Here is a 115,343-nt window from a genome sequence, read left to right on the forward strand (position 1 = left end):
GCCATGAAAGGAATGCTGGACCCGGAATACCAGAATAAAATGGTGGGGCGTGCCGAAGTTCGACAAACCTTTAAAGTATCCAAAGTGGGGACCATTGCAGGGTGTTATGTGACAGAAGGGAAGATTGTCCGCAACGGAAAAGTGCAATTGATCCGTGATGGTGTTGTCATCCATGAGGGAGATATCGATACCTTGAAACGTTACAAGGATGATGCCAAGGAAGTTCTCAAAGGATATGAATGCGGAGTCACTCTTGAGAACTATAATGATATCAAAGATGGCGATGTTCTTGAGGTATTCGTACTGGAGGAAGTGGCTCGGTAACGCAAGCTGTATCGATCGGAAAAATGGGTCATCCATCATGCTCTGAAGAGATGCGGAGATTTCCTTTTGTAAAGAAAAAATTACTGTCGGTTAAGCGAGACGAACAGGAGGTGTCGGCATTGACACGCATTCGGGCGAGTCGGGTCGGCGAGCAGGTAAAAAAGGAACTGAGCTATATTCTACAGCATGAAATGAAGGATCCCCGCATCGGTTTTGTTACGGTGACGGCTGTGGATATGAGTGGAGATTTGCAACAGGCAAAAGTGTACATCAGTGTACTGGGAGAAGAAGAGCAAAAGAAGCAGACGCTTGAGGGATTGGATAAAGCCAAGGGTTTTCTGCGAACGGAAATTGGACGTCGGGTCCAACTTCGGCACACTCCAGAACTCACCTTTAAATTTGATCAATCGATTGAACACGGTCAGCATATTTCCAGGCTTTTGGAAGAAGTGAATAACGATGACCGAAAACCAGAATAGCAACTGGAAACAAATTGATTCATTTTTGGCTGATGAAGGTCCGTACCTTGTTGTTTCTCATGTCCATCCTGATGGTGACGCCATCGGTTCCACTTTGGCTGTCGGTTTCATGTTGAAGCAACTGGGCAAAACGGTGGTCATGGTGAATGAATCGCCGATCCCGTACAAGTTTCGGTTTCTTCCGGAAATCGACCACGTTCATTCACCGGAAGAGATCGCTTACCAAGCGCCTTTTCATCGTGTCATTGCGGTGGATGTGGCAGATGCGGAACGAATGGGTGAGAAGGTCCGACAGCTGTTTACGGATTCTGTCGATTTATTGAATATTGATCATCATCCCACCAACGATCGATTTGGAACGGTCAACCGGGTGGAATCAGAGGCCGCAGCGACAGCGGAGATTCTCTGTTACTGGGCAACGCATCTCGGTGTAAACATGGACCGGTATTTGGCAACTTGCCTTTATACCGGTCTTCTCACCGATACGGGAGGATTTCGTTATTCCAATACAACACCGGAAGTGATGGAGCTGGCTTCTGGCCTGTTACGCCAAGGAGTAAACCCTGGTGAAATTGCTGACCGGGTGATTGAGACCACCAGCCGACAACAATTGGCTCTTTTGCGATGTGCTTTGGACACCCTTTCCTTTTCCGAAGGGGAAAAAGTTGCTTGGATGTGGCTTACCCGTGAGAATTTCCAGGAAACGGGTGCCAATGAAGAGGATTCAGATGGAATCGTCAACTATGCCCGCAATGTGGTAGGCGTCGATGTGGGGATTCTTTTTCGGGAGACAGAAGATGCCACCATCAAAGTGAGTTTGCGCTCCCGTGAGATTGTGGATGTTGGGAAGCTGGCTCAAACGTTGGGTGGAGGCGGTCATGCACGGGCAGCAGGGTGTACATTGTCAGGGAGTCGGGATGAGGTGGAACAAACCATTCTCAACAAGGTGAGCATGGCCTTAGGGCAGGGGGGAATTTGATGTTGCACGGTGTGATCCCTGTTCGCAAGCCAAAAGGGATGACTTCCCACGATGTGGTTCATCACATTCGCCGACTTGCTGGACAGAAGAAGGTGGGGCATACAGGGACCCTTGATCCCGAAGTGGAAGGGGTACTCGCTGTTTGTCTGGGACAGGCCACCCGGATTGCTCAATACATCCAGGACCTTCCCAAAAGATATCAGGCGACGATGACCTTGGGCATTGCGACCGACACTCAAGACCAATCGGGAAATGTGCTGGAAGAAAGCCCGGTACATTCCTTGGAAGTTAAACGGGTTGAGGCAGTGTTTCAACGTTTTGTTGGAAAGATTGAACAGATTCCGCCGATGTATTCTGCGGTTAAAGTGGATGGTCGGAAACTGTATGATTTGGCGCGGGAAGGAAAGGTAATCAAGCGAAATCCCCGGACGGTTACCATTTACTCCTTGGAGTTGACAGGGATTGAGGAAGGAAGGCAGCCCCGTATTCATTTTGATGTAAAGTGCTCAAAAGGAACCTATATCCGAACACTTTGTGTGGATCTAGGTCGGGCGTTGGGGTATCCTGCACATATGTCCCATCTTGTTCGGACGAAAAGTGCTTTTTATACATTGGAAGATACGTGGACGTTGGAAGAATTAAACTCCTTGGCCGAGAACGGAGATTTGGGCAAAGCATTGACGGAAATCGGAGAGGCTCTTGGGCAATTCCCTTGTGTTGAGATTTCTAGTAGTGCCTATTCTTGGGTGATGAACGGAAGACCCTTACAGATGGATGATGGAAAGAGCGGGCGGAACGATCACCTTCCGCCAGGCTCTCTGTTCCGGGTATTTACTGAAGATGGTTACTTTTGTGCCCTGTACAGGTTGAAAAATGAACAGACAGCAATACCGGAAAAAGTGTTTCGGGTCAGGTGAAAAAAATGGAAATGATTCACTTATCGTATCCTTTGGAATTAAAAAGTCCCGTTCAACCCATTACTTTGGCGATCGGATATTTTGATGGAGTTCATCTCGGCCACAGGGCAGTCATTGAAAAAGCAACGCAAATGGCAGAAGAGCTTGGAGTGGCTCCGGGAGTGATGACATTTCATCCACACCCCCGTGAAGTGTTGGGGAAGTCTCCAGTTACGCGTTATCTCACACCTCTTTCCGATAAACTGCAGTGTTTTGAAGAATTAGGTGTTCAAAAGGCCTATGTGATGCACTTTGACCATCAATTCGCCTCATTGAGTAAGCATCAATTTGTTGAAGAGGTTCTTGTTCCTTTACAGGTACAGGGGATAACAGTCGGATTCAACTTTACGTTTGGTCGAGGTGCGGAAGGCAACGGGGAGGATCTTGTTCTTCTGGGAAAAGGACGGTTTCAGGTAGAGGTTGTTCGTCCGGTTTCCGGTAATGGTCTTTCAATCAGCAGCACACGCTTACGAAAGATGCTCCATAGTGGGCAAGTGGAAGAGGCGGGAAATATCTTGGGACGCCCCTATTCTTTACGGGGAACGGTGGTCTCTGGAGATCGACGGGGACGAACGATTGGCTATCCCACAGCCAATCTTGAGTTGCAAGATCCGTTTATCATCCCTGGAACAGGGGTGTATATCGTTCGGGTTCAGGTTAATGATCAAATACATTATGGCATGATGAACATAGGATTCCGTCCCACGTTTCACGACTCGGAACCCCAAAAAACACTGGAAGTGCATCTGTTTGATGTGGACAAAGATCTGTATGGTTCTCTATTAAAAGTGGAGTTTCTCCACTTCCTTCGAAAAGAAGTTGCTTTTCCTTCGGTTGAGGCGCTGATCCATCAACTTCAGGCAGATGAGCGCAATGCTCGGTCATGGTTGAAGCGTCAGAGTGATGCCTAACCCCTTCGGAACTTATTTACTCTTTTTATCTTCTGTGCTATACTGTTCGGGTACCGGGTGAGAAACAAACTCACCCGGTACCTGTGCCAAGAGCAAACAGGTCTTGGCATCACGTGCAAATGAACCCTGGCGCGGATTATCGACTGCCTCGGCGATGGCCTGGGCCATGGGGGTTAGAATCAGAAGGAGGTGAATGGGATGAGCTTGTCCCTGGAACGCAAACGGGATATTATCAACGAGTACAAAACGCATGAGAATGATACCGGATCTCCCGAAGTTCAAATTGCAATCCTGACACATCGGATCAATGAGTTGAATGAACATCTTCGAGAGCACAAGAAAGATCACCACTCTCGGCGTGGTCTTCTGAAGATGGTCGGGCAACGCCGTAATTTGCTCAACTATCTGAAGAAGAATGACATTGCGCGCTACCGGGTGTTGATTCAAAAACTTGGCTTGCGCAGATAACACGAGCAAAGCGGGGATTTCCCCGCTTTTTTCCATAAGGAAATCTCTAAAAGATCAACCGGAAGGAAATAATGTTTTGATGAAGAAGAATTATCATGTGTGCTGTGAGAGGAGGACTAGCAACGAAGATGGAATCGACCGTATTTGAGACTGATTTTGCGGGAAGGCGATTGCGACTGGAGTTTGGCAAATACGCAAATCAAGCCAACGGAGCAGTGTTTGTCCAGTATGGAGATACGGCTGTACTCGCAACGGCAACCGCATCCGATGAACCGAAGGATGTAGATTTTTTTCCACTGACAGTAAACTATGAAGAGCGGTTATATGCAGTGGGGAAAATTCCAGGGGGGTTCATCAAGAGGGAAGGACGCCCCAGTGAAAAGGCTGTATTGGCCAGTCGATTAATTGATCGACCAATTCGCCCTTTGTTTCCGGAAGGGTTTCGCAACGATGTACAGGTGATTACGACGGTGATGTCAGTCGATCAGGACTGTTCATCGGAAATTGCTGCAATGATTGGAGCTTCAGCAGCTCTGTCTGTGTCGGATATTCCCTTTTCGGGACCGATTGCCGGGGTGGTTGTCGGCTGGGTGGACGGAACGTTTGTAGCAAATCCCACCGTTGAGCAAATGGAAAAAAGTGATCTTCACTTGGTTGTTGCCGGTACCAAATATGGTGTCAACATGGTGGAAGCCGGTGCAGATGAAATACCGGAAGACGTGATGTTGGAAGCCATTCTCTTTGGTCATGAATTCATCAAGGAATCCGTGTTGTTTCAGGAACGGATTGTTCAGCAGATCGGGAAAGAAAAGATGGAGCCGGAGATTCACCAAGTGGATGCCGATCTGGAACAAAAGGTCCGCGATATGGCTTTGGAGCGGGTGAACCAAGCCGCCCAAATCATTGAGAAGCAGGCCAGAAATGACGCCATAAAGAATTTGAAAGAGGAAGTGCTGGAACAGCTGAGTGAGGAATATCCGGAAGAAGATGAGCAGCAAGATATCAGCAAAGTGTTGGATAAGCTGGTAAAAGAAGAAGTACGACGGCTGATTCTAGAGGAGAAAAAACGTCCGGATGGACGTTCCCCAGAAGAGATCCGCCCCTTGGTCAGTGAGGTGAATATTCTTTCCAGAGTCCACGGTTCGGGACACTTTAGACGTGGGCAGACTCAAGTGCTCAGTGTTTGTACATTGGGAGCATTGGGTGATGTTCAGATTCTTGATGGACTGGATTTGGAAGAATCGAAACGGTTTATGCACCATTATAATTTCCCGCCCTTTTCTGTGGGGGAATCCCGTCCTCTTCGTGCACCAGGGCGTCGCGAGGTTGGTCATGGTGCGTTGGGAGAACGTGCACTTGAACCGGTGATTCCGTCGGAAGATGAATTTCCCTATACGATTCGTCTGGTATCTGAAGTCCTGGAGTCCAACGGTTCCACCTCCCAGGCAAGCATTTGTGCTTCCACGCTGGCGTTGATGGATGCGGGTGTACCGATCAAGGCTCCTGTAGCTGGGATTGCGATGGGCTTGGTAAAAGAGGAAGACATGGTTACCGTTTTAACGGATATTCAGGGGATGGAAGATCATCTGGGTGACATGGACTTTAAAGTGGCGGGTACCCGTGATGGGGTGACAGCCCTTCAGATGGATATCAAAATCCAAGAAATTGACCGCGCCATTCTTTCCCAGGCATTGGAGCAGGCTTATCGTGCGCGCCAGGTGATTCTGGAAAATATGACATCAACGTTGAAGGAACCGCGAAAAGAGCTTTCTGCCTATGCTCCGAAAATCCTCACCCTGAAGATTCATCCGGACAAGATTCGGGATGTGATTGGTCCCAGTGGCCGTATGATCAATAAAATCATTGATGAGACAGGAGTCAAGATCGATATTGAGCAAGACGGACGAATCTTCATCTCTTCGATGGAACCGGATCAAAATGTCAAAGCGAAGAACATTATTGAAGATTTGGTGCGAGAAGTTGTTGTTGGAGAGGTTTATACTGGAACCGTAAAGCGGGTGGAAAAATATGGTGCATTTGTGGAAGTGATTCCTGGAAAAGAAGGCTTGGTACATATCTCCCAGTTGGATAAAAACCGGGTAAACAAGGTAACGGATGTAGTGAATCTGGGGGATGAGATCATGGTTAAGGTAACGGAAATTGACAATCAAGGTCGTATCAACCTTTCCAGAAAAGCCGTTTTACTTGAAGAATCCTGATACAATTCACCACTTTCTTCCAAAAAGAGTCAGAGCGATCTGTCTCTTTTTTGTTTTTCAGTCCCTGTTGTATAGGAGGGTCATGCTGTGCATAACTTAGGATTATCTGCATACAGGGTACTGAGGTGGTGATGTGTGGTGCGAAGACTTCAAAAACGTTGGCTGATTCCCGTGATGATTATTGTTTGGTTGGCAGCCTATTCACCTTCCGTCACGGCATATGTACAAACAGTTAAAAGTGGCGCTCCAAAACCGGTCTTTAATCTGAGACAAGATCATGAGTTGCAGAAAATGATTGAACAAGGGGCACGTGTACGTTATGAACCCCCAGTAAATGCCCGTGTGGATCGCGTGTGGAAAGCGATTCCCGGTTACAACGGCATTGAGGTGGATCAGGATGCCACATATCGTTTGACCGTCAAACAAAAGAAAAAAAAGCCGATTCGCTGGGTGTACCGGGAAGTGGCTCCTCAAGTGACAATGGATCAGCTGGGAGCACAGCCTATATACAGAGGCAACGAAAAGAAACCGATGGTAGCCTTTATGATTAATGTCGCTTGGGGTACGAAACACCTGCCCCGAATGCTGGAAATTCTCAAAGAGGAGGGAGTGCACGCCACGTTTTTTCTGGATGGGTCTTGGTTGAAAAAGCATCCTAACAGAGCGAAGAAACTGATCCGGGAAGGACATGAGATCGGGAATCACGGATACAGCCATCCGATGATGAGCCGAGTTTCCCGGCAACGGGTGCAAAGCGAGATTCGCAAAACAGAGGATTTGATTAACCAACTGGGGGTAAGCTCCCATTATTTTGCTCCTCCAGCGGGAGATTTTAACCGGATTGTACTGGAAGAAGCCCATCAAATGAAAATGAAAACGGTTTTGTGGACAGTAGATACTGTGGATTGGAGAAAGAGTGTCACTCCGGAAATGATCAATCAACGGGTTGCAAACAAGGTTTCTAACGGATCTCTGATATTGATGCATCCTACCTCGCGAACGGTTGAGGCCCTTCCCAAAATGATAAGGACAATCAAGAAAAAAGGATTAAAACTGGGTACGGTGGATGAAGTGCTATCACCAAGACGAGTCAAACCTGTTGAGGATGGTAAATCATTTTGATATAGTAGGGATGTTTCACGGAAAATCCTTACATTTTAATATAGGGTGAAGGTACAGGTTGAGGGGGGAATAAAGGAAGTGATAGAAAAACATAGCCTTCCAAACGGAGTCCGGGTGATCGCCGAATCCATTCCACATGTTCGATCTGTGGCATTGGGGTTGTGGGTCAAATCCGGATCTCGTTATGAAACATCGGAAAACAACGGGATATCCCATTTTTTAGAACACATGATGTTTAAAGGAACCAAAAGACGTACAGCTCGACAGTTGGCTGAGGCTTTTGATGAAATTGGAGGACAAGTGAATGCATTTACCTCCAAAGAAATGACCTGCTATTATACAAAGGTTTTGGATGAACATTTGAATCTCGCGGTGGATATCCTTTCAGATATGTATTGTGGTTCCACATTTGAACCGGGGGAAATCCGCAAGGAACAGAAAGTGGTGGAAGAGGAAATCCGTATGGTAGAGGACACTCCGGATGATGTGGTGCATGATGCCCTCTCTTTTGCAGCGATGGAGAATCACTCCTTGGGATACCCGGTATTGGGAAGTGTGGAAAATGTTTACCGTTTTAATCGGGATCTTCTTTTAGACTACAGGCAAAAACATTATCACTCTGAACAATTGGTGATCGCTTTGGCCGGTAATTTGCCGGAAAATTATTTGGAAATGTTGGAAGCCGGATTTGGTGAGATCCCAAAGGGAACGGAAATGTCGTACAAAGCAAAAAAGCCTGAGTTTACGGCAGGTACGCAGGTCAGAAAAAAATCAACAGAGCAGTCTCACTTTTGTCTTGGTCTTCCTGGAATCTCCATCGATGATCCTCGGATTTATTCTTTTATTTTGTTAAATAATCTGGTGGGAGGGAATATGAGTTCCCGTCTTTTCCAGGAAGTTCGTGAAAACCGTGGGCTGGCTTATTCTGTTTATTCGTATCACAGTGCTTACAGTGACACTGGATTGTTTACAATCTATGCCGGGACGGCACCCGATCAGGAGAATGATGTGTTAGAGGTTATCCTTCAGATTTTGGATCAGGTTCGAAATGATGGTGTGACAGAAGAAGAGCTGAAAAAAGGTAAAGAGCAATTGAAGGGCAGTCTGATGATGAGCCTGGAAAGTACCAACAGTCGGATGAGCCGTATGGGGAAAAATGAGTTGATTCTTGGACGGCATAAATCGCTGGATGAAGTGGTAAATGCGATCGAGGGTTTAACCCGTGAGGACATGTTAAAGGCAGCTCAGGAGCTCTTTTCCCAACCTATGGCCATATCTATTATTTCCCCGAAGGGAACCATACCTTCGGCATTTAGGAGGAATAGACTTGCAATATAATGTGGGAATCCGGAAGATGCCCAACGGTGAAGACTTGCCACTCCCTCAACGAATGTCGGAAGGAGCAAGCGGACTGGATCTTCACGCAGCGGTTGATCAAGAAATCGTATTGAATCCAGGGGAGTGGAAACTGATCCCTACCGGAATTGCGTTGGAGATGCCGAATGGATTGGAGGCTCAGGTTCGTCCACGGAGTGGATTAGCCTTAAAACATGGAATTACCATGTTGAATTCTCCCGGTACCATTGATGCGGATTATCGTGGAGAGATCGCTGTCATTATGTACAATTCTGGGAAAGAGCCGTTTTCCGTCCGACGCGGGGATCGTATCGCTCAACTGGTTTTTCAGGTGATTCCCGCTGTTCAACTGACAGAGATGGAGTCACTAAATGTTACTTCCCGTGGTTCGGGTGGCTTTGGACACACAGGAAAATGAATGGACAATGAATGGACATGCTTACACCCAAAGGTCCCCTCAGAAAGATGACAGGGGTATTTGGGTGTTTATCATATCTTCCCCTATCAACCGATAAACTTGTATCAAAAAGGGGAGGAAACGGATGCGTTGGAGTGAGTTTGCCGAAAAAGAGTTGATTGATGTAAGTGGAGGGGAAAGGATTGGCTCGGTGGGTCAAGCGGATCTTCTGATTGATCCACAAACAGGGGAAATCTATTCTTTACTGTTGACCGTCGGATCATCTTGGTTTGGAAAAAAACAGGGCACACGGGAGGTGATTTGGAATCATATCAAAAAAATCGGTCCTGAGATGGTGATCGTGGATTCCGGGAATAAATATCGATAACATCGAATCTGCCAGGTTTAGACACCTGGCAGATTTTTTAGATTGAAGTGGGAGAATCGTGGAAAAAACTTCGTAACCGAATCTGTCTTTATGACATAAGATGCAGAGAAAGCGGCGACTTCCATAGAGAGATGTTTCCGTCGCCAAGGGGTACTCCTCAGAAAGGGGTCATTTGCAGAAAATGTTAAAGGGAAAACATGTGGCCTTTATCGGCGGCGATGCCAGACAGTTGGAAGTGATTAAATGTTGTATCGAGTTGCATGCAAAAGTGAGTCTTATTGGGTTTGACAATCTTCAAAGCACGTTTAACGGTGCCTCTAAGAAAGATTTAACCATGGATCTTCTAGAGACGGTAGATATGTTGATTTTGCCGATCTTAGGAACAGATGAAGAAGGGTGTATCAACAGTATTTTCACAACGGAGAAAATTGTTTTGACAGAAGAGCATATTGCTTCATTACCGACTCATGCCATGGTGTATGCAGGGATTGCCAAAACCTATTTAAAAAATATTTGTCATAAACACTCCATTCAGTTGGTGGAGCTGTTGAAACGGGATGATGTCGCCATATACAACTCCATACCCACAGTGGAAGGAGCATTGATGATGGCGATTCAACATACCGATTTCACCATACATGGCTCCACTTGTGCTGTCTTGGGGCTGGGAAGAGTGGGAATGACGCTTTGTCGCACACTGAAAGCCTTGGGTGCCCAAGTAAAAGTGGGTGTTCGATCTGCTAGTCTAATGGCAAGGGGAGTGGAAATGGGCCTTATACCTTTTTATATGGATGAACTCCCACAACAGGTAAGTGATGTAAATATTTTATTCAACACGGTTCCGGCTATGGTTGTAACGGACAAAGTATTAAACCATATGTCCTGTCACGCTGTGATTATTGATTTGGCTTCTAAACCTGGGGGTGTGGATTTTTCCTTTGCTGAAAAACGGGGGATTAAAGCGATGTTGGCTCCGAGCTTGCCGGGAATTGTTGCATCTAAGACTGCTGGGCGGATTTTGGCTCAAACGATGACTCGTCTGTTGATGAAAGAATATGAGGGGGATTCTGACCGATGAATTTGAAAGGAAAAACCATCGGATTTGGGATGTCAGGCTCTCATTGTACGCATCATGAGGTCTTGCCTCAGATGAAGCGACTGGTAGATATGGGGGCTCGAGTGATTCCGATTCTCTCCCATACAGTTCAAAGTGTGGACAGCAAGTTTGGTCAAGCGTCAGAGTGGTTGCAACAAATTCGGGAGATCACCGATGAAAAGATGATGACTTCCATACCCGAAGCAGAGCCAATCGGTCCTGGAAAGTTATTGGATTGTATGATCATCGCACCTTGTACAGGGAACAGTTTGGCAAAATTCGCCAATGCACTGACGGATAGTCCGGTTCTGATGGGGGCCAAGGCACAGCTGCGCAATCAACGGCCGGTTGTATTAGCGATATCTACAAATGATGCGCTTGGTTTTAACGCTGCCAACCTGGCCCGTCTCCTTCCGGCACAAAATGTTTACTTTGTTCCTTTTGGTCAGGATTCACCGGAAAAAAAACCGAATTCACTGGTTGCACGGATGGAGTTGATCCCCGAAACGATCGACAGAGCTATGAATAATGAACAAATTCAACCAATGATAGTTGAAAAATATCGCTATTTGACCTCATAATAGATTAAGATACAAGAAAGATACACAAAAGTTACGAAGGTCTTTTTCAACACTGGATGAAGGTCCTCGTAACTTTTGCCTACAAAGGGGAGGAACTCATATGTCTTTAAAAGAAGCAACCGTTGCAGTTTTAGGGGCAACAGGTGCTGTTGGAGAACAGATCTTGCGCAATCTTGAGAAACGTTCTTTTCCGGTAAAAGAACTTCGCCTGCTTGCATCTCCGCGTTCCGTGGGGAAGAAAATCCGTTTTAACGGTGAGGAAGTGAGTGTGCAAGAGGCGAAGCCTGAAGCGTTTGAAGGAGTGGATATTGCACTCTTCAGTGCCGGGGGGAGCGTTAGTGAATCTTTGGCTCCCGAAGCTGTGAAGCGAGGAGCAGTGGTTGTAGACAATACCAATGCCTTTCGGATGAATGCGGATGTTCCGCTGGTTGTACCGGAAGTGAATAAAGATCAAATTAAACAACACAAAGGGATTATTGCCAATCCTAATTGTTCGACGATCCAGATGGTTGTGGCGCTTAAACCGCTTTATGACCGTTTTGGCTTTGAGCGTGTCATTGTTTCCACCTATCAAGCTGTTTCCGGTTCAGGGGCAAAAGCGATTGAGGAGCTGAATAATCAATCCCGAGCCGCATTGGATGGACAGGAGATTCCAAAAGAGATTATGCCGGTGGGGAAACTGAACAAGCATTATCAGATCGCTTTTAACACCCTTCCACAGTGCGATGTGGCTCAGGAAAATGGATTCACTCTGGAAGAGATGAAAATGACACGGGAGACAAAGAAGATTTTTGGTGACGACCAAATCGGTGTGACAGCCACCTGCGTCCGGGTACCTGTTCAACGTGGTCACAGTGAATCTGTTTATGTTGAGCTGAATCGGGACTTTGATCTGGAAGAGGTCCGTCAGGCATTGCGTGAGGCGGAAGGGGTCGTTCTGGAAGATGACATTCAGAATCAAGTCTATCCGACGCCTTTGGATGCGACAGGAAGGGATGAAGTTTTTGTCGGCAGAGTTCGGAAAGACGTCGTTCATCCGCGGGGTCTCAATTTTTGGGTTGTCTCCGATAACCTCTTGAAAGGTGCCGCAACGAACGCTGTACAAATCGCTGAATATCTTGTTCAAAAATAGAAAGGAATGTTTCATGAAAATCCGAGTTCAAAAATTTGGTGGTACTTCTGTCGCTACATCGGAGCGTAGGGAACGTGTGGTTCATCATATTCGACAAGCGTTGAATGAAGGATGTAGGGTAGTCGCTGTGGTATCGGCTATGGGTCGTAAAGGAGATCCTTATGCGACGGATACCCTGTTAGACCTGGTTTCCGAAAACGGAGAATCACTTTCTTCGCGAGAGCATGATTTGTTACTCTCTTGTGGGGAAATTATTTCTGCTTCCACCCTTTCCAGTTTGTTAAACAGGGAAGGGATTCCAAATGTTGTGCTGACAGGTGGGCAAGCAGGGATTATCACAAACAACCGGCATACCAATGCCCAAATCCTTACCATTAACCCAACCCGGGTAAAGAATGAACTGGAAAAAGGGAAAGTGGTGGTTCTTGCCGGATTCCAGGGAAAGACGACTGATGGAGAGATTACTACCCTGGGGCGCGGAGGTAGTGACACTACGGCAACGGCATTGGGCGTTGCGATCGAAGCGGATATCGTGGATATTTTCACCGATGTGGAAGGGATCATGACAGCTGACCCCCGGATTGTGGAAGATGCATCTCCTTTGGATGCCGTTACCTATTCAGAAATATGTAATCTGGCATTTCAGGGGGCAAAAGTGATTCATCCCCGTGCCGTGGAACTGGCGATGCAGACCAATGTTCCGATCAGGGTACGGTCCACGATGAGTGACCACCCTGGAACCCTTGTTTCCAGCACGCATGAAAAAAATCAGTTGGCCGGGGAAGTGAGTGACCGTTTGATCACAGGGATCACTCAGGTGGCCAATGTAACCCAGATTAAGGTTCCGGCAGGGGAAGGTCAGTATGATCTTCAATTAAAGGTTTTTAAAGCGATGTCGGAAAACGACATCAGCGTTGATTTTATTAATATTAACCCAAGCGGTGTCATTTATACCGTTTTTGACCATGAAGCAGATCAGGCGGAGAAAATCCTCCGTTCGATGGATCTGACCCCCAGTTTGATGAGTGGGTGTGCCAAAGTTTCCGTGGTTGGAGCCGGGATTGCCGGTGTTCCCGGAGTGATGTCCAAGATTGCTGAAGCTTTGACGGAAGAAGATATTCCCATTTTACAATCGGCTGATTCCCATACAACCATTTGGGTACTTGTACCGGGGGAGAATATGGTTCAGGCGGTTCGCTCACTTCACCGCAAATTTGGCCTTCATAAGGTCCAGATGATGTATTGATGTAAAAACAAATTGAAAGAGATAAGATCTACAATGTTAGATCGGGACTAGGGGGATGGACACCGTGTATTTTGGTAGACTTCTAACTGCTATGATCACTCCTATGACCGAATGTGGAGCCATTGATTGGCCACGCGTTGATTCCGTCATCGAGCACCTCATTCAAAACGGCACCGAGTCCATTGTCGTTGCGGGAACGACAGGGGAATCACCAACTTTGAGCCATGAGGAAAAGCTGGAATTGTTCAGATATACCGTCCGGCAAGCAAAGGGTCGTGTTAAGGTCATTGCCGGAACGGGCAGCAATAACACAGATGTTTCCCGACAGTTGACGCGTGAGGCGGAGGAAATTGGGGTCGACGGCGTCATGCTGGTGGTTCCGTATTACAATAAACCGACGCAGGAAGGGTTGTACCAACATTTCAAGACGGTGGCTCTATCTACATCCCTCCCGGTCATGCTTTACAATATTCCCGGTCGGAGTGCCGTTAATATGAATGCAGACACAATGGTACGCCTGACTCATGATGTGGAAAACATTTCTGCCATTAAGGAATCCAGTGGAGATTTGGTTCAGGTGATGGAGCTGGTGGACCGGAAACGGAAGGATGTTGCTGTATACAGTGGAATGGATGAATTGGTCGTTCCATATCTTTCCGCCGGCAGCATCGGAGTAGTCAGTGTTGCAAGTCATGTGATCGGTCGGGAGATGAAGGAGATGATTGAGGCCTTTGTCCATGGAAACGTAGATGAGGCTGGAAAATTGCAACGTCGGTTTATTCCATTAATTCAGGCTCTTTTCATGACTTCCAGTCCGGCACCACTTAAAAATGCACTGGCTGCAATGGAGATTTGTGAAGAGCATGTCCGTCTGCCGATCGTGCCATTGAACCAAGCTGAAAAAACTTACTTGCAAACGATTCTTCAGAGCTTGCAAATTATCCATTAGGTTTGTTAAAAAGAACCGGCTCCTTTGGCGAGCCGGTTCTTTTATGGTTTTTAAACGGGTTTCTTGCAACATATCTGAGGATTCGTGTATAATAATAACAAGTGACTTGTGCGGTTTTGGGTGAACTACAACTGAATAATTCACAGGAGGAATTTTTTTTGACAAAAAACAACTCACGAAGCAAATTGTCTATTTTTGCTCTCGGTGGGTTGGACGAAATCGGGAAAAATATGTATGTGGTTCAGTACGGCGATGATATTGTTGTGATTGACGCCGGCCTGATGTTTCCGGGAGAAGAAATGCTGGGGATCGATATTGTTATTCCGGATATCACATACTTGGTTGAAAATCAGGACAAAGTGCGGGGAATTCTTTTAACGCACGGGCATGAGGATCATATCGGCGGCTTGCCTTATATCTTGAGAGAGCTGAACGTACCTATATACGGAACGAAACTGACGATGGGTCTGGTAGAACATAAGTTACGTGAAGCACACATGTTGAATCAGACCAAACGGATTGTTATTAACAGTCGGTCAGAAATAAAACTGGGATCAATGAAAGCGTCCTTCTTCAAGGTGAACCACAGCATTCCTGATGCGGTTGGAGTCTGCTTGGACACACCCGAAGGTCGTGTGGTTCATACCGGGGATTTTAAGTTTGATATGACTCCTGTCAACGGACAGGATGCAGAGATTCATAAAATGGCTGAAATCGGAAAAAGAGGAGTTTTGTGTCTCTTATCGGACAGCACCAATGCGGAGCGGCCTGGTTTCACAGGCTCAGAGCGAACAGTGGGTGAATCTCTGGAGGCTGTTTTTCGTAAGGCAAAACAACGGGTCATCGTGGCCACTTTTGCTTCCAACATTCACCGGATTCAGCAGGTAGTTGATGCGGCCAGTATGCATAACCGTAAATTGGCGGTTGTTGGGCGCAGCATGGTAAATGTTGTGAACATCGGAATGGAACTCGGTTATCTCCGGGTCCCATCGGATCTCTTGATCGATCCTGATGAGATCAATCGTCTGCCTGCTCATAAAGTGGCTGTGATGTCGACGGGAAGTCAAGGAGAGGCGATGTCTGCTCTGACTAGAATGGCAAATGGATCTCATCGAAAGATTGAGATTCTCCCCGGAGATACAGTGATATTTGCGGCCACTCCGATTCCTGGAAACGAAAGATCGGTTGCCCATACGGTTGACCAGCTCTTCCGGGTCGGGGCCAATGTGGTATACAGCGCCGGTACCCAGCACGGTGTTCATGTATCTGGCCATGGTTCCCAGGAAGATCTGAAACTCATGCTCAATTTAATCAAGCCGAAATATTTTATCCCGATTCATGGTGAGCATCGTATGTTACGTGCTCATGGCCAACTCGCCGAATCTGTCGGTATACGCCCAGAGAATATATTTATCTGCGACAATGGGGACCTTGTGGAGTTCTCCAGTGGAAAAGCACGATACGGGTCCAAGATTCAGACCGGAAAAGTCCTGATTGATGGATTAGGTGTCGGAGATGTTGGAAATATTGTTCTTCGTGACCGTAAGCTCTTGTCTCAGGACGGGATTCTGGTGGTTGTAGTTACCCTTGCAAAAAATAATGGCAAAGTTTTGTCGGGGCCCGATATCATTTCCCGCGGATTCGTCTATGTACGCGAATCAGAGAAATTGCTGGAGGAAGCCAACCGCATTGTCACCCAAACAATGGAAAAATGTGCAAGTGAACAAGTAAGTGAATGGGCGTCACTAAAGACAAGCATCCGTGATGCTCTCAGCAAGTTTCTGTATGAAAAAACGAAACGTCGCCCTATGATTCTGCCGATTATTATGGAAGTATGATCACACGTGATTTATCTGATACCGCAACCCCTTTAATATCAAGGGTTTGCGGTTTTATATTGCCTTTGTAAAAGAGAAATGGTCACATTTTGGTCACCTTTATCATACTAAAGCGTGTTTTCGGATGATTTTTGGTTCTTTTTCATAGCCAAATCGAATTTCTCTGCAAGACTTTTTTGCATGTCTGGAAGGACATGAGAATAGGTGTCTAAGGTGATGGTTACCGATGAATGTCCGAGTCGTTCTGATACGACTTTGGGATTTTCTCCAAGTTGAAGGAGCATGGTTGCGTGAGTGTGTCGTAGATCATGGAAGGAAATAGGGCGGAAATTGTGTTTTTTGATTGCCCGTTTCAAATCTCTGTTAATATCCTGTGGATGAATGGGAGTACCATGAGTGTGACATACAATTAACCCGTGGTCTTGATATCCAGAACCCAATTGAAGTTTAATGTGGTTTTGTTTTCTCTTATGTTTTTTAAGGCATTTGATTAAATAGTCAGAAATGGAGATGGTGCGCCGAGATCCTCGTGTTTTTGGTTCCTGAAATATCAATCCCCCTTTCGTGTGATATAGGGTTTGTCGTACACTGATTTGACCCTTGTCTAAGTCACAGTCCTGCCACCGGAGAGCCAGAATTTCCCCTTTCCTCATTCCAGTATAGATGGCGAGAGCATAAGCAATAAATGTACTTCTATCCTTCACTAAAGAGAGAAAACGAGTTGCTTCTTCCATTGACCAGATATTAATTTCTCGGCGAGTGACTCGTGGAAGTTTGATTAAGGTGGCGACATTTTTGGAGATATAATCCCACTCGGTCGCTGTCTTTAAGGTTTTGCCGATTATGGCATGGATACCACGAATATAGCTTGCAGAATATCCTTGTTCTATCATTTCATTATAAAATCTTTGAAGGATCATTGGTGTTATTTTTGCTAGTTGGAGATTCCCCAACTTAGGCAGAATGTGTTTATTGACCAGGGACATTTGATTATAAAAAGTGGTTCGGCGAATTGTGTGTTTGACGTGGTTTTCAAAATAGTCCACCATGAACTCCTCTAAGGTAACTTTTTTCGGCTCTTTGTATCCTTCAGATTCGATTTGTGCGATGAGCTCTGCGCAGGCTTTTTCGGCTTCTTTTTTTGTCTTAAAACCACCTACCTTTTTCTGTTTGCGTTTCCCCCGTTCATCCTTCCCGATATCCAGCGTAAAGTACCAAGTTTTTCCTCGCTTTCGGAAGTGTCCTTTCATATACCTTCCTCCTATGCACCAAGGATTTGTTGAGTCTGCTCCTGTTTCCGATAGTCAGATAGACACTTCCATGAACAGAAATGTCTATCAGCAAATTTTTCATGGGAAGAACGTTCAATCACGGTTATCCATGTTTGAGATAGGGTACTGTAGCTTGTCTCTATTTTACAATGGTCACAGATGATTTTGATCATGATGCAGCCTCCACTTTGATCATTTGTAAGCGAAAATGAACCATTTCTTCCGTAACACAAAAGTGTTCGGCCAATTCTGGGCAACGCATGCCTTCATGAATAGATTGTATAAGCTTGTCCATAGGGAGAAGATATCTTGCTGCCCAGCGGAGGGCTCGATGTTCGTCTTTGCTCAGCTTAACCCGACCACGGTATAACACATGAGAGATCGGGACACCAAACCCGGCTGAGGTGTAGTAGTGTCCTAATTCCTCAGCCAACACACATCGCAGGAGAGGAAGATCTTTTTGCAATGATTTTGATATTACGATATATGGTGATTCTTCGAAAACTGTAAAATAAGCATGGATACGATGTCTTAAGTCGCTAAACATGACTTGAATACCTTCTTGGGCGGCTCTGTTGATCAGTTTGTGAAGTATTCTGACCACCTACCTAATAAGAAGCCTGCTCCAATTATCAGAAGCAGGTTTTTTGTTACCTATTTATTTTATTCGAATAGGAACATGCGTTTGTGTCCATTTTTACATAATTTTTTTTAATAACTTCATGTCGATTTTCTAAATCATCTACTCGTTTTTCCAGAGAGTTTACCTTTGTCTCGATCTTATCCAGCCTTTTGTTGACTTTATCAAAACCCTGCTTCATTCCCATTTATTCTTTTTGATTTTCCTTTTCACGTTTCCTTCTAATGACATCCCTTTTTACTTCAAGAAGCGACATGATGAGCTCGTCCACTTCCTCACTGGTCAAGTCGTCAAAGTAGTCCCCGGATCGGTTGAAGTACAAATCTTTGAAATCGTTTTCCTTGATGAACCGGGCAAGGCGTTCCATCGGTGGAAGGTCTTCTAGGTGGGTGGGGTATCCGGTGGGATCGTCGGTTCTTCCAAGTAAATAATCTATGGAGACATTAAAGAGATTAGCTATTGCTATTAAGGTTTCTTCGCGAGGAATTTTTCTGTCTGCTTCATAATTTGCAACTGTAGATCTGGAGATTTTAAGTTTATTTGCAAGATCTTGCTGAGTCCAGCCTCTCTGTTTTCTAAGTTCAATTAGACGTTTGGAAAAAAACAATCTACTCACCACCTTGAAGGGTTAGTAGCAAGTTACTTACCAATTAACTTAATAAGTTACTTACTGTAACTTATTATAACTCATATGTTCCCAATGGAAACGTTTCTTTTGGGGACTTTTTTTACAAAAATCTATTGACATTGTTTCTTTTGGTAACATATAATGAAAATGTCCCTAAAGGAAACATGATTAACAAACTGAAAGGAGTGATTTAGTTGAGTCATCAAAAAAGGTTTAATCTGGAAAGACGACGTAAAAAAATTGGTTTTTCACATCAAGAAATTGCTGATTTAGCAAAGATATCAAGAGCTTACTATACCAACATTGAAACTGGGAGGAAAAATCCTTCCCTTGAAGTAGCAAAGCGAATTGCTGATGCACTGCATTCAGATATGGATATTTTTTTTCAAAGAAGTGTTTCTTTTAGGGACAAAAATAATACTCAACAAGGGTTAGATTCTACTGAAACTCAAGCTGTGTAGGAGGTGTAACAATGGACATCAAGATCGAGAAATGGAACGATCACGAAATTCGATTCATCTGGCACAACGGTGAATGGTGGGCAGTCGCAAAGGATGTTGCAAAGGCACTGGATTATAAACATGCACCTCATATGGCACGGATGCTTAACCCAGAGGAAAAGGATGTCCGTAATGTGGACACCCTTGGCGGAGCCCAAAAAATGACGATCATTTCCGAAACAGGTATCTATGAAGCTATTTTCAACAGTCGTAAGAAAGAAGCCAAAGAATTTAAGACCTGGGTGAAGCAAATCCTCAAAGAACTTCGCCAACAAGCCGGATTAGAAGGTTTCCAAGTTTTCCGCATGCTGGACAAGGAGCATCAGCAAAAAGCAATGGGTGTGATCAAAGAAACTCTAGGAGTTCAAGCGGACAAAAAACACTTTATCAAAGCAAACACTGTCGCAAACAAAGCCGTATCAAGCAAACATGGGTACCCCAAGATGGTGCCAAAACCGGAAATGACACCAGAGATGCTAAAGGATCGGCAACCCATTTTGGAAGAGGCGGCGCAGTTAACGGCGGTAAAGGAAGCTTACGGACTTGATTTCTCCGTATCCAAGGCGATCTACAAAAAACACTGCAAATAGGGAGGCAACCAACATGACCCGTGAAGACTACCCGCTGATTCTCAAAGCTGAACATGTTGCTGAGATCCTCGGAATCTCCAAGCGTAAAGCATACGAAGTGATGGATTACACCGATTTCCCACTTGTGCGAGTGGGACGATCCAAACGCGTGGGCCGGGATGCATTTTTTAAATGGATCGAGAGACAGTCAGAAATGTCATCCGTTGGTTAAACCGTAACACACGGGGTTGTGACGTAGAACCCTGTCAATGACACAAAAGACAAAAGGAGGAATGAAAAATGACACTTGGAGTTGTTCAGAAGGAATCAAGGAGTGAGGCTGGTGTCACTCAGCAGGAGCTGGGTGAGGAATTGAACCTGAGCCGGTCGATGATATCGGAAATTGAAGCAGGTAGGCGGAAGATGCCCAGAGACGTTGTGAGGAAGGCGACAGAGGTATTGGATGATGGGTTCTACGCAATGGCAGCTGCCCAAGAGGTCTTGGGAGAAGGGTGGATACCAAAGCTTAACAACGTCGACCTTCACCGGTCGGCGGTCCGAGAAAAAGCATTGGAGGAACTGCAGGAAGCCATGGACCAAATCACGGCCACCAGCTCCGTGAACCGACCGGAGCCGGGAAAACATGACGATCTGAAAGCAGTACTCATCGAATGTATTGATGCCATTGTCTGTTTGAGTCACTTTGTTGCCGTCTATTGCAAGGAATACGGTCTGAGCTGGTTTGGCTTGTGGCGGGAACACCGTCGAAAGATGGTGGAACGGGGCTATATCAAAAAGAAAAGCGCCCCACTTGGGAGCGCCGACCAGGTCCAGAAATGATTATATCATACCAAACATATTTTCGGTAGGCATCCCAATCAAAATGGAGGGAGAAAAGTGAAAACATACCCAATCCAACTCACACTTGGGCAGATCGACATCTTATACGAGGTGTCCAAGTTGGAAATCGCAGAGCTGAAGGACCAGCAAAAAAAGGCGCTGGCTCAAGGGGTTAGCTGTTGGGGACCGGAGCAAATGGAACGGCTCCAACAGTGGACTGAAATACAGACTATATTGGTTGAAATGTGGCACGAGGCTTTCCGGAAAGAAATCGCTCCCTGATCCGAAGCCCTTGAAAGGAGGTGAAACAATTGAACGTCAAGGTCGGTGATTGGCTAAAACTGAGCTGGTCAGAGAGGATGAACCGCCTATATAGGGTCAGTCAATCACAATTTGATCAACGCCTGCGGAAGGGGGTGAAAAACGGTGATTGGAAGCCCAGTCACACTGGCTCCGATGCTGGAGAATACAAAAAAAGCCACGCACAAAGCGGGCTAACACAAAAAACTGAATTATCTTCAATGATACCACAACCATGGGGGAATTGAAATGAATATTCGGGTTGTCACTGAAATGATGGGCGGGAGTATGAGCCAAGCGTTTTCTGATCTGAAAAAGGCTCAGGAATATTTTGAACAGGAGAAAAAACGTGTTGATTCCAGCACCAACATCTTTTGGACAGAAATGGTGGTCGTTGCCGACAGCTACACAGGGTCCGGGGAGGGAGCACGGTGAACAAAAACGAGGTGCAAGCGATGGAGCAACAGCCGGGGTTGATTACTCCGGCAGGCTCCTTGGATCAGACAGTGGAACAATTCCGGATCTATCAGCAGATGAAAAACAAACTTGGGACACGTGATGATTTCCAAGCGATCCGTACCAAAGAAGGTGTAAAAAACCACCCAAAAAAGTCGTTTGTCCGCAAGGTTCAAAGATTTTTCAACCTCTCATGCGAGATCGTCCAAGACGAACCGCTCCGGGATTCGGACGGCAATGTCATCGCATGGTTGGCAAAGGCACGGGCGATCCATTTGGGGACGGGAGCTTTCCAGGAAGCGGACGGTTCTTGCGCCTTCGATGAAAAGGTAGACAAACGTGGGGAGCTGGACCCTAAACGAGCAACGATCCATAACATCCGGTCCCACGCCGTGACACGGGCAAAGAACCGCGCCATTTTGGACTTGGTTGGTTTCGGGGAAGTTTCCGCCGAGGAGATGACCGACAACGAATACGATGTACCGCAACAAAGCCAGCAGTGGAAGAGTAACGGAGACGCTAAAGCTACAGAAAAGCAGATTTCCAAGATACATGTTGTAGCCAACAAAAAAGGACTAGATAAATCGGAAGTAAAGCAGCTAATTCGCTACCTTTCTAAGGGAGAGAAGGAAAGCACAAAGGATCTCAAGCGGGATCAGGCCAGCTATATCATTGATCTCATGGAGAAAACGGACGTGGAAGAAATTCGAAAGATGATCTCCCCAGTGGCGGCAGTGATTGAAAATCACGTCCCTACAGATGAAGACCTGAAGGAACTGGATTCAGTATGAAGGGCATTCATGTCGACGATTGGGGAGGAATGATCATCGCCCGCCACGCTGGGCGGGTGATCATGTCGACCCCGAACGGGGACGGAAAATGGAACCTTCACCGACCGAACGAACAAAACAATCCGATCCTGGTCGGGTTGTCTAAGGGACAAGCAAAACGGGCAGTACGAGAATACTTTCAGGAGGTTGAGTGACATGATCCATTTCTGGCAATTGACACCGGATCATGAGGCGGAGGCGGATCTAAAAGCCCATCGGGAACTGCTGTCTGAGGCAGAGAAGGCGCTGAGGTGGGCTGAGCACATCGGGGATGAGCGAAAGGTCATCCAGTGGCTTCAGGAAGTGGAGTTTCGGCGGGATGAGATCCGGCGCTTGGAGGCGTTGTTGGAGCGGAAGCGGTCGGCATAGATGAGGCCAGCCGGAGACTGACCGAGATGGTACAGGATGGCCGGGTGGCCACGGTCGGGAAGCGGACATGCAGTGTATCAGGGAAGAAATGCGCGGTGTATGTGGTGGTTGATGAGGAGCCAGCGCAGGGACAACTAGAGTTATAGGGGCGGCGCGGGGCCGTCCCCCCTAAGGGGGTGGGAGAGTGGCAGAAAACAATAGTTTCCCGTTTCCAACCTATTCGGGACTACTAACACCGGAACACAGGAAGAATATCGGCCCAGCCCTGTGGGAGTTCCTTTGGTGCATTAGCAAGACCACCAAAGAACGGGCGGGAGATGGCGAAAAACAAGGGATCGTTTTAGGTGGGAAACCTATCAAACACTCAGAAATAGCCGAGGATCTTGGAGTGAGTGCGATAACGGTTCAGCGTAACATGAACCGGCTGAAGAAATACGGCTATATCGAAACAAAGCGGGCACCGTATGGGGAGATTATAACGGTCCGTAACTCCAAGAAATTCAGATACATCAAAAATGATAACTCTAAAAGAGATACATCAAATGTGATAACTCCAGACACATCAGAAATGATAGATCCAGAGACATCACAAACGACAGATCTATCACAAACGACAACTCCAGATACATCACATATGAGTGAGAGATCTATCAAAAATGATATATGCAATAAAGATATACAGGATAAACAATCTAATGATTGGTTGATCGATAGAGACCCCACCCCAGAAGAACAAGATTGTATAGAAATCGAAAAGCACTATCTAAACAGGAAGGGGAACCCCGGATTCAACGTAAGCACTAAAGAGTATCAATCGATTCTCACCCTTGTAAGAGAAGGGATTCCGAAAGCAGATATATTGGCAGGCATTGATTCGGCTTTTGACTACAAAGAAAAGAAAAAGGAAGACATCAATTCATTTGCCTACTGTGCGAAAGTGGCACGACGATTGTATCAGCAAAAGATGAAACGGAGTGAATCACATGCAACACATGGGAACGTACATGGACGAAATCAAAAGAAGGATCAACTTGATCCGGCAAGATATACAAAATACTTCCCAGGACTCAAACGAGTCCCGAAGGTTTAAATGCGAAAAGTGTAAGGATTCGGAATGGATCTGGACGGGGTGGGAGGCAGCCCGCCCCTGTGAATGTCAGGAAAGACGGAAATACGAACGCCGGATGAGTTATGCCATGATCCCCGACGACTTCAAAGAGGCGACTCTAGAAAGTTATGTTCTAAAAAACAAGATGCAATGGTCGATGTTCGATCACATTTCCAACTATGTCTATAACTTTGACACGATCCAGAAGAGCCAAAAAAACAGCCTAGGGTTCATTGCTGAGTATGGTGAAACCCGGTTGAGTGAGATGGGGAAGTCGAAACACGCTCCGGAATATAACTCCTATGGTCTAGGCAAGACACATCTGAAGATCGGAGCTGCAAAATGGCTGATCGATAAGGGGCATACTGTGATGATTGTCAAGGATGTTTCACTGATGGATGAACTGACCAATGCCCGACGGATGGACGACGGCGGGGAGGAATACAAGCGGATTCTTTCCCGGATCATCGATGTCCCCGTCCTGATTTGGGATGACCTAGGGAAATCAAACCCGACAAAAGCGAAGGAACGGATCTATTTCAATATCTTCGATGAGCGGAGTCAAAAGAGAAGACCAGTCATATTCAGCAGTAACGAGGATGTAGAAACTCTGTCGGATCGGATTGGAGGAGCCGCTTGGAGTCGCTTGTATGGAATGAGTGACATTATAGCGGTCGCCGGACAGGACTATAGGCTGGTGAGCGCATGATGGGACGACCTGCGACAGTTACACCTCTCTCTATTAGACGCCGGAAAATTTATATCGCCTTGGAGGATCTGGACTTCATCTGGGACGAGGACGAGATCCCGGACATTGAGCGGATGTGGAACCAGGGTTTCTCTCTCTGGGACATCGCCCATGCGTGTGAGAGAGACGAGCTGGAAGTGTTGCTACTTATCATGGATCGGGAACGGCAAGGCAGCATTTCGCCACGGAAAAACGGGTTATTCAGGGGGGAGGAGAAACAAACATGAAACTTTTCCAGATGCAGCGAAAACTTGATGACCGGATCATCAACGAGCAGCAGATAACCGTCGGTAGTCTTTTCAGCGGCATCGGGGGAATGGATTTAGCCGCTGAATGGGCTGGGATGAAAATAATTTGGCAGTGCGAGATTGATCCGTATTGCAGAAAAGTCTTGGAAAGACATTGGCCGGGAGATTGAGATGACCGAATCAGAGGCGGAGTACATCCTGGAGCGGATGAAGGAGGAGATAACGTGGAAGAATTGCACGTCATTAGCTTAGGTGCAGGGGTCCAGAGTACTACCATGCTACTCATGGCTGCTCACGGAGAGATTGAGCCAAAGCCGAAATACGCGATCTTCGCCGATACGGGATGGGAACCGAAACGGGTGTATGAACATCTGGAATGGTTGGCCGAAGAGGCGGGGCGGTACGGGATTGAAGTCATCCGGGTATCCAATGGCAATATCCGCGACGACATGCACCGAGCAGTAGAAGAAGGTACCCGGTTTGCTTCCCTCCCATTCTTTCTCCCATTCTTTCTGGGGAACGGAGAGATCCACAACCCTAGAAACGAGGGCAAGGCATGGCGGCAGTGTACGGCGGAATACAAACTCGTTCCCGTCCAACGCGAGATCCGGCGGCTGGCCGGGTATAAAGGCACTCCAAGAAAGAAAATCGCTACCGTCTGGATCGGGATTAGTTGGGACGAGATGATGAGGGCGAAACCATCCAAGGTCAAGTGGCTGGAGAACCGCCACCCTCTATTAGAAAAGAACATGGACCGTTTCAACTGTATGAGATGGCTTCAAAACAAGAGCTATCCTATCCCGCCAAAATCTAGCTGCATCGGATGCCCGTTCCACGACAATGTCATGTGGTTGGACATGAAACGGAACTACCCAGAGGAGTGGGAGGAGGCGGTTGAGTTTGACCGGGCAGTCCGGCACCTTCCCCGGTTTAAGAAAAAGCCGTATCTTCACCGGTCATGCAAGCCATTGGACGAGGTGAATTTGGGAGAGGATCAGGGAGAGCTAGACCTATTTATCAACGAGTGCGAAGGATACTGCGGTGTATAGGGGGCGAGAGGATGAACGCACTGAAGCAACAGACGGCGATTCGTTGGGTGGTGGATAGAAATGGCCAGGTGGTATACAGAGACGACGGCACGGCGGCGGTAGAGTTGCGGGGCGTACGTGGGACCGGGTTGTGTCCGGTTCGGGCGTTGAGAGATTGGGAGAAACAGAGGAGGCGAGCGCGGTGAGCATGGAGGGGATGAGTAAACGCGACGAACTGCTGAAACGGCTGAGCAAGTTCCGAACGGTTCCGGGGCACGGGCCGGACATTGACGAGGCAACGGATGAGGAATTGGAGCTGTTTGTTTCGATACTTGAACACATGTCCGAAAAAGGGAGAGAGGCATGAAACCCGTTCTATTGGCACTTTTCCTATCGGCGGTCGTTTGGTTGTACATGTTTGCGCCGCCGCCCCCTAGATGGCCGGATGAGGAAGAAGAGGAGTCAGAGTGATGAAAATGGAGCAAAAGGAGAAGATGGTGCCGGAGCTTCGATGCGAATTGTGCGGCGAGGATCGGCGGGACTATCTGGCTCAGGGCCAGCACAGACGGACGGGAAAACGATTCTATTTTTGCCGCCAGTGCGGGAACCGATGGGAGGTGGAGGAATGATCTGGTGGAACCTGTTGGGCGCGGCACTGGATGTAGCGTTGTTCTCCTTGATGGCGACCGCTGCGGTGGCGCTTGGTAGCGGTATCGGGCTGGCCTACTGCTATCTGGCTGAGAAAAAGCAGAAAAACGAGGAGGCGATGAAATGATGAAACGGGGGCCAGTCATGACGATCCGGCGGGGAGAGGGAACCACAAAAATGAACCGGGAGGGATGAGGATGGGGGTTCAGGTATCGGATGACCATTGCAGGGGGTGCCTGTGGCTACTGGACGGTGGTGCATGCGCATTCCATCGGTGCGTGAAGGAGTACGGTTGGAAGACTGACAGAAAGTAGAAACATTCAAAGGGGTGTGGGAGATGGGTACAGCACTGAAGGAGAAAACCAAGTACAAAAAGCCCACCTATCGAAAAGAGGTGGAGCGGGTCCTGAAGGAATATCCAATCTTGAAAGTAGCAGTAGAAACGGAACAGGAAGCGGAGAAAGTGTACCCTTCCTGCACTCTGTCGTATGAGGAAAGAGTGAACGGAGGATATAGCGAATATCAGTCTTCAACCGAGAAATTCGGAATTAGGCGGGCTAACAAATGCCTGAAGGTGAAGCGGATCGAGAAGGCATTGACAGTTTTGGATCTGGATGAACGTTTCATCATTGATGAGCGATATTTGAAACTGAACTGGGTTACAGATATTCAGGTGTATACTCAATTGGGATGGAGTGAGCGAAATTACTATAGAATCAAAGAAAGAGCCTTATGGAAATTAGCCGTTGCACTGAATATACTCTAATTTGGCAGGATTGTGGCAGAATTTACGGCAGGATTTGTACAAAAAACCGGGTTACTATGGTAGTGGCAGGTTATGGCTCAATTGCACCCACACGGTGCTTTTTTTCTTTGGTACCAGCTTGTCAACTACCCACCACTGAAGTGGTGAGCTTGCAGTTCATCCGGAGATGACCGCGTTTGGCAGGTTGACGGCTGCCCGGCGCCCGATATTGAGCGCCGCCACATTGTCAGCAGGACCAGCGAAACCACACTGACAACACTCAAACCAATCTCTTGTTTTTCGATTCTTTTTATGATATTGGGGCCACCAAGGAGAATGGGGTAAGTAATTTTAGCCTTTTGGGGGATAGGGATCGTTTGGACCGTAAGTATTTGCCTCACGAAACTTCCCTTGACGGTTTTGTATTCGTAGCTCTGCTTGTTCCTTTTTTGCCCTTTCCTTCCCATATTCAATAGCTTCTTTTTGAGTATCGAATATTTTGGAAGCTCGTTCACTGTTTTCGCTTCTTACAGCCCATTTATCTTCATGGCGTACCACGTATTGATTTTTACCTTTACCAGACATTTTTTCACCTCCTTTTTTTGAACATATTCGACAAGAAATCCAATGTTCCCTCTGTTGTTAGGTATACCAGTTGTGAAAGGGAGGTCGAAAGTATATGATGTGGTTTCTATTTGGGTTATTGATAGCTCTGGTTACTATCATTGTTCTGATTTCTCTAGGTGTGCACATTATAGAAGCTCGCCGACTGTACCCAGGAAAAATCCGAAAGAGACGATTGAGATGAAGCAAGAAGGAAGAATATTACTCTTTGTCGAAACTAAATCGACAAGGAGGGATATATATGGCAGACGATTGGGAGCCGTGCCCAAGGTGCGGGAGTAACAAAACTCAAACCTTGGGGAAATCTCTTTGGGTTACTATAGCTTTGTTATTTGTTGGGGCTACACTTTTTGTTGGTATCATTATTTGGCCAGCTCTTATCCTTGCACCAGTATTTCTGCTTATATCTCTAATAATTTTGGTATTACCTATACCTAAAGTAAATACATGTAGATACTGTAAGTTTAACTGGAAAGTAAAGAAAGCAGAGAAGGCATCGTGATAGGTGCCTTTTTGTTTTGGGGTGATATTCGTTGAAACCATGGGCAAGAGGGTTTTACAAAAGCAGGGCATGGCGCAAATGTCGCGATGCTTATTTTGTATTTCAACATGGATTATGTGAGAGATGCAGCAGACCAGGGAAGATCGTTCATCACAAGATATATTTGGCACCAGACAACATCGATAACCCTGATGTGAGTTTAAATTGGGAGAACCTTGAGTTGCTTTGCCAAGACTGCCACAACAATGAGCATCATGGCACCAAGCCAACTGGAGATGGATTGAAGTTTGATGAGTCTGGGGATCTCGTGGAGGCATAGCCCCCCCATTTTATTTTTGTTGGTTGGCTGTTGGGGACCGAGGCGGGGACCTTCAAAAACCTGTGAACGTGCTCTATAGGGGGTGTGGTATAAGGGGGAGGTGATTGGAGTGGCGGAAAAAAAAGAATTGTCCATGGATGAACGTATTAAAAAAGAGTTTAACCGGTTAAAGCGCATTTTTAAGCACATTCCCAAAGAAAGAAAAGATACCGCCATTTCTCTTATGCGGAATGCTGCGTTTATGACCGCTACGCTGGATGATTTGCAGGACCAGATCAATAGAAAAGGCTATATCACTGAGTACCAAAACGGTGAAAACCAATGGGGAACGAAGAAATCACCGGAAGTGGATATATACAATGTAATGATCAAAAACCATATGGCCGTGATTAAACAATTGTGCGATCTTCTCCCTGATGATAGCAAGAAGGAAGCAACCGACGAGTTGATGGAGTTCGTCAAGGGTGTTGCAAAATGAAAAACTACATCCTTGAGTACTGGAGCAAGATCGAATCTGAAGAAATACAGGCATCTAACCGAGTGAAACAGCAATATCAAAAACTGGTGGATGAAATAAACAGCCCGCGTGATCCGTGGGTATTTGATATAGAGAAAGCCAATCAGCCGATCCACTTCATCGAACGCTTTTGCAAGCACTCAAAAGGCAAATGGATCGGGAAGCCGGTCACCTTGGAGCTATTCCAAAAGGCGAAGATTCAAGCGGTATATGGCTTTGTTCACAAGGATACCCGGCTTCGGCGATGCCGTGAAGTATTTACCTTGGTCGGTCGGAAGAACGGGAAGTCAACCGAGAAGGCGGCCACCGGATTATATATGCAGATAGGTGATGGCGAAGGCGGGAGCGAGGTCTATTCCGTTGCGACAAAGAAGGATCAGGCGCGGATCGTATTCACTGAAGCTGTGAACATGACTTCGCAGTCACCGGCATTGTCGAAGCACATTAAAAAGCGCAAAACTGATCTGTACTTCCCGGTGACCTTTTCCAAGTTTGAACCCTTGGCAAGTGATTCAAATAGCTTGGACGGGTTGAATGTCCACAATGGCATCATCGACGAACTGCACGCGATCAAAGACCGGAACCTGTACGACGTTATCAAACAGGCGATGAGTTCCCGCGAACAACCACTATTGGACATAATCACCACGGCGGGTTTTGTCCGGGAAAGCATCTTTGACAGCATCTATGACTATGCGTGCCGGGTGCTGGATGGGTTGGTAGAGGATGATCGGTTTCTCGCTTTCATCTATGAACTGGACGACCGGGAAGAGTGGACAGACTTCCGCATGTGGGAAAAAGCCAATCCCGGATTAGGCACCATCAAGGACTACAACGAGCTGGCGGCCAATGTGGAACGGGCAAAAAACGATCCCGACTTCCTACCGACGGTTCTAACGAAGGATTTCAACATCCGAGATACAGTGGCTGGCACATGGCTCACCTATGATCAGATCAACAACGAAGAGACGTTTACGATGGACGAGATCCGCGACACCTACGCCGTCGCGGGGACAGATCTTTCAAGCACAACCGACTTGACCTGCGCTACATTGTTGATCATGAAACCCGGTCCCGGTAGTGATAAGAAATATGTCTTGCAACAGTACTTCTTGCCGGGGGATTCGATAGATAAGCGCATCCGGGAAGATAAAATCCCTTATGATCGCTGGGCAGAGCGCGGGCTGTTGACGCTTTGCGAGGGAAACAAAGTCAATTATAGCGATGTGACACGGTGGTATCTCCGAATGATGGAGGAGTACCAGGTGCATCCGCTGTGGGTGGGATATGATCCATGGGATAGCCAATATTGGGTGGATGAGATGATCCAATATGGCTTTACGATGGAAAAGGTGCGTCAAGGGGCACAAACCTTGAGCCAACCGATGAAGGAACTAGGAGCCGACTTACAAGCCAAGGCCATCAATTACAACAACAATCCTATCTTGAAATGGTGTCTTACCAACACTGCAGTCAAAAGGGATGATAATGATAACATCAGGCCCATCAAGGGGCAGAACCAGAGGCAGCGTATTGACGGCGCTGTATCTTTGTTGATTGCGTATACCGTTTTGTTCAACCACATGGACGATTATAAAGCGCTGGTATGACTGGTATGAAAGGTGGTGAGGACTTGAAGGAAAAACGGTCCCTCTTTGATATGATCTTTGGACGGCGACCGCAACAACAGCAGCAGATCCAGACGCAGTTACGGATGCTCAATGGTTATGCGCCAGTCTTCACATCCTTCTCCGGGGATGCTTACGACAGCGATGTTGTACGTTCGGCGGTGGATGCAATTGCCCGGAATGCGGCGAAACTTAAGCCGAAACATGTACGCCGTGTACGCCGTGCCAATGACGGGATTCAAGAAACAGGGTCGGAAATTGAGAAGCTGTTGAGCGTGCGACCGAATCCTTACATGGATGCATATACCTTCTACTACAAAGCGGTTACACAGCTATATATGCAGAACAACTCATTCATTTTTATTGATATCGACCGGATTGCAAAGAAAATCCGGGGGTTTTACCCGATTAACGCGGCCACTGCCGAATTTTTAGAGTTTGAAGGGGATATCTATACCAGATTTCATTTCATGGGTGGGCAGCAGATAACGCTCCCCTATGAGGATCTAATCCACCTACGACGTTTTTTTTACAAGCATGATCTATATGGGGAGCCGTCAGACCGGGCGCTCCATCCGACATTGCAGTTGATCCAGACAACCGATGAAGGGATTGCCAATGCGGTTAAATCATCGGCGTTCCTCCGAGGGATTTTGAAGTTTACCAGCATGCTTAAGCCGGAGGATATGAAGAAACAGCGTGATATGTTTGTTGCCGACTATCTGGATATCACCAATAACGGGGGAGTGGCGGCCACCGATGCTAAAACGGACTATACCCCCTTAGATAACGAGCCTAAGATGATAGACGATAAGCAAATGGATGCGATCAAGCGGAAGGTTTTCGATTACTTCGGGATCAACGAGACGATTATCCGTTCCAACTATTCAGAGGATGAGTGGAACGCCTTTTATGAATCGACCATCGAGCCCTTGGCGATCCAGATGAGTCTTGAATTTACGTCCAAGCTTTTTACCGATGCCGAAAAAAAGCGTGGGAATGAAATCATCTTTGAAGCCAACCGGCTTCAATATGCCAGTATGACAACGAAACTGAATCTCCGGGAGATGGTAGACCGGGGAGCCATGACACCGAACGAGTGGCGGGCGGCTTTGAATCTTGCTCCGATTGAAGGTGGTGATGCACCAATCAGACGGCTGGATACTGCTGAGGTGAACACAGAACCAACGACAGGGGGTGATGACAACGAACCAGGTGAAGAAGGAACACCGTCTGATGGAGATCCGGGCGGTGACGGAGCCGGAGCAGAAGGAGATGGTCGTTGAGGGGTATGCGATTCGCTTCGATGAACCCGCTATATTTGACTTTGGGGGAGAAGAGTTTCGCGAGATCATTGACAAACGAGCCTTGGATAAGGCAGACATGCGGGATGTGCCGTTTAAGTACAATCACAGCGATAATGTGATGGTGATGGCACGCACCCGGAATAAGACCCTGGAGCTCATTCGAGATGAACAGGGTCTTTTTATTCGGGCAACCTTGGCGGATACCACTGCCGGGCGTGATTTATACACACTGATCAAACGAGGGGACATTGACAAGATGTCCTTTTCCTTCACCGTCGATTATGATAACAACGGTGATGAGTACGACCGAAAGACACGCACTCGAACTATCAAGCAAATCAAAAAAATCTGGGACGTAGCCGCGGTGGATACCCCGGCTTACGATACAACATCAATTTCGGCAAGGAGCTTTTTTGAACTGGAGAGGGAGAAGGAGCGTAAGGCCCTGGATAGGGCTGAATTGCGTCTGAAATTGATCATTAAAACCTTTTAAGGAGGCTTACAAATGAACATTAGACTCAAAGAGATCGAGGAAAGAAAGAAGGAAATCCGCACGCTTCTTGAACAAGACGGCGATGATCTGAATTTGGAAGAGCTGGAACAGGAAATTCGTTCGCTTGATGAAGAAAAGGAAAAGCTTGAGAAACGGGCGCAAATTGCTTCCGGCATCCAAGCCGGAACAATCCCCGCAAATACGATACCGAAACCTCAAGGAGAAAAGCGTACCTTTGAGGGCATGGAACGAGATGAGATCCTGTCCACCCCTGAATACCGGTCGGCTTACCTGAAACGATTGCAAGGAAAGCTGCTGAACGGGGTGGAAGAGCGGGCGCTTACCACGGACGCAGGGGCTGCCGCTGCTGTACCGACGGAAACCCTCAACATGATCATTGACAAGCTCCGTCAAACGTCCGCCCTGTTCCCGCGCATCAATGTTTCTTATGTGCCAGGGAATCTATCCCTAGTAGTTGCCAATGCTAAGAATGCAGCCGAGTGGAAAGCAGAAGGAACCGATGGAACTCCTGCGGATGATACAGTGGTGGAAATTAATCTTACCGGTTATGAATTGATCAAGCTGGTAGAAATCTCTGCAGCAGCCCAAGCTATGACCATAGATGCATTCGAGGCATATATTGCGAAAGAGCTTGGACGGCAGATGGCAATTGCTATTGAAAATGCGATCTTAAATGGAACTGGCTCTGGGCAGCCGACAGGTATTCTTACCGGAATTACCTGGGATTCCAGCAATTCAACTACCTGGACGGCGGGTAGTAATGTAGATTATGACACCCTAATGAATAGTCTTGCATTGTTACCAACCATGTACCATCCAAATGCCGTCTTTATAATGAATCGCTCTATGCTGTTTGGAGGAATCCGAAAGATCAAAACTACAGATGGACAGCCGATTTTCACTTACAACCCCCAGGACCCTGCGCGAAATGCGGTTCTTGGTTATCCGGTTATCGTGGATGATTACATGCCGGATAGTAAAATTTTGCTTGGGGATCTCAACTATTATTATTGGAACTTCTCCCAAGCACCGCAGATTGAAACAAGTCGGGAAGCGGCTTTTCGTTCTGGAAAAGTAGTATATCGGGGATTAGCTGTAGCTGATGGCAAACCTGCTTTATCTGAGGCGTTTGTTAAGATTGAAGAAGCTGCTGCATAATTTAGGGACCCAAGAGGGTCCCGTTTTTATTTAAGGAGGAATCGAAGTGTACACAGGAAAAGTGACTAAACGTTTTATCGACAAATATACTCAAAAACGGTTTGAAGTCGGTCAAGAGTATAACCACAAAGAGGAGAAACGATTAAAGGAGCTCAGCGAACAGGGCTTTGTGGAATACGAAACTGAGAAAAAGACCGAGAAGAAAACCAAAGAAAAGTCCAAAAAGTAGGTGGCTGGAATGGCCTTGATTGATGATGTCAAGTTGGCGCTTCGGGTTACCGCAGTCGAGTTTGACAGCGAGATCCAAGATTTGATCGACGGTGCAAAATTGGATTTGCAGCTTTCCGGTGTGGTTAATTTGGTGGATACCGATCCGCTCATTAAGCGGGCGGTGATCGTGTACTGCAAAGCTCATTTCGGCTATGACAACCCGGAAGCTGATCGGTTCTTACGTTCATATGATCTGTTGAAGATGCATCTGACGCTGTCATCCGACTATACAGAGGTGATATAAATGCGTTACAATGCCGTGATCCACCTAGTGGGGACGGAAATCATTGAGGACGAGATCGGGAACCAGATCGAACAGGAGACGGAGCGGCAGGTATTCGCCAATGAAATGTCTGTCGGCCAGGCGGAATATTACAACGCGGCAGTCAGTGGACTCCGACCGGAGAAGAGGTTTGAGGTGTATACCTTTGAATATGCGAATGAGCGGCAGTTGAAGCACAACGGGATCAAGTATCGGATCATCCGAACGGAAACACGTGGGGAAAAGACCCGGATCACTTGTGAAAGGGTGGCGGGAGATGGCTAAAATAAACGGTCTATCACGGGAGATCACCAAGGCGCTTGAAACCTACACCGAAGAGGTGACGGAAGGGCTGGAAGAGGCCAAAGAAACCGTAGCGAAGAGTGCAGCGAAGAAGCTGAAACAAAGAAGCCCGAAGGATACTGGGGATTATGCGAGAGGGTGGCGTGCCAAAAAGGTTGGCAATGGTTGGGTTGTGCATAATGCGACAAACTATCAGTTGACGCATTTGTTGGAGAAAGGACACGCCAAGCGGAACGGTGGACGAGTGGCGGGGATTCCCCACATTGGCCCGGTGGAGGAGGAAGCGATTCAGGAATATGTCCAGAAATCTGAGAAGGTGATCCGGGGATGACGTTGGACGAGCTAGCAACGATCCTTAAAAGCACCGGTTATCCCGTGGCCTACTCGCATTTTATCAGCGACAACGTCCCGCCTCCGCCGTTCATCACCTATCAAGTCGATGATTCCGCTAACTTTTTTGCAGACAACCGAGTATACAAAAAGATCAGCAACATTTCGATTGAACTTTATACTGACAAAAAGGATTTAGATGCTGAGGCCGCTCTGGAATCGGCTTTGGACGCCAACCATTTGGTATATGAGACAACGGAAGTATGGATCGAAGCGGAAAAGCTGTTCCAGAAAATCTATGAGATCGGAGTGGTTTGAATGGCAAACAAAGTGAAATTCGGGTTAAAAAATGTGCATTATGCAACATTCACGTATGACGAAGGAACTGGAACTATCACATATGATACGCCCATTCGTATTCCAGGGGCAGTGGAATTATCTTTGGAACCTCGCGGAGAAATGGCGGAGTTTTACGCTGACGATGTACTTTACTACAGTGCACAAAATAACCAGGGGTATGACGGTACATTGTCTATTGCTACGATCCCGGAACAATTTGCTATCGACTGTTTAGGTGAAGAAAAAGACGAAACAGATATGGTACTGACTGAGAAAACGACGGCAAAAGGAAAGTCGTTCGCGTTTCTTTTTGAATTTGACGGAGATATCAAGGCTATTCGTCATGTTCTGTACAATTGCACAGCCAATCGTCCAACGGTGACAAGCTCAACGAAGACAGATACAGTGGAACCGACGCCGGATGAGCTCACGTTTGTCGCATCACCAAGACCAACCGATTACGCCGTAAAAACCAAGACGAGTCCAGATACACCGGCGGCTGTTTACGATGCTTGGTATTCGTCGGTGTATGAAAAGGCACCAGCCATCTGATGAGGTGAGATCATGGAAAAAACACTGACAATCGATGGAAAAGAGGTACGATTTAAGTCCACGGCGGCCACTCCTCTCCGCTATAAGGCCCAGTTTGGGAAAGATTTCTTTGCGGAAATTTTTAAGCTGGAGTCCCTTGAAAAGTTGATGAAACCAAAATCAGGAAAATTGAAGGCGGAAGACTTTAGCTTGGTCGATTTTGATGTACTTTACAATATCGTATGGACGATGGCAAAGACCGCGGATCCGAAAATACCCGATCCTATCACGTGGTTGGATGGTTTTGATGAATTTCCATTGATGGAGATCTTTCCAGAGTTGCAGGATATGATCGTTCGAACAATTCAGGGTAAAAAAAAATAGACGAAAAAAGAGGAACGGATCGTGGGGAGCCGATTACCACGGATTCGTTCCTCTTCATTTGTCGTCAAGTAGGATTACAGCGGGATGATCTGGAGGACATGACGATTGGGATGTGTCTGGATTTCATTGAGGAATATATCGAGATGAACGATCCGAAAAGACGGAAAATGAGGGCAAGAAGGGCTACACAAAAGGACTTTGACAACTTTTAATTTTGAAAGGCAGGTGAGGATATGGCGAGGAAACGAATCCAGGGAATCACGATTGAGCTGGACGGCAACACAAAAGGTCTGGATAAAGCCCTCAGCGATGTCGACAAACAAAGTCGGAGTTTGCAACAAGAGCTTCGGGATGTGGATCGCCTGCTCAAATTTGATCCGGGCAATGTAGAGGCTTTGGCGCAGAAACAACAGCTATTGACGCAACAAATCCAGAACACTACCGAGCGATTGAACCGGTTGAAATCAGCACAAAAGCAAGTTCAACAACAATTTGAGCGCGGGGAGATCGGTGAAAAGCAATATCGGTCTTTTCGGCGTGAAATTCAATATACTGAGACGCAACTAAAAAAGTTTGAAAAGCAATTAGCCGGATTGGATGATGAGAAGTCAATCGACAATTTGAAGAAAGACTTTGACAAGGTTGAAAAAGAGGCGGGCGAAGCTGAAGGAGCAGTGAGCGATCTTGGCGAAGCAGTCGCAGGAATTGCGGCGGGTGGTGGAATTGCCGGGGCTGTTAGTCAGGCATTGGATTCAGCCTCATTGGATACCCAGATCGAAATTTCTATGGAAGTGCCACCGGAGTCAGTAGCAACGGTGCGTGATAGCATTAAAACGGTTTCCACCTATATTGATGATCAAGAGGCGGCGATTGAAGGAGTTCGCCGTCAGTGGGCGCTCAACGCCGATGCGAGCGATGCAGCGAATGCTCGGATTGTTAAAGGAGCCGGAGCGATAGCTCGCGCTTATTCGGGTATCGATTTTTCGGAACTCATACAGGAAACAAATGAAACAAGCCGATCTTTTGGGATCACTAATGACGAAGCGCTTGGGTTGATAAATTCACTGTTGAAAATCGGATTTCCGCCTGAACAATTGGATATCGTTTCTGAATATGGAACTCAGCTCCAGATGGCTGGATATGATGCAGAGGAAATCCAGGCTATATTTGCGGCTGGGGTTGAGACAGGATCATGGAATATTGACAGCCTTCTCGACGGTTTGAAAGAGGGACGGATTCGGCTAGCCGAGTTTGGTGAAGAAGTGCCTTCAGCCATGCAAGACTTGCTCGATGGAACCGATATCTCCGCCCAGCAATTACAAAAATGGGGCCAAGCTGTAGCCAAAGGCGGCGAAGAAGGCAAACAGGCGATGTTTGAAGTGGCACAAGCGGTCAACGGGGTTGAAGATGAAACAAAGAAGAACGCACTTGGTGTGGCCGTTTGGGGTACCATGTACGAGGATCAGGGACAGGCGGTCATTGATACGATTCTAGGCGCAAAGGATCAGACTGCCAACTTAACGGAAAACCAGAAACAACTGAACGATACCGTTTCAAAACTTGATGAAGATCCGGCAGTGAAATTCTCACAGGCTATGAAAGATCTTGGCGAAGCACTGAAACCGCTACTTAGCGTTATTGCTGATGTCATCAACAAAATTGCTGAGTGGATTCAGAACAATCCAGAACTTGCTGCTACCATCACAGCTATAGTAACGGCGATCGGGATTCTGATCGGGATCTTTATGGCATTATCGCCGATCATCACTGCTATAGCATCTTTGGCAGGAATGTTGGGTTTAAGCTTTGGAGCAATAGCTGCACCGATACTTATTGTCATAGGTGTTATTTCGGCACTCATCGCTATCGGTGTTCTCCTGTGGCAAAACTGGGACACGATCAAGGCAAAAGCTGTTGAGATTTGGGGGGCAATCAAAGAATGGTTGCTCCAAACTTGGGAATCCATCAAAGAAACCGCTGTGAATGTCTGGAATAGACTTAAGACATTTTTTATAGCAGTCTGGGAAGGGATCAAGGGGTATTTTAGCCAGGCGATTTCATGGATTATTACTCTTGTCAGTACGAAATTTGCAGAGATGTCCGGTCTGATCCAATATGTGATGGGGACAGTGAAAGATATTATAAAGACGGTCTGGAACTTCATAAAAAACACATTTCGTAATGTCCTCAGTTTCCTAAAAGCGTTGGTTACGGGCGATTTCAAAGGAATGAAAAAAGCTGTCGGCAACCAGATGGAGAATATCCGATCTACGATCGGGAAGATCTGGGATCGAGTGATGGATTTTTTCCGGAACATCAACCTGTTTAAGATGGGTAAGGAGATCATACAAGGCCTGATACGCGGGATTCAAAATATGGCTTCAGGTGTCACCAAAGCTGTTACAGGTGTGGTAGATGGCGCGATTGGCTGGGCAAAGAAAAAGCTAGGGATTGCTTCTCCGTCGAAGGTGTTCGAGGAAATCGGAGAATACACCGGGGAAGGATTCCAGATCGGGATCGAGTCCATGCTGGGCGATATTCGCCGGGTCTCTGATCAGATGGCACAGACAGCTATTTCTACTTCCGAAGATGTAGTTGTAACCGGGCCATCCGCAACTGCATCCCCAGGAGTGGTTGATCGGCCCTTGATCAACATAGAAAACATGGTCATTCGAGAAGAGGCAGACATACAAAAAGTCGCGACTGAGTTTTGGCGACTGCTTCAGCGGCAATCCAGGTTTTAAGAAAGGGGGGGAGGTAAATGGGGTTTTCATTTGCGGGAGTCCACAATGATCAGTATCGTCTGAAGGTATTGAAGACCACACGCCGGATTCTTCCCCCGATGAATAACCACTTGGTCAGCATACCGGGGAGTGATGGTGTATACGACTATGGATTTAACTACGGAGAATTAATTATCGAAGTGGACGTTTTATTATTCGAGGAAAGCCGTGCAGAATTACGTTCACGGGTGAGAGAAGTGGCGGAATGGCTGGGACAGAAAGAAGCGAAGGAATTGGTGTTTGACGATGAGCCGAGTAAAACATACTTTGCCCGGTTGTCTGATAGTACGGAGTTAGAGGAACTTATTTATGCTGGAAACGGAACGATCACCTTTCTATGCCCTGAACCCTTCGCCTATGGTCCCGAAAAGGATCAATTAATTGCCGGGATTGAAAAGCAACATGACACCCAAACGCAGGAAGGTTGGCAGGCCGGGACCTTGACGGGCGTTGTTGCCGCACCTGACGGTTTGAAGCTGGCAAAGGAAGGCGAGGACTACTCTAACTACGTGGATGCAGGCTGGGATGGCGGAACACATGAAAACACCGAGGAAAAAGACAATGACTTTCTTGTTTTGGCGAAAAGTGGCCAGGATTTTAATTACTCATATACCACCTCCAAATCTATTCCCAGTTGGGAGTTTATTTCGAGATTTGAGCCGGGATCTGTCGGAGAAGATGGCGACTGGTATGTTCGAAACCAGAGCGGTGGGACCTATACCCTGGACGGTGAAAAAATCATTTTTCAGGGGGACACCAACGAAGACAGTATTTATATCCGCCGTGATTCCAGCGGTTTGAATGGTTCGCCTTTAACAATGGATTTTCGCGCACGGATCAGCAAGGGGAGCGGAGCTCGTCCCTTCGTTTCTGTGAATGACGCGGAAACCGGAGGTATTGACGTCGAATTGCCTGATACAGGCGGGGCAGTGTCTTGGTTCCGGTTGGTATACCGGGGTGGAACGGATTTTACCCTTTACCAAGACGGCACGGAGATTACACCGGAAAGTGTGTTTGAGTATGGGGCCGTTTCCACGGGATACATCAATATGGGAATGGATAACGGTCCCTGTACATTTGACGTCTGGAAACTGGGCCATGCAAATACCAACCACGGTGCGCCGCCTTCCAATCATACGTATACAGATGAGCTTGTGGGTGCTTCGGCGTCATTATCAGGGGTGGGCGTTTTGGCGTCCTCCTCCTATTCAAGAAGTATCGTCGCAACCAATGCCTATGATTATTCAACATCCGCTTATTCTGGGTTATCAATGGACGGTGGGGATACTTGGGACGAAACGGAATTATCATCCGAATCCGGATCAATTCCGGGGATATCGAAAGGAGACGATGTAACCGGGTATGACTGGCGGTTCCGATGGACCATGACTAGCCGGGACAGCATCGACCCGGTTTATTTGGATTCCTTTGACGCCGACTTTGTTTCCGGACGTCATCCCAGCGGATACCGTGATAGCCCAGCGATTAACCTTTCTCAAGTTGGCCGGGCGGCGACTTCTTCCTTTTCGTGGACGGTGAAAACTTTTCCGCCGGGTTCGACGATAACGCCTTATGTCCGTTTTTCCTACGACAATCAAGAAAGTTGGACAGATTGGCAAGAGGTAACGGAGAACGGCGGGGAAATGCCGGGTCTTGATACCGACGCCGATTTGTCCGACACCTATTTTCAATATCGGTTTCAGTTGACCACAGATGATGTCGAGTTCACACCGGAGGTGGACCGGGCGGATTACGAAGTTACATCCGCTTATGTATCGGAGGGGGAGCGTATTTCCGACCCGATCACCTTCGGAGACTTTGGAAGCGTTGGCGGATCGTATATTAGTTGGGATACGACGCCGGACGGATCGGAGGATGTAGAGGTTTACGCTCAAGTGGTCAACGAAGGGGAAGACCCCGACCCGAACGCATGGGTTCAAGCTACAAATACCGGGGAACTACCGGGCGCAGAAGTCGGTACGGATATGACCGGGAAGGCCGTTTACACGCGGCAGGTGTTGAAAACCAGCGATCCTGAAATCACGCCAACCCTTCACCGGGAACTATGGAGGGTTGAGCCGGATAGCGACAACGCTGTAGACTATGCCGGAACCTATCGTGCCTATCCGGTTATGACGGTAGAGTTCAAGGATTACACCGACCACTTCGAGATATCTGACCCGAATACGGGGAACCGGGTGTACGTGGTTTATGATTTTAAGCCGGGGGACGAATTGGAGATCGATAATCGAAAAGGATCTGTTTATATTAACGGAGTGTTGGCGCTGGATCGAGTCCCACTGGGTGCGGAGCAATGGATTTACTTCCAGAAAGGAGAGAATCCGCTTAATATTGATCCGCTAGGTTCGGCGGAAGTGACCGGAAGGTGGAGGGAGGTGTTTAAATGAATACCACACCAGACATTCATATTTTTGCCTATGGTAGCCCAGAGAATCCGAGGGAGCATCGAGTCGCTACCTTGAGCAATACGCTACCAGGAGCTTGCAAGATCCAAGAGATGAACCTGAAACAACAGATCAATGGGGGCGAAACTCTGACCTTCTCCGTACCCGCTAATCATGAAGAAGCGGGTTTTGTTATGCGTGGGTATTGGGCGGTTTTCAGGGACATGGATGGGACGTACCGTGCCTTTGTTATCCAAGAGGAGACTGAGCGACACGGTCAGGGCGAGATGATTCGTGAGGTCTACTGTGAGGAGTTGGCAGTGGTGGAACTGAATGACGAGGTGGTCACAGATATTCGACCACAAAACACCAACGCCCGCGATGCACTGAACCGACTCTTAGAGGGGTCTCTGTGGCAATCGGGCACCGTGGATGACCTGGGCACGGGTAGCACAAATTTCTATTATGAGAGCCGGATGTCGGGAATCAAGAAGATCATCAAGGAATGGGGTGGAGAAATCCGTTTCCGGGTGACAATCGGAGCCGACAATACCATTACCGGGAGATACGTGGATATTCTGGTGGAGCGGGGGAGACGGACCGGGAAACGGTTTGAGTACACGAAGGATCTCACCAGCGTCGAACGGATTACCGACATGAAGCCGATTAAAACCGCCCTATATGGTCGTGGAAAGGGAGAAGAAACCGACTCCGAGGGATATGGTCGGCGACTGACCTTCGCGGATGTCGAATGGAAAAAGGAAAACGGAGATCCCGTTGATAAACCCTTGGGTCAGGAGTGGGTGGGAGATCCTGACGCGCTGGCGGTATGGGGACACGTCAACCCGGACGGCACCCGACGGCATCGGTTTGATGTGTATACAAACGAAGAACAGGATGACAAAAAGGAATTGTTGAAGGAGACCTGGGAGGAGCTTCAACATCGAAACAAACCGGAAATCACCTATAAAATGAATGTTTTGGATCTGGAACAAGTGAACGCCGGGGAATACAGTCACGAGGCCGTTAGATTGGGCGACACTGTAGCCGTCATTGACCGGAATTTTACATGGGATGTTCAGATCGAGGCCCGGGTCTCAGAGATCGAGCGGGACTTTATCGCACCGGAGAATACCCAGATCACCCTGGGAAATGTCCTGAAGGATATAACCGGAGTTGTCCGAGAGATTCAAGAACGGGTGGAGGAGAAGATTGGACGGGATGATCCCATCGGATGGTTGCGGGGCATTATTGATGCGGCCCGCTCTGAGTTCCATTCACAAAACGGGTACGTCTATATCACTGACGAGGACGGGATACTGATCACCAATCGGCCAAAGGACAATATCGACAACCCACCGGATAAGGCGATGCAGCTAAAACATGGAGGCCTTGCCATTGCCGGGAGCCGAAACCCAGACGGAACCTTCAATTGGGAAACCTTCGTCCTAGGTGATCAGGTGATTGCCGACCGGATCAACACCGGACGGATCCGAACAGATAATGTGACTGTCGGGGATGATGCCGGACAGGTGAGGATCAGTGGCGGCAATGTCACGATTAAAGGGGGCGGTTTGGAAGTCTACAGCACGCCGGATGCCTCCGACGCGGGTGTGATGATCCGGGGGAATAAGATTACCACTAACTTCATCAAAAACGCAGACTTTGACGATCAACCATCCGGGGATGAAGGCATCGATTGGAGGCTAATGGGGAATGCCCGATATAACCTATCCGCTGGGCGCATTGATATAGATGTTTCATCCAACATGGGGCCTCAACATGGTGTCGTTCAAGAGTTTCCTGTATTTAATCCAAGGGCAAAATTTCAGGCGCTTTTCCGTTGCAATGTAACTCGGGGGTCAGCGACCAACCGCGTCCGGTTCTACTGGTTTTTTTATGACAGTGAGACAGGAGAGCGCTTTGATGAATTAGAGTATCGGGAAGAGTTGGCGACCTATCAGGAATGGCATTTATTAACCCATACCATTGATTTTCCGCCGGGGATTGTCAGGGCAAAATTATATGTACAAGCGTGGACTGATGGCGAAGATATGGCGAATGGCTTCGAGATTCATTGGGTTCGAGGGTACTATGACGAATTGGTAAGACAGGATCAGTTACTGGAATATCCGCGCGATCTGCATAGCGTGCAAGCTGCGCCGGAGATCCAACAGTTTTCTATCTCAATCGTTGTCACAAGGGATTTGGACACCGGAACGTTTAGCGCGGGTAATATGTATTTCCCGCGAACGTTCAGCGATCCGGGGGCATTAGGAAGGATTGCCGTCATTTTGACAGGTGTGGACGGATATTCCGCTTTCTTTAATTACGGAGCCTATAATATTAATCGCTCAGGCTTTGAGCTTAGAATCAAACCAAGGGGGAGTATCAGCGCAAACACAACTTTAAATATGAACGGAATAGCCTACCGAGTCGCCTACCTTGGAAGCACAGGGGGGAATATTTAGTGGAAATTAGAGAATCGAAAATTTTAGCGGGTCCGGGGGAGATGTCCGGACTTGATGTAACTTATGATCCCGTGGCGTTAACTGTTAAGGTTTCCGGCGGGGTTTTATGTGGCGTAGTTTTTCAACCCGAAACCTTTCAAGCCGATTCGACAGATGAAGACACAAAAATAGATGTCCGTCTATTACAAAACGGTGAGATCCATTTTGAGCAACAACCGATTCAAAATCCAAAAGAGCGGGCGGAAGACTTACCGCTACTTCATAACTTAGCGGAGCTTCGGTTTCATTCCGGAGTGGGAAACAAGGATGACCGCGATTTTATCCATATCGGAAGACTGGTTTAAAAGGGGATGAAAGAGAGTGGAAACAGTGTTCAAAGTAGGGTCAGCGGTCGCTGGAGCGGCGGCTTCTTTTTTGTTTGGGGGGTGGTCGGTGTTGATTCAAACCTTAATGGCTTTTGTGATTGTGGATTATGTGAGCGGGGTCATTGCCGGAGCCAAGGAAGGAAAATTGAATAGCTACGTTGGCTTATTGGGAATTTCCAGGAAAGTGTTGATTTTTGCATTGGTTGCGGTCGCCCATATGGTGGATATGGCACTCGGAGAAGGTCATATGTTCCGGGATGCGGCCATCTTCTTTTATCTGGCGAATGAATTGCTGTCCATTTTGGAAAATGCTAGCCGAATCGGTGTTCCAATTCCTCCGAAAGTGAAGGAAGCAGTAGAAGTTCTTCGTGGAAAGGATGATAAACATTGAGTGGAATTGGCTTTGATGATGCAATGTTGATTGCTGTGATTACCGGATTGGTGGAACTGTTTAAAGATGTTGGATTTCCCAAACGGTTTGCACCCTTGTTGGCTCTCGCTTGCGGGATCGCGGCGGGGGTTTTTTATGTGAATCCTGGTGATCTGACTGCCGGGATTCTGTCCGGGATCGTGATGGGGCTGTCAGCGGTTGGACTATATAGCGGAAGCAAAAACATGGTGAAGAAAGGGGAAGTAAAATGAAGACGGAAAAACAATACATTCCCAAACGACACGAAGATATTCGACCCGGTATCCGGATGAAACCCCGTTATATCACCATCCACAATACAGGCAACACGGATAAGGGTGCAGATGCAGATGCTCACGCCCGTTTGTTAAAGAGGGGAAACAGCCGGCAAGCGTCCTGGCACTTCACTGTGGATGACGAAAAGGTGGTCCAACATCTCCCGACCGATGAGGTGGGATGGCATGCTGGAGATGGACGGGGTCCAGGAAATATGTCCAGTATCGGCGTGGAAATCTGTGAAAACTGGGATGGTGACTTTGCCCAAGCGGAGGCCAATACCGCACAGTTGGTACGTCGCTTGTGCGATGAGCTGGACATTCCGGTCAGCCGGGTGGTTCCGCATCGCCACTGGAGTGGAAAAAACTGTCCGCATCGAACCCTGAAACATTGGAGCCAGTTTATTCAAAAAGTAAAGGGATCGAAATGGGACGGAAAGTCTTTTCCGGGACGGGATGCATTCAAGACCGGGAAATCTCACCCAGCTGTTACAGTATTGGGCAAGCGATTGGTGGCCCATGGATTTGGAAAACATTACAAAGTAGGGCCTGGACCTACTTTTTCTGAAGCCGACCGGAAAAACGTCCAGGACTTCCAAAAGGCCCAGGGATGGAGCGGGAGCGATGCCGACGGATATCCTGGACCCGTAACGTGGGAGCGACTCATGAAAGAGGCGCCGTCAGAAAAGAAGAAGTTGAAAGAGTTCTGGAGGCTATACAAAAACGGGGAGCAATTTGGATACTACGATGTCGACGAAAACGCCCGCAAAAAGATCCTACAAGTCCTGGACAAGGCTATGGATGATAACGAAAAGGAAATCAACATCAAGGTTGAACGTGACTTGAAATACGTTTGAAAAATGAAAGCCGGGAGGGGAATCATTCCCCGCCCGGCTTTTTTTTTGGTCTCATCCGGAAAATCTACTTGTTACTGATTCGTTACTGAACAGGAAATATCCTTGTCCGGTATTTTATTGAAGGAAAAATCGAAATAATTTATAAAAACCTATTGACCTATATTCATAGGTTTGGTATTATAGAATCAGAAAGGAGGTGAGGGAAGTGGAATTTTGGATCAAGGTTCTGGCTCTGATCGTCGGGGTACTAACCATCATCGAAAAGATGATGACCATCCTCGAAAAGATGGAGCCAAAAAAGAAAAAGACTCACCACAAACGCCGTCGCAAGCGTAAAAAGTAGTGAGTCACAGGAGGGGGAACGCCCCTCCCCCTCCTAAAATTATACCAAAATTCCACTTCAAATATCCATGGGTAAACTAATGGGAGCGACATTCTGGGTGTTTTTCGTAATATACCTAGCTGTTCGAGAATGGCCATTTGGTGATACGCTTCAAACCGTTACGGACACCCTGGTATTAATCGCTGCAGGTTTAACCGTTGTCAACTATTTCCTAAAAAGGTGATATGGATGAAGTTCAAGGATCGGGAGGATCTGGTCCGCTTTCTGGCGGATCAGATTCTTACTACAGCTGAAGTTATGGAGATTTTGGGTGTCACCCGTCAGAATATCACCCGTTTAGTGAAAAAGGGTGATCTTACACCGATCAAGGAAGGTTCCGTAAAGCTATACCTTCGTGAAGAAGTAGAGGAATTGAAACCACGTCTGGAAAAGTTGCGGGAACAATTCCGTCCATATGATAAAAAGAAGGAGGAAGGCGACAAATGAAAAAGACGGCCCGACAACCGGCGGGGGACATGGCGTCCAACCAAACACCCCCACCGATTGCAAACCGTCCGGACACAGTGTACCACAGCTACGACGAGGTGGAAAGCATGAAAAGGTGGGAAAAAATAAAGACATGGTGGAATGATGCCAAATTCGAGGTTTCGATCAAAGCCATCTTTATATTTGCGGTCGTAGTTTCCTTTTCTCATACGATAGAGTTATACAGTTCCGTGGGATTTGATGATAAGATTGTTTGGCTGAATGATCTTCTCAGAGTGGATTTTATCACCCTCGCTCTGTTCGCAACCTTGGCCGCTGAGGCGGCTTTTGCAGTAGGTCTATGGGGACTATATGAAGCCTACAAAAAGAAACAAGGGTTCCCAAGTATAAAGGAGTTTTGGCAGATATGGACGCTCTTCGGTAGCGGTCTCCTTGTCGTTGGCTGGTCAAACATCGGCGGAACTGTCGGGTATGATTTCATCGTCGGTCAACCAGTTAAAGGGATTGCCCTAGGACTTTCAATTCCCCTGTTTGTTTTGGGAGCTGTCCTGGTGAATTTCAAGCGCAAACATCCATCCATCGACCAGCCATCCAATCAGACTCAGCCAATCAGCCAACCAATGGTTGAGGTGGAAGAACAATCAACCAACATTCAATCAGACAAGCCAACCAAAAGCCAACCGTCAACCATTCAGCCGGAAGATGACAGCCAAACAGAACCAACCATTGAACAGTCAGCCAACAAGCAACCAGCCAACTCAACCACTGAGTCAACTACGGTTAGTCAGCCAAACCAACCAGTGGACAGATCAGCCAACCACACAAAGACAAGCGATCAACCAGCCAACCAAGGCAACCAGTCAAAACGGACGACCGAGCAACCAACCAAGCGAATCAGCCAAGAGAACGAACAGTCAACCAAGCGGGTACATAGTCAGCCAGCCATAACAACCAGCCAATCAACCAAAAAGAAACAGTCAACCAACCAGTCAACTATTCAGCCAGCCAAAAAGGTTGTTGAAGTGGCTGAAAAATATCGGGCAGAAAATGGCGAATGGCCGAGTCAGAGACAGTTGGCTGAATTGGCTGATGTCACCCGATATCAGGCAGCCAAGGTACTCAGCCAGTTGAAGAAACAGCCACCAGTCCAATCAACCACCAGTCAGTTAGTCAGCCAGGCAAATGGCTGAATGGTCGATCTTCAGCCAACCAAAAAAAACCGGGAGGGATCACCCCTCCCGGTTTTGTTATTGTGTTACGAATGTATCCAAAAACTCTTTTCTTTTAGATTCTTTATGGATCACTGGATCAATATATTCTGAAAGGCTTTTATTTCCTTCTTGATAGGCTTTATGTAACTCATCAAAGTTTGCTTTAAAGAATTGTTCCAACTCTTCCCGTGATGCTTTGAACTTGTAGACCTTACCCTTCACAGGAATCTCCATATCGATTTTTTTCACTTCTGGATAAAGGCGAGCAATCCTTAAAGACTCAGTAAATCCTCTAGTTAAGTTCATTTCCAATCGCTTTTGGGTTCCTTGGGTTCCACTCCAGTATGTATTGAAATCCTTTGAATCGATTTTGGAATCAGGATTTTCTTTTTTGTATTCATCATAACTGCCATAATAGCGAATCGTGACAACGCCATCCTTTAATTCGCTTTTCTGGATAAAAGAACTGCCTCGGATCATTCTTACATATTCTTCAAAGGAAGGTATCTTTACTTCCTGTTTTTCCTCGACTTTATCGGAATTGGCACCAGTATCCTCTGAATAACAGCCGGTAAACACTAAGGCAAAACCAATTAAGATGAATCCTAATAATTTGTGGAATCTTTTCATAGTGTTTCCTCCTTTATTGTTCCATTATCTATATTCTTCGTACACCCTTTCTATTTTTTGTCCGCTTTTTCCTTTGTTGAATGGGGAAAATACTGCAAACAAGGACGGATCTTAGGAATTTAATTGGTCACAAAATTGGTCACACACCAACGAAAAAAGCCTTGCACAAAAGTGAACTAATTGAATGACTGACTTCACAAACATGCGATTATTTCTTAACTTTTGCTCTCCTGGAAACAGGGGTGAACACATGCATTTAAAATGGAAGTATGATCACAGTGATTTATCTGATACCGCAACCCCTTTAATATCAAGGGTTTGCGGTTTTATATTGCCTTTATTTTTCTTTGTGTCGATCATTCCGAGGCGTTGTTTCAAGGCAAAAGTTAATAGTTGAGAGAAATTTAACACGTTAACTTCGGCCATTTTGTGTTTAGCCATCGAGGAACGGTTACGGTTTTTTTGATGATTTTGGTCTCCATTTCATCCCGAAAAGGTGGCATCCATACATCAATCAAGACAACAGCTTCGTTGGGACCTTCTTTTTCTACTTCGTGAACAGGGGTGGGTTCGGGAATTTCATCACCGTCTTCCTCCATACCATTTGTATCATTTGATATAATAGTATCAATGATACAAAAAGGGGGATTCAGTAAGTTAAAGGAAAATGTAATTAATTAACGAAGAGTCCGTAAAAAATTTCCGTTGGTTTTGTGAAAAAGGTCATTTCCTATGGGGGAATCACCGGCCATTTATCCATGGATGGATGGAGAGGCAGTTTCGGGTTTGATGACAAGGGAATTGACGTAAAAATAAAGATGTTTTTTCATTTTTTCGTGTAGTGGAGGACCAATGCCATGATCACCATCAATGAAATCGCGGAGCGGGCGAATGTGTCCCGAACGACCGTTTCTAGGGTGTTGAACGATTCGGGATACGTCAGCGAACCGGTCCGGAAACGGATCCTGAAAATCATTGAAGAGACGGGATACGTGCCCAGCGAACACGCCAAGGCGCTCCGCACCAAACGGAGCAAGGTCATCGGTGTGATTCTGCCGAAAATCAGCACGGAGACTTCCGGCCGCCTTGTGGATGGCATCGATGAAGAGCTGTCGAGAAAGGGATACCAGATCCTGTTGGCCAATACCAAGCTGGAGAAAGAAAAAGAGATCCAGTTTATCAAACTGCTGAATAGCCGCCAGGTGGATGGGATCATCCTGGCGGCTACCCACGTCGGCGAGGAACTGGTGTCGGAGATTGGCCATCTGGCCATCCCCTTGGTTTCCGTGGGTCAGGACTTGCCCGGTGTGTCCGTGGTCTTGTACGACGACTACCATGCTGCGAAAGAGTTGACCACCTTGTTCATCGACAAGGGGCATCGGAGAATCGGCTTTATCGGAGTGAGCGAGGACGATCCGGCGGTGGGATATTGGAGAAAAAAAGGGTACATGGACGCGATGGAGGAACACGGTCTACCAGTTGAAGACCATTGGGTCCAAACTTCCCGGTTCGACCTTAGGTCCGGGTATGCGTCCGTGAAAACCATGATGGAGACGGAGGGTGCCTCCCGTCCCACCGCCATCTTCGCAGTGACGGACCGGTTGGCGATCGGGGCTCTTCAGTATCTCAAGAAACGGGGGGTGGGCGTGCCGGACACCGTGGCTCTGGCCGGCATCGGGGCGTCGGAAATGTCGAAGCACATCACCCCGCCGTTGACAACAGTGGATTATATGCATGAAAACGCAGGACGGGAAGCGGCCAAGATGATTCTGGAACATCTTTCCGGAACCCGGTCCGTGCCGGGAAAAGTTATACTTTCATATAGACTTTTGAGCAGAGACAGTTTATAATGATGATGTAATCGATTTCATTTTTTATACAAGTGGTTTAGACAAAGGATTCATCGTAAGCATGAATCCAATTTTTTATCCCATGATGAAATCGATTACATCTTCTGTTTTATGGATGTGGAATCGATTTCTGTCATTCGAGGAGGGGAAACGATCATGGAAAAATCGGAGAACCGGTTGATTGCAGAACAGATCGTGGAAGCGATCGGTGGAGAGGAGAACATCGAGTCGATCGCCCATTGCGCCACGCGGTTGCGGTTAATGGTCAGCGATCGGGAAAAGGTGAACCAGGAACGGGTCGAGTCCATCGACAAAGTGAAAGGAGCCTTCTACAACTCGGGACAGTATCAGGTCATTCTGGGGACGGGAACCGTCAACCGCATCTATGAGGAGATGACCAGCCTCGGATTGGAAGGTAAGACGAAATCGGAACAGGCGAAGGGAGCCGCCAAAAGCGGAAACGCCTTTCAACGGGCGATCCGCTCCTTCGGGGATGTGTTTGTTCCCATCATTCCCGCTTTGGTGGCGACGGGTCTGTTCATGGGTCTGCGCGGTCTGGTCATGCAGGAGAAACTGCTGGCCCTGTTCGGTCTGACCCCAGGGGACATCTCCGACCACTTCATCCTGTTCACCCAAGTGCTGACCGACACGGCCTTCATCTTTCTGCCGGCGCTGGTCGCTTGGTCCACCTTCCGGGTGTTCGGTGGATCGCCTATCATCGGACTGATCCTCGGCTTGATGCTGGTCAGCCCGGCTCTGCCCAACGCTTGGGATGTCGCCGCTGGGAAAGCGGAAGCGATCCGGTTCCTGGGCTTCATCCCTGTTGTTGGTTATCAGGGTTCTGTGTTGCCCGCCTTTATCGCTGGCATCCTCGGAGCCAAACTGGAACGGGTGATTCGAAAACGGGTTCCCGAAGCGCTTGACCTGATACTGACACCGTTTTTGACCTTGCTGGTGATGATCGTTTTCGCTCTCTTGGTCATTGGTCCGATCTTGCACAGCCTGGAGGAAGTCATCATGAACGCCACTGTATCCATTCTGCAATGGCCTTTCGGCATCAGCGGCCTCCTGATCGGTTTCTTCCAACAGATTATCGTCATCACCGGAGTCCATCATATCTTCAATCTTTTGGAGATTCAGTTGTTGGAGCGGTTCGGAAACAACCCCTTTAATGCCATTATCACATGCGCCATTGCCGCCCAGGGCGGAGCTGCGCTGGCCGTCGGCCTCAAAACCAAATCCAAGAATCTGAAAGCCCTGGCTCTGCCGTCGTCTCTATCCGCCTTCCTCGGAATCACGGAACCGGCGATCTTCGGGGTGAACCTTCGCTACATGAAGCCCTTCGTTATGGGATTGATCGGCGGGGGCGCCGGCGGGTTTCTCGCTTCGTTGTTTGGGCTGAAAGCGACGGGTATGGCGATCACAGCGATTCCCGGCACGTTGCTTTATCTGAATGGCCAGCTCCCCCTGTACTTGCTGGTCAACCTCGTTTCCATCGCAGTGGCGTTCGCACTGACTTGGATGTTCGGTTTTTCCGACGCTGTGCTTGATAAGAAACGTTCCGCCAAGGAGTGATCGTCGCAGACAATTGCTGATGAAATCGGAAACCAACCATTCAAGGGAGTTTTCTTATGAACTCAACGAAAGCACGATTGACGGAACGGGTCCGAGCTGCGGTGGTGACGTACGGAGCTGCGGCGAAGCGCGACCCCTATCGTCTTCACTACCACTTGACACCACTCGTCGGACTGCTGAACGATCCCAACGGATTCGTCCAGTATCGCGGGGAGTATCATCTGTTCTATCAGTGGAATCCATTCATCACCGAGCACGGTAGCAAGTTCTGGGGGCATTGGACGTCGATGGACCTGGTGAATTGGCGGGCGAAACCGGTCGCCCTCGCCCCTGACGAATGGTACGACAAAAACGGTTGTTACTCGGGAAGCGCCGTGGAGCACGAAGGGAAACTGATCCTGTTTTACACGGGAAACGTCAGAGACGAGCAGGGTGGTCGGGAAACGTACCAATGCATGGCTATATCGGAGGACGGAATTCGCTTCCGGAAACACGGACCGGTCATCCACTTGCCGCAAGGGTACACCCCTCATTTCCGCGACCCGAAAGTCTGGAGAAAAGACGGGAGTTGGTACATGGTGGTGGGTGCCCAGAGTCGGGAGCTTCAAGGGCAGGCTGTCCTGTTCCGGTCTTCAAATCTGAGGGATTGGACCTATCTCGGGCCGATCGCAGGGAGTGGGTTACAATGCTTGGGAGAGTTCGGATACATGTGGGAGTGCCCCGATTTGTTTCGACTCAACGGCCGGGGGGTGCTGATCGTCTGTCCCCAGGGGTTGGAGCCGGAGGGGGACCGCTATCATAACCTTTACCAATCCGGCTACTTCCTCGGCGACTTGGAAGAGGAAGTAGCGAAGTTCGACCACGGTCCCTTTGATGAATTGGATCGGGGCTTCGATTTCTACGCGCCACAGACTACCTTGGACAACCGAGGACGTCGGTTGCTGTTCGGGTGGATGGGCTTGCCCGACGGGGAGGAGCACCACCCGACCGTTGCCCACCATTGGATCCACGCGATGACGTTGCCTCGTGAACTGAGGGTGAGCAAAGGACGCTTGATCCAACGCCCTGTGGAGGAACTGTGTCAGTTGCGAAGGAATGAAGTAGTCCATTCCCGCACAGAGATTTGCGGAAAGGGTGTGGCGTTGGAAGGGGTGGACGGTGAGGCGCTGGAGATCGAGGTGGATCTGTTGGAGAACCGGTCGGAAACCTTTGCCATCGATTTCCGGGGAGCGGCCTGCTTGATCTACGACCGCCGCGACGGCCGGCTGATGCTGGAGCGGACCGCATGGAAGGACGGAAAGAAGGAACGGCGCTTTTGCCGGATTGACCGGTTGGCCCGGTTGCGGATTTTCCTGGACGCATCCAGTATCGAGATTTTCGTCAACGAAGGGGAAGAGGTGTTTACGTCCCGATTCTATCCGGACGTAGACAACCGGTCAATTGCGTTCTCGGCCCCGGAGGGAATTACCGTCGATCTGAAAAAGTGGGAACTGGCGTCGGTACCGATTCCGGGAGATCCCGTGTGAAGCGGCAAACGGAAAGCCATTAGTCATGACAAAGCCCTGCACCGAAAGTCGACAGGGCTTTGTTTCTAAAAAAAGAAAATTGATGGCGTTTGAAAGATCGATCAAGACCCATTTGGGGTTCCCCTGCTCCTCTCCGAGAGGAGCAGAGCTATTTTTATTTATTTTGTCTTCTTATGATCTTTTTCGCAGTCGTAGAGACTTCTATTTTCCTTTGTACGAGTTTTTATACTTGAATGCGACCTTTCGGAGGGCAATTATCGGTCTTAAATCCCCCGGAATAAAAGGATAGATTGAATTATAAGAGATGAGGAATCCCGAAACAAAGCCCCTACAGAGATTGCGGGGGCTTCGGTTAGCTTTAACGGTTAAGAAACCATTTTTTCAGTCGGTCGAAGAAGGTTTCCTGTTTTATTTCATCCTGTTTGGGCTTCCTCCCGGTTCCGCCGCAATAAGCGCAAGGAGTTTCCATAGGGATCGGCAGCATCGTTTTTATTTTCCCTTTCCCCTTGCAGACCGAACAAGTCACCATCATTTCCCTACTTTCTAGTGAATATTGCGTTTTTTAAAGTGTCCTCCCTTGATATCGTGAATATCTCCAATTGCCAGGAAGGCTTGTGGATCGATATCCTCTACAATTAATTTCAGTTTTGCCTCTTCCAAACGGGTAATGACACAGAAGATCACTTTTTTGTCATCACCAGAGTGTATCCCCCTTCTCCCTTGAGGTACGTCACACCGCGTCCTAGCCGGTTCAAGATGGCATCCCCCAGTTCTTCGTGTCGATTACTGTTAATCCAGACCGATTTGGTTTCATCAAACCCTTCAATCGTCATGGCAATCATTTTAAAAGCGATGAAATAAGTGATCAAAGAGTACAGGCCCGCCCCAGCCGAATATGAAACCGTAACCCCGAACAACGTGGAAGCCTCCAAGGGGAGACCACCCAAATAAGAAAGAATGATGGAAACCCCGACGATGCCACCATCAATGATGTGGTTTGGGACCAGAAAAATTTCCAGCCCCACGGTGACTAAAAATGCTCCCACCAGGATGATGAAGACCCGTTTCAGGATGCTGGACCATGAGAGTTTTTTGTGTTCTCGTTTCGATTCCAACGGATTTGTTCAGCTTTTTGGATACGGAAACAGGGGTTTGTATTTGACACCAGCGGTTTCCGCGACATACGACGCTTCCATAATCGCTCCAGGATCTATTTCCAACACCAACTCTTTCAGTTTGGGATACTCCAAGCGGTCCACAATGCAATAAATAATTCGTTTTTCATCACCGGAGTATCCACCCTCTCCACGAAGAAAGGTGAGGGAGACTTCCAGGTCATGAACCAACCGTTTCCCCACTTCCTCCGGTTTCTCCGAAATGATCATGACGGATTTCGCTTGGTTCAGACCATCCATCACGAAGTCGATCATTTTGGTCACGATGTAGAATACCGCCAAGGAGAACATGGCTTTTTCCAGGGTGTAAACGAAAGCGGCAGTTGCAAAAATGACCGCGTTCAATACCAGGAGAAAGGTAGTGATAGGGATGTGGAAGCGTTTGTGAAACCAAACGGCAAGCATCTCTGTTCCGTCAATCGCTCCTCCGGTTTTGACTACCAGGCCGATCCCCACTCCCAACAAAAGCCCTCCGTAGAGAACAATCAAAACTTCTGAAGTGGTAATGGCTGGGATCGGTTTAAACAGAATCAGTCCAACAGTCGTCACTGCATTGGCATAAAGGGTGCGAATGACAAACCGTTTCCCGGTCACTTTGGTGGTGAACAGCAGAATCGGAAGATTCAGACCAAGAAAGACCACCCAGAGAGGAATCTCCCATAGCTTGTGGGACATAATCGCAATGGCTGTCACTCCCCCATCCACCAGGCCGTTGGGAGCCAAGATCAGTTCCAATCCGGCAGCGACAATAAACGAGCCGACGGTTAAGGAGAGGTATTCCCAAAATCGTTTCATTTTTCATCTCCTTTTTATTAACATTTCATTTCGAGGGACCGCCTTTCAGTATGCTTCCCACCTTAATCCGGCCTTTGTAGGCCTTTCAATTTCCGAACCTCATTAAAAGGAGATTAATCCCGCTTTGGTCACGAATACTTGACCATCCTCAATGCAATAGGTCGTGTAGTCCCCCTCACGAACATTCAAAAGATCTTGGAACTCTTTGGGTAAGGTCACTTGATTTTTTGAACTGACTCGATAGAAGTGAAAATCACCCTCCACCCCTTACAGGAATTTCGGTATTCTTGCTTACATCATTATACCATGATTTGATTACAGAAAGACTGAATTGAGCCCTTGCCGAGATCGACAAGGGCTTTGTCTTAGAGTAGAGATCCCAAAAAAGACCCAATAAATAGGAAATTTCGTTTTAAGGGGATGAGACAGGACTTATATCAAAAGTGCCGATTCTTTGCTGGAGGAAAGAGATGGGGAGACGGAAATCCCCTCTCCCCCACTTTGTCATGAACCTCCAGAGTTAATTTGATTATTTTTTCTACCGGAAATGCGTCAAACACAATTTTATGAATCGCTGTCGTTCTTGCGATTACTGGGGAATATTCCTGCTTTTAGATATATACGAAAGTCTATTTTAATACTCTGAGTGCTCTGGCTACTTTTCTGGCAAATACAATGGGGTTTTCTATGGCTTCGAAGTGAATGTACATCAAGCGAGGGTTTTCAAACAGCCAGTGATTGTGTAAGGCGGTTACCAAAATCCCTTGTCGACGAAGTGCTGAGATGAAAGGGTTGATTTCTCTTTGCAAAATCACCGTTTCGCCTAGATTAAGCGCTCTACCTCTCCGATCAATATTTTCAAATGTGAAGAAAGTGGGCAAAACAATAGGGGAGCGGCTTCGTCTTCCTAAAATGGTAACAGGAATGTTCCGGAATTTTTGAATCAGACAAACTCCGTTGACGATACTGGGTGTTCCTCCCGTGATATTGGCAAATTGCCGACAGAGTCTTTCCAACGCACTCATCGTCATACCTCCTTTTATACGTGTCACTTATGACCAACACTATAAACTATGGGTGGACATGGGAATGGGTTTGTGGAGGTACCTAAAGATGTTGAAATTGGGTTTTTATATTTTTTTGTAGGATTCCGGTTGTTTGGAAAATCAGGATGAGAGTAGACATCCGTCCATTTTTTGCATGGGATCGGATCATGCATCGCATACTAGAGAAGAAAAGGAGGGTTCATATGAGCGATAAAATCGATATGCAAAATCAAGGCCCGACAACACAGCCATCGGATGCTCCCGCCCCTGATCAGCCAGGGACAGATCCCAATCAAAAGGGAGAACAGAAGAAAAAGGGAATTGTGGACGCCATTCAGCAATTGGGACAGACGAACGTGCCCCAGATGGAATCCAATATCCACTGTCTATCGGTCATCGGCCAGGTGGAAGGACATCTTGTCATGCCATCCCAAAACAAAACCACCAAATATGAGCATGTCATTCCGCAGATTGTGGCAGCAGAACAGAATCCCAAAATTGAAGGAGTCGTTATTATTTTAAATACCGTTGGCGGGGATGTGGAAGCAGGGCTTGCAATTGCCGAAATGATTTCGTCCATGAGCAAGCCGACGGTTTCCCTCGTTTTGGGGGGAGGACACAGCATTGGAGTTCCTATTGCCGTAGCAGCAGATACCAGTTTTATTGCGGAGACGGCGACCATGACCATTCATCCTGTCCGTTTGACAGGAATGGTGGTGGGTGTTCCACAAACCTTTGAATATATGGAAAAAATGCAGGATCGGGTGACCCGATTTGTGGCCCAACATTCCAATATTTCTGAGGAGAAATTCCGGGAGCTGATGTTTCGGACAGGCGAACTGGCTCGTGATATTGGAACCAATGTGATTGGAAGTGATGCGGTCAAATATGGACTGATTCATCGTGTCGGTGGTCTAGGTGATGCATTGAATGAGCTGAATCAGAAAATTGAATGGAATCGCAAAGGGGATGTCGTTCAATGATCTACTATTCTGTGATCCCGGCAGAGGCTGCATTACACGATCCCGAACAGGAGCCTGAAACGCAGTTGGTTGAAGTTGATGGAGTCCCGATGATGGTGGAGATGGATGGTCCAAGAGCCGGTCGCATTCAGCGCCTTCTTTCCACAGATCCGCAACATTATTTGGACACTCGTTATCAACCGGGCACTCCCGTACAAATACAGCCTTAAGCAATTTTCCTTCCCTCCAGTCTCCATGCTGGAGGGTTTTTCCTGTTATAATGGAAAGAAAGATATAAATTGGACGGAATTGGAGGGTCGGTTATGGCAAAACGTAAGAAAAAAGTGACCAAAGGTGTTTCAAAAGTGATTCTTTTTGAATTGTATGGGATCGTTATCTTCACTTTTTCCTTGATGGCGATGGCTCGGTTAGGAGCTGTGGGACGGTCATTAAGTTATCTCTCCCGCTTTTTTGTGGGCAATTGGGATTTTCTTCTTCCGTTAGGGGGGATGGTTCTTGCGGTTCGTGTAATGATTAAGCGGAGTTGGCCGAGTCGTTGGTCTTCACGGTGGACAGGCATTTTTCTTATGATTCTGGCCTTTCTGATTTGGAATCATATGGAGACCTTTGATAACATGCAATTCCAGGGCAACGAAGTTCCGATTATCTCCACAACATGGGATTTGATTCTGGCTGAAAAAAACTCCCGCCTTCCAACCGATATTGGAGGTGGCATGGTTGGAGGATTGGGCTATGCTCTGTTTCAATATCTGTTTGATCAGACAGGCTCCACCCTGGCAACGATTGCACTCGGCATGGGAGGATTGCTGTTGGCAACAGGTTTTTCCTATGTGAACAGTCTGCGATCCCTTCGGATATGGTGGAATGGTTGGCTGGAGCGAAGGAAGCATGATCTGATCCGACGTCTGAACAGACGTGGCAGGAAAGAACGGATCGGAGCAAAAAAAGAAAAACAACCGGTACCCTATCCGTCTGAGGGAAACGAAACACCTGTCATTCATGATTTTTCCGAAAATGAAGAACGCAATGCTCTATCTGTTCCAGCGGAACAACCGGAGCTTTTCCCTGTTGTTTCACAAGAGACAGGAAAAGGAACGGCATCATCGATGGATCACCCGGATCAAAAAAAGGAATCCCCTCTGGAAAAAAAAGAGCCGTCCGGAGATATGGTGGTTCATTTGAAGAAAGAACAGACACCTGCCGAATATCGACTCCCTCCCTTTAAAATCTTGAATAAACCAAAAAGTCAAAAAACCAATCGGGATCGCAGAGGAATGGCGGATAATGCCAAAATACTGGAATCAACGTTGGAAAGTTTCGGGGTGAGGGCAAAGGTGACACAGATCCATCGCGGTCCAGCCGTTACCCGCTATGAAGTTCAACCGGACACTGGAGTCAAGGTAAGCCGTATCGTCAATTTGTCTGATGATATTGCCCTGGCTCTGGCTGCAAAAGATATTCGAATCGAAGCACCAATCCCTGGAAAGGCCGCGTTGGGAATTGAAGTCCCCAATTCCAATATCTCTGTTGTGGGTTTACGGGATGTATTGGAAAGCTCTCAGTATCATGAAGCGGAATCAAAGCTTTCCATTGCCCTGGGGCGTGATATTTCCGGTGAACCGATCGTAGGGGATTTGTCAAAAATGCCCCATTTACTGGTAGCAGGTGCTACTGGATCGGGGAAAAGTGTCTGTATAAACGGGATTATTTGCAGTATTCTGTATAAAGCCAAACCGGATGAAGCCAAAATCATGATGATTGATCCAAAAATGGTGGAGTTAAATATCTATAATGGAATCCCCCATTTATTGGCTCCAGTGGTGACGGATTCACGAAAGGCGGCAGTTGCACTGAAAAAAGTGGTATCTGAAATGGAGCGGCGTTATGAATTATTTGCAGAGCATGGTGCACGGGATATTGAACGATATAATCAACTGGCTCGCGAGAAGGATGAGGAGAACATTCTTCCTTACATTGTCGTTATTGTGGATGAGTTAGCGGATTTGATGATGGTGGCGGCAGCGGATGTAGAAGATGCCATTTGCCGCTTAGCCCAGATGGCAAGAGCAGCGGGGATTCATCTGATTATTGCCACCCAGCGACCTTCGGTGGATGTCATTACGGGGGTTATTAAAGCGAATATCCCATCCCGGATTGCCTTTGGTGTATCATCATCAGCAGATTCCCGAACGATTCTGGATACAGGTGGAGCGGAGAAACTGCTGGGTCGCGGAGATATGCTCTATGTACCTGTAGGGGCGTCCAAGCCGATTCGGATTCAGGGCTCCTTTGTATCGGACAAGGAAGTGGAGGCAGTGGTTCAATATGTGAAAGGTCAGCAACAGGCCCATTACCATGAAGAAATGATCCCGGAAGTACAACCGGAAGGTACCGATGAAAAGGAAGTAGAAGATGAACTCTTTCCCAAAGCCGTGCAACTGGTTGTGGAAGCAAAAACGGCTTCTGTGTCCCTTTTACAGCGACGGCTTCGGGTAGGGTATACCCGTGCTGCACGTTTGATGGATTTCATGGAGCAAAAGGGAATTGTCGGCCCTTACGAAGGAAGCAAACCAAGAGAAGTGCTGATGACCCCAGAACAAATTTCCAACCGTAAATTTTAGTATGGATAAGCGGATTGTTTTAAATAAAACGGTAGCCAATTCGGAGTAGCCATGGTATAAAAGAAAGGGGCATGGAAAGACTAACACAAAAGTGATCGGTGTAAAAATTATCTAATACTGATTACTTTTGGTTTGCTTACTAAAGTAAGGGTTTACAATGTCTTTCTGTGGATGCTTATAACATTCAAGGGGGGAAATGCATGAGCAAAAAAGCTTGGGGTATTATGTTTCTTTGTGCAATGCTCGTGTTGGCCACAGGGTGTGCTGCTGGTGGCAACCAAGGTGGCGGTGAGAATGAAGGTGGATTTTCCGCTGGTTTGGTGACGGATACCGGGGGCATCAATGATGAATCCTTTAACGAGACCGCCTGGGCCGGAATGAAAAAAGCCAAAAAAGAGTTGGATGCAGATATTAAATACTTAGAGTCAAAACGGGATGACGACTACAACCCCAATTTGACCAAGTTTTCCCGTGAAAAACGGAATATCGTCTGGGGTGTTGGGTTTAAATTCAACAAAGCCATCCCGGAAATCGCAAAACAGTTCCCGGATCAGAAGTTTGGGATCGTTGACGATAACTTAGGAGGAAAGATCCCGGATAACGTAGTGTCTGTCACTTTTAAGGAAGAGGAAGGTTCTTTCCTGATGGGGGTCATTGCCGGCTCCATGACCAAGACGGATAAAGTGGGCTTTATTGGCGGAATTACTTCTCCTTTGATCAAGAAATTTGAATATGGTTTTCGTGCCGGAGTAAAAGCGGCGAACCCAAAAGCCAAGGTGACGGTCGCATATGCGGAAAGTTTCAAAGATGTGGCCAAGGGTCGGTCGTTGGCAGCCAATATGTATAACGATGGTACGGACATTATCTTTCATGCAGCAGGCGGGGTAGGCAAAGGACTTTTTGACGAAGTGAAGACCCGTGAAAAAGGGAAATACTGGGCGATCGGTGTCGATATGGACCAATCTGGGCTGGCTCCGGATCATACCCTCTCTTCCCTAGTGAAGCGGGTAGATGTTGCAGTGTTTGATATAATGAAGGATATGAAGGAAAATGACAAATTTCCTGGTGGCAAGGAAGTAGAGCTCGGACTGAAAGAGGATGCGGTTGTCCCTGCAAAAACGACGAGCAAACATGTACCGGAAAACGTGATGAAAAAAGTGGATGAATATAAACAAAAAATTGTTGATGGAGAAATCAAAGTCCCGTCTACTGAAAAGGAGTTTAAAAAATATAAGGGATAACCATATTTGAATCCATGATTTGGTCCGAAAAGGGCTAGCGGATGCTAGCCCTTTTTGCCAGTAAAGAAAGGGGGATTTCCATGAATGTTGTCGAAATGAAAGGCATTACCAAACGTTTTCCCGGTATCGTGGCCAATGACAATATCCACTTGACCGTTAAAGAAGGGGAAATCCATGCATTGCTGGGTGAAAACGGGGCGGGAAAGTCGACACTGATGAATGTTCTGTTCGGTTTGTATCAACCGGATGAAGGAGAAATCAGAATTAAAGGAAACAAGGTGGAGATCACCGGTCCCAATATGGCCAATGAGCTGGGAATCGGGATGGTTCACCAGCACTTTATGCTGGTTGACCCCTTTACCGTCACGGAAAATATTATTTTGGGCGAGGAGCCAACAAAGAATGGACTGATCGACAAGGCGAAAGCAGAGGAAGAAGTGCGAAGCATTTCGGAACGTTACGGACTGCGGGTGGACCCCAAAGCGAAAATCCGGGATATTTCCGTTGGCATGCAGCAACGGGTGGAGATCTTAAAAACCCTTTATCGCGGGGCAGATATTCTGATTTTTGATGAACCGACTGCGGTCCTTTCACCACAAGAGATTGATGAATTAATACAAATTATGCGTAATCTTGTCAAAGAAGGAAAAACGATTATTTTCATTACTCACAAATTAAAAGAGATTATGCGCATTTGTAACGCAGTAACGATCATTCGTCGCGGTAAATATGTCGATCGAGTGGAAGTAAACGAAACGGATGAGAACCAACTGGCATCCATGATGGTTGGGCGGGAAGTTTCATTTGCTGTAGATAAGGAAGAAGCAAAGCCGGATCGAACGGTTTTGTCCATTAAAGATCTTCATGTGCTCAATTCCCGAAAGATGGAGGCTGTCAAGGGGCTTGATCTAGATGTTCGGGCTGGAGAAATTGTTGGCATAGCCGGTGTGGATGGTAACGGTCAAACCGAGCTTTTGGAAGCTATTACGGGGTTAAGGAAGGTTCAATCCGGCAGTATTCAATTAAATGAACAGGAAATTTCCAATTTAAAGCCCCGTTCAGTCACGAAAAAGGGCGTGGGACATATTCCTGAAGATCGTCATCGACGGGGATTGGTTCTGGACTTTTCAGTCAGCGAAAATATGGTTCTGCAAACCTATTACCAACCTCCGTTTTCCAAAGTGTTTAATATGAACTATAAGAACGTTGACCAGTATGCCCAAAAACTAGTTCAGGAGTTTGATGTTCGAACGCCGGATATTTATACGCCGTCCCGCGCGCTTTCCGGTGGAAACCAGCAGAAGGCGATTATTGCCAGGGAAGTGGACCGTGATCCGGATCTGCTCATTGCGGCTCAACCGACACGGGGATTGGACGTTGGGGCGATTGAATTTATTCACAAGCGCTTGATTGAACAACGGGATAAAGGGAAGGCCGTTTTGTTGATGTCTCTGGAATTGGAAGAAGTGTTAAAGTTGAGTGACAGAATCGCTGTCATTTATGAAGGAACAATTGTTGGCTGGGTAGACCCTGCCAATACTTCAGAAGAAGAAGTGGGCTTGCTGATGGCCGGCAGAAAACCCGGTATGGAGGTGAAACAGTGATGGAAACCATGCAAAGAAGGTTGCGGGAATCTCCAGTGATCACTTCCGTGGTATCCGTTCTATTGGGAATGCTGGTGGGAGCCATTATGATGATAGCGGCTGGATACAATCCGATACAAGCTTACCAAGCGCTTTTTATGAGTGCCTTTTTGATGCCCTATGATATCGGAGAAACGATTCGGACGATTTCCCCTTTGATTTTGACCGGTTTGGCAGTGGGACTAGCGTTTCGAACCGGGTTATTTAACATCGGGGTGGAAGGTCAGTTTATCATCGGTCAACTGGCTGCAGTTATTGTGGCTCTTAAAATGGATCTCCCACCGGTTCTTCACGCTGTTGTGGCTGTTTTGGCCGGTGCTTTGGGTGGGGCTCTCTGGGCTTTTCTTCCCGGTCTTCTAAAGGCGACACGCGGAGTCCATGAAGTGATTACGACTATTATGATGAACTTTATTGCATTGTATCTTGCCAATACATTGGTACGCAATTGGTTGTCACAAGGGGCTGATTCCACAGAGACGATTCCAGAATCTGCATCCTTGCGCTGGGATTTGTTGTCCCAGGCTTTTGGCAATTCAAGAATCCATTTTGGGATCTTTATCGCTTTGGCAACTGCACTTTTTATGTATTATCTCCTTTGGAAAACGACACTGGGCTTTGAGCTTCGGGCTGTAGGCTTAAATCCGCATGCTTCTGAATATGCGGGAATGAGTGTGAAACGAAACCTGATCATGTCCATGATGATCAGCGGTTTATTTGCTGGACTGGGTGGGGCCTCCGAACTGTTGGGAACGTCCGGATACCTTGCCATTCACGGCTCACATACCGGGATTGGCTTTGACGGAATCGCTGTTGCACTTTTAGGAGCCAATTCGCCGTTAGGAATTGTTTTTGCCGCTGTTCTTTTTGGAGTTCTCACCTACGGTGGTCCAGTCATGCAATTTGAAGCGAATGTTCCCACGGAAGTGATCCGGGTTGTATTTGCTGCCATTATCTTTTTTGTCGCGGCCAATGTTGTTCGTTGGATGATGAGCAAGTTTGGAAACAAGGCGGTGAAAAAAAGTGATTGACACGCTTACGAATATCCTGCAAACAATGGTCCTTTATGCAACACCATTGATTTTGGCCGCCATGGGAGGGTTGTACTCAGAACGGTCCGGAGTTGTGAATATCGGACTGGAAGGGTTAATGACGATTGGTGCCTTTACAGCAGCCGTGACAACCCTAGCTACAAACAATCCCTGGATTGGACTGTTGGCAGCCATGTTGGCAGGTATAATCCTCGCGCTTCCTCACGCGGTCGCCTCGGTTACATTTAAGGCGGACCAAGTGGTTAGCGGAGTAGCGATTAACTTTTTGGCTCTGGGCATTTCTGTCTATCTTGTAAAAGCGATGTACAACGGTAAGGCTCAGACTCCAACCGTACTGGAGACCTTGGATCGCTTGCCTATTCCGGGGTTAAGCCAAATTCCTGTGATCGGACCTGCTTTTTTCAACGCTTTTCCCACCACATACCTGGCGGTATTCGTTGTTTTTCTTTCCTATTTTCTGCTGTATCGCACGCCGTTTGGAATGCGTTTAAGGGCAGTGGGAGAACATCCTCGCGCCGCAGAGACAATGGGGGTAAACGTTTTTCTGATGCGATATATCGCTGTATTGATCAGTGGTGCTCTGGCTGCGATTGGGGGTGCCGGCCTTTCGATCGCCATTGGAAGCGAGTTTAACGAAACGACTGTTGCTGGACAAGGATTTATTGCTTTGGCAGCACTGATCTTTGGTAAATGGAATCCTTTTGGAGCATTGGGAGCTGCCACGTTCTTTGGGCTGGCGGTTGCTTTGGCCTTGACCGGTCAGATTTTTGGTCTAACCAATTATGTTCCCAGTGAAGTGTTGAATATGTTGCCCTATATTCTTACCATTCTGGCTCTAGCCGGAGTCGTCGGACGAGCGGAAGCTCCTGCGGCGATTGGAAAACCTTATGAAACGGGTGGCCGTTAAGTGGACAGACGCCTTTCCTCATTGAGGAGAGGCGTCTGTTTCAATAAAGGAAGTTTTGGCGCAGGGCAATATTTTTGATGAAAGTGGTCATATTAATAGTTAATGGTTTTAGGAAATGCGAGCGGGGAATCCCCCCCATTTTAATACCCCCCTCCTCGCAAGTCCGACAATTTTTGGTATACTCAAAATACGAGCGAAAACTCGTTAAACGATTTGTACCTTGAAAACCGAATCGTATGGGGTTGTGGTGAGGAAGGAACAGTCACCACGTAAAACGTTTCCTGTCATGTGGAAAGACCCACAAAAATATTTTCAACATGTACCGTAGGAACTACGGGAAGTGAAGCTCGCGGAGAGTACCCGCCTGCGGCTCGATGAACCGAGAAGCTCACCATTTTCGTGGAGAGCCGTTCACAGATCATCTTCTCCCCGTATTAACTTTTTGGTAAAATTAAGCTATTCGTATATGTGGAAAGAGGTGTGGATGTGTCGGATATCCGTTTTGAAACCGTAAATGTCGGAAGTCTGAGGGTTCATGTGTGCTCTACGGATAAGTTTAAAACCAATATGATGGTAGCGATGGTGCAACAGGAGTTATCACCCCAAACGGTGACGTTACATGCTCTGTTGCCCAGTGTTCTTCAACGGGGCACTCAATCCTATCCTTCAACCATCCAACTGAAGCAACAGCTAGATGCATTATATGGTGCCACGCTGTTTGGCGATGTTTTTAAACGCGGTGAGCGGCATATTATGCAGTTGGGACTGGAGGTTGCCGATGATCGTTACTTGAAGGGTACAAGTGCATTGATGGAAGACGGGATGAAACTTTTGGGCGAGATCCTCTACCAACCGGTGATGGAGGATGGAGCCTTCCGGAAGAGTTATGTTGAGGCGGAAAAGAAAAATCTCAAACAGAAGATTGAGAGTTTGCTGGATGACAAGATCCGTTTTGCCGCCCATCGTTGTGTAGAGGAAATGTGCAAGGATGAACCTTATGCTCTTTTTAATCATGGTCGCCTTCAGGACTTGGATGCAATCAGTCCACAAAGTCTGTATACATATTATCTTGAACTGGTAGAACACTGCCCGATTGATCTTTATTTTGTGGGGAATGTCACCACAGAAAACGTGGTGGAACTGGTGAAAGCCCATTTCAGGACGGGTGAAGGGAAAAGACGGGAGATCCCTGTTGGTAGGACGCATAAAACCCCGGAAAAGGTTCATGAAGTGGTAGACCGGCTGGATGTCAATCAAGGTAAGCTGAACCTGGGGTATCGTACCCAGATTACGTTGGCGGATCCAGATTATCCAGCGTTGCAGATGTATAATGGGATTCTGGGAGGATTTCCGCATTCCAAGCTGTTTATCAACGTTCGGGAAAAAGCAAGCCTTGCTTATTATGCTGCTTCTCGACTGGAAAGCCATAAAGGGATTCTCACCGTTCAGTCAGGCATTGAGATTGACAATTATCAACAGGCGGTGGATATTATCCGCAAGCAGTTTGCTATGATGGAACGCGGTGAGTTTACGGAATCTGAAATGAATCAGACGCGGGCAATGCTTATTAACCAACTGAAAGAAAGACAAGATCGGGCCTATAACGTGATTGATGCTCACTATCACGGTGTATTGAGCGGACAGGTGCAAACGTTGGAGCAAATGATTGAAGGAATTCATCAAGTGACGGATGACGAAATTAAAAAGGTCGCACAAAAAATCCAGTTGGATACTGTTTACTTTTTAAGGAATCGGAAAGGAGGGAACGAAAATGGAGAAGATTGAGTATCCAGAGTTAAATGAAACGCTCTATTATGAACAACTTCCCAATGGTTTGAAGGTATATCTGCTTCCCAAGTCCAATTACAACAAGACCTATGCAACGTTTACGACGAAATATGGCTCGATTGACAATCATTTTGTCACTCCTGAAGGAGAGGAGATACAGGTTCCGGACGGAATTGCTCACTTCCTGGAGCATAAAATGTTTGAGGAGCCGGATGGAGATGTCTTTAGCAAGTTTTCCAACCAAGGGGCCTCGGCCAACGCGTTTACCAGTTTTGAACGGACGGCGTATCTCTTTTCCTGTACGGAAAATGTAGAGAAAAATCTTGCCACACTGATTGATTTCGTTCAGAACCCCTACTTTACAGATCCGTCTGTCGAAAAGGAAAAAGGGATTATTGCTCAGGAAATCCGTATGTATGAAGATAATCCCGATTGGCGTTCTTATTTCGGGTTGATTGCAGCGATGTTTAAAAACCATCCGGTTCGCATCGATATTGCGGGAACGGTGGAATCAATCGCTAAAATCAACAAGGAAACGCTTTATACATGCTATAACACGTTTTATCACCCCAGCAATATGCTGTTGTTTGTGGTAGGGCCTATTGATCCGGAGGCAATTATCCAGCAGATTCGCCAGAATCAAACAGGCAAGACATATACAAAAAAGGGAGAAATACGGCGTATCTATCCCGATGAACCGATGTCGGTAGATCAAGAAGTGGCAGATGTTCAATTGTCCGTCGGAATATCCAAATGCCTGTTCGGTTTTAAGGAAAACCGTATTGGTCTGAGTGGGGAAAAGCTCATTCGTCAGGAGTTGGAGACGGAAATTATGCTGGAGGCCATTTTCGGCCAGGGAACGGATTTGTATCAGTCCTTGTATGATCAGGGCCTGATTGATGACCATTTTGGATATGATTACAGCCTGGAAAACGGTTATGGCTTTTCGGCAATAGGTGGAGATACTTCCGATCCGGACACTCTTCTTCAACGGATTCAAAAAGAATTGCCACAAATCGTTGAGAGAGGTATTCCGGATGAAGTGATTGAACGCATTCGTAAGAAGAAGCTGGGGGGGTATCTTCGTTCTTACAATTCTCCGGAATGGATAGCCAATCAGTTTACGCGTTTTCAATTTAACGATATGGATCTGTTCAGTGTGATTCCACAATTGGAAAAACTAAACTCGGAAGACGTAAACAAACGCCTGAAAGAGCATATCGACTGGGATCGTTTTGCAGTTTCCATTGTCCGTCCGTTGGATGGGGAGTAGAGGAGTTCAAAGACGTGCCGAACAGGCGCGTCTTTGTTCATGATACATAGGGAGAAGGATGAAAATGGATCGAACATTATCGGAAGAAATTGCACTTGTATCTGGTGGAAGTCGGGGAATAGGTGCCGCAATCGCCCGATCATTGGCTGATGCCGGTGCCGATGTGGCCTTAACTTATCTGCGGTCAAATTCAAAAGCGGAAGAAATTGTAAAATATTGTCGTTCCCAGGGGGTACGTTCCTATGCATATTGCTCCGATGTTCGTTCCCGCCGGGATGTGAAACAGGCAGTGGAAGCGGTTCGAAATGATTTGGGAGAACCTACACTTCTGATACATAACGCAGGGGTTTCGGGAGAAAGTCTTCTGTTTCAGGATGTAACGGATAAGGAATACGATCAATTAATGGATACTCATGTTCGTGGAGCATATCACTTGATCCAGGAAGTCTTGCCGAAGATGGTGTCCAGACGATTTGGAAGAGTGATTCTGATTTCTTCCATTTGGGGAGAGTCGGGTGGAGCAGGGGAAGTGATTTACTCTTCCGCCAAGGGTGCGATCAATGGAATGACGCGGGCATTGGCCAAGGAGGTTGCTCCTTCGGGTATTACGGTAAATGCTGTCGCACCTGGAGCTGTAGGGACAGATATGCTGAATCGACAATTATCTGAAGAAGATCAATACGCACTTTCCGGGCTAATTCCCATGGGGCGCTTGGGGAAACCGGAGGAAATCGCTTCTTTTGTTCAATGGCTTTGCCGTAAGGAAACGGCTTATGTTACCGGACAGATTTTTCATGTGAATGGAGGTTGGTATCCGTAATCTTTTTGTATAAAGTGGAGGATTTTAAATCATATTATCTGTAGAAGACATTATCCGGACAAGGAGGATGATCCATGTCGGTCCTGAGTAATTTCGGGGATTGGAAAAATTTCCTAAATGAGCGTGTGGAACAAGCTCAATCACTGGGTATGGATAAAGATACCATCACGGATGTAGCTTATCAAATTGGAGATTATTTAGCCAAGGAAATTGACCCCAAGAATGAACAGGAGCGTTTATTGAAGGAATTGTGGGATGCTGCGGATGAAGAGGAACAGCGAACAATGGCTTCATTAATGGTCAAGCTGGTTCATGGAGGTCAACAATAATCTTAAAAGAATGAAGCATCCTTTACAAAGGGTGCTTCATTCTTTTAAGATTTGGATAAGCCTTCGGGGTTCGATTCTGAAGCGACATATGGTATACTATTAGACAAATTTGCAAAGCATGTACAAAGTTTACTTACACTTTGGCAGACGGCACTTTAAAAGGGTGTGTACATATATGGGCGGACACGACTGGTACCTTGAATACCAAATTCATAAAAATCGACCTGGTTTGTTAGGTGATATCGCCTCTCTTCTCGGAATGCTTTCTGTCAATATTCTGACAATAAACGGTGTTGAACACAAGAGAAGAGGAATGCTACTGAATACCGATGACCGGGAAAAAATCCATGCGTTAAAGCATATTCTGAATCGCGTGGACAATATCACTGTAACTGCACTTCGCCCTCCCACCCTAATGGATCGCATGGCGGTTCGGCACGGTCGCTATCTCGATCGGTGTTTGGAAGATAAAAGAACCTATCGGTTTACCCGTGAAGAGCTCGGTCTGTTAGTCGACTTTTTGGCTGAGTTGTTCAAATATAAAAGACATCAATTGATCGGGATACGCGGAATGCCCAGAGTGGGTAAGACAGAGTCCCTGGTAGCAGCAAGTGTTTGTGCCAACAAACGATGGACATTTGTTTCATCCACCCTGCTCAAACAGACGATTCGAAAACAGTTGGCTGATGATGAAATGAATGCTGACAATGTTTATATCATTGATGGAATCGTTTCAACATTGCGGTCATCGGAGCGCCATCACATGCTTGTTCAGGAAATTTTGCGAATGGATGCTACCAAGGTAATTGAACATCCGGATATCTTTGTTCAAAACACGGAGTATGAGTTAAACGACTTTGACTATATCATTGAGTTGCGTAATGATCCGGATGAAGTGATCAACTATGACATGTTGAAAGAGGACATGGCGGCCTTTGATATGGGATAGGCAATGTAATCAGGGGGTGTACATATGTTAGGTATTGGAGCTCAATTGAAAGAGGTTCGGGAGAAAAACGGATTTACGTTGGAACAGGTGCAGCGGAGCACTAAAATTCATGTTGAATACTTGCGTGCTTTGGAAAATGATCAATTTGAATTGTTGCCCAGCCCTTTTTATGTCCGGGCATTTTTGAGAACTTATGCTCACAGTTTGGGACTGGATGCCGCTCCATTATTGGATCGGTATGAACGGTTGGTATCCGGAAGTACAGGGGGCGGTCAACCGTCCGGAAAAAAAAGGGCTGGGCAGCATCCTTACCAAAATCGTCAGCAGATGGGGCGAAGAAACGTCTCTCAACCCAGTCAGCCGACTACACCGACAGGGATGGATCAATCCTTCAACCAAGCAGCGCCTCAAACTCCGAAGCAATCGATGGAGGGGACAAGCCGTCATCGGACAATCCCCCATCAAACCAATCCCCAACAATCGGCTGTTGGAAAACACTCTCAAACCCTGAGGAATCCCCGACAGTCATCTAAGTTGGAATCCATTCCAGAGAAAAAAAGAGAAACGCAGAGTGAAGCGCCTAAACAGGAAAATCTGGAACAGACATTTACTCCGAGAAAAGTATCATTGGAGGTGAAAAAAGGCAGGGAAGAAGAAAAGGGGAAGTCCAAAAAGAGTGGGACTCGAAAATGGTTGGTTCGCATCGCTGCTGTTGGAGCCTTGGTTCTGCTTTCCGGCGGAGCATATATCGTTGTGACCAATGAGAATACCACAACGCAGAGTGCAGATTCCGGAAAGGAGCAAAGTGATAAAAAAGGCGTCGATTCCGCCGGAAACAATGCTCAGGCCGATGCCTTGGACGCCCCCAAGCTGAAAGTTGTGGAATCGGGTGAGGACTTGGAAGGGGATCTCTACGCTCTGGAGGATGCTGAAAAGCTTAAGGTACAGATTAAAGCAACCAAAGGTGACACCAACATTCGATTTGGGAAAAAGCCAAATGAAGTAGATGAATCTTATGAAATCAAAGTGGGACAACAGAGAACATTGCCTTATGACAAGTTTGTATGGTTTCGTCTCACAAAACCATCCAATGCCCAGATTAAAGTAAACGATCAAGAGATTGATACAAAAGCTCAGGATGTACCCAGAAGCTATCGTATCACGGTGAAGTAAGTTGAGTGATTAATGAATGGCAGGAGGTGGGCCGGGTGTCGAGTCATATCGGTTATCGGCTCAGGCAAGCTCGCGAATCCTGGGGTCTTTCCCTGGAAGAGATGGAACAATATACCCGGATTTCTGCCACAGACTTAAACGCGCTGGAGTCGGGTGATTTTGATCGTATTTCTAGTCCATACTATATTCGGATATATCTAAGAACTTATGCTAAGACTTTGGGATTGGATTCTCGTGAGATTGTAAATGAATATCGTCAAACGGTGGGAGGGAGTGCTACATTGAGTGGCGGTGGTACTCCCTTTGGCCAAGGAGGAACGCAGGAGAGATCTCATGTTCCTTCCCGTCGATCCAGAAAAAAGGCCCAGACGCCTCCTGTAGAAATGATGAACCATTCCAGAGAAGGTCAGGAGTCAACGTTGACGAGCCGTTTTCGCAGACAAAGAAAAGATGCATCTTCTGTGATCGATGGTAACAATCCATCTGCTTTAAATTCCATGGCAGAAGAAGGATCTCGCAAAGTCAGTATGCCTCCGGACATGCCAGAGCCCCAAGAATTGGGTTTGTCGCCTCAAGATGCGATGAAGGGTGAAAATACTCCAGACAGTAAAGAGGAGAAGGCGGTACAGCGACAGGATCACGCTGAAACAGCGCAGCCTGTACATATCGGAAGCCGGAGTGAAAGAAGAAAGAAGAAAAAGAACAAGCAAACCGACAGTAAGTGGGGTACGTGGTATACGCGCTTTTTGCTTTTGATGACGATCCTTTTGATTCCTGCAACGATCTATGTCTTTTATTTATATTATACAGAAGAGCCCCCTCAATCGGTTGAGGGGAAAACACAGAAAGAAGAAAAAGAGAGCAAAAAGGAAAGCTCACAGTCATCTGAGCCAATTCTCACTCCTGTGCAGACAGGTGGAAAAGAAACAGATTACTACGAGCTGACCAATGCGGATGAAATAGAGCTCAACATTAAGGCAAAAGAGGAAAGTCAGTTTCAGATCCGTAAGCAAGAGGTGGGAGATGAGTTAAAGGAAGGGCTGCTCAAAAAAGGCGGATCGTTCTCTTATAAGTATGATAAAGGAGACGATATTTATTTGGAGTTGGAGTCAGCATCTTCTGCTGCAGTGACCGTTAATGGAAAAAAAGTGAAAACATCATATGATCATAAAAAGTTGATTCATATTGCATTGATACAATGAGGCTCCTGAATACGGGAGCCTCATTGATAGTCGATTTATTTTTAAGAGAGACTCTCTCGAAAGTTTAATCAATTTTTGATACCATAATCATACGGAATGGGGATTTGTATAACTGAGTTCCGAATTGTCAGGAACAGCAATCATTCCATGATCTGACCTTATGACGTTTGTTGTGCACCCAAAGGAAACCTCCTAGGTGCACTTTTACTGTGTAAGAGAAGTTACAAAAAGATTTGCAGTTCCCTGTTGGTGGTGGCAGGAGGTGGTTCAGGTCAATGGAAAAGTCGACCGACCAATTGCGAAGAATGAGGGAACAAGCTGGACTGACTCTGGAAGATGTACAAATGAGAACAAATATCCACGAATACTATCTGCATGCAGTGGAACAGGGAGATTTTTTTTCTCTTCCAAGCAAGTTTTATGGCCGCGTTTATATTCGTACGTATGCCAAGTTTCTTGGACAAGATCCAAAGCCATATATTCGTTATTTTGAACATATGTGGTCAAAGTCTTTGGAAGAAGAGGAACCTTCAACCGATGCGTCGCCAGATTTGGGAATGAGCCGAAAAGAGCGGTTTGCTACCCGGCGATCCTCTACCACAGAGGGAGCTCGCTCGTTTTTTTCGACATGGATGAAAACCCGAAAGGGTTATGTGTGGTTTTCTCTTGTTTTAATAATATTTGCAGTTTCCGGTATGGTTTATTATTTTACGATGGAGGAGAAATCGCCGAACCACAAAGAACAGGATGTAGTGGATCAAGTTGAGAAAAAGCCGGAGAAGTCAGATCATGATTTTAAAGTTCGGCTGGTGCGTCCCTCCGAGACTTACAAATATGGCGATATGTTTGAGGTATACAAGGCCAAAGAAGTGGAAGTAGTGCTGGAAGCCCGACAGAAAACCTGGTTTCGCTATCGTGCAGGGGGACCGACAGAGAAAGTTGTCGAGCAGTCTGAAATATCTGCGGGAGAAAAAAAAACTTTCCGTCATCCGAAATGGGTTTCTCTTATGATTGGAAACCCAGCGTTTGTCAAGCTAACCGTGAATGGACATGTGATCAAAACCTCTGAGACTTCTGAGTCTCATGCCTATCAATTGAAACTGAAAAAATAAACTGAAGCAAAGGCGACCAAAAACAGGCGCCTTTTGCGTTTTTATAATGATGAAAACGGGTCTACCTCTCGAAAATCCATCCGGTCTCTGGTATAATCGTGACACGAGTGCAGAAACTCATGAGACGGACACGAATCGATGAGGGAGTATCAGTTTTGCCCATTTGAGGAGCAGATCTTTCCAACTTCCTTATGTAACAAATTTCCGTTATGATACTCACCGGATGTGTAAAGGGAAAGGATGTGCTTCAAGCCCTACCACTACAGGGCTTCTTTTGTGCCGGCTGATGTCGTCCGATTTACCTGATACATAAATGTAACCATTGTGGTTCAGCAGGTCTGTTTCCAACGGTTTTTGACCAAGCTGGATTATGGTATGGTAGATGAGCGAGGCCCGGTCTGTGGTGAGAAGTGAATTTCAGGATTGGGAGAGTCTGGGATGATCAGTGCAAACAGACGCGTAAAAGAATGGGATCTGAATCCTGTCACCCTGCTTCTTTTAATCCTGCGGGGGGAGGTTCGCTGATATGAATTTGGCCAATAAAATCACACTGGCTCGAATCTTTTTGGTTCCGGTCGTGATGGTGTTTCTTTTATTAAAATTTGATTTGGGTCAATTTCGTCTCGGCGAAGGAGTGATCACCATCACTGAAATGATTGCTACACTGGTGTTCATTCTGGCGGCGGTGACAGATGGATTGGACGGTTACATTGCGCGCAAGCGAAAGCTGGTGACCAATCTGGGAAAGTTTCTGGACCCACTGGCGGATAAATTGCTGATTTCTGCGGCTCTGATCTCTTTGGTTGAAATGCAGCGGCTTGATGCATGGATCGCTATAGTGATTATCAGCCGAGAATTTTCAGTAACAGGATTGAGACTTGTGGCTGCGGCTGAAGGAAAAGTGATTGCTGCCAGTGCACTCGGTAAGCTAAAAACGATTGTACAGATTATTGCTATCGCAGCATTAATGCTGAATAATTTTCCGTTTTCTTCCATCTCCTTCCCTTTTTCTCAGATTTTTATCTGGTTAGCCGTGATTATCACGATTCTCTCCGGGGTTGATTACTTTTTAAAAAACAAGAATGTCATCCGCTTCTCCAAATCGCGTTGACAGGAAGGAAGTTGTCAAATGCGTGCTGAGTTGGTTGCAGTCGGAACTGAACTGTTGCTTGGACAAATTGTGGATACTCACTCCGCTTTTTTGTCCCAAGAGCTGTCAGAGCTCGGAATTGATGTCTATTTTCACACATCTGTAGGAGATAATCGCCATCGATTACAAGAAGTTGTACATACGGCAGTTTCCCGTTCAGAACTGGTGATATTTACTGGAGGATTAGGTCCTACCGATGACGATTTGACCAAAGAGACGGTAGCTGAAGTCTTGGGAGTCCGGTTGGTGGAACACCCTCCATCGAAACAGGTGTTGGAGAAGGTGTTTCAAAAATATGGATTGTCTGTTCCGCCTTCAAACTATAAGCAGGCGCTTGTATTTGAAGATGGGACGGTTTTTGCCAATCCCAACGGTACAGCTCCCGGTATGGCAGTTACTGTCGGTAAAACGACCTGTGTCCTTCTTCCAGGTCCTCCTACGGAGTTGTATCCCATGTATCATTCTCAGGTGCGTCCTTTTTTGGAGCAAATCCGTTCAGATGATGAGGTGGTTGTATCCAAGGTTCTTCGTTTTTTTGGAATCGGAGAGTCTCATTTGGTGGAACGGATTGAGGGATTGATTCAACACCAGGATAATCCAACGATTGCCCCTTTGGCGAAAGAGGGAGAAGTGACGCTTCGTCTCACAGCGAAAGCGGTCAACCGTAAACAGGCGGATGCCATGATTGCCCCGATTGAGAAAGAGATCCTTCAGTCGGTTGGCCAGTATGTGTACGGAGTGGACGATGAAACCTTGGAGAAGGCGGCTGTTCGGTCGCTGGCCGAACAGGGAAAAACAGTGGCTGTAGCTGAAAGCTGTACAGGTGGACTTCTTGCTGGAACGTTAACATCGGTGTCGGGGTGTAGCGCGGTTTTTCAAAGCGGTATTGTTTGTTATAGCAATGAAGTCAAAGAGCATGACTTAGATGTTTCTCGTGAATGTTTAGAAAAGCAAGGGGCGGTCAGTATGGAAACAGCACTGGCTCTTGCACAAGGCGTTTCTCGCCGGTTTCGTACCGATTTTGGTCTTTCTGTCACGGGTGTGGCAGGACCTCAATCTGTGGAAGAAAAACCTGTGGGTCTGGTTTATGTGGGTGTGGCCGAGCAGGGAAAACCGCCTCGTGCCTATCGGTTCTATTTTAGTGGCTCGCGGGAAAAAATACGTATTCGAGCGGTTAAACACGCACTCTTTATTCTGTTGGAATGCTTAAGGAAAGGTGAAACTACGAATGAAGGAATTTGATGCTTTTGAATTGAATCCTCTGATTTTAAAAGGGATTCGTGATATGGGATTTGAAGAGCCTTCCCCCATCCAGGCGGAATGTATTCCAGCTGTCCTTCGGGGAGAAGACGTAATCGGACAAGCGCAAACAGGAACTGGTAAAACTGCTGCCTTTGGGATTCCTTTGTTGGAACATGTGGATACGGATATTCCGAAGGTTCAGGCGGTTGTTTTAGCCCCGACACGGGAGCTGGCCATCCAGGTTTCGGAAGAATTGCGTAAGGTGGGCCGGCCGAAACGGATCAAGACACTTTCCGTCTATGGCGGACAACCCATTGGTCGACAGATCAAAGCGTTGAAACAGGGAGTTCATGTCGTGATTGGAACCCCTGGGAGAATGCTGGACCATTTGCGTCGAAAAACGCTCCGTTTGGATGACGTGGATATCATGGTGTTGGACGAAGCGGATGAAATGTTGGACATGGGGTTTATTGATGATATTGAAGCAGTGATGAATTATTTGCCGGATGACCGGCAGCTCCTTCTGTTTTCAGCTACCATCCCGCCAGCGATCCGCAATCTTGCAAGAAAGTATATGAAAAAGCCCCGCTATATCACAGTGAGCCGTGGAGAAGTTACGGCTCCCATCATTGAACAGGTATATTACAAAGTTTTGGAAAGTACCAAGCTGGAGTCGCTGTGTCGTATCCTGGACAGTGAAGATGTGGAACAGGGAATTCTGTTTTGCCGGACAAAAAAAGGTGTGGATGAGCTGGCGGAGTCATTGCAGACACGAGGCTATCTTTCCGGTGGACTTCACGGAGATATGGCACAACAACAGCGGGATCGAGTGATGAATGCATTTCGCCGGGGAGATATTGAACTCCTGGTGGCGACGGATGTAGCGGCCCGTGGAATTGATGTGGGGACGATCTCCCATGTGATCAACTATGACATTCCTCAAGATGCGGAGAGTTACGTTCATCGGATTGGACGAACCGGTCGCGCAGGTCGCACAGGTGTTGCTCTCACTTTGGTGACTCCCAGAGAGATGAAGCAACTCCGTTCGATTGAACATGAGATCTCTGGACAGTTGCAGCCTCGTGAATTGCCAAGCTTGGAAGAGGTGGCTGAGCGACAACAACAGGTCTTGAAAGAACAACTAAATGAGATGATTGCCTCTGGTGATCGGTTACCTGTTTTTGAAGAGCTGATAAAAGATCTTTCGAAAACGCACGATCCTGAAAAAATTGCTACTGCCGCCCTGCACTTGGCTTTTTCGGATCGTTTTAGCGCAACTGGAACCGATGCGGTGTATAACTTTGGTGAAACGGGAGCATCTCCTGGCATGGTTCGCTTTTTTATCAATGTCGGGCGAAATGTAGATATTAGTCCACGTGAATTGGTAAAAGCGATTGCTGAACAGGCGGGGATTGCCGCAAAGAGAGTCGGTCGGATCAATATTTATGATCGGTTTTCCTTTGTGGAGGTTCCTGAGGATGTGGCTCCATTTGTTTTTGAAGCTCTTAGGCAGACGAAGATTAATGGAGCTCGGATAAACCTGGAACCCGCTCGCCCCCGAAACCGAAGCTAAAAAATCCTGCCGGATCTCTCCGGCAGGATTTTTCAATGAATCCCCAGTGCCATCTTCGCGTATCGGGACATCCGATCTTTGCTCCAAGGCGGGTTCCAGACGATGTTAACCTCTACATCCTTGACGCCATCCACGGATTGAACGGCAGTGGTAACCATTTCATTGATCATTCCAGCCAAGGGACAACCCATTGCTGTCAGGGTCATGGTAACCTTGGCTTTTCCATCATCATCAATATCCACGCCATACACAAGCCCCAAATTAACAATATCAATATGGAGTTCCGGATCTTCAACGGTTTCCAGAGCCTCCATGATTTCTTCCTTCATTTTTTCTTTGTCCATTTCTTTCCCACTCCTTTAAGAGATGGCTTCCATTATACTTTATAGTTAATGTACCATAAGCGGACCATTCATTAAAAGGAATCTGTGAAAATATCGAGGTATCAGGTGTTCTATGAAACAGGAAGAAAGTGTGCTGGACAGAGCGGAAACTTTGGGCTGTTCGTTGAAAGCAAAGCATAGTGAGAAATTCCCATAATAAGAGGGGGATATCCGGTGGAGCATCCTTTTCCAACGGTCCAGCGGAACCCCTGGAGGAAAGAGATGCGAAAACGGAAATCACCCCTTCACCATAAAAAGATCGAATAAATGTTCGTAAATCTCTTGGCAGAAATGATTAAACTGATGTATGATGAAAATATCTTGGAGATTTGAAGGAGTGAGGGAACATGTCCGACCGCCGCCAGGCTTTGGATATGGCATTGAGGCAGATAGAGAAACAATTTGGTAAAGGGTCAATCATGAAGATGGGAGAGTCTTCCGGGCGTGAAGTGGAGACGATCTCTAGCGGGGCTTTGGCCCTGGACATCTCACTTGGAGTCGGAGGCTATCCCCGTGGACGGATTATTGAAGTGTATGGTCCGGAGTCATCCGGGAAAACGACCGTTGCCCTTCATGCGATTGCTGAAGTGCAGCGGGGCGGAGGACAAGCGGCCTTTATTGATGCGGAACATGCATTGGACCCTGTTTATGCGAAGAAGCTGGGTGTGAATATTGATGAACTCCTTCTCTCCCAACCGGATACAGGAGAGCAGGCGCTGGAGATTTCGGAAGCGCTGGTTCGAAGTGGGGCCATTGATATTATTGTGGTTGATTCGGTGGCGGCATTGGTTCCAAAAGCGGAAATCGAGGGGGAGATGGGTGATTCCCATGTCGGTTTGCAGGCTCGTTTGATGTCTCAGGCCCTTCGCAAGCTTTCCGGAGCGATCAGCAAATCCAATACCATCGCGGTCTTTATCAATCAGGTTCGTGAAAAAGTGGGGGTTATGTTCGGAAATCCGGAAACGACGCCTGGAGGACGTGCTCTGAAATTTTACTCCAGTGTGCGGTTGGAGGTGCGCCGTGCAGAGACGATTAAGCAGGGGAATGAGATGGTCGGAAACCGCACCCGGATTAAAGTCGTCAAAAACAAAGTGGCCCCGCCCTTTAAACAGGCGGAAGTGGACATTATGTACGGTGAAGGGATCTCCAAAGAAGGAAGCATTCTGGATATTGGAAGCGATCTGGATATTGTCAAAAAGAGCGGTGCCTGGTATTCTTTTGATGGAAATCGTCTGGGACAGGGACGGGAAAATGCTAAGCAGTTTTTAAAGGAGAATCCCAAGGTAGCCTTGACGGTTGAGAATAAGATCCGTGAACATTATGGTTTGGCAACTGTTAACGCTCCAGAGACAGAGTCGGAAAAAACGGAGAAAGCGGAGAAAAAGAAAGAACCCAAAGAAGCTTTAAAAGAGTAAACAGTAAAGGCGTGAAAACCGATGCAGGAACCCGGTGAAATTACCCGGATTGAAAAGCAGAAAAGTGGAGCGCCTCGGTATAATATCTACATCAATGGGAATTATCGATTTGCGGTTCATGAGGATGTCCTCGTTCGCTTTGCCCTGTCCAAAGGAATGCAGGTGGATGCAGGGGAAGTGGAACATATTTTGAAGGAAGAGGAACGAAACAAGGTTCGACAGTCTGCTCTTCGCTATCTCAGCTTTCGTCCCAGGACCGTATATGAGATGAAGCAGCATCTTGCAGGAAAAGGGTATGAAACGACCTTTGTGGATGAGACGGTCACGGAGATGATCCATCAGAGGTACCTGGATGATCGGCGTTTTGCTGAAGCGTGGGTGGAAGAACGACGCCGGAGAAAGGGTTTTGGAACCCGGATGTTGAAACAGGAACTGGAAAAGAAGGGTGTTTCCTCGAAGATTGTGGATGAAGTGCTGGATCGCTTGAACGAGGACGAAGAACGAGAGTTAGCTCTTGAGATGGCTGAAAGGCGGTACCGCCGTCTCGCAGGAGAATCCTGGCCCAAGGTGGAAAGACGCCTGGGCCAGTATCTGTTAAGAAGGGGATTTGTCTCATCGCTTGTCTATGAGCTTCTCCGTGAATTTCAAAGGCGGCATAAAGAAGGGGAGGGATGACGAAATGCTTCGTCTTCTCTATGTAACGGATACGCATATTCGGGGTACAACACCACGAAGTCGAACAGATGATTTTGTCGATGCATTGAGAAAAAAGCTGAATGAAGTGGTGGATATTGCGGAGAGAGAAAAGGTGGATGCTGTTCTTCATGGCGGAGATCTCTTTGATCGCCCAGACCTTTCTCCTGCGGTGGTTCGTGATTTTGCCCGTCTGTTGCGCCGGCTAAAGGTACCCATTTATGTGGTGGCGGGAAATCATGATGTGTTTGGACACAATCCGGATACAGTCGATCGGACGATGCTTGGACTGTTAGATGCTTTTGGCACCGTTCGGCTGATTCGTCCAGGGGAAAAAATTTTGTTGGAAGGCGTTGGGTTGACCGTTCAGCTGACCGGTCAACCCTTCCATTATGATTTGGACAAGCGGGAACCGATGCTGGACTATTCTGTTCACAATGAGTTGGGTGCAGACTACTGTGTTCATATGGTTCACGGAATGGTTGTCGATCGCCCTCTTCCTCCGGGTGTTCCCTGTACGATGGCTGATTCTCTATGGTCGAAAGATGTAGATGTCCTTTTGACGGGCCACTATCATGCCGGTTTTCCTGTAAAGCACCGGAAAGGACGTTATATTGTGAATCCCGGAGCTTTGTCGCGGATTAACAATCATCCTTCAGAGATGAAGCGGCATCCCCAAGTGGCGATCCTGGATTTTGATAAAGAAATCTCTGTCCGGTTGATCCGGATTCAGTGTGCTGCACCGGGTGATTCTGTGTTGGACCGTTCCTATCTTGAGAAGGCCGCCTACCGGGAAGAGAAAATGAATGCTTTTGTTCAAGTTTTACGGGATGACAGGGAGTTTCGAGCTCTGAATATCCGGGAAGTCGTGGAAGAAATTGCGGGGTTGGAAAAGGTTGAGGATGAGGTCAAGCATGAGGCCCTTCGGCGAATTGCTTTGGTTCAAGAGGAGATGGGCTGGAAAGGAGGGGAAAATGAATGAAGCGGTTTGCCAAGTTGGTGATTGAAAACTTTCAGTCTCACGAGTATACGGAAATTCATTTTAAAGAAGGACTCAATGTCTTGGTAGGTTCATCAGACAGTGGAAAAAGTGCAATTCTCAGGGCGATCCGTTGGCTTCTTTACAATCAACCTAAGGGAACGGATTATATTCGGGTTGGGAAAAGCCGTTGTCGCGTATCTCTTACCTTGTCAGACGGAACCGTGATTACGCGAATTCGATCGTCCTCCGTCAACCGATACATACTCTTGGATATTGAGGGAAATGAACATGTATTTGAGGGTTTTGGAAGTAATGTCCCCAAAGAAATAGCGAATGCTCATGGGATGCACACTTTAAAGCTGGATTTGGAATCCAATCTTCCAGTACAATTTGGTACCCAACTGGAAAGCCCGTTTTTGTTGTCGGAAACGGGGAGCATTAAAGCCAAGTCAATTGGCCGGGTCAGTGGAGCACATTTCATTGATATGTCTCTGCAGGGAACGTTAAAGGACTTGCGTTCACTTTCTTCCGATTTGAAGTATCAAAAGGATGAGGCAGCGAAGTTACGGGAGAAGTTAAAGCCTTATACCAATCTTCCGGATCTTTTGGATCGTCTGGAAAAAGCGGAAACTTTCTATCGGAAGGCAGAGGAAAAAAACAGGGATCTGGAAAAGCTTCAGCAGCTTATAGAACGATGGAAAAACATCCAATATGAAGAGGATGTTGTGAAAAAGTACCTGATGAAGCTTTCCGAATTGGATGAGGCAGAAAAAGTCCTTATCCGCTTGGAGAGAGGCCACTTTCGTTTCACGCAGCTAAAAAAGATCCGATCAAAATCAGAATATTTATCCAAAGAAAGGAAGTATTGGAACTCTGTTTTAGAAAAAACCGACCATTTGAATGAACTACAGGGTCAACTCTATCATGTGGAAAAACAGATACAGCGATCGATCCAGCTGATTTCACTTTCGGACCGTTTATTCAAGGTGCATCAAGAAAAAGAGTGGCACAAATCAGTTAAAGCGCTAGCTGATCAAGTCGAACATATTGATCCTGTCTCTTTGGAAGAAGCAGGTCAGCGCCTGAAGGTCCTGAAAGGTTTGGCCCCCCGTTATCAGGAAGTGATAAATGAAAAGAAAAAGATGGAAAAACGCCTACGCAATCTGGATCATCTTCCTGTTCGTGAAGTGGACGAATTGGAACAATTAACAGAACGGTTCCGAATGTTAGTGAATAAAAGAGAAGCATTGAAAGAACTTCAACAACGGATCGATAGAGGAAGGAAATATCTTGCGGACAATGGAGAAGAGATGGATCGGTGGATGAAGGCATTGGCGGATCAGTTCCGACGCATGGGGCAATGTCCAACGTGTGGTTCTGAAATTAGTCAGGATACGCTTGAGCATATGATGAGAGAACATCGAGGAGGGATGGACCGTGCAGCGGCAGGAAGAGAGAATTAAAGAGATCAAAAAGGCATTGGAGGAGGCAAAAAACCAGCGTTATAAAGCGGAGGCGAGGTTGGAAAACCTGCAACAACAGGAAAAAGAAATTCTGGAAGCTTTAAAGGAATTAAATGTAGAGCCGGATCAGTTGAATGCTGAGATTGAAAAATTGGAGCATGAGATTGATCAACAGATTCAAAAAGCTTGGGCGCTTCTTCCCAAGGAGCTGATGGATAACCATGGGTCGAAACAATGAGCTGGTTCGTTTGAAGGAATCCCTTACAGCAGCCGGGGAAGAGGGATTGGTGCGGAAAGCAAGACGGGATGAACTGCAAAGATATCTGGAAGATTTTGAAAAACGGATTGCTGAGAATGAGAAAAAACAGAACCTTTTTGAAAAGGTTCGTCTCCTGCTTCAGGAATCAGCAGAACATGCTCGAAAACAGGCCAAGTCGCAGATGGAAAATCTGGTGAGCAATGCATTGCAGTATGTCTTCGGGCCCTTGTTTCGCTTTGAGATTGAATTGTCAGATCATGGCGGAAAACCGGTGGCTGAATTTTATGTGGTTACTGAATGGGACGGCGTGTCAGTCAAAACCAAACCGCAGGAGGCGCGAGGGGGTGGAGTGGTGGATGTCATTTCCCTCGCTCTTCGTGTAGCAATGATCGAAACCTTTCGTCCCCGTCCGGAGGGGCCTTTGATTTTGGATGAACCGGGAAAACACATTAGTGCGGAATATATCCTTCCGATGTTGGAGTTTCTCAAATCTGCAAGTGATACCTTTGGTCGACAAGTGATCTTGGTTACTCATAATTCGCATCTGACAGAAGGTGCAGATCAAGTCTTAGAGGTTAGCTTAAAGGGCGGGAAGACTGAGGTTCAGCCGGGTCGCATTCTTGACAATGGGACAGAGTAAATAATACAATTGGAGTACATCTGAAAGAATCCTTAATTTGGTTTTTGAAGATGTTTTCTGCTGAGTATAATGTTTCCCCCGTGCTAAACAGGGGTTTGGAAGTTACACCCTGATTATTATGCGTACAGTTCAATCACGCATGTGTTTACAAAAAGAAACATATGAGGTGAAAGCTCACTCCATATGGGTTGAGAGTGAACGTGACTGGGTTCGGTCGGAGCCTGTCATGTGGACAGACCGAATGGACTCAGTCTTGTTTTTTACTTGAGGAAGGGAGGAGGTGGGTAGCGATCAATGGATAATCTTATCCTGTGGCTGCTCCTGTTCCTCCTCGTGGCCGGACTCTGTCTGGTTGTCGGATACCGAATGCGGAAATTGACGGCGGAAGCCCGTATCGGCAGTGCCGAAAAAGAGGCGGAACAGATCATCAATAAAGCTCGTGGAGATGCGGAAGCGTTAAAGCGGGAAAAAGTTTTAGAAGCAAAAGATGAGGCACACCAGTTGAGATCGGAAGCGGAGCGGGAAATCCGGGAACAAAGAAATGATTTGGCCCGGTTGGAACGACGCCTCATGCACAAGGAAGAGGTGCTGGACCGAAAGCAGGAAACCCAGGAAAAAAGGGAAGAAAGCCTTGCTCAAAAAGAAAATGAAATCCAAACCCGGAAAGAGCAGATTGAAAAGCTGTATCAAGAGCAAGTGGCGGAACTGGAACGTCTTTCCGGGTTGAACACGGAGGAAGCAAAGCAGGTCATCTTGTCGAAAGTGGAAAGTGAGATGAAACACGAAACGGCACAGATGATCAGAGAAATGGAGCAACAGGCTTTGGAAGAGGCAGACAAAAGGGCACGTAGCATTCTTTCCTTGGCAATACAGCGGTGTGCCGCAGATCATGTGGCGGAAACGACCGTTTCGGTGGTCACTCTTCCCAACGATGAAATGAAGGGGAGGATTATCGGTCGGGAAGGACGGAATATCCGAGCTTTGGAAACCTTGACGGGAATCGACTTAATCATTGACGATACACCTGAGGCTGTGATTCTTTCCGGTTTTGATCCCATCCGACGTGAAGTGGCCCGTGTTGCTCTAGAGAAGCTGGTGGCTGACGGTCGAATCCATCCGGCACGGATTGAAGAAATGGTGGAAAAGTCACGCAGAGAAGTGGATGAAAGAATTCGTGAATATGGTGAGCAAGCAACATTTGAGACGGGGGTTCACGGTCTGCACCCGGACTTGATTAAGATCCTGGGTAGACTAAAGTTTCGAACCAGTTATGGACAAAACGTGTTGAAACACTCCATGGAAGTGGCTCATCTGGCAGGGCTTCTTGCGGCTGAGCTGGGTGAAGATATCCACTTGGCCAAGCGCGCTGGACTCCTGCATGATATTGGAAAGGCGATTGACCATGAAGTGGAAGGTTCACACGTAGAAATCGGGATTGAACTGGGTAAAAAGTATAATGAACACCCTGCTGTAATCAATGGAATTGCTTCTCATCACGGTGATGTAGAGGCCACGAGTGTAATCGCCGTTCTGGTATGTGCAGCGGATGCTTTGTCCGCCGCCCGTCCGGGAGCGCGTCGAGAGACATTGGAGGCTTATATCAAACGTCTTGAGAAACTGGAAGAGATTTGCGAGTCATTTGATGGAGTGGAAAAATCATTTGCGATCCAGGCGGGGCGTGAGGTTCGGATTATGGTTCGTCCCGATGAGATCGATGATGTTGGATCAACCAAATTGGCTCGGGAAATTAAAAAAGAGGTTGAAAATCAACTGGATTATCCGGGGCATATTAAAGTCACAGTGATCCGTGAGACACGGGCTGTTGAATATGCGAAATAAAGTGGCTTTATGCCGCTTTATTTTTTTCCCTAGTGGAGGCAGAGTAAATCTATGCGTTTGTTGATGGTAGGAGACATTGTAGGATCTCCCGGAAGGAAAGCATTAAAGGAAAATTTACCCAAGATCAAGCGTTCCCATCATCCTGATGCCATTGTGGTGAACGGAGAGAATGCTGCTGAGGGACGAGGGATTACCCGTTCGATTTCCAGAGAGTTTTTTGGAATGGGAGTCGATTGTATCACATTGGGAAATCACGCATGGGACAAGCAGGAAATATTTGATTTTATAGACAGTGAACATCGATTGGTACGTCCGGCTAATTATCCAAAAGGAACGCCGGGGAGAGGTTACAGCCTGTGTCGTGTAGGGAAAAAGAACTTGGTGGTCGTCAATCTGATGGGGCGTTCGTTTCTATCCAATTTGGATTGTCCTTTCCGAACGGCTGATGCGATCCTGGATCAATTAGAGGGGACGCCTTTTATTCTGGTCGATATCCATGCGGAAACGACCTCTGAAAAACAGGCGTTGGCTTGGTATTTAGATGGTCGTGTCTCAGCCGTAATCGGTACGCATACTCATGTGCAAACGGCTGATGAACGAATTCTTCCCAAAGGAACCGCATATTTGACTGATGTGGGGATGGTAGGGCCATATGATGCCATTCTAGGGATGAATAAGGATCTGGTTCTTAAAAAGTTTTTAACTCAACTGCCAGTTCGTTTTGAAGTGGGAATGGGAAGAACGCAATTTAATGCCGTATTGCTGGAGTGTGATTCCCAAACAGGAAAAGCAGTTCAAATCAATCGGGTTCGGATTGATGATGATCATCCCTGGTTTGAATAATTTAATGCTTGTCTTAAATTTATCATAAAAAAAGTGGCGGCGTTTTACAGCATTGAAATCCGATGTTTGATGGATTAAACAAGATGATTGCTTTTATGGCAATGAATAGAAGGAATTTATGAAAGATTGCCGAATATATTAACAGTGGATTTCACTCCAAACCATCGAGGAGGTAGCCAACATGGAAGTATTAAAAGTTTCAGCAAAGTCCAATCCGAACTCTGTTGCTGGTGCGCTTGCAGGTGTTTTGCGTGAACGTGGTAACGCAGAGATTCAGGCAATTGGTGCAGGTGCACTTAATCAATCTGTTAAGGCGGTTGCAATTGCACGAGGGTTTGTAGCGCCCAGTGGAATTGACCTGATCTGCATTCCCGCTTTCACTGATATTGTCATCGATGGTGAGGAACGTACGGCGATTAAGCTGATCGTTGAACCTCGCTAGAGGCATTCCAATCGAACCCTAAACCTGTTTATTTTTCATAAACAGGTTTTCTTTTATTTTATGAGGGGGAGGATGATGATGGGCTGGGCGGATGGTCACTGTGATGTGTTGTATAAGTTGTGGCAAGATGGGGAGGGAAAGCTTGATTTTTACTCAAGAAATGGTAATTTGGATGTAAATTGGCCTAGAGCGAAAGACGCAAAGGTTCGGCTTCAGGTTTTTGCTATTTTTGTTCCTCCTGAGGTTCCACGGAGTCAGAGTTGGCATGTGGCTCTGCAACAGGTGGACGATTTTTATGAGAGGGTGGTGCAAAAGGGAAGCCGAGTTTGCCCAGTAAGGTCCGGCGAAGAAATCGCTTTGCTGAGACAGGGAGACCAAATGGGTGGACTTCTGGCTATGGAAGGTGCAGATGCGCTACAAGGAAATCTCAGTTATCTCCGTTTACTGTACCGATTGGGTGTTCGTCAAGTTGGTTTGACATGGAATCATGCGAATGAAGTGGCGGATGGGATTGAGGAAAAACGCGGAGGGGGTCTTACCCGGTTCGGACACCATATGGTGCAGGAGATGGATCGATTGGGGATGGTTTTGGATGTCTCGCATCTGTCAGTGAGAGGCTTTTGGGATGTGATGGAATACAAGATCCCTGTGGTAGCTTCTCATTCCAATGCTCAGGCAATCTGCTCACATCACCGCAATTTGATGGATGATCAAATCCGTGCTGTGATACAGAAAGAGGGATTAATCGGGATCACATTTGTACCAAAGTTTGTCCATGATCACCCTGAGGTTGCAACGGTAGATTGTATTCTGAAACATATCGAATATATTCTGAGTCTGGGAGGCAAAAATCACATCGCTTTTGGTTCTGATTTTGATGGAATTGATCAAAAAATTCCCGGCTTAGAGCATATTGGAGATGTTTGCAATTTGAAAGAGGAGCTAATCAAGCGATACCCGGAACAATGGGTCCGAAAATGGACGGAAGAAAATTGGTTGGATTTTTATGTTCGTCACCTTTGATCAAGGGGTTTATTGGGGGATCTGTTATGGTTGCTTTTTGCTTGCAAGGGGTCTAGAATAAATAACTGATAATGGATTTGAAAGTATTGTTAAGATATGTTGGAAAATGATCAAACGTGGGTCGGGCACAGATTTTCCAGTGACCCATCTGTTTTCACCTACCTATGAGCGATGAGAAGCGGGAATTTGTATAACCTGTGTCCGAAGTATGTCAAGTGGGTTTCGCCAGTTGCAGGGAGAATCAAAGGAGATGAGATGATTGATCAAGCAACTTTCGTGGAAAGTGGGCGGACAGCAGGGAGAAGGGATTGATAGCACAGGGGAGATTTTTTCCACAGCATTAAATCGTTTGGGATATTATCTTTATGGTTATCGTCATTTTTCTTCCCGTATTAAGGGTGGTCATTCCAATACAAAAATACGAATCAGTGTCCATCCGATCCGGGCTGTTTCTGACGATTTGGATATTTTGGTCGCATTTGATCAGGAAACCATTGATTTAAACGCCTATGAACTTCACTCTTCCGGTGTTGTACTGGCGGATTCCAAATTTAATCCTTCTCTTCCTGAAAAGGTTGCGGCACGTTTGATTTCTATTCCTTTTACAAAGATTGCCCAGGATATTGGATTGGCTCAGATGAAAAATATGGTGGCAGTCGGAGCCTCCAGCGCATTGCTCGGTTTATCGAAAGAGGCTGTCCAAGAAGTGATTGAAGAGAAATTTTCCCGAAAAGGCCAAGCAGTGGTGCATAAAAATATGCAGGCGATTGGTGAGGGGTTTCAATATATTTTTCAAGAGACAGGCGGACCTTTGAAGGAATTTCAGCTGGCACCTTCTGACGGGAAAAAACGGCTGTATATGATTGGGAATGATGCGGTCGCTCTTGGGGCGATTGCTGCAGGGGCCCGGATCATGGCTGCTTATCCGATTACCCCATCCTCAGAAATTATGGAATATCTCATTAAACGATTGCCTCAGTTTGGTGGAACGGTCGTTCAGACGGAAGATGAGATTGCCGCGATTTCGATGGTGGTTGGTGCCAACTATGGGGGTGTTCGGGCATTGACCGCGTCTGCTGGTCCGGGGTTGTCGTTAATGACAGAAGCGATCGGTCTTTCAGGGATGACAGAAACTCCTGCTGTGATTGTAAATACACAGCGAGGTGGTCCCAGCACAGGTCTACCTACGAAACAGGAGCAGAGTGATATCAATGCCATGATTTATGGAACGCATGGGGAGATTCCCAAAATTGTGATTGCACCGAGCACAGCGGAAGAGTGTTTTTATGATACGATTCAGGCTTTTAACTTGGCTGATAAATATCAGTGTCCGGTCGTTATCCTTACGGATCTGGCGCTGTCCCTTGGAAAACAGACCGTAAACCCGTTGGATTATGATCAGATAAAAATCGACCGTGGCAAAATGATCACTGATTCGAAAGATTTAAAAGAACTGGATAACTCAGAACTCTTTGAGCGATATCAATTGACGGACGATGGGATCTCCCCGCGTGTGTTGCCTGGAGTGAAAAATGGGCTTCATCATGTGACGGGAGTGGAGCACAATGAAGTGGGTCGACCGTCGGAGCACGCTGCAAACCGTAAACAGATGATGGAAAAACGGTTACGGAAGTTGCAAGAGGGGATCGATTTTAATGATCCGGTCTACATTCAAGCCACATATGAACAACCGGATGCACTGATTGTTGGAATCAACTCCACCCGTGGAGTGATTGGGGAAGCGATCAAGATGTTGGAAAAGGATGGTCTGAGTGTGAACCATCTGCATATCCGTCAATTGCTCCCCTTCCCGACGGAAATTGTGAAAGCCCATGTGGAAAAAGCGAAAAAGGTCATTGTTGTTGAAAACAATGCAACCGGTCAGTTGGCAAACCTTTTGAAATTGTATGTGGGGATGTCAGAAAAGATTTCCCATGTGGGCAAGTATGATGGGACTCCGTTCCTCCCTTCGGAAGTTTATCACCAATGTAAGGAGCTGTTCGTTCATGGCCACGTTTAAAGACTTCCGCAATAAAGTAAAGCCTAACTGGTGTCCGGGCTGTGGAGATTTTTCCGTATTGGCTGCCATGCAACGGGCTTTTGCCAATCAGGGTCTAAATCCGGAGGATGTGATGCTGGTTTCCGGAATTGGTTGTTCCGGTCGAATTTCCGGTTATATGAATGCTTATGGTTTCCATGGTATACATGGAAGAGCCTTGCCGATTGCCCAGGGTCTGAAACTGGCTAACCGGGACCTCACGGTAGTCGTTGCCGGTGGTGATGGGGATGGTTTCGCTATTGGGATGAGTCACACCATCCATGCAATCCGAAGAAATATGGATATCACGTATATTGTGATGGACAATCAGGTTTATGGATTGACGAAAGGTCAAACATCACCCCGAAGTGACGTAGGCTTTAAGACAAAGAGTACTCCTGATGGTTCCATTGAATCTTCCATCGCTCCTTTGGAAATGGCCTTGACCGCCGGTGCGGGATTTGTTGCTCAAGGGTTTTCAACCAATTTGAAACAGTTGACCCGATTGATTCAGGAGGGCTTGCAACATAAAGGTTTTTCGTTGATTAATGTATACAGCCCCTGTGTCACGTATAATAAGATAAATACGTATGATTGGTTTAAAGAACATCTGGTGAACCTGGATGAGGATGAAGGATATGATCCATCCAACCGGATGATGGCCATGCAGAAATTAATGGAATCAAATGGTCTGGTTACAGGCTTGATTTATCGTAACGAAAATCGGAAAAGCTATGAAGAGCAAATTCCTGGCTTTCGGGAGATGCCTCTTACAAAGCAGGATGTCAAGATCGGTAAGGAAGAGTTTGAGGATTTGTTGACGGAATTTGCGTAGAACGTTTGGCCACTTTCCTCTTGGAAAGTGGCCTTTTACAGAATAGTAGGTGGTATCATGAAATGGACAGTGTTGGGGTGTCAGAGTCCCTATCCTGGACCTGGTGGTGGGACACCCGGCTACTTGTTGGAAGTGTCGGGACAGAGAATCTTGGTTGACTGTGGAAGCGGTGTGCTGTCCAAATTGGGATGCTATTTCCAGCCACACCAATTGGACGCCGTTTGGTTGTCCCATCTGCACTTTGATCACATCGCAGATTTTTTTGTTTTGCAATATGCTGTGAAGACAGAGGTTCGATTGGGACGCAGAAAAGCCCCCCTAACGGTGTATGCTCCGGCTGAGCCGGCGGATTGGGCTGAAAAACTGAATAAATATCCATATGTATTGCATCAGTCAATCCACGAAGGACAGACCTATCCGTTTCATGGCTGCGAGATTACTGCACATCGGACAGAGCATGCCATTCCCTGTTATGCGTTAAAGATTCAGGGTCAAGAGAAGGTCATCCTTTATGGAGCGGATGCCGGTCCATCCACTCCTTGGAATTCCATGTGCATCCAACCTGATTTGTTTGTTTGCGAAGGTACCTTTCTTCACCAAGACTTGCCTCTACAGCCAGTGGGTCATCATTCCGTACTTCAGGCAGCTATGGCTGCACAACGGATCAAGGCACACCGATTGCTTCTGACTCATCTTTATCCTGGATACTCTCACCAATCGTTATGGAATGAAGCATCTTCTGCTTATTCCGGGCAATTGTCAATTGCCAGCCCAGGCTGGTCCATTTCGCTTTGAAGGCAGGATCTAAACGTATTGACATATAGCCTATAATACCTGATCCCTATTGTTACAAAGGCATTACGATGTTAGAATTTCGTTGTTTCTCATGGTTCATGAAATGGTAGAGGTTGATTGGAGGGGATAGACTGGTGTTCGATCTTTTCAGTCAAGATGACAAAAAGAAATTTATAGAAAAAACGAGACAGTTATTGGAAAAGGGGAAGGGGGGCATTTTAAAAGCCTGGGAAGGGCACAGAGAAGAACTGGCACGCCGAGAGCGGGAAAAAGCATATGAAGAAGACTATGAAGCAGAGTTCCGATACCGGGATCAGGATCTCGATTTCCGTATGCTGATTACCTCTGAAGAGGCGCATGTATATGAACAAGCCAAGAAAAAGCTGAAGGAAGTCAAATCCCTTGACTACGAACCTCATGTGTATAAACAGTGGGAATCAAAAAAATATTTATCCCTGCACGACTACTTTACAAAACAGATCCGCTATTATTTCGAACGTCGAAATGAAGATCCTGTGGCCCTTCATCGTACCATCCGCTACTGTGAACGGCAGATCGAATATGCTCCGGTTGCTGCCAAAGCGTACTGGATGGATCCGTACACTTATGCTCTCCCGAAACATCCAGGATATGATACTCTGATTTTTCTTTATCAGGAGGTTGAGGAGTGGGACGGAGCGATACGTCTGGCGAAGAAAGCGAAAAAGCAAGGATGGAATGGAGACTGGGAAAGCAAAATACAGGAGTTAGAAGATCACTTGAGGTCTATATAAAACAGCCGCTTGAATTGTGGCTGTTTTATTTTATTTTGATTTGTTTGAATTTATAAAATAATTGTCCGTGTATATAATACATTTTTCAATTGGCGTAAAAGTGGTATAATGTCATATATAGAGAGTAAAAAGGCTGTTATGGATGGGAGTGATGTCCGTCGTGAGTGGAAAGATGCGTGCATTAGTAAAACATCGTGCTGGTTATGGAGCAAAATTGCAGGTTGTACCCATTCCTGAAATCGGACCGGATGAAGTATTGGTAAAAGTGACGGCAACGACGATTTGTGGAACGGATGTCCATATTTACAAATGGGATGATTGGGCGGCTGAGCGAGTCAAGCCGTCATTGGTGTTTGGTCATGAGTTTTCCGGGGAAGTGGTTCAGGTTGGAGAAAATGTGAAGCACCTTTCCATCGGGGATCATGTTTCGGCTGAAACCCATATTGTTTGCGGAAATTGTCCCCAATGCCGCCGGGGGGAAGCGCATGTTTGTGCAAATACGAAGATTATCGGTGTGGATCAGGCGGGCTGTTTTGCGGAATTTGCTGCGATGCCTGCAGAAAATCTATGGAAAAACAAAAAGAATCTGGAACCGGAAGTCGCTTCAGCGATGGAACCGATGGGCAATGCAGTTCATACGGCATTGTCCGGGCCGATTGCCGGGAAAACCGTGGCTGTTATCGGTTGTGGCCCCATCGGTGTAATGGCTGTGGCTGTTGCCAAGGCTTCTGGTGCGTCCCAAGTGTTTGCTCTGGACATCAATGAATATCGGTTGGACTTGGCGAAAAAGATGGGGGCTGATTACCTCATTCACTCCGGTAAAGAGGAACCTGTGAATAAAATGGCGAAGTTGACTGATGAACAGGGAGTGGATGTGGTCCTGGAAATGTCGGGAAACCCTGTGGCAATCCAGCAAGGTTTCACCATGCTGACCTATGGTGGACGAATATCGATGCTCGGCTTGCCAACCCGCCCTGTTGAGTTGAATGTCAGCGATGACATTGTATTTAAGGGGATACAGGTGCATGGAATTGTAGGTCGGCGGATGTATGAAACATGGCAACAAACCGCAGGTTTTCTTGAGTCGGGACAAGTGGATTTGCGCCCGATGATCACACATCGTTTTGCACTAGAGGATTATGAGAAAGCGTTTGAGCAAATGATGAGCGGAAATTCCGGCAAGATTGTGCTTTATCCCTGATTTTTTAAAAAAACATATAGGAGGGGAAATGATGAAAGGCTTTGAATATCTTGAGGAAGAAATCCGTGAATGGAAAGAATTAGGTACTTATCGGCCGCTTACCGAACTGGAATCCGATCAGGACTCAAAAGTAACGATTCAGGGACAGCGGGTGATCCAGCTTTCATCCAACAATTATTTGGGTCTTACCACACATCCACGGCTGAAAAAGGCGGCGTTGGAGGCTGTGGAGAAATATGGTGCGGGGACCGGTTCCGTTCGTACCATTGCCGGTACATTTTCTATGCATGAGGAGTTTGAAAGAAAACTGGCGGATTTTAAACATACCGAGGCTGCACTTGTTTTCCAATCCGGATTTACTGCGAATGTTGGGGTGCTGTCATCCATCCTAACGGATCAGGATGTCGTGATCAGTGATGCTTTGAACCATGCCAGTATTATTGACGGCATTCGTCTTACCAAAGCAGGTCGTCGTATATATAAGCATGTTGATATGGATGATTTGGAAAAAGCACTCAAAGAGACAGAAGGGGCACGTACCCGTCTTGTGGTAACAGATGGCGTTTTCAGCATGGATGGAGATGTGGCACCTCTTCCCGATATCGTAGAGCTGTGTGAAAAATACGATGCGCTGGTTATGGTGGATGATGCTCATGCCAGCGGGGTAATGGGGAAAAATGGACGGGGTACTGTGGATCATTTTAACCTTCATGGACGCGTTCATATCCAAGTCGGAACGCTTTCCAAAGCGATCGGTGTACTGGGAGGCTATGTAGCAGGTCCTTCCGTTCTCCGCGACTACCTGATTCATCGTGCTCGCCCCTTTCTGTTTAGCACTTCTCACCCTCCGGCTGTAACGGCTGCCTGCAAGGCTGCAATCGATGTGCTGCTGGAGGAACCGGAGTTGGTTGAACGTCTTTGGGAAAATACCCGTATGTTTAAAAAAGGGTTACATGATCTTGGGTTTCAAACCGGTAAGAGTGAAACTCCGATTACTCCTGTCATGGTTGGAGATGACGCTCTTGCGATGAAGTTTTCCGATGAACTGCTGGAAGAAGGCGTTTATGCGCAAGGGATTGTATACCCCACCGTGGCCAAGGGAGAGGCACGTGTACGGACGATTGTAACCGCAGGGCATTCCAAAGAGGATTTGGAGCGGGCATTGGAAGCTTTTGCCCGTGCCGGACGAAAGCTGGGGATTATCTAACATAGTGATGGTTTTTCCGTATTGGATCAAGGCAGTCGAGTGTTTTCCCGGCTGTCTTTTTTCTGATGGATGGAATGGTTGAACCTGCCTTTCATTGAAGAATCGAGTGGATTTCGATATAATTTATTAGATACTGATTTGATCACTCATACCGTGGAAAGGGTTGAGTATAGATGAACGAAGAAATGCGCAAATATTTTACGCCACCAGATTTAAAGGCGGCGAAAAAGCGTGGGAAGCAGGATGTCTCTGTTTTGGAATTTGATCAGATACCGGATGAAATGAAAGAGGTCGGCAAAGGTAAAAAGTATCTGATCAAGACATTTGGCTGTCAGATGAATGTTCATGACTCAGAAACGATTGCAGGCATTCTGGAGTTGATGGGGTACGAATCGACAGAATGTGAGGAAGAGTCGGATCTGATTCTGATCAATACCTGTGCCATTCGTGAAAATGCTGAGGACAAAGTGTTTGGTGAAATTGGTCGTCTGAAGCCCTTGAAGGTGGAAAAGCCTGAACTGGTATTGGGAATGTGCGGATGTATGTCCCAGGAAGAGTCGGTTGTCAACCGGATTCTTCAAAAGCACCAGCATGTGGATCTTATTTTTGGGACACACAATATTCACCGGCTGCCACATCTTTTGATGGAAGCGTTGATGAGCAAGGAAATGGTAGTGGAAGTCTGGTCCAAGGAAGGAGATATTGTTGAGAATCTTCCCAAGATCCGCCAAGATGGGTTGAAGGCATGGGTGAATATTATGTACGGGTGTGATAAATTTTGCACCTACTGTATTGTTCCATATACACGGGGAAAAGAGCGGAGCCGGCGCCCTGAAGATGTTTTGGCGGAAGTTCGGGAATTGGCGCGCAAGGGATATCAGGAAGTTACTTTGCTCGGTCAAAATGTGAATGCTTACGGAAAGGATTTGACCGGAAGAGATTATCGGTTTGGTGACCTGATGGATGATATGCGCAAGATCGGGATTCCTCGTGTCCGGTTTACAACCAGTCATCCGAGGGATTTTGATGATCATCTGATTGAAGTATTGGCTAAGCGGGGAAATTTGGTGGAGCATATTCACCTTCCGGTACAGTCAGGTAACAATGATATCCTGAAAATCATGGCACGTAAATATACACGGGAGCGGTTTTTGGAGCTTGTCAGGAAAATCAAGCGAGCGATTCCCGATGTGGTGTTAACCACGGATATTATTGTCGGATATCCGGGCGAGACAGAAGAACAGTTTGAGGATACACTCTCTCTGATGAAGGAAGTGGAGTTTGACTCTGCTTTCACATTTATCTACTCTCCCCGTGAAGGAACTCCAGCGGCAAAAATGAAGGACAATGTTCCACAGGAAGTGAAAAAGGAGCGACTGCATCGTTTGAACCGTCTTCAAGATGAAATCAGCCGGAAGAAAAACGAGTCCCTTCAAGGAAAAGTGGTTGAGGTGTTGGTGGAAGGGGAGAGTAAGAAAGATCCGGATGTTTTATCTGGCCGCACGCGAACCAATAAACTTGTAAACTTTTACGGACCGAAACATTTAATTGGCCGTTTTGCTCATGTTCGGATCACTGAGCCTCGCACCTGGACGTTAAAAGGTGAGTGGATGGAAGAGTCTTCCGCTCATCAGGTGGGCAGCTGAACATGAAAGAAATTGCAAACGATCATCCTGCCTTGGTCCATGCTGCCCGATTGGGTAAACGTCTCTTGGAGGCTGAGGAGGTTCGGCGCTTTCGTCTGGCTGAAGAGCAAATTCAACGAAGCAACCGGGTGAACAAACTCATTGAAGAGATTAAAAGAAAACAGAAGGAACTGGTCCACGCAAAGCATTACGGGAAATCTGCATATATTCGTCAACTGGAACAGGAGCTTGACCAGTTACACAAAGAGATGGACAGTCTGCCAATTGTACGGGAATATCAGCAATCACAGGTAGAGATGAACGATCTGTTACAAACATTGACGAATATTGTCGCACAAGAGATTTCCGAAAAGCTGGATGTGGAAATCGGAGGAGATGCTGGAGGCGGTGGTTGTGGTAGTGGCGGCCCTTGCGGCTGCAAATAACTATATCAGTGACTGAACGACCTGAGAGGAATTTCCTGCAGGTCGTTTTTTTGTGCACTGACGGCTTTGGGCTGATGTTCCGGGCTTTTTTTAGCACCCTAGACGATCGCCCTGCATACTATTGATACTGAACGTTGTTTTGGAGGAGGGAGTATCGTGTCAAAAACAGATAACGGAATGCAATGCCGTGAGATCATTACCAAAGCGGTTACCGGTAAAGGCCGTAAGTTCTCCCAGGCAACCCACTCCATCCACCCCCCTGACAATATTTCCAGCATCCTTGGTGCTTGGATTATCAATCACAAATATGAAGCGAACCAGGTGGGGGATGTCATTGAGGTCTCAGGGAGCTATGACATCAATATGTGGTTTTCTTTTGACGAGAATACCAAAACAGAAGTGGCCAACCACACCGTAAGCTATGTGGAGCAGGTTTCACTAAGTTACTACGACAGTAATGTACGGGAGGGAACCACACAGGTAACGGCCATAGCCACTCAACCCCCCAATTGCGTTGAAGCGACCATTGCTGCTGATGGTTCATGTTTGGTTCGGGTGGAAAGAGAGCTTTATGTGGAGATGGTTGGAGAGACGAAGGTCTGCGTCATGGTGTGCCCTGGTGATTGTGATGATTGGGATGACAAAGTATTGGAGGGAACAGATACAGAAGAGACGGTTGATGACTTTGAAGATCTGGACCCGGATTTGGTTATTGATGACTTGAACGACTGATGGCTGTAACCATACCGTAAGCCCGTGGAGGCAGAAGCCTCCATTTTCTTTTATGTGCTAACCATGTATCCCTCAGTCACATAACATATCAACAGGTCTCTATTCGTAAATGCGAAAGGGGAAGCGATATGGAGCCGCTTAACCTTCCGATCCAAGGTGCAGTTAGTGAACAAACGATGCAGAACCAATTGGTGACATCACAAAACACGCTTGTATCCTCCATTCGTATAGAAGGTTTGCAAAACCGGTCATATGAGAATCAGATGATGACACTTAATGTAGAAGAAGCAGTAAATGGTGCAACTGACCGTGATTACAAAATTGCTGTTTTAAAGCTTCATGGTATTGCTGTAGCTGATAAAAAACTCCTTGTGACTAAAAAATATATTGTTTCTGTATTTCAAACCAAAGTGACCCGAATGTATCGCTCCCGTCAACAAAAAGCTTGGTTAGCTGGGAAAGCCTCCACGAAAAGAGAAACCTTCCAGAGTGTAGATTTAAATGAAAACACCAGGGAATGTCGGCGAGTAAAGACGCTTTCCATTCGGGCGCTGTATGCTTTGGGGTTGGATTATGGTGTGGTGAAAATTGGAATACGGGCGGGTAATATGGTTGAAGTACAGGATGTGATCCCAGGCCCCAAGCTGAATCGCGAGATGGAAAAAAGTTTTTTTCATGCGCTTTCCGGTTATGTAAAAAGTCTGCCCCACACCTTGGTTCCTTTGGATCAGGTCATCTTGGGTGCTGATCCTGAATTCATCATGCGAAAAAACAATGGAAGCCTGATTATGGCTTCAGACTATTTTCCCCGCTTTGGCAGGGTGGGGTGTGATGCGATCTGGTATGGGCAAAACCGATCAGCAAAGCCTCTGGTGGAGATTCGCCCGCAACCGACACGAGATCCCCGTCAATTGGTGATTCGGTTATATAAAGGGATGCTTCAAGCTTCAAAGCGAGTGAATATAACGGATGTTCAGTGGCTTGCGGGAGCTCTTCCCCATCCGGGATTTCCGCTCGGAGGTCATATTCATTTTTCTGGAGTATATTTGAATTTTAAACTTTTACGTGCTTTGGATCATTATTTGGCACTTCCTCTTGTACTGGTGGAAGATCCGATCGGGGTTCGGCGTCGCCCCCGATATGGATATCTGGGAGACTATCGAAACCAGTTCCATGGTGGTTTTGAATATCGAACCCTTCCCAGTTGGTTGGTATCTCCCACCTTAACCAAGGGTGTACTTGCTTTGGCAAAGTTGGTGGTGGCTCGTTATCCGATTTTAAAGGCGGATGATCTTAAGCGATATACAGTACAGAAAGCGTATTATGATGGAAACAAGGAGCAATTAAAGCCTATTGTCAGCAGGTTGTGGGAAGAATTGAAGGGGTTGGATGATTACCAACGGTATCAGCGTTATCTGGATTCGTTTTTTCGTATGCTGTTTTCGGATAAGACCTGGAATGAATCAAAAGATATACGAAAACTGTGGAAAATACCACCGTATCGTTGATAGGCATTGCTTGTTTGTGACAGAAGGGCGTGATACAATAAATATCGCGTATACCGAGAAAAAGAAAAAAATACAAGTTCGGAGGGGTCTTCAAGATGGCCAGGTATACTCCGATGATTAAACAGTATTTATCGATCAAGGCAAATCATCCGGATGCCTTTTTATTTTTTCGTTTAGGCGATTTTTATGAAATGTTTTTTGAAGATGCGATAAAAGCGGCTGAGGAACTGGAGATTACGCTCACTTCACGTGATGGTGGGAAAGAAAAGATTCCGATGTGCGGAGTGCCGTATCATTCAGCTGAAGTATATATCCAGCGCCTCATTGAAAAAGGTTACAGGGTAGCCATCTGTGAACAGGTGGAAGATCCCGCTTCGGCCAAAGGAGTGGTTCGGCGTGAAGTGGTCCGGGTCATTACTCCTGGTACCGTGATGGAAGAAAAAATGCTGACTGAGAAAGAAAACAACTTTTTGGTGGGGCTAACCTGCCGACAGGAAAATTTTGCTCTTGCAGCATGCGACTTGTCGACGGGAGAGTTTTATGTAACGGAGGTAACTGGCGGTCCGGAAGCGGTGATCGATGAGTTGGCAGCGTATCAACCAAAAGAAGTTTTGTTGAATTCCCATTTGGATCAAGATGTTGCTTTTAAGGAACATTTAAAGCTGCGCCTTGGGGCTCTCATTACCGTATTGCACTCGGAAGAGAATTCGATGAAGGAAGTCAGAAGTACGCTTCAAGAACGGTTTCCAGATTATCGGGAGGTATTGACCACCTCCCTTCTGGAAGAGGTGGCCGGATTGCTTCTGGCTTATTTGCATCAAACACAAAAGCGCGCTTTAGCCCATATGAACCGAATTGAACGCTATGATGCCGCCCGTTTCATGGTGCTGGATGCTTCAGCACGTCAGACCCTTGAATTAACCCGGTCTCTCCGGGAGGGGAAAAAAGCGGGTTCTCTTTTGGGATTATTGGATAGGACAGCAACCGCGATGGGAAGTCGGTTGCTCAAAAAATGGCTGGACAAGCCTCTTTTGGATATCCGGGAAATTGAAGAGCGTCAGGATGCAGTTGAGTCTTTGGTGAACCAACTGTTGCTTTTGGAGGATATTCATGACCGTTTGAAAGGTGTCTATGATTTGGAACGGTTGTCTGCTCGTATTGCTTATGGAACGGCGAATGCCCGTGACCTGCTGGCGCTCTGCCGCTCTTTAGAAATGATTCCCGATCTCAAAGAGTGTCTGAAGAATTCCGGAAGCAATGCTTTAAAACGCATTGCAGAAAAGCTGGACCCTCTGACAGATGTTCAAGAGCAGATAGAACAGTCCATTTCAGAAGATGCTCCGACCGGGCTAAAAGAAGGCCGATTGGTAAAAGAAGGTTATGATGAGGAGCTTGATCGGCTCCGGGAGATCCAGCGAAACGGAAAGACTTGGATTACACGTTTGGAACAGAGAGAAAGGGAAGAGACGGGAATTAAGTCACTAAAAGTTGGATTTAACAAAGTATTTGGCTACTATATTGAAGTGACCAAAGCAAATCTGCGTCACCTCCCTGAAGGGCGATATCAACGAAAGCAGACATTGGCGAATGCGGAGCGCTTTATTACCCAAGAATTGAAGGAACAGGAACGATTGATTCTGGAAGCAGAAGAAAAGTCTGTAGAACTGGAATATCAACTCTTTGCCGAGATTCGGGAACAGATTGCTGGAAAAATCCCCCGTATTCAACGCCTTGCCGATCAGATATCACGTTTGGACGCCCTTCACTCGTTTGCGGCTGTATCAGAAAAGAACCACTATGTTCGTCCAAAGGTTGCAAATGATCATCGGATTTACATTGAGAAGGGTCGCCACCCGGTGGTGGAATCCGCCTTGAATGAAGGGGAATTTGTGCCTAATGATACCCATATGGAAGCAGGCCAGGTTCTTTTGATTACCGGACCCAATATGGCAGGAAAGAGTACATATATGCGTCAGGTAGCATTAATGACATTGATGGCGCAGGTCGGATGTTTTGTTCCCGCAAACCGTGCGGAAATCGGATTGATTGATCGTATTTTCACCCGGATTGGCGCTGCGGATGATTTGGTTGGTGGACGGAGCACCTTTATGGTGGAGATGGATGAAACGCGTTTGGCTCTTTCTCAAGCTACTTCGCGCAGTTTGCTCCTTCTTGACGAGGTGGGCCGGGGAACATCCACTTATGATGGTATGGCTTTAGCTCAAGCGATTGTGGAGTATATTCATGACCATGTGGGGGCTAAAACCCTCTTTTCCACGCATTACCATGAACTGACACGTTTGGATGAGGATCTGGATCGGGTAGTTAATGTACATGCCCGCTGTGTGGAAAAAGAGGGAAAGGTTGTATTCCTTCATAAGCTGGAGCGGGGAGGAGCGGATAAGAGTTATGGTATCCATGTTGCGCAATTGGCAGGCATGCCGGATCAGGTGATCCAACGCTCCCAGGGTCTCTTGGAGATGTTGGAAGGGCGGATGCAGTCTGCCAGTACGGGGCAACTGGATTTATTTTCTTTTGGGGCTCCATCCCAAACCAACGCACCGATTCATCCGAGAGAAGCCGAGGTTCTGGATGCCATTCGTAAGTGGGATCTCCTTCATCATACGCCAATCGATACGATCCGTTTTCTGGATGACATGCAACGGAAATTGAAGAATATCCGATCTTCCGGAGGCGATTCGGATGGGTAAAATCAAAGTGATGGATGACCGTTTGGCCAATCAGATTGCCGCAGGGGAAGTGGTGGAACGACCGGCTTCCGTGGTGAAAGAGCTCGTGGAAAATGCCTTGGACTCACAAGCTGAACGGATCACCATCTCGATTGAAGAAGGGGGAATTCGGTCGATTCGTGTGACCGATGACGGTTCCGGAATGGATCGGGAAGATGCCGTTCTTGCTTTTGAGCGACATGCCACCAGTAAAATACGAAGAGAACGGGATCTTTTTTCCATCCGCTCATTGGGGTTTCGGGGAGAAGCATTGCCGAGTATTGCCTCTGTTTCAAGACTTACCTTGACCACTTCTGAGGAAGGTGGGGAGCCTGGAACACGGTTGGTTTTGGAAGGTGGGAAGCTGGTTTCCACGGAAGATGCGGTTCGCTCCAGTGGAACGGAAGTGATTGTAGAAGATTTGTTCTTTAATACACCGGCCCGTTTGAAATACCTTAAAACCGTCAACACTGAAATCAGTCATGTGGCTGATGTGGTGGGACGGCTGGCTTTGGCTCACCCGGATGTTTCCTTTCTGTTGACGCATAATGACAGGAAGCTCTTTCGTACTCCTGGAGATGGGAAAATGCTCCATGTGGTGCATGCACTGTATGGGAAACAGGTGGCTCAAAAGGTGTTGCCTTTTGCTGCGGAGGATATGGATTTTACCTTGGAGGGGCTGGTCGTTAAGCCGGAAGTGACACGGTCCAACCGATCTTACATTTCCACAGTGATCAACGGGCGCTATATTCGTAACATCCCGCTGACTCAAGCCATTCTAAGGGCATACGATACACTTCTTCCGATCGGTCGGTATCCCATTGTTGTACTTTCCATTATGATGGACCCCAAGCTGGTGGATGTGAATGTTCATCCTTCCAAGCTGGAAGTACGACTCAGTAAAGAGAAAGCGTTATGCCGGTTGATCGAAAATGGGATCAAGGATCTGTTTCGAAAGCAAACGCTGATTCCTGAAGCCGCCTATCCCCGACAGGAGCGATCTCCCGTTCAAGTCCGCCCGGTTCAGGAGCGGCTGAATTGGAATGAATCCGGCTCCAAATCAGAAGGAAATATTCCAAAACCCAAGGTGAAACAGGGAGAAGAGATTCTTCATGTTCGTGAATCCGGTGTCGACGATCCGGTGAAGTCGTCTGTTGAAGATCCGGCTTTGGCACAGCCAGCTCATCGGGAGTTGCCACGGGTGGAGCCTTCTCCGTCCCCTCTGAATCAGGAAACGCCTCAGTCAGAGAAGAAGCAGGATATCAAAGAAAAGCGGTTGCCGGATTTGCTTCCTTTGGCCCAGATTCACGGGACCTATATTATTGCCCAGTCTGAAGATGGTTTTTATATTTTGGACCAACATGCAGCTCATGAACGGATATACTATGAAATCTTTTATAACCGAATGAAGGAGCAGGATGGAAAGCAACAACCGCTTTTAGTTCCGATGACAGTGGAGTGCACCCCGTCAGAATCTGAAGCCATCCGGAATTGGATTCCCCATCTTACCGGACTGGGTATGGATATTGAGCCATTCGGCGGTACCACATTTCTCGTCCGTTCCCATCCCGCTTGGTTTCCGCAAGGAGATGAGGAAGCGTTAATCCGGGAAATCCTGGATTGGGTCAAAAGAGGGGAAAAGATGGATCTTGCCCGTCTCCGAGACGATGGAGCCAAGATGATGTCATGCAAGGCGGCGATCAAGGCGAACCGGCATCTTCGCAAGGATGAGATGGAAAGTCTGATCCGGCAGTTAAAAGAGTGTGAGACTCCTTTTACATGTCCGCATGGACGACCCATCTTTATTCGCTTTTCCACTTATGAGATTGAAAAGATGTTTAAACGGGTGATGTAAGTGGCAGTGGTTACAACATCCCGTCGTCCGGCAAAGAGGGAATTGGAAAGGGCCATGAAAATGGTCCGGCTCTTATGCGGGGACTTTCTTCCCCGTGAGGGCCGCTCCCTGAAGCGGATGATGGAGGAGGCTGACGTAAGCGGGATTGTGGTTGTTGCAAGTGAAGAGACATGGTGGGAAGATCGGATGGGGAACCGGTTTCGTTTTCATCCCAATCTGGCTGCGATTCGGGTAAAGGAGTTAGTTGGTGGAGGAGGCGATGCCTTGGTAACAGCTGCCAATCTGAAACAGGGTGACCGTGTTCTGGATTGTACATTGGGGCTGGGAGCAGATTCTATTGTGGCCGCTCATGTGGTGGGCGAAAAAGGAGAGGTGATTGGCTTGGAGAGCCAGCCTCTCATTGCTGCTTTGGTGGAAGACGGTATGAAACACTACGCTTCCGGCTCCTCTCGACTCCGAAGAGCCATGGGTTCGGTTCGGGTGGTTTGTGCGGATTATCGCGTGACCCTTCCCCGGCTGGAGGATCAATCCTTTGATGTAGTCATGTTTGATCCGATGTTTCGCAACACGGTCAAACGATCATCAGGGATTCAAATGCTGAAGGAACTGGCGGACCCGAACCCGCTAGATCCGGATTCCGTCCGGGAGGCGGTGCGAGTGGCCCGAAAACGTGTTGTTTTAAAGGAACGGCTGATGAGCGGGGAGTTTGAGCGTTTGGGATTTCGTGTGGTGAAGGAGGCGTCCAATCATGCCTTCGGCATCATCGAACCCTGATTTGAAAGACCTTTTAGTGATTGTCGGGCCGACAGCAGTAGGAAAAACGGCACTCAGTCTCACCCTTGCCCAAGATTTTCAGGGTGAGATCATTTCCGGGGATTCTATGCAGGTATATCGGTATATGGATATTGGAACGGCGAAAGCCACCACAGAGGAAAGAAAATCAGTTCCCCATCATCTGATCGATCTGGTAGACCCCGATTACCCCTTTTCCGTGGAAGAGTTTCAACGATTGGCAAGGGAGAAGATCATTGAAATACAGAGCAGGGGGAAGCTTCCGATGTTGGTCGGAGGGACTGGTCTTTATATCCAGGCTGTTACCCATGGCTACCGCCTTCCCGGCGTCAAAGAAGACCCGGAGTTTCGAAGGGAAATGCATCGTTTGGCAGATGAAAAAGGGAATCAATTCCTTCACAAGCGATTGCAGGAGGTTGATCCGATGACAGCGGACCGCCTTCACCCGAATGACCGTCGCCGGATTATCCGGGCTTTGGAAATCTATCAAAAAACAGGAGAGCCGCTTTCCAAGGGACAGACCTATGATCCTCCCCCGTACCGAATGTTATGGATCGGCTTAACGATGCCACGGGAACAATTGTATGAACGGGTAAACGACCGGGTAGACCAGATGATGAAGGAAGGTCTCCTGGATGAAGTAGAGGCGTTACGTCGCATGGGGTACGATAAGGATTCCGTGTCCATGCAAGCTCTTGGTTATAAAGAGTTGTTGTCGCACTTAAATGGGGAGATCAGTCTGGAAGAAGCGGTTCATCTGATCAAACGGCGCACCCGTAAGTTTGCCAAGCGGCAACTCTCTTGGTTTCGCAGGCTGCCGGAAATTCATTGGTTTGACGTGACATTTGAGCATTCCCAAAAAGAAATTCGACGTTTTGTTGCAGGAAACTTTCCTCGATATCAAGAATAGAGTAAACTAATGCCAAAACGTACATAGGAGGTACCTATTTTGAAGCAATCGATCAATATTCAAGACACCTTTTTAAATCAGATCCGCAAAGAGTCTGTCCCTGTCACCATTTATTTGGTCAATGGGTTCCAATTACGAGGAGTGCTTCGCGGCTTTGACAACTTTACGGTTGTAATTGATAGTGACGGAAAACAACAGATGGTATATAAACATGCCATTTCCACATTTACACCCGCCCGTCCGGTATCTCTGATGTCCAATGAAGATTCCAATAAAGAAGGTTAAAACCAAGTGATTCACACTTGGTTTTTCCATGTCTCGTCACCAATGACTGGGCGGATGCGTATACATAGATGAGCCGATTCCAGCAAAGAGGTGACAGATATGGCAAGCCGCGCAATCGCAAAGGAACCTTATCGTATCCAAGTGGTGTTGGATCACGGCAAAAAAGACACCTCTTTTGAACGGGTGGAGGATTCCGGGATGATCAGTGCTGGGGAAGAACATCTTCCATTAAAGCGCTGTTTGGAAGAGTTGGATCAATTGGTGGGGCTTTCCAAGATCAAGGCGTTTATTCATGAAATTTATGCATGGTTGACTGTCAATAAGCGTCGACTGGCCGCAGGCTTATTAACAGAAAATCAGGTACTTCATATGGTTTTTGAGGGGAATCCAGGAACGGGAAAAACAACGGTTGCTCGGATTATGGGAACGCTTCTCAAAGAAATGGAGATTCTGTCGAAAGGCCACTTGGTGGAAGTGGAACGGGCCGATCTGGTTGGAGAATATATCGGTCATACGGCTCAGAAAACACGGGATCATGTGAAACGCGCTTTGGGTGGGATTCTATTTATTGATGAAGCCTATTCTTTATCCAGGGGTGGGGAAAAGGACTTTGGCAAGGAAGCGATTGATACATTGGTTAAATCCATGGAAGATTACAAAAATGAGTTTGTTTTGATTTTGGCAGGTTATCCCGGAGAGATGAAACAGTTTTTGCGTTCCAATCCGGGTTTGCCTTCTCGCTTTCCGATTCATCTACGTTTCCCTGATTTTTCGATTGAAGAGTTATTGAAAATTGCGCAGGGAATGGTCCAGAAAAGAGAGTATCGGTTTTCAGGACCGGCTTTGCAAAAACTGAGACGACATCTGACAGAATCGGTTCGATCTCCTGGGGAGTCTTTTGGGAATGGACGATATATCCGGAATCTGGTGGAGAGCGCCATCCGTCATCAAGCGGTGCGTCTATTGAATAGTCGATATGTCTCCAAGGAAGACCTGATGATCTTAAATGCGGATGATTTGCGGTTTCGCGAATCGGAGGAATCCTCCTCCATTCCATTCCGGTATATTCCTTGAACGAGAGTAAAGCATGCTATAATGGGAATGAAAAGGTATGATCTCAGGGAGGATGAAGAAAGATCGAAGGCGATTTTGGGTTGGAGCGGGCGATTTTGGTTGGTTGCGGAAGCTACAGGGATGCAGAACATATCCAGTCCTCTCTTTTGGAGTTGGAGAGATTGGCAAATACAGCGGGTGTAGAGGTGCTGGATCATGTGATACAGTACCGGAAAACTCCCGATCCTGCATGGCTGATTGGGAGAGGGAAAGTGGAAAATCTTGCCGACCAGGTTTATAAAGAGAAAGCGGATATGGTTATTGTGGATCGGGAGTTGCTTCCTGGTCAGCAAATCAATCTGAAACGTATGTTGTCCTGTAAGGTATTGGATCGAACCCAGTTGATCCTGGATATATTTGCGATGCGGGCAAGGACGAGAGAAGGAAGGGTCCAAGTAGAGCTGGCCCAGTTGGAATATTTACTTCCCCGTTTGACCGGCATGGGGCATCACCTGTCCCGTTTGGGTGGAGGGATTGGCACCCGTGGTCCGGGGGAGAAAAAGCTGGAAACCGATCGACGGCATATACGCCGACGAATCCAGTATTTAAAAAAGGATTTAGAGCGGATTCGGAAACATCGTGATCTTCACCAATCCCGGCGTCGGAAAATGGATATGACACAGGTCGCTCTGGTCGGATATACGAATGCAGGCAAATCAACGCTTCTTAATCGCTTAACCGGGGCGGGAGTGCCGGCGGAAGACCGGCTCTTCGCCACCTTGGATCCAACATCCCGTTTTCTTGTTCTTCCATCAGAGGAAAAAGTGATACTGACGGATACGGTTGGATTTATCCGACGCTTGCCCCACCATTTGGTCGCGTCGTTTCGATCCACACTGGAGCAGGTGAGGGAAGCGGATCTCCTTCTGCATGTGGTGGATGCCAGTCATCCGGAAGCAACAGAACAAATGGATGCAGCGGAAGAGGTACTAAAGGAGCTGCATTCCGATCGGATTCCAGTGCTCACGGTTTTTAACAAAATCGATTCAGGTTGTGATCGGATTTTAACCGCGGAAGGAGAGTCCATTCGAATTTCCGCTTTGGATGATGGGGATTTAATTAGGCTGAAAGAGAAAATGGATTCCATGTTACATGCAGTGAATGTCCAGGGTTCAGCAGAAATTCCTGTTTCAAAAGGTGAAATCATTTCTTGTCTTTATAAGGAAGCGGACGTTTTTCAGTCAAAAGTGGTGGGTCTGACGATGAAGATGGATTTTCAATTGCCTTTGAGACGTTATGAGCGATTATCACAGGAAGTGAAAGCGTTTATTTGCAACATTTATTGAGATCAAACATGGAAATGGTGTTGAAACGTGTACAAGCATTTGAAGCATGGTGAGATTTTAAAACAGTGGAGAGAGGAAGCAGAAGACCGTATCACTCCTGCCGTTCGGAGGATTGAACGTCGTGTGGAAATGCACCAGTGGCGCCTGTTGGAAGCATACCGGGAGGCGGGGGTCAGTGAACAGCATTTGGCCTCTTCCACAGGCTATGGATATGACGATATGGGGCGGGAAACATTGGAAAAAATCGTAGCCCGTATTTTCGGGGCGGAACAGGCTCTGTTTCGTCCCCAGCTTATCTCTGGAACCCATGCAATTACTTCCTGTCTATTTGGTGTACTTCGACCGGGAGATGAACTTCTCTATATCACCGGCGCACCCTATGATACCTTGGAAACAGTGATTGGGAAAGGGAAGGATGGTTCGGGCTCTCTTGCGGATTATGATATCTCGTATCAAGCAGTACCTTTAACGCCTGACGGTCAAGTCAATTGGGAGGCGGTGGAGAAAACCGCAGGACCCCGAACTCGATGTATCGCCATTCAGCGGTCCAGAGGGTACTCAGACCGCGCTTCCTTTTCCGTAAAAGAGATTCGGGATATGGTTCACAGCGTTCGAAGAATTTGTCCAGATGCCGTTGTATTTGTGGATAACTGTTATGGCGAATTTGTGGAGGATGAAGAACCGACACATGTGGGTGCAGATCTGATCGCAGGTTCACTGATTAAAAATCCCGGTGGAGGACTGGCTAAATCGGGGGGGTATATTGCAGGGAAAAAAGAGTGGGTGGAACGAGCCTCTTCACGATTGTTTGCCCCAGGAATTTTGGCGGAAGGGGGAGCGACCCATGGATATATGCGGGACTTTTATCAGGGGTTTTTCCTGGCTCCCCATGTGGTGGGGGAAGCATTGAAAGGAGCTCTTTTTTCTGCTGCGATTCTGGAAATGGCCGGTTTTGAGACCACTCCTCGATACAACGATCCCCGAACGGATATCATTCAGTTGATTCGCCTGGAGAAGCCGGAATGGTTAGTGGCCTTCTGCCAAGGGATTCAGGCTGCATCACCGGTGGATGCCCATGTTTGTCCAGAGCCTTCTCCGATGCCAGGGTACAAAGATCCGGTCATTATGGCAGCAGGAACCTTTGTTCAAGGTGCAAGCATTGAGCTGTCTGCTGATGGACCGCTTCGGCCCCCATATTTGGCTTATATGCAGGGGGGACTTACCGCTTCCCATGTAAAAATCGGGGTATTGACAGCACTGGACCGAATGCTGGATTACGGAAGCAAGAGTTGACCGTAATGGGAGTTATTGATTGGAGGAAGAAGGAAATGGAATTTGTTTGGTGGATTCTCATTGCTGTATTGTTTCTGCTCGGATTTGCGGGTTTGCTCATCCCGGTTCTTCCTGATGCACCTCTTTTGTTTCTCGGCTTTGTCATCTATCACTTTTTGATTGATCCAGATAGTTTATCCATGTCTTTCTGGATTGGAGCATTGGCCGTTACGGCTATTGTAATCATTACGGATTATATAGCGGGTGGGATTGCCGCCCGAAGCTACGGAGGTTCCCGCTGGTCCATCCCGGCTGCGATCGTTGGAGCTCTGGTCGGGATTCCGATCGGCCCTTTAGGAATCATTTTGGGTCCTTTGGTTGCGGTGATGATCGTTGAATTTATCCGACAAAGGGATTGGAAGGAAGCGCTGAGGGCTGGGTTTGGTACATTGGTTGGATTTTTGGGTGGTGTATTTGTCAAAGGTGTGTTGATGGCAGGGTTGTTGGTTTGGTTTTTCGTATTGGTCGTTTAGATGATTGTAAGATAGAGATGAACACAAAAAAAGCTGATTCTTTTATGAAAGGGAATCGGCTTTTTTTGTTTTGAAATGAAAAAATATGATGATCCTTACAATCGTTACGTATAAAAACTTTTTCTTTGAAAAGGAGTCCATCCTTGGTTAAGATGATATCAGAATGAACCGTACATGGCAGTAGCAGGATGCCTAGCTTGAAAGGTATCCGAAATTGCTTCAAGAAAGAACATCTGTCGTATTCTATCATTCCTATAGTCTTTCTATTCCTGATCTGATGATAGGATGATACGTATACGGGTTCATGTCAGAATGGTAAAGCTCGTCTTTAGAATTGTAATGGGGGTTATTGATTGGAGGAAGAAGGAAATGGAATTTGTTTGGTGGATTCTCATTGCTGTACTGTTTCTGCTCGGATTTGCGGGCTTGCTCATTCCGATACTTCCTGATGCACCATTTCTGTTTCTCGGTTTTTTAATATATCATTTTTTGATTCATCCGGACAGTTTATCCATGTCTTTCTGGATTGTAGTGATGACAGTGATGGCTATGATAGTCATTACCGATTATATAGCAGGCTGGATTGTTATCCAAAGCTACAGGGGCTCCCTTAGGTCCATCCCGGCTGCGATCGTCAGATTTATCCGACAAAGGGATTGGAAGGAAGCGCTGAAGGTCGGGGTTGGTACATTGGCAGGATGCTTGGGCAGTGTGATCGTCAAGGGAGTGTTGATGGCGGGGTTGTTGATTTGGTTTTTTATACTCCTAATCTAATTGATTGAAAAGCCGACTTCGATTGAAATCGGCTTTTTTTATTACCCATTTTTGAACCGACTGTATAGCTGCCTTTTCCGACTTATGTTTTCTAGAATAATAATACTGTATCGAGTTGAGAAAGGGGGAGGGATATTGAAGGTAGGAGTCGTTGGAGCAGGCGTAATGGGAGAAAATCACGTTCGTGTGTATCTATCACTATCCAATGAGTGCCAACTGGTCGGAATCTATGATAATCATTTTGAACGGGCACAGAACATTGCGGATAAATATGGTACCAAATATTTTAATAGCCTGGAATCTCTTCTGGATCATGTGGATGCTGTCAGCATTGCTGTTCCTACAGAACTTCATTATCAGGTTGGCATGCAGTGTATTGATCATCATGTGGATATTTTGATGGAAAAACCGATCACTGCAACTGTTTCCGAAGCTGAACAATTAATTCGTCATGCAAACAAAAATAGGACAATATTACAGGTTGGACATATTGAACTATATAATCCAACGGTTGCCGAACTGAAGAATATTTTAGCGAATGAAGAAATGCTGGCCGTTGATGTTCATCGAATGAGTCCCTTCGATGCCCGTAATTTGCATGTGGATGTTGTAAATGATTTGATGATCCATGATATATACATTTTAGATTATCTAACCAATCATCGTATTCAAAACTTCTATGGGATGGGTCAACTGTTTGATGATACGATTAAACACGCTATTGTGGTGGCCCGGTACACCAATGGAATCATAGCGCAATTAACAGCCAGTTTTAAAACAGAGGAGAAAGTACGAACGCTTCGTGTAATAACGAAAAATGCCTTCATACAGGCTGATTTATTGGAGAATAAAATTCTGATTTCCCGCTCTACAAACTTTTTTAAGAATAAGTGGCAGATCAATTACAGTCAAAAAAATATTGTTGAAAAGGTTTTTGTTCCTTGGCATGAGCCATTAAAAAAACAACTATCTGATTTTATCACCTCTGTTAAAACGAAGGAACCACCCAAAGTAACGGGAGTGGATGGTCTGAATGCGCTCGAAGTTACCAACCGGATCCATGAGTATATGAAAAGATATTATTCCAAATTTCCAAAGGAGATGTAATGATGGTTCATCCAAGCGTACACGTTCCATCCTCTTGTGTAATTGGTGAAAATGTTGTGATTGAAGAAGGTGTCACTCTTGGCGAAAATGTTCAAGTGGGACATCATTCTGTTTTGCTGAAGGGAACGATTTTGGAAGAAGATATCATGATTGGGTGCAACTCCGTATTGGGATGTCAACCATTTAAAAACTCAAGAATACAACATGAAAACAATGCTGAAGGTGAGCTATATGTAGGGAAGGGCAGTCGGATTGGGAATGGGACTATCATTTATTCCGGTACAAAACTGAGCCGTGAGGTAATGGTCGGAGATTTGGCCAGTATCAGAGAAAATACGGTTGTCGGGCAGGCTACAGTGATCGGAAGAAATGCAATGGTGGAATGCCGGACATTGATCGGAGAACGTTGTCTCATTCAAACCAGTGCTTATATTACAGCAGATATGGTTCTTGAGGACGATGTCTTTATCGGTCCCGAAGTATCCACTTCCAATGATAAATACATGGTTCGTACATCTACATCATTAAAAGGGCCACACATTAAGGAAGGTGCCAGTATTGGAAACAATGCAACGCTTCTTCCCGGAATTATTATCGGTAAAAATGCAATGATTGGTGCCGGAGCTGTTGTCACGAAGGATGTAACGGATGGTTGCACTGTAGCAGGGGTTCCCGCAAGGAAGATTCCCTAATATTCTATTATTTATAAAGGAGCGTCATCAATGGATTTATCACTGAAAGATAAAAAGGTGCTGGTAACCGGTGGTTCCAGAGGGATTGGCAAAGCCATAGCAGCCAAATTTGTGGAAGAAGGAGCTCAGGTCGGGATTATTGCACGGTCGCAGGATGAATTGGAACAAACAGGGTGGGAAATCGGTGCTACCATTTATCCGGGTGACATATCCAATCAACAGGAAAGGGTTCGCATCTTCAATACTTACCTGAATGATGTGAAACGAATCGATGTTTTGGTTAACAATGCGGGTGCAAGTTATGGAGCTTCAGTAATGGATACAGATTTAAAACGGTTTGAAGAAGCAATGCAATTAAATTTTCATGCCGCGGTGCATTTCAGTAAGTTGGCTGCTGAAAAAATGAAGGATCATCAATGGGGTTCCATTATTAATATTTCCTCCATTTATGGAAGGGAAGCAGGAGGAATTCCCGCATACAATGCCTCAAAAGCTGCACTCATCAGCTTTACGAAAGCTTTTTCCACCGAAGCCATCAAGCACAATATCAGGGTGAATGGGATTGCACCAGGAGCGATCTTTCACCTGAACAAAGCCTGGAAAAAACGATTGGAAGATAAGAAATCGATGGAACAATATGTAAAAAACAGAATTCCGGCAGGGCGATTTGGCACACCGGAGGAAATTGCAAATGTGGCTGTGTTTCTCGCTTCTGACAAAGCTTCATGGATTGTTGGAGTCAATTTGAATGTGGATGGAGGCCAGTCACACTTGAATTTTTAATTTTTTCGTAATTGGAGGTCTAAAAGATGAGAATTCCCATCCAAAACAGCACCATCTTAGTAACCGGAGGGGCTGGATTTATCGGCGGTCATTTAGTTGACCGATTATTGGAAGAGCAACCGAAACAGGTAATCGTGGTCGACAATCTTTTTGTTGGGGAAAAAGCGAATCTGTCCGATGCGTTGAAGAAGGGTGTGCTTCTCTATGTAGATGATGCCGAAATCGAAGGGTGCCTGGATTCTGTTTTCAGTCGGCATTCCATCGATATTGTATTCAATTGTGCTACCAAAGCTCTGAATTATTCCTTTCTGAATCCATCCAATGCTTTTATGACCAATGTTGTGGTCATAAAAAATCTGCTGGAATTGCAAAGAAAGAAGGCATTTCAAACACTGTGTCATTTTTCCTCTTCAGAGGCATATGGTTCATCGGTCTATGAACCGATGGACGAAAACCATCCATTGCAACCCACAACCACTTATGCCGCGGGAAAAGCGGCGGCAGACCTAATGCTTCAAAGTTATGTAAGGATGTTTGATTTAGATGCATTTATTGTCAGGGCATTCAATAACTATGGGCCGAGACAAAGCAATCACCGAGAACTGGCCGCTGTCATTCCAAAAACCATTGAAAAAATTCTTTCGGGAGAAGCACCGGAAATACACGGGACAGGTCAACAGAAGAGGGATTTTATTTATGTGGGGGATACCGTTGAAGCTGTGATAAACGTGTTTTCCAAACTGAAACCGGGAGAGGTTGTCAACATTTCGGCGGACAGTCAGGTTGCGATTGGAGAATTGGTTGAAAAAATCGCCCAATTACTTAGGTACAATGGAGACATTGTGCAACGGGAAGCCCGAAAAGCAGATGTCATAAGCCACAATGGTTGCAATCAAAAGCTGAAGACTCTGGTTCGCGACTTAAGATTTACTCCCTTGGAGCAAGGTTTGAAAGAAACGATTCGTTGGTACAAAGGAGGAAAATGATGAAGGTATTGCTGGGTCCCATCAATAATGCCGGACAGCCTATAGCATTGACTAAAGAACTGAGAAGGCAAGGGGTGGAAGCTCATTGTCTCACATATCAAAACCATAAATATGGCTATGGGGCTGATAAAGAAGTATGCTTTGATCCATATAGTCGAGTGGATGTTCAATTTCAGACGTTACAGGAATGTCTTAAAGAGGATTATGATATTTATCATTTCTGGTTTCGATCTTTATTTTATGGCGGATTTTATGAGTATTTCACGGGACTTGACTTACCGATCATAAAAAATCGGGGCAAAAAGATTGTGCATAGCTTTACTGGATTTGATTTGCGATTTCAATCGGAGTGTATGCAAAAAAATCCGTATAATGTATTTCAATACGGTTGGAAAAATATATTTAGTGAAGAATCCGCTCGGAAATATTTGAATTTTTTGCGGTATTTTGTTGATGAATTTGTTGTCTTAGATGAGGAATTGCAGAGCTACTTGCCTGAAGCGAAAATTATTCCCAGAGTTCTCGATTTGGATGAATGGGAATATATCGGGATCAAAGAGACGGATTGTCCGCTTGTTGTTCACGCTCCTTCTTCTCCAGCGATTAAAGGAACCCCATTTGTCAATCAAGCTGTACAACAGTTGAAGGAAAAAGGATTAAAATTTGAATACAGAGAAGTGACAGATCTGAAACATCGAGATGCGATGGAGCTATATAAAAGAGCAGACATTGTGATTGACCAGTTATTGATCGGGTGGTATGGGGTGTTAACGGTAGAGGCCATGGCACTTGGAAAACCGGTCATGGTTTATATTCAGGAAGACCTGTACCAGCCATCCCAAACGATCCCTGTTGAAAATGTAAACCCTGACAATCTGACGGAAAAGCTTCGTAATCTGATCCAAGACTTCGATAGGAGAAAAGATCTTTCCCGTCGTGGCAGGGCGTATGTGGAAAGCGTGCATGATGTAAAGAAAGTGACGAAAAAATTAATTGGCTTATATGAAAGCGTACTGAAGGAAAAAGAAAGAAGAGAGTTTAGCCCTGAATCTTTTGATGATCTTCTTTATTTTAAAGAACAATATATCGATTCCGTAGGAGCGGTCCCCTACAAGCCACTATTAAAGCAGAAAACGGTTCAGTACGAAAAATTAGTGCAACAGCTTAATCAATTAAGACCCAAAGCAAATCGGTCTGACCGATTGCAAGAAGAAGTGAATCAGTTAACAAGGAAATTAAAAAAATATGAAGGAGGCTAGCTTCACACACTGTGTTAAAAAGCTTGGCTACTGAATTGAGTGCCAAGCTTTTGTTTGTCTAAACTATGAAGTAAAAAAGATCCATGGTGAAGTAATCTTTTTATCCACTTTTTTCTGGTATTCAATCTCAAGTCTTGGATGTAAACGAATGTAATATCCGTAGGTTCCGATATATTGACTTTTACGCCAACGGGTACTGATAAAATAAACA

At 46.7% G+C, this 115,343-nt stretch carries 126 protein-coding genes and 1 pseudogene (2 of these 127 running past the window's edge); 115 read left to right on the plus strand and 12 right to left on the minus strand.

Features of this window, described 5'->3' with window-relative positions; translation table 11 throughout:
• The 17 genes from infB to rnjA all read left to right on the plus strand — a co-directional run.
• A protein-coding gene (gene infB, locus FN782_RS05945) for a translation initiation factor IF-2 (protein WP_185956079.1) crosses the window boundary here: on the plus strand, positions 1-324 show its final stretch. It extends 1,863 nt beyond the left edge of the window; the window shows 324 of its 2,187 coding nt (coding positions 1,864-2,187); its start codon lies off the left edge, out of view; the stop codon is at positions 322-324.
• Between the two features lie 119 nt (positions 325-443).
• Positions 444-803, plus strand: coding sequence for a 30S ribosome-binding factor RbfA (rbfA, locus tag FN782_RS05950; protein WP_246064862.1), 360 nt, complete (start codon positions 444-446; stop codon positions 801-803).
• A complete protein-coding gene (locus FN782_RS05955) occupies positions 784-1,782 on the plus strand; it encodes a DHH family phosphoesterase (protein WP_142504867.1) in 999 nt (332 codons plus the stop codon). Before rbfA ends, FN782_RS05955 begins: the two co-directional genes overlap by 20 nt.
• On the plus strand, positions 1,782-2,699 hold the full coding sequence (gene truB / locus FN782_RS05960) for a tRNA pseudouridine(55) synthase TruB (RefSeq protein ID WP_142504868.1): 918 nt from the start codon (positions 1,782-1,784) through the stop codon (positions 2,697-2,699). Before FN782_RS05955 ends, truB begins: the two co-directional genes overlap by 1 nt.
• Before the next feature lie 5 nt (positions 2,700-2,704).
• The gene (locus FN782_RS05965; RefSeq protein WP_142505076.1) at positions 2,705-3,649 is read left to right on the plus strand and encodes a bifunctional riboflavin kinase/FAD synthetase; all 945 of its coding nucleotides are present in this window, start codon (positions 2,705-2,707) and stop codon (positions 3,647-3,649) included.
• 198 nt (positions 3,650-3,847) lie between these two features.
• The gene (gene rpsO, locus FN782_RS05970; RefSeq protein ID WP_142504869.1) at positions 3,848-4,117 is read left to right on the plus strand and encodes a 30S ribosomal protein S15; all 270 of its coding nucleotides are present in this window, start codon (positions 3,848-3,850) and stop codon (positions 4,115-4,117) included.
• Positions 4,118-4,212: 95 nt separating this feature from the next.
• A complete protein-coding gene (gene pnp / locus FN782_RS05975; protein WP_425462686.1) occupies positions 4,213-6,336 on the plus strand; it encodes a polyribonucleotide nucleotidyltransferase in 2,124 nt (707 codons plus the stop codon).
• Between the two features lie 138 nt (positions 6,337-6,474).
• Complete coding sequence (locus tag FN782_RS05980) at positions 6,475-7,458, plus strand: polysaccharide deacetylase family protein (RefSeq protein ID WP_246064863.1); 984 nt, start codon at positions 6,475-6,477, stop codon at positions 7,456-7,458.
• Positions 7,459-7,536: 78 nt separating this feature from the next.
• Positions 7,537-8,796 carry a M16 family metallopeptidase gene (locus FN782_RS05985; protein ID WP_142504872.1) on the plus strand — a complete coding sequence of 420 codons (1,260 nt, stop codon included), beginning with the start codon at positions 7,537-7,539 and terminating at the stop codon, positions 8,794-8,796.
• Complete coding sequence (gene dut / locus FN782_RS05990) at positions 8,786-9,232, plus strand: dUTP diphosphatase (RefSeq protein ID WP_185956080.1); 447 nt, start codon at positions 8,786-8,788, stop codon at positions 9,230-9,232. The genes FN782_RS05985 and dut overlap by 11 nt, the downstream gene beginning before the upstream one ends.
• Positions 9,233-9,356: 124 nt before the next feature.
• Positions 9,357-9,599, plus strand: a complete 243-nt coding sequence (locus FN782_RS05995; protein WP_142504874.1) for a YlmC/YmxH family sporulation protein — start codon at positions 9,357-9,359, stop codon at positions 9,597-9,599.
• Between the two features lie 181 nt (positions 9,600-9,780).
• Complete coding sequence (dpsA, locus tag FN782_RS06000) at positions 9,781-10,677, plus strand: dipicolinate synthase subunit DpsA (RefSeq protein WP_142504875.1); 897 nt, start codon at positions 9,781-9,783, stop codon at positions 10,675-10,677.
• Positions 10,674-11,276 (plus strand): dipicolinate synthase subunit B, encoded by a 603-nt coding sequence (locus FN782_RS06005; RefSeq protein ID WP_142504876.1) that lies wholly within the window; start codon positions 10,674-10,676, stop codon positions 11,274-11,276. Before dpsA ends, FN782_RS06005 begins: the two co-directional genes overlap by 4 nt.
• Positions 11,277-11,376: 100 nt before the next feature.
• Positions 11,377-12,408 (plus strand): aspartate-semialdehyde dehydrogenase, encoded by a 1,032-nt coding sequence (locus FN782_RS06010; protein WP_142504877.1) that lies wholly within the window; start codon positions 11,377-11,379, stop codon positions 12,406-12,408.
• 13 nt (positions 12,409-12,421) lie between these two features.
• On the plus strand, positions 12,422-13,654 hold the full coding sequence (gene dapG, locus FN782_RS06015) for an aspartate kinase (protein ID WP_142504878.1): 1,233 nt from the start codon (positions 12,422-12,424) through the stop codon (positions 13,652-13,654).
• A 55-nt stretch (positions 13,655-13,709) separates the two neighbouring features.
• Entirely contained in the window at positions 13,710-14,603 is an 894-nt protein-coding gene (dapA, locus tag FN782_RS06020) for a 4-hydroxy-tetrahydrodipicolinate synthase (protein ID WP_142504879.1), read from the plus strand.
• Positions 14,604-14,761: 158 nt separating this feature from the next.
• A complete protein-coding gene (gene rnjA / locus FN782_RS06025) occupies positions 14,762-16,441 on the plus strand; it encodes a ribonuclease J1 (RefSeq protein ID WP_142504880.1) in 1,680 nt (559 codons plus the stop codon).
• Between the two features lie 107 nt (positions 16,442-16,548).
• On the opposite strand, the gene FN782_RS06030 is transcribed toward rnjA, so the two are convergent.
• From FN782_RS06030 to FN782_RS06040, 3 genes are all read right to left on the minus strand, one after another.
• On the minus strand, positions 16,549-17,691 hold the full coding sequence (locus FN782_RS06030) for a site-specific integrase (protein WP_142504881.1): 1,143 nt from the start codon (positions 17,689-17,691) through the stop codon (positions 16,549-16,551).
• A gap of 190 nt (positions 17,692-17,881) precedes the next feature.
• Entirely contained in the window at positions 17,882-18,316 is a 435-nt protein-coding gene (locus FN782_RS17435; protein WP_142504882.1) for an ImmA/IrrE family metallo-endopeptidase, read from the minus strand.
• 223 nt (positions 18,317-18,539) lie between these two features.
• Positions 18,540-18,959: a helix-turn-helix domain-containing protein gene (locus FN782_RS06040; protein ID WP_142504883.1), complete on the minus strand. Its 420-nt coding sequence runs from the start codon at positions 18,957-18,959 to the stop codon at positions 18,540-18,542.
• A 215-nt stretch (positions 18,960-19,174) separates the two neighbouring features.
• Here FN782_RS06040 and FN782_RS06045 point away from each other — a divergent pair, with 215 nt between their 5' ends.
• From FN782_RS06045 to FN782_RS06120, 19 genes are all read left to right on the plus strand, one after another.
• Positions 19,175-19,441 carry a helix-turn-helix transcriptional regulator gene (locus FN782_RS06045; protein WP_246064864.1) on the plus strand — a complete coding sequence of 89 codons (267 nt, stop codon included), beginning with the start codon at positions 19,175-19,177 and terminating at the stop codon, positions 19,439-19,441.
• Between the two features lie 11 nt (positions 19,442-19,452).
• Positions 19,453-20,070 (plus strand): BRO-N domain-containing protein, encoded by a 618-nt coding sequence (locus FN782_RS06050; protein WP_142504884.1) that lies wholly within the window; start codon positions 19,453-19,455, stop codon positions 20,068-20,070.
• Between the two features lie 13 nt (positions 20,071-20,083).
• A complete protein-coding gene (locus FN782_RS06055) occupies positions 20,084-20,281 on the plus strand; it encodes a helix-turn-helix domain-containing protein (RefSeq protein ID WP_142504885.1) in 198 nt (65 codons plus the stop codon).
• Positions 20,282-20,349: 68 nt separating this feature from the next.
• Positions 20,350-20,889, plus strand: a complete 540-nt coding sequence (locus FN782_RS06060; protein ID WP_142504886.1) for a helix-turn-helix domain-containing protein — start codon at positions 20,350-20,352, stop codon at positions 20,887-20,889.
• A gap of 57 nt (positions 20,890-20,946) precedes the next feature.
• A complete protein-coding gene (locus FN782_RS06065; RefSeq protein WP_142504887.1) occupies positions 20,947-21,171 on the plus strand; it encodes a hypothetical protein in 225 nt (74 codons plus the stop codon).
• A gap of 29 nt (positions 21,172-21,200) precedes the next feature.
• A complete protein-coding gene (locus FN782_RS17050) occupies positions 21,201-21,437 on the plus strand; it encodes a hypothetical protein (RefSeq protein WP_221930161.1) in 237 nt (78 codons plus the stop codon).
• A gap of 1 nt (position 21,438) precedes the next feature.
• Positions 21,439-21,624, plus strand: a complete 186-nt coding sequence (locus tag FN782_RS06070) for a hypothetical protein (RefSeq protein WP_142504888.1) — start codon at positions 21,439-21,441, stop codon at positions 21,622-21,624.
• Entirely contained in the window at positions 21,621-22,436 is an 816-nt protein-coding gene (locus FN782_RS06075; RefSeq protein ID WP_142504889.1) for a hypothetical protein, read from the plus strand. The genes FN782_RS06070 and FN782_RS06075 overlap by 4 nt, the downstream gene beginning before the upstream one ends.
• Positions 22,433-22,630, plus strand: a complete 198-nt coding sequence (locus tag FN782_RS06080) for a hypothetical protein (RefSeq protein WP_142504890.1) — start codon at positions 22,433-22,435, stop codon at positions 22,628-22,630. The genes FN782_RS06075 and FN782_RS06080 overlap by 4 nt, the downstream gene beginning before the upstream one ends.
• Position 22,631: 1 nt before the next feature.
• The gene (locus FN782_RS06085; RefSeq protein ID WP_142504891.1) at positions 22,632-22,844 is read left to right on the plus strand and encodes a hypothetical protein; all 213 of its coding nucleotides are present in this window, start codon (positions 22,632-22,634) and stop codon (positions 22,842-22,844) included.
• A gap of 184 nt (positions 22,845-23,028) precedes the next feature.
• Complete coding sequence (locus FN782_RS06090) at positions 23,029-23,934, plus strand: helix-turn-helix domain-containing protein (RefSeq protein WP_142504892.1); 906 nt, start codon at positions 23,029-23,031, stop codon at positions 23,932-23,934.
• 175 nt (positions 23,935-24,109) lie between these two features.
• The gene (locus FN782_RS06095) at positions 24,110-24,661 is read left to right on the plus strand and encodes an ATP-binding protein (protein ID WP_185956082.1); all 552 of its coding nucleotides are present in this window, start codon (positions 24,110-24,112) and stop codon (positions 24,659-24,661) included.
• On the plus strand, positions 24,661-24,927 hold the full coding sequence (locus FN782_RS06100; RefSeq protein ID WP_246064865.1) for a helix-turn-helix domain containing protein: 267 nt from the start codon (positions 24,661-24,663) through the stop codon (positions 24,925-24,927). Before FN782_RS06095 ends, FN782_RS06100 begins: the two co-directional genes overlap by 1 nt.
• Positions 24,924-25,118, plus strand: coding sequence for a DNA cytosine methyltransferase (locus FN782_RS06105; protein WP_246064866.1), 195 nt, complete (start codon positions 24,924-24,926; stop codon positions 25,116-25,118). Before FN782_RS06100 ends, FN782_RS06105 begins: the two co-directional genes overlap by 4 nt.
• A 54-nt stretch (positions 25,119-25,172) precedes the next feature.
• A complete protein-coding gene (locus tag FN782_RS06110) occupies positions 25,173-25,997 on the plus strand; it encodes an adenine nucleotide alpha hydrolase family protein (protein ID WP_142504894.1) in 825 nt (274 codons plus the stop codon).
• A gap of 11 nt (positions 25,998-26,008) precedes the next feature.
• Positions 26,009-26,182, plus strand: coding sequence for a hypothetical protein (locus FN782_RS16710; RefSeq protein ID WP_185956083.1), 174 nt, complete (start codon positions 26,009-26,011; stop codon positions 26,180-26,182).
• The gene (locus FN782_RS16715; protein ID WP_185956084.1) at positions 26,179-26,343 is read left to right on the plus strand and encodes a hypothetical protein; all 165 of its coding nucleotides are present in this window, start codon (positions 26,179-26,181) and stop codon (positions 26,341-26,343) included. The genes FN782_RS16710 and FN782_RS16715 overlap by 4 nt, the downstream gene beginning before the upstream one ends.
• A 78-nt stretch (positions 26,344-26,421) precedes the next feature.
• Entirely contained in the window at positions 26,422-26,751 is a 330-nt protein-coding gene (locus tag FN782_RS06115) for a hypothetical protein (protein ID WP_142504895.1), read from the plus strand.
• A gap of 210 nt (positions 26,752-26,961) precedes the next feature.
• Positions 26,962-27,390, plus strand: coding sequence for an ArpU family phage packaging/lysis transcriptional regulator (locus FN782_RS06120; RefSeq protein ID WP_142504896.1), 429 nt, complete (start codon positions 26,962-26,964; stop codon positions 27,388-27,390).
• A gap of 330 nt (positions 27,391-27,720) precedes the next feature.
• Here the strand turns inward: FN782_RS06120 and FN782_RS06130 are convergent, their stop codons facing one another.
• A complete protein-coding gene (locus tag FN782_RS06130; protein WP_142504897.1) occupies positions 27,721-27,954 on the minus strand; it encodes a DUF2188 domain-containing protein in 234 nt (77 codons plus the stop codon).
• A 572-nt stretch (positions 27,955-28,526) separates the two neighbouring features.
• Here FN782_RS06130 and FN782_RS06135 point away from each other — a divergent pair.
• The 23 genes from FN782_RS06135 to FN782_RS06240 all read left to right on the plus strand — a co-directional run bounded on the left by FN782_RS06135 (position 28,527) and on the right by FN782_RS06240 (position 47,941).
• Positions 28,527-28,814: an HNH endonuclease gene (locus tag FN782_RS06135; RefSeq protein WP_142504898.1), complete on the plus strand. Its 288-nt coding sequence runs from the start codon at positions 28,527-28,529 to the stop codon at positions 28,812-28,814.
• 109 nt (positions 28,815-28,923) lie between these two features.
• Positions 28,924-29,292 carry a hypothetical protein gene (locus FN782_RS06140; protein WP_221930162.1) on the plus strand — a complete coding sequence of 123 codons (369 nt, stop codon included), beginning with the start codon at positions 28,924-28,926 and terminating at the stop codon, positions 29,290-29,292.
• The gene (locus FN782_RS06145; protein ID WP_142504900.1) at positions 29,289-30,941 is read left to right on the plus strand and encodes a terminase large subunit; all 1,653 of its coding nucleotides are present in this window, start codon (positions 29,289-29,291) and stop codon (positions 30,939-30,941) included. The genes FN782_RS06140 and FN782_RS06145 overlap by 4 nt, the downstream gene beginning before the upstream one ends.
• A 23-nt stretch (positions 30,942-30,964) precedes the next feature.
• Positions 30,965-32,245: a phage portal protein gene (locus FN782_RS06150; RefSeq protein ID WP_185956085.1), complete on the plus strand. Its 1,281-nt coding sequence runs from the start codon at positions 30,965-30,967 to the stop codon at positions 32,243-32,245.
• On the plus strand, positions 32,160-32,759 hold the full coding sequence (locus FN782_RS06155; protein WP_142504902.1) for an HK97 family phage prohead protease: 600 nt from the start codon (positions 32,160-32,162) through the stop codon (positions 32,757-32,759). Before FN782_RS06150 ends, FN782_RS06155 begins: the two co-directional genes overlap by 86 nt.
• A gap of 12 nt (positions 32,760-32,771) precedes the next feature.
• The gene (locus FN782_RS06160; RefSeq protein ID WP_142504903.1) at positions 32,772-33,938 is read left to right on the plus strand and encodes a phage major capsid protein; all 1,167 of its coding nucleotides are present in this window, start codon (positions 32,772-32,774) and stop codon (positions 33,936-33,938) included.
• A gap of 46 nt (positions 33,939-33,984) precedes the next feature.
• Positions 33,985-34,167, plus strand: coding sequence for a hypothetical protein (locus tag FN782_RS06165; RefSeq protein ID WP_142504904.1), 183 nt, complete (start codon positions 33,985-33,987; stop codon positions 34,165-34,167).
• Positions 34,168-34,176: 9 nt separating this feature from the next.
• Complete coding sequence (locus tag FN782_RS06170) at positions 34,177-34,452, plus strand: head-tail connector protein (protein WP_185956086.1); 276 nt, start codon at positions 34,177-34,179, stop codon at positions 34,450-34,452.
• On the plus strand, positions 34,453-34,755 hold the full coding sequence (locus tag FN782_RS06175) for a phage head closure protein (RefSeq protein WP_142504905.1): 303 nt from the start codon (positions 34,453-34,455) through the stop codon (positions 34,753-34,755).
• Entirely contained in the window at positions 34,748-35,104 is a 357-nt protein-coding gene (locus tag FN782_RS06180; RefSeq protein ID WP_142504906.1) for an HK97 gp10 family phage protein, read from the plus strand. Before FN782_RS06175 ends, FN782_RS06180 begins: the two co-directional genes overlap by 8 nt.
• Positions 35,101-35,421: a hypothetical protein gene (locus FN782_RS06185; RefSeq protein WP_094266025.1), complete on the plus strand. Its 321-nt coding sequence runs from the start codon at positions 35,101-35,103 to the stop codon at positions 35,419-35,421. Before FN782_RS06180 ends, FN782_RS06185 begins: the two co-directional genes overlap by 4 nt.
• Positions 35,422-35,994: a major tail protein gene (locus FN782_RS06190; protein ID WP_142504907.1), complete on the plus strand. Its 573-nt coding sequence runs from the start codon at positions 35,422-35,424 to the stop codon at positions 35,992-35,994. It abuts the gene before it with no gap.
• Positions 35,995-36,006: 12 nt separating this feature from the next.
• Entirely contained in the window at positions 36,007-36,357 is a 351-nt protein-coding gene (locus tag FN782_RS06195) for a hypothetical protein (protein ID WP_142504908.1), read from the plus strand.
• 233 nt (positions 36,358-36,590) lie between these two features.
• On the plus strand, positions 36,591-39,101 hold the full coding sequence (locus tag FN782_RS06200) for a hypothetical protein (RefSeq protein WP_142504909.1): 2,511 nt from the start codon (positions 36,591-36,593) through the stop codon (positions 39,099-39,101).
• A gap of 17 nt (positions 39,102-39,118) precedes the next feature.
• Positions 39,119-41,548, plus strand: a complete 2,430-nt coding sequence (locus FN782_RS06205; protein ID WP_142504910.1) for a distal tail protein Dit — start codon at positions 39,119-39,121, stop codon at positions 41,546-41,548.
• Positions 41,545-44,016 (plus strand): phage tail protein, encoded by a 2,472-nt coding sequence (locus tag FN782_RS06210; protein WP_142504911.1) that lies wholly within the window; start codon positions 41,545-41,547, stop codon positions 44,014-44,016. The genes FN782_RS06205 and FN782_RS06210 overlap by 4 nt, the downstream gene beginning before the upstream one ends.
• On the plus strand, positions 44,016-44,360 hold the full coding sequence (locus tag FN782_RS06215) for a hypothetical protein (RefSeq protein ID WP_142504912.1): 345 nt from the start codon (positions 44,016-44,018) through the stop codon (positions 44,358-44,360). Before FN782_RS06210 ends, FN782_RS06215 begins: the two co-directional genes overlap by 1 nt.
• 16 nt (positions 44,361-44,376) lie before the next feature.
• Complete coding sequence (locus tag FN782_RS06220) at positions 44,377-44,772, plus strand: phage holin family protein (protein WP_142504913.1); 396 nt, start codon at positions 44,377-44,379, stop codon at positions 44,770-44,772.
• Positions 44,769-45,023 carry a hypothetical protein gene (locus FN782_RS06225; RefSeq protein WP_246064867.1) on the plus strand — a complete coding sequence of 85 codons (255 nt, stop codon included), beginning with the start codon at positions 44,769-44,771 and terminating at the stop codon, positions 45,021-45,023. Before FN782_RS06220 ends, FN782_RS06225 begins: the two co-directional genes overlap by 4 nt.
• On the plus strand, positions 45,020-45,922 hold the full coding sequence (locus FN782_RS06230; RefSeq protein WP_142504914.1) for a peptidoglycan-binding protein: 903 nt from the start codon (positions 45,020-45,022) through the stop codon (positions 45,920-45,922). The genes FN782_RS06225 and FN782_RS06230 overlap by 4 nt, the downstream gene beginning before the upstream one ends.
• A 205-nt stretch (positions 45,923-46,127) precedes the next feature.
• Complete coding sequence (locus FN782_RS16720) at positions 46,128-46,265, plus strand: hypothetical protein (RefSeq protein ID WP_169713799.1); 138 nt, start codon at positions 46,128-46,130, stop codon at positions 46,263-46,265.
• Positions 46,266-46,493: 228 nt separating this feature from the next.
• The gene (locus FN782_RS06235; RefSeq protein ID WP_142504915.1) at positions 46,494-46,751 is read left to right on the plus strand and encodes a helix-turn-helix domain-containing protein; all 258 of its coding nucleotides are present in this window, start codon (positions 46,494-46,496) and stop codon (positions 46,749-46,751) included.
• A complete protein-coding gene (locus FN782_RS06240; protein WP_142504916.1) occupies positions 46,748-47,941 on the plus strand; it encodes a hypothetical protein in 1,194 nt (397 codons plus the stop codon). The genes FN782_RS06235 and FN782_RS06240 overlap by 4 nt, the downstream gene beginning before the upstream one ends.
• A 57-nt stretch (positions 47,942-47,998) precedes the next feature.
• Here the strand turns inward: FN782_RS06240 and FN782_RS06245 are convergent, their stop codons facing one another.
• Positions 47,999-48,592, minus strand: a complete 594-nt coding sequence (locus tag FN782_RS06245; protein ID WP_142504917.1) for a hypothetical protein — start codon at positions 48,590-48,592, stop codon at positions 47,999-48,001.
• Between the two features lie 404 nt (positions 48,593-48,996).
• A complete protein-coding gene (locus FN782_RS06250) occupies positions 48,997-49,191 on the minus strand; it encodes a hypothetical protein (protein WP_142504918.1) in 195 nt (64 codons plus the stop codon).
• Between the two features lie 258 nt (positions 49,192-49,449).
• On the opposite strand from FN782_RS06250, the gene FN782_RS06255 reads away from it, so the two are divergent.
• From FN782_RS06255 to FN782_RS06265, 3 genes are all read left to right on the plus strand, one after another.
• Entirely contained in the window at positions 49,450-50,442 is a 993-nt protein-coding gene (locus FN782_RS06255) for a LacI family DNA-binding transcriptional regulator (protein WP_142504919.1), read from the plus strand.
• A gap of 156 nt (positions 50,443-50,598) precedes the next feature.
• Positions 50,599-52,017 carry a sucrose-specific PTS transporter subunit IIBC gene (locus FN782_RS06260; protein ID WP_142504920.1) on the plus strand — a complete coding sequence of 473 codons (1,419 nt, stop codon included), beginning with the start codon at positions 50,599-50,601 and terminating at the stop codon, positions 52,015-52,017.
• A 56-nt stretch (positions 52,018-52,073) separates the two neighbouring features.
• On the plus strand, positions 52,074-53,543 hold the full coding sequence (locus tag FN782_RS06265; protein ID WP_142504921.1) for a glycoside hydrolase family 32 protein: 1,470 nt from the start codon (positions 52,074-52,076) through the stop codon (positions 53,541-53,543).
• Positions 53,544-54,086: 543 nt separating this feature from the next.
• On the opposite strand, the pseudogene FN782_RS06270 reads toward FN782_RS06265, so the two are convergent.
• From FN782_RS06270 to FN782_RS06285, 4 genes and pseudogenes are all read right to left on the minus strand, one after another.
• Positions 54,087-54,658, minus strand: a pseudogene (locus FN782_RS06270) (YitT family protein).
• A 9-nt stretch (positions 54,659-54,667) separates the two neighbouring features.
• The gene (locus FN782_RS06275) at positions 54,668-55,513 is read right to left on the minus strand and encodes a YitT family protein (protein WP_142504922.1); all 846 of its coding nucleotides are present in this window, start codon (positions 55,511-55,513) and stop codon (positions 54,668-54,670) included.
• A 102-nt stretch (positions 55,514-55,615) separates the two neighbouring features.
• Complete coding sequence (locus FN782_RS17440; protein ID WP_142504923.1) at positions 55,616-55,777, minus strand: AbrB/MazE/SpoVT family DNA-binding domain-containing protein; 162 nt, start codon at positions 55,775-55,777, stop codon at positions 55,616-55,618.
• A gap of 365 nt (positions 55,778-56,142) precedes the next feature.
• On the minus strand, positions 56,143-56,544 hold the full coding sequence (locus FN782_RS06285) for a DUF1259 domain-containing protein (RefSeq protein ID WP_142504924.1): 402 nt from the start codon (positions 56,542-56,544) through the stop codon (positions 56,143-56,145).
• Between the two features lie 218 nt (positions 56,545-56,762).
• Here FN782_RS06285 and FN782_RS06290 point away from each other — a divergent pair, with 218 nt between their 5' ends.
• The 18 genes from FN782_RS06290 (at position 56,763) to FN782_RS06375 (ending at position 77,614) form a co-directional block, all read left to right on the plus strand.
• Positions 56,763-57,542, plus strand: a complete 780-nt coding sequence (locus tag FN782_RS06290) for a ClpP family protease (RefSeq protein ID WP_425462687.1) — start codon at positions 56,763-56,765, stop codon at positions 57,540-57,542.
• Complete coding sequence (locus FN782_RS06295) at positions 57,539-57,751, plus strand: YlzJ-like family protein (RefSeq protein ID WP_185956087.1); 213 nt, start codon at positions 57,539-57,541, stop codon at positions 57,749-57,751. Before FN782_RS06290 ends, FN782_RS06295 begins: the two co-directional genes overlap by 4 nt.
• 93 nt (positions 57,752-57,844) lie before the next feature.
• Entirely contained in the window at positions 57,845-60,163 is a 2,319-nt protein-coding gene (locus tag FN782_RS06300) for an FtsK/SpoIIIE family DNA translocase (RefSeq protein ID WP_142504927.1), read from the plus strand.
• 200 nt (positions 60,164-60,363) lie between these two features.
• A complete protein-coding gene (locus tag FN782_RS06305; protein ID WP_142504928.1) occupies positions 60,364-61,404 on the plus strand; it encodes a BMP family lipoprotein in 1,041 nt (346 codons plus the stop codon).
• Positions 61,405-61,484: 80 nt separating this feature from the next.
• Complete coding sequence (locus tag FN782_RS06310; RefSeq protein ID WP_142504929.1) at positions 61,485-63,008, plus strand: ABC transporter ATP-binding protein; 1,524 nt, start codon at positions 61,485-61,487, stop codon at positions 63,006-63,008.
• The gene (locus FN782_RS06315; RefSeq protein WP_281285920.1) at positions 63,008-64,075 is read left to right on the plus strand and encodes an ABC transporter permease; all 1,068 of its coding nucleotides are present in this window, start codon (positions 63,008-63,010) and stop codon (positions 64,073-64,075) included. The genes FN782_RS06310 and FN782_RS06315 overlap by 1 nt, the downstream gene beginning before the upstream one ends.
• A 25-nt stretch (positions 64,076-64,100) precedes the next feature.
• Complete coding sequence (locus tag FN782_RS06320; RefSeq protein ID WP_142505081.1) at positions 64,101-65,003, plus strand: ABC transporter permease; 903 nt, start codon at positions 64,101-64,103, stop codon at positions 65,001-65,003.
• 486 nt (positions 65,004-65,489) lie between these two features.
• Complete coding sequence (yfmF, locus tag FN782_RS06325; protein ID WP_142504930.1) at positions 65,490-66,788, plus strand: EF-P 5-aminopentanol modification-associated protein YfmF; 1,299 nt, start codon at positions 65,490-65,492, stop codon at positions 66,786-66,788.
• Complete coding sequence (gene yfmH / locus FN782_RS06330) at positions 66,775-68,064, plus strand: EF-P 5-aminopentanol modification-associated protein YfmH (RefSeq protein WP_142504931.1); 1,290 nt, start codon at positions 66,775-66,777, stop codon at positions 68,062-68,064. The genes yfmF and yfmH overlap by 14 nt, the downstream gene beginning before the upstream one ends.
• Before the next feature lie 64 nt (positions 68,065-68,128).
• A complete protein-coding gene (gene ymfI, locus FN782_RS06335; protein WP_185956088.1) occupies positions 68,129-68,884 on the plus strand; it encodes an elongation factor P 5-aminopentanone reductase in 756 nt (251 codons plus the stop codon).
• A 74-nt stretch (positions 68,885-68,958) separates the two neighbouring features.
• A complete protein-coding gene (locus FN782_RS06340) occupies positions 68,959-69,213 on the plus strand; it encodes a DUF3243 domain-containing protein (protein WP_142504933.1) in 255 nt (84 codons plus the stop codon).
• A gap of 175 nt (positions 69,214-69,388) precedes the next feature.
• Positions 69,389-70,162: a YmfK family protein gene (locus FN782_RS06345; protein ID WP_142504934.1), complete on the plus strand. Its 774-nt coding sequence runs from the start codon at positions 69,389-69,391 to the stop codon at positions 70,160-70,162.
• 24 nt (positions 70,163-70,186) lie between these two features.
• Complete coding sequence (locus tag FN782_RS06350; protein WP_142504935.1) at positions 70,187-71,335, plus strand: helix-turn-helix domain-containing protein; 1,149 nt, start codon at positions 70,187-70,189, stop codon at positions 71,333-71,335.
• A gap of 35 nt (positions 71,336-71,370) precedes the next feature.
• The gene (locus FN782_RS06355; RefSeq protein ID WP_142504936.1) at positions 71,371-72,537 is read left to right on the plus strand and encodes a helix-turn-helix domain-containing protein; all 1,167 of its coding nucleotides are present in this window, start codon (positions 71,371-71,373) and stop codon (positions 72,535-72,537) included.
• 275 nt (positions 72,538-72,812) lie between these two features.
• Positions 72,813-73,649 (plus strand): helix-turn-helix domain-containing protein, encoded by an 837-nt coding sequence (locus tag FN782_RS06360; protein WP_142504937.1) that lies wholly within the window; start codon positions 72,813-72,815, stop codon positions 73,647-73,649.
• A gap of 526 nt (positions 73,650-74,175) precedes the next feature.
• Positions 74,176-74,760 carry a CDP-diacylglycerol--glycerol-3-phosphate 3-phosphatidyltransferase gene (gene pgsA / locus FN782_RS06365; protein ID WP_142504938.1) on the plus strand — a complete coding sequence of 195 codons (585 nt, stop codon included), beginning with the start codon at positions 74,176-74,178 and terminating at the stop codon, positions 74,758-74,760.
• An 18-nt stretch (positions 74,761-74,778) separates the two neighbouring features.
• Positions 74,779-76,041, plus strand: coding sequence for a competence/damage-inducible protein A (locus FN782_RS06370; protein ID WP_142504939.1), 1,263 nt, complete (start codon positions 74,779-74,781; stop codon positions 76,039-76,041).
• Positions 76,028-77,614 carry a DEAD/DEAH box helicase gene (locus FN782_RS06375; protein WP_142504940.1) on the plus strand — a complete coding sequence of 529 codons (1,587 nt, stop codon included), beginning with the start codon at positions 76,028-76,030 and terminating at the stop codon, positions 77,612-77,614. Before FN782_RS06370 ends, FN782_RS06375 begins: the two co-directional genes overlap by 14 nt.
• 32 nt (positions 77,615-77,646) lie before the next feature.
• On the opposite strand, the gene FN782_RS06380 is transcribed toward FN782_RS06375, so the two are convergent.
• Positions 77,647-77,958, minus strand: a complete 312-nt coding sequence (locus tag FN782_RS06380) for a metal-sulfur cluster assembly factor (RefSeq protein WP_142504941.1) — start codon at positions 77,956-77,958, stop codon at positions 77,647-77,649.
• Positions 77,959-78,344: 386 nt separating this feature from the next.
• Here FN782_RS06380 and recA point away from each other — a divergent pair, with 386 nt between their 5' ends.
• The 35 genes from recA (at position 78,345) to FN782_RS06555 (ending at position 115,132) form a co-directional block, all read left to right on the plus strand.
• Positions 78,345-79,412, plus strand: a complete 1,068-nt coding sequence (recA, locus tag FN782_RS06385) for a recombinase RecA (protein WP_142504942.1) — start codon at positions 78,345-78,347, stop codon at positions 79,410-79,412.
• 21 nt (positions 79,413-79,433) lie between these two features.
• Entirely contained in the window at positions 79,434-80,087 is a 654-nt protein-coding gene (locus FN782_RS06390) for a RecX family transcriptional regulator (protein ID WP_142504943.1), read from the plus strand.
• A 4-nt stretch (positions 80,088-80,091) separates the two neighbouring features.
• On the plus strand, positions 80,092-81,087 hold the full coding sequence (locus tag FN782_RS06395) for a metallophosphoesterase family protein (protein WP_142504944.1): 996 nt from the start codon (positions 80,092-80,094) through the stop codon (positions 81,085-81,087).
• Positions 81,084-82,550, plus strand: a complete 1,467-nt coding sequence (locus tag FN782_RS06400) for an AAA family ATPase (protein ID WP_142504945.1) — start codon at positions 81,084-81,086, stop codon at positions 82,548-82,550. Before FN782_RS06395 ends, FN782_RS06400 begins: the two co-directional genes overlap by 4 nt.
• Positions 82,525-82,788 (plus strand): hypothetical protein, encoded by a 264-nt coding sequence (locus FN782_RS06405; RefSeq protein WP_142504946.1) that lies wholly within the window; start codon positions 82,525-82,527, stop codon positions 82,786-82,788. Before FN782_RS06400 ends, FN782_RS06405 begins: the two co-directional genes overlap by 26 nt.
• Complete coding sequence (locus FN782_RS06410; protein WP_142504947.1) at positions 82,772-83,449, plus strand: OLD family protein; 678 nt, start codon at positions 82,772-82,774, stop codon at positions 83,447-83,449. The genes FN782_RS06405 and FN782_RS06410 overlap by 17 nt, the downstream gene beginning before the upstream one ends.
• A 294-nt stretch (positions 83,450-83,743) precedes the next feature.
• The gene (rny, locus tag FN782_RS06415) at positions 83,744-85,288 is read left to right on the plus strand and encodes a ribonuclease Y (protein WP_142504948.1); all 1,545 of its coding nucleotides are present in this window, start codon (positions 83,744-83,746) and stop codon (positions 85,286-85,288) included.
• A 51-nt stretch (positions 85,289-85,339) separates the two neighbouring features.
• A complete protein-coding gene (locus tag FN782_RS06420; protein ID WP_142504949.1) occupies positions 85,340-86,131 on the plus strand; it encodes a TIGR00282 family metallophosphoesterase in 792 nt (263 codons plus the stop codon).
• A 181-nt stretch (positions 86,132-86,312) separates the two neighbouring features.
• Positions 86,313-86,573: a stage V sporulation protein S gene (locus FN782_RS06425; protein ID WP_040387185.1), complete on the plus strand. Its 261-nt coding sequence runs from the start codon at positions 86,313-86,315 to the stop codon at positions 86,571-86,573.
• 75 nt (positions 86,574-86,648) lie between these two features.
• Positions 86,649-87,596 (plus strand): dipeptidase, encoded by a 948-nt coding sequence (locus FN782_RS06430; RefSeq protein ID WP_246064868.1) that lies wholly within the window; start codon positions 86,649-86,651, stop codon positions 87,594-87,596.
• A 259-nt stretch (positions 87,597-87,855) separates the two neighbouring features.
• Positions 87,856-89,616, plus strand: coding sequence for a 2-oxoacid:acceptor oxidoreductase subunit alpha (locus FN782_RS06435; protein ID WP_142504951.1), 1,761 nt, complete (start codon positions 87,856-87,858; stop codon positions 89,614-89,616).
• Positions 89,603-90,469, plus strand: a complete 867-nt coding sequence (locus tag FN782_RS06440) for a 2-oxoacid:ferredoxin oxidoreductase subunit beta (protein ID WP_142504952.1) — start codon at positions 89,603-89,605, stop codon at positions 90,467-90,469. The genes FN782_RS06435 and FN782_RS06440 overlap by 14 nt, the downstream gene beginning before the upstream one ends.
• A gap of 57 nt (positions 90,470-90,526) precedes the next feature.
• Entirely contained in the window at positions 90,527-91,264 is a 738-nt protein-coding gene (locus FN782_RS06445; RefSeq protein ID WP_142504953.1) for an MBL fold metallo-hydrolase, read from the plus strand.
• A 134-nt stretch (positions 91,265-91,398) separates the two neighbouring features.
• The gene (locus tag FN782_RS06450) at positions 91,399-92,037 is read left to right on the plus strand and encodes a hypothetical protein (RefSeq protein WP_142504954.1); all 639 of its coding nucleotides are present in this window, start codon (positions 91,399-91,401) and stop codon (positions 92,035-92,037) included.
• Positions 92,038-92,197: 160 nt separating this feature from the next.
• Positions 92,198-93,238, plus strand: a complete 1,041-nt coding sequence (gene tdh, locus FN782_RS06455; RefSeq protein WP_142504955.1) for an L-threonine 3-dehydrogenase — start codon at positions 92,198-92,200, stop codon at positions 93,236-93,238.
• Between the two features lie 31 nt (positions 93,239-93,269).
• A complete protein-coding gene (locus tag FN782_RS06460) occupies positions 93,270-94,445 on the plus strand; it encodes a glycine C-acetyltransferase (RefSeq protein ID WP_142504956.1) in 1,176 nt (391 codons plus the stop codon).
• Positions 94,446-94,618: 173 nt separating this feature from the next.
• Positions 94,619-96,091, plus strand: coding sequence for a tRNA (N6-isopentenyl adenosine(37)-C2)-methylthiotransferase MiaB (miaB, locus tag FN782_RS06465; protein WP_142504957.1), 1,473 nt, complete (start codon positions 94,619-94,621; stop codon positions 96,089-96,091).
• A gap of 2 nt (positions 96,092-96,093) precedes the next feature.
• Positions 96,094-96,516 carry a YlbF/YmcA family competence regulator gene (locus FN782_RS06470; RefSeq protein ID WP_142504958.1) on the plus strand — a complete coding sequence of 141 codons (423 nt, stop codon included), beginning with the start codon at positions 96,094-96,096 and terminating at the stop codon, positions 96,514-96,516.
• A gap of 156 nt (positions 96,517-96,672) precedes the next feature.
• Positions 96,673-97,248: an outer spore coat protein CotE gene (gene cotE / locus FN782_RS06475; protein ID WP_246064869.1), complete on the plus strand. Its 576-nt coding sequence runs from the start codon at positions 96,673-96,675 to the stop codon at positions 97,246-97,248.
• 128 nt (positions 97,249-97,376) lie between these two features.
• Positions 97,377-98,756: a putative amidoligase domain-containing protein gene (locus tag FN782_RS06480; RefSeq protein WP_142504959.1), complete on the plus strand. Its 1,380-nt coding sequence runs from the start codon at positions 97,377-97,379 to the stop codon at positions 98,754-98,756.
• A 95-nt stretch (positions 98,757-98,851) separates the two neighbouring features.
• A complete protein-coding gene (gene mutS / locus FN782_RS06485; protein WP_142504960.1) occupies positions 98,852-101,467 on the plus strand; it encodes a DNA mismatch repair protein MutS in 2,616 nt (871 codons plus the stop codon).
• A complete protein-coding gene (gene mutL, locus FN782_RS06490) occupies positions 101,460-103,340 on the plus strand; it encodes a DNA mismatch repair endonuclease MutL (protein ID WP_142504961.1) in 1,881 nt (626 codons plus the stop codon). The genes mutS and mutL overlap by 8 nt, the downstream gene beginning before the upstream one ends.
• Entirely contained in the window at positions 103,341-104,114 is a 774-nt protein-coding gene (locus FN782_RS06495) for a class I SAM-dependent methyltransferase (RefSeq protein ID WP_142504962.1), read from the plus strand.
• Positions 104,089-105,042 (plus strand): tRNA (adenosine(37)-N6)-dimethylallyltransferase MiaA, encoded by a 954-nt coding sequence (gene miaA, locus FN782_RS06500; RefSeq protein WP_142504963.1) that lies wholly within the window; start codon positions 104,089-104,091, stop codon positions 105,040-105,042. Before FN782_RS06495 ends, miaA begins: the two co-directional genes overlap by 26 nt.
• A gap of 39 nt (positions 105,043-105,081) precedes the next feature.
• The gene (gene hfq, locus FN782_RS06505) at positions 105,082-105,327 is read left to right on the plus strand and encodes an RNA chaperone Hfq (RefSeq protein WP_142504964.1); all 246 of its coding nucleotides are present in this window, start codon (positions 105,082-105,084) and stop codon (positions 105,325-105,327) included.
• A 99-nt stretch (positions 105,328-105,426) separates the two neighbouring features.
• On the plus strand, positions 105,427-106,401 hold the full coding sequence (locus tag FN782_RS06510) for an AAA family ATPase (protein ID WP_142504965.1): 975 nt from the start codon (positions 105,427-105,429) through the stop codon (positions 106,399-106,401).
• An 80-nt stretch (positions 106,402-106,481) separates the two neighbouring features.
• Positions 106,482-107,726, plus strand: a complete 1,245-nt coding sequence (gene hflX / locus FN782_RS06515) for a GTPase HflX (protein WP_246064870.1) — start codon at positions 106,482-106,484, stop codon at positions 107,724-107,726.
• Between the two features lie 27 nt (positions 107,727-107,753).
• Complete coding sequence (locus FN782_RS06520) at positions 107,754-109,019, plus strand: methionine gamma-lyase family protein (protein WP_142504966.1); 1,266 nt, start codon at positions 107,754-107,756, stop codon at positions 109,017-109,019.
• 35 nt (positions 109,020-109,054) lie between these two features.
• On the plus strand, positions 109,055-109,531 hold the full coding sequence (locus FN782_RS06525) for a DUF456 domain-containing protein (protein WP_185956089.1): 477 nt from the start codon (positions 109,055-109,057) through the stop codon (positions 109,529-109,531).
• 369 nt (positions 109,532-109,900) lie between these two features.
• Entirely contained in the window at positions 109,901-110,305 is a 405-nt protein-coding gene (locus FN782_RS06530; RefSeq protein ID WP_185956090.1) for a DUF456 family protein, read from the plus strand.
• 135 nt (positions 110,306-110,440) lie between these two features.
• A complete protein-coding gene (locus tag FN782_RS06535; protein WP_142504969.1) occupies positions 110,441-111,412 on the plus strand; it encodes a Gfo/Idh/MocA family protein in 972 nt (323 codons plus the stop codon).
• Between the two features lie 2 nt (positions 111,413-111,414).
• A complete protein-coding gene (locus FN782_RS06540) occupies positions 111,415-112,104 on the plus strand; it encodes an acyltransferase (protein WP_246064871.1) in 690 nt (229 codons plus the stop codon).
• Positions 112,105-112,134: 30 nt separating this feature from the next.
• The gene (locus tag FN782_RS06545) at positions 112,135-112,887 is read left to right on the plus strand and encodes an SDR family NAD(P)-dependent oxidoreductase (RefSeq protein ID WP_142504971.1); all 753 of its coding nucleotides are present in this window, start codon (positions 112,135-112,137) and stop codon (positions 112,885-112,887) included.
• Positions 112,888-112,913: 26 nt separating this feature from the next.
• On the plus strand, positions 112,914-113,873 hold the full coding sequence (locus FN782_RS06550; RefSeq protein ID WP_142504972.1) for a dTDP-glucose 4,6-dehydratase: 960 nt from the start codon (positions 112,914-112,916) through the stop codon (positions 113,871-113,873).
• Positions 113,873-115,132, plus strand: coding sequence for a glycosyltransferase (locus FN782_RS06555; protein ID WP_142504973.1), 1,260 nt, complete (start codon positions 113,873-113,875; stop codon positions 115,130-115,132). The genes FN782_RS06550 and FN782_RS06555 overlap by 1 nt, the downstream gene beginning before the upstream one ends.
• A 63-nt stretch (positions 115,133-115,195) precedes the next feature.
• Here the strand turns inward: FN782_RS06555 and FN782_RS06560 are convergent, their stop codons facing one another.
• Positions 115,196-115,343, minus strand: partial view of a glycosyltransferase family protein gene (locus tag FN782_RS06560; RefSeq protein ID WP_185956091.1) — the final stretch only. The gene runs 1,493 nt beyond the window's last position; only the last 148 of its 1,641 coding nucleotides appear in the window; its start codon lies beyond the right edge, outside the window; its stop codon occupies positions 115,196-115,198.

Origin of the sequence: Melghirimyces algeriensis (assembly GCF_900182565.1) — a bacterium.
Classification (GTDB): Bacteria; Bacillota; Bacilli; order Thermoactinomycetales; family DSM-45169; genus Melghirimyces; species Melghirimyces algeriensis.

What these genes read in the sequence shown, in the direction of transcription:
- FN782_RS05955 (WP_142504867.1), top strand. Translation starts at nt 784, where the DNA reads ATGACCGAAAACCAGAATAGCAACTGGAAACAAATTGATTCATTTTTG.
- truB (WP_142504868.1), top strand. Translation starts at nt 1,782, where the DNA reads ATGTTGCACGGTGTGATCCCTGTTCGCAAGCCAAAAGGGATGACTTCC.
- FN782_RS05965 (WP_142505076.1), top strand. Translation starts at nt 2,705, where the DNA reads ATGGAAATGATTCACTTATCGTATCCTTTGGAATTAAAAAGTCCCGTT.
- rpsO (WP_142504869.1), top strand. Translation starts at nt 3,848, where the DNA reads ATGAGCTTGTCCCTGGAACGCAAACGGGATATTATCAACGAGTACAAA.
- pnp (WP_425462686.1), top strand. Translation starts at nt 4,213, where the DNA reads ATGTGTGCTGTGAGAGGAGGACTAGCAACGAAGATGGAATCGACCGTA.
- FN782_RS05995 (WP_142504874.1), top strand. Translation starts at nt 9,357, where the DNA reads ATGCGTTGGAGTGAGTTTGCCGAAAAAGAGTTGATTGATGTAAGTGGA.
- dpsA (WP_142504875.1), top strand. Translation starts at nt 9,781, where the DNA reads ATGTTAAAGGGAAAACATGTGGCCTTTATCGGCGGCGATGCCAGACAG.
- FN782_RS06005 (WP_142504876.1), top strand. Translation starts at nt 10,674, where the DNA reads ATGAATTTGAAAGGAAAAACCATCGGATTTGGGATGTCAGGCTCTCAT.
- FN782_RS06010 (WP_142504877.1), top strand. Translation starts at nt 11,377, where the DNA reads ATGTCTTTAAAAGAAGCAACCGTTGCAGTTTTAGGGGCAACAGGTGCT.
- dapG (WP_142504878.1), top strand. Translation starts at nt 12,422, where the DNA reads ATGAAAATCCGAGTTCAAAAATTTGGTGGTACTTCTGTCGCTACATCG.
- dapA (WP_142504879.1), top strand. Translation starts at nt 13,710, where the DNA reads ATGGACACCGTGTATTTTGGTAGACTTCTAACTGCTATGATCACTCCT.
- FN782_RS06030 (WP_142504881.1), bottom strand. Translation starts at nt 17,691, where the DNA reads ATGAAAGGACACTTCCGAAAGCGAGGAAAAACTTGGTACTTTACGCTG.
- FN782_RS06050 (WP_142504884.1), top strand. Translation starts at nt 19,453, where the DNA reads ATGGACATCAAGATCGAGAAATGGAACGATCACGAAATTCGATTCATC.
- FN782_RS06055 (WP_142504885.1), top strand. Translation starts at nt 20,084, where the DNA reads ATGACCCGTGAAGACTACCCGCTGATTCTCAAAGCTGAACATGTTGCT.
- FN782_RS06060 (WP_142504886.1), top strand. Translation starts at nt 20,350, where the DNA reads ATGACACTTGGAGTTGTTCAGAAGGAATCAAGGAGTGAGGCTGGTGTC.
- FN782_RS06070 (WP_142504888.1), top strand. Translation starts at nt 21,439, where the DNA reads ATGAATATTCGGGTTGTCACTGAAATGATGGGCGGGAGTATGAGCCAA.
- FN782_RS06080 (WP_142504890.1), top strand. Translation starts at nt 22,433, where the DNA reads ATGAAGGGCATTCATGTCGACGATTGGGGAGGAATGATCATCGCCCGC.
- FN782_RS06085 (WP_142504891.1), top strand. Translation starts at nt 22,632, where the DNA reads ATGATCCATTTCTGGCAATTGACACCGGATCATGAGGCGGAGGCGGAT.
- FN782_RS06095 (WP_185956082.1), top strand. Translation starts at nt 24,110, where the DNA reads ATGTTCGATCACATTTCCAACTATGTCTATAACTTTGACACGATCCAG.
- FN782_RS06100 (WP_246064865.1), top strand. Translation starts at nt 24,661, where the DNA reads ATGGGACGACCTGCGACAGTTACACCTCTCTCTATTAGACGCCGGAAA.
- FN782_RS06105 (WP_246064866.1), top strand. Translation starts at nt 24,924, where the DNA reads ATGAAACTTTTCCAGATGCAGCGAAAACTTGATGACCGGATCATCAAC.
- FN782_RS16710 (WP_185956083.1), top strand. Translation starts at nt 26,009, where the DNA reads ATGAACGCACTGAAGCAACAGACGGCGATTCGTTGGGTGGTGGATAGA.
- FN782_RS06115 (WP_142504895.1), top strand. Translation starts at nt 26,422, where the DNA reads ATGAGGAAGAAGAGGAGTCAGAGTGATGAAAATGGAGCAAAAGGAGAA.
- FN782_RS06120 (WP_142504896.1), top strand. Translation starts at nt 26,962, where the DNA reads ATGGGTACAGCACTGAAGGAGAAAACCAAGTACAAAAAGCCCACCTAT.
- FN782_RS06130 (WP_142504897.1), bottom strand. Translation starts at nt 27,954, where the DNA reads ATGTCTGGTAAAGGTAAAAATCAATACGTGGTACGCCATGAAGATAAA.
- FN782_RS06145 (WP_142504900.1), top strand. Translation starts at nt 29,289, where the DNA reads ATGAAAAACTACATCCTTGAGTACTGGAGCAAGATCGAATCTGAAGAA.
- FN782_RS06155 (WP_142504902.1), top strand. Translation starts at nt 32,160, where the DNA reads ATGACAACGAACCAGGTGAAGAAGGAACACCGTCTGATGGAGATCCGG.
- FN782_RS06160 (WP_142504903.1), top strand. Translation starts at nt 32,772, where the DNA reads ATGAACATTAGACTCAAAGAGATCGAGGAAAGAAAGAAGGAAATCCGC.
- FN782_RS06170 (WP_185956086.1), top strand. Translation starts at nt 34,177, where the DNA reads ATGGCCTTGATTGATGATGTCAAGTTGGCGCTTCGGGTTACCGCAGTC.
- FN782_RS06175 (WP_142504905.1), top strand. Translation starts at nt 34,453, where the DNA reads ATGCGTTACAATGCCGTGATCCACCTAGTGGGGACGGAAATCATTGAG.
- FN782_RS06180 (WP_142504906.1), top strand. Translation starts at nt 34,748, where the DNA reads ATGGCTAAAATAAACGGTCTATCACGGGAGATCACCAAGGCGCTTGAA.
- FN782_RS06185 (WP_094266025.1), top strand. Translation starts at nt 35,101, where the DNA reads ATGACGTTGGACGAGCTAGCAACGATCCTTAAAAGCACCGGTTATCCC.
- FN782_RS06190 (WP_142504907.1), top strand. Translation starts at nt 35,422, where the DNA reads ATGGCAAACAAAGTGAAATTCGGGTTAAAAAATGTGCATTATGCAACA.
- FN782_RS06195 (WP_142504908.1), top strand. Translation starts at nt 36,007, where the DNA reads ATGGAAAAAACACTGACAATCGATGGAAAAGAGGTACGATTTAAGTCC.
- FN782_RS06200 (WP_142504909.1), top strand. Translation starts at nt 36,591, where the DNA reads ATGGCGAGGAAACGAATCCAGGGAATCACGATTGAGCTGGACGGCAAC.
- FN782_RS06205 (WP_142504910.1), top strand. Translation starts at nt 39,119, where the DNA reads ATGGGGTTTTCATTTGCGGGAGTCCACAATGATCAGTATCGTCTGAAG.
- FN782_RS06210 (WP_142504911.1), top strand. Translation starts at nt 41,545, where the DNA reads ATGAATACCACACCAGACATTCATATTTTTGCCTATGGTAGCCCAGAG.
- FN782_RS06230 (WP_142504914.1), top strand. Translation starts at nt 45,020, where the DNA reads ATGAAGACGGAAAAACAATACATTCCCAAACGACACGAAGATATTCGA.
- FN782_RS06235 (WP_142504915.1), top strand. Translation starts at nt 46,494, where the DNA reads ATGAAGTTCAAGGATCGGGAGGATCTGGTCCGCTTTCTGGCGGATCAG.
- FN782_RS06240 (WP_142504916.1), top strand. Translation starts at nt 46,748, where the DNA reads ATGAAAAAGACGGCCCGACAACCGGCGGGGGACATGGCGTCCAACCAA.
- FN782_RS06245 (WP_142504917.1), bottom strand. Translation starts at nt 48,592, where the DNA reads ATGAAAAGATTCCACAAATTATTAGGATTCATCTTAATTGGTTTTGCC.
- FN782_RS06250 (WP_142504918.1), bottom strand. Translation starts at nt 49,191, where the DNA reads ATGGAGGAAGACGGTGATGAAATTCCCGAACCCACCCCTGTTCACGAA.
- FN782_RS06255 (WP_142504919.1), top strand. Translation starts at nt 49,450, where the DNA reads ATGATCACCATCAATGAAATCGCGGAGCGGGCGAATGTGTCCCGAACG.
- FN782_RS06260 (WP_142504920.1), top strand. Translation starts at nt 50,599, where the DNA reads ATGGAAAAATCGGAGAACCGGTTGATTGCAGAACAGATCGTGGAAGCG.
- FN782_RS06265 (WP_142504921.1), top strand. Translation starts at nt 52,074, where the DNA reads ATGAACTCAACGAAAGCACGATTGACGGAACGGGTCCGAGCTGCGGTG.
- FN782_RS06275 (WP_142504922.1), bottom strand. Translation starts at nt 55,513, where the DNA reads ATGAAACGATTTTGGGAATACCTCTCCTTAACCGTCGGCTCGTTTATT.
- FN782_RS06285 (WP_142504924.1), bottom strand. Translation starts at nt 56,544, where the DNA reads ATGACGATGAGTGCGTTGGAAAGACTCTGTCGGCAATTTGCCAATATC.
- FN782_RS06290 (WP_425462687.1), top strand. Translation starts at nt 56,763, where the DNA reads ATGAGCGATAAAATCGATATGCAAAATCAAGGCCCGACAACACAGCCA.
- FN782_RS06295 (WP_185956087.1), top strand. Translation starts at nt 57,539, where the DNA reads ATGATCTACTATTCTGTGATCCCGGCAGAGGCTGCATTACACGATCCC.
- FN782_RS06300 (WP_142504927.1), top strand. Translation starts at nt 57,845, where the DNA reads ATGGCAAAACGTAAGAAAAAAGTGACCAAAGGTGTTTCAAAAGTGATT.
- FN782_RS06305 (WP_142504928.1), top strand. Translation starts at nt 60,364, where the DNA reads ATGAGCAAAAAAGCTTGGGGTATTATGTTTCTTTGTGCAATGCTCGTG.
- FN782_RS06310 (WP_142504929.1), top strand. Translation starts at nt 61,485, where the DNA reads ATGAATGTTGTCGAAATGAAAGGCATTACCAAACGTTTTCCCGGTATC.
- FN782_RS06315 (WP_281285920.1), top strand. Translation starts at nt 63,008, where the DNA reads ATGGAAACCATGCAAAGAAGGTTGCGGGAATCTCCAGTGATCACTTCC.
- FN782_RS06320 (WP_142505081.1), top strand. Translation starts at nt 64,101, where the DNA reads ATGGTCCTTTATGCAACACCATTGATTTTGGCCGCCATGGGAGGGTTG.
- yfmH (WP_142504931.1), top strand. Translation starts at nt 66,775, where the DNA reads ATGGAGAAGATTGAGTATCCAGAGTTAAATGAAACGCTCTATTATGAA.
- ymfI (WP_185956088.1), top strand. Translation starts at nt 68,129, where the DNA reads ATGGATCGAACATTATCGGAAGAAATTGCACTTGTATCTGGTGGAAGT.
- FN782_RS06340 (WP_142504933.1), top strand. Translation starts at nt 68,959, where the DNA reads ATGTCGGTCCTGAGTAATTTCGGGGATTGGAAAAATTTCCTAAATGAG.
- FN782_RS06345 (WP_142504934.1), top strand. Translation starts at nt 69,389, where the DNA reads ATGGGCGGACACGACTGGTACCTTGAATACCAAATTCATAAAAATCGA.
- FN782_RS06350 (WP_142504935.1), top strand. Translation starts at nt 70,187, where the DNA reads ATGTTAGGTATTGGAGCTCAATTGAAAGAGGTTCGGGAGAAAAACGGA.
- FN782_RS06360 (WP_142504937.1), top strand. Translation starts at nt 72,813, where the DNA reads ATGGAAAAGTCGACCGACCAATTGCGAAGAATGAGGGAACAAGCTGGA.
- pgsA (WP_142504938.1), top strand. Translation starts at nt 74,176, where the DNA reads ATGAATTTGGCCAATAAAATCACACTGGCTCGAATCTTTTTGGTTCCG.
- FN782_RS06370 (WP_142504939.1), top strand. Translation starts at nt 74,779, where the DNA reads ATGCGTGCTGAGTTGGTTGCAGTCGGAACTGAACTGTTGCTTGGACAA.
- FN782_RS06375 (WP_142504940.1), top strand. Translation starts at nt 76,028, where the DNA reads ATGAAGGAATTTGATGCTTTTGAATTGAATCCTCTGATTTTAAAAGGG.
- FN782_RS06380 (WP_142504941.1), bottom strand. Translation starts at nt 77,958, where the DNA reads ATGGACAAAGAAAAAATGAAGGAAGAAATCATGGAGGCTCTGGAAACC.
- recA (WP_142504942.1), top strand. Translation starts at nt 78,345, where the DNA reads ATGTCCGACCGCCGCCAGGCTTTGGATATGGCATTGAGGCAGATAGAG.
- FN782_RS06390 (WP_142504943.1), top strand. Translation starts at nt 79,434, where the DNA reads ATGCAGGAACCCGGTGAAATTACCCGGATTGAAAAGCAGAAAAGTGGA.
- FN782_RS06395 (WP_142504944.1), top strand. Translation starts at nt 80,092, where the DNA reads ATGCTTCGTCTTCTCTATGTAACGGATACGCATATTCGGGGTACAACA.
- FN782_RS06400 (WP_142504945.1), top strand. Translation starts at nt 81,084, where the DNA reads ATGAAGCGGTTTGCCAAGTTGGTGATTGAAAACTTTCAGTCTCACGAG.
- FN782_RS06410 (WP_142504947.1), top strand. Translation starts at nt 82,772, where the DNA reads ATGGGTCGAAACAATGAGCTGGTTCGTTTGAAGGAATCCCTTACAGCA.
- rny (WP_142504948.1), top strand. Translation starts at nt 83,744, where the DNA reads ATGGATAATCTTATCCTGTGGCTGCTCCTGTTCCTCCTCGTGGCCGGA.
- FN782_RS06420 (WP_142504949.1), top strand. Translation starts at nt 85,340, where the DNA reads ATGCGTTTGTTGATGGTAGGAGACATTGTAGGATCTCCCGGAAGGAAA.
- FN782_RS06425 (WP_040387185.1), top strand. Translation starts at nt 86,313, where the DNA reads ATGGAAGTATTAAAAGTTTCAGCAAAGTCCAATCCGAACTCTGTTGCT.
- FN782_RS06430 (WP_246064868.1), top strand. Translation starts at nt 86,649, where the DNA reads ATGATGGGCTGGGCGGATGGTCACTGTGATGTGTTGTATAAGTTGTGG.
- FN782_RS06440 (WP_142504952.1), top strand. Translation starts at nt 89,603, where the DNA reads ATGGCCACGTTTAAAGACTTCCGCAATAAAGTAAAGCCTAACTGGTGT.
- FN782_RS06445 (WP_142504953.1), top strand. Translation starts at nt 90,527, where the DNA reads ATGAAATGGACAGTGTTGGGGTGTCAGAGTCCCTATCCTGGACCTGGT.
- FN782_RS06460 (WP_142504956.1), top strand. Translation starts at nt 93,270, where the DNA reads ATGAAAGGCTTTGAATATCTTGAGGAAGAAATCCGTGAATGGAAAGAA.
- miaB (WP_142504957.1), top strand. Translation starts at nt 94,619, where the DNA reads ATGAACGAAGAAATGCGCAAATATTTTACGCCACCAGATTTAAAGGCG.
- FN782_RS06470 (WP_142504958.1), top strand. Translation starts at nt 96,094, where the DNA reads ATGAAAGAAATTGCAAACGATCATCCTGCCTTGGTCCATGCTGCCCGA.
- FN782_RS06480 (WP_142504959.1), top strand. Translation starts at nt 97,377, where the DNA reads ATGGAGCCGCTTAACCTTCCGATCCAAGGTGCAGTTAGTGAACAAACG.
- mutS (WP_142504960.1), top strand. Translation starts at nt 98,852, where the DNA reads ATGGCCAGGTATACTCCGATGATTAAACAGTATTTATCGATCAAGGCA.
- mutL (WP_142504961.1), top strand. Translation starts at nt 101,460, where the DNA reads ATGGGTAAAATCAAAGTGATGGATGACCGTTTGGCCAATCAGATTGCC.
- miaA (WP_142504963.1), top strand. Translation starts at nt 104,089, where the DNA reads ATGCCTTCGGCATCATCGAACCCTGATTTGAAAGACCTTTTAGTGATT.
- FN782_RS06510 (WP_142504965.1), top strand. Translation starts at nt 105,427, where the DNA reads ATGGCAAGCCGCGCAATCGCAAAGGAACCTTATCGTATCCAAGTGGTG.
- FN782_RS06525 (WP_185956089.1), top strand. Translation starts at nt 109,055, where the DNA reads ATGGAATTTGTTTGGTGGATTCTCATTGCTGTATTGTTTCTGCTCGGA.
- FN782_RS06530 (WP_185956090.1), top strand. Translation starts at nt 109,901, where the DNA reads ATGGAATTTGTTTGGTGGATTCTCATTGCTGTACTGTTTCTGCTCGGA.
- FN782_RS06540 (WP_246064871.1), top strand. Translation starts at nt 111,415, where the DNA reads ATGGTTCATCCAAGCGTACACGTTCCATCCTCTTGTGTAATTGGTGAA.
- FN782_RS06545 (WP_142504971.1), top strand. Translation starts at nt 112,135, where the DNA reads ATGGATTTATCACTGAAAGATAAAAAGGTGCTGGTAACCGGTGGTTCC.
- FN782_RS06550 (WP_142504972.1), top strand. Translation starts at nt 112,914, where the DNA reads ATGAGAATTCCCATCCAAAACAGCACCATCTTAGTAACCGGAGGGGCT.
- FN782_RS06555 (WP_142504973.1), top strand. Translation starts at nt 113,873, where the DNA reads ATGAAGGTATTGCTGGGTCCCATCAATAATGCCGGACAGCCTATAGCA.